This window comes from Paenibacillus sp. Y301, from assembly GCF_059445505.1.
In genome coordinates this window covers 1-115,343 of sequence record NZ_JCAIUL010000004.1, presented here as the reverse complement: position 1 = coordinate 115,343, position 115,343 = coordinate 1, and the positions used below count along the sequence as shown (strand labels likewise).

Annotated in this window: 120 protein-coding genes and 4 pseudogenes (1 of these 124 running past the window's edge); 25 read left to right on the top strand and 99 right to left on the bottom strand. The window is 40.4% G+C overall.

Features of this window, described 5'->3' with window-relative positions:
- Nucleotides 1-1,565: the 3' portion of an LTA synthase family protein gene (locus tag AC1D69_RS09000; protein ID WP_495455811.1), read on the top strand. Its footprint begins 370 nt before the window's first position; only the last 1,565 of its 1,935 coding nucleotides appear in the window; its start codon lies beyond the left edge, outside the window; the stop codon is at nt 1,563-1,565.
- Between the two features lie 131 nt (nt 1,566-1,696).
- On the opposite strand, the gene AC1D69_RS08995 is transcribed toward AC1D69_RS09000, so the two are convergent.
- From AC1D69_RS08995 to AC1D69_RS08925, 15 genes and pseudogenes are all read right to left on the bottom strand, one after another.
- Entirely contained in the window at nt 1,697-3,910 is a 2,214-nt protein-coding gene (locus AC1D69_RS08995) for a DEAD/DEAH box helicase (RefSeq protein WP_495455810.1), read from the bottom strand.
- Complete coding sequence (locus AC1D69_RS08990) at nt 3,907-5,226, bottom strand: ATP-binding protein (RefSeq protein ID WP_495455809.1); 1,320 nt, start codon at nt 5,224-5,226, stop codon at nt 3,907-3,909. The genes AC1D69_RS08995 and AC1D69_RS08990 overlap by 4 nt, the downstream gene beginning before the upstream one ends.
- 22 nt (nt 5,227-5,248) lie before the next feature.
- A complete protein-coding gene (locus tag AC1D69_RS08985) occupies nt 5,249-7,969 on the bottom strand; it encodes a TerB N-terminal domain-containing protein (protein ID WP_495455808.1) in 2,721 nt (906 codons plus the stop codon).
- 34 nt (nt 7,970-8,003) lie between these two features.
- Nucleotides 8,004-8,801: a sulfite exporter TauE/SafE family protein gene (locus tag AC1D69_RS08980; protein WP_495455807.1), complete on the bottom strand. Its 798-nt coding sequence runs from the start codon at nt 8,799-8,801 to the stop codon at nt 8,004-8,006.
- Nucleotides 8,802-9,352: 551 nt separating this feature from the next.
- Nucleotides 9,353-10,954 carry a response regulator gene (locus AC1D69_RS08975; protein WP_495455806.1) on the bottom strand — a complete coding sequence of 534 codons (1,602 nt, stop codon included), beginning with the start codon at nt 10,952-10,954 and terminating at the stop codon, nt 9,353-9,355.
- Entirely contained in the window at nt 10,926-12,842 is a 1,917-nt protein-coding gene (locus AC1D69_RS08970; protein WP_495455805.1) for a sensor histidine kinase, read from the bottom strand. The genes AC1D69_RS08975 and AC1D69_RS08970 overlap by 29 nt, the downstream gene beginning before the upstream one ends.
- 79 nt (nt 12,843-12,921) lie before the next feature.
- Nucleotides 12,922-14,592, bottom strand: a complete 1,671-nt coding sequence (locus tag AC1D69_RS08965; RefSeq protein ID WP_495455804.1) for an extracellular solute-binding protein — start codon at nt 14,590-14,592, stop codon at nt 12,922-12,924.
- A gap of 98 nt (nt 14,593-14,690) precedes the next feature.
- On the bottom strand, nt 14,691-15,581 hold the full coding sequence (locus tag AC1D69_RS08960; RefSeq protein WP_495455803.1) for a carbohydrate ABC transporter permease: 891 nt from the start codon (nt 15,579-15,581) through the stop codon (nt 14,691-14,693).
- A 19-nt stretch (nt 15,582-15,600) separates the two neighbouring features.
- On the bottom strand, nt 15,601-16,563 hold the full coding sequence (locus tag AC1D69_RS08955; RefSeq protein ID WP_495455802.1) for an ABC transporter permease: 963 nt from the start codon (nt 16,561-16,563) through the stop codon (nt 15,601-15,603).
- A 323-nt stretch (nt 16,564-16,886) separates the two neighbouring features.
- Nucleotides 16,887-20,108 carry a cellobiose phosphorylase gene (locus AC1D69_RS08950; RefSeq protein ID WP_495455801.1) on the bottom strand — a complete coding sequence of 1,074 codons (3,222 nt, stop codon included), beginning with the start codon at nt 20,106-20,108 and terminating at the stop codon, nt 16,887-16,889.
- 71 nt (nt 20,109-20,179) lie between these two features.
- Nucleotides 20,180-20,365 (bottom strand): glycoside hydrolase family 30 beta sandwich domain-containing protein, encoded by a 186-nt coding sequence (locus tag AC1D69_RS08945; protein ID WP_495456057.1) that lies wholly within the window; start codon nt 20,363-20,365, stop codon nt 20,180-20,182.
- Nucleotides 20,366-20,443: 78 nt separating this feature from the next.
- Nucleotides 20,444-21,220, bottom strand: a pseudogene (locus AC1D69_RS08940) (glycoside hydrolase family 30 protein); the annotation flags it as partial.
- Nucleotides 21,181-21,519 carry a hypothetical protein gene (locus AC1D69_RS08935; protein WP_495455800.1) on the bottom strand — a complete coding sequence of 113 codons (339 nt, stop codon included), beginning with the start codon at nt 21,517-21,519 and terminating at the stop codon, nt 21,181-21,183. The gene AC1D69_RS08935 and the pseudogene AC1D69_RS08940, both read right to left, overlap by 40 nt.
- Nucleotides 21,520-21,605: 86 nt before the next feature.
- Nucleotides 21,606-22,625, bottom strand: a complete 1,020-nt coding sequence (locus AC1D69_RS08930; RefSeq protein ID WP_495455799.1) for a LacI family DNA-binding transcriptional regulator — start codon at nt 22,623-22,625, stop codon at nt 21,606-21,608.
- A 194-nt stretch (nt 22,626-22,819) separates the two neighbouring features.
- Nucleotides 22,820-23,440 (bottom strand): hypothetical protein, encoded by a 621-nt coding sequence (locus tag AC1D69_RS08925; RefSeq protein WP_495455798.1) that lies wholly within the window; start codon nt 23,438-23,440, stop codon nt 22,820-22,822.
- Between the two features lie 148 nt (nt 23,441-23,588).
- Here AC1D69_RS08925 and AC1D69_RS08920 point away from each other — a divergent pair, with 148 nt between their 5' ends.
- The 5 genes from AC1D69_RS08920 to AC1D69_RS08900 are packed head-to-tail and all read left to right on the top strand — an operon-like array spanning nt 23,589 to nt 27,126.
- Nucleotides 23,589-24,506: a decaprenyl-phosphate phosphoribosyltransferase gene (locus tag AC1D69_RS08920; protein WP_495455797.1), complete on the top strand. Its 918-nt coding sequence runs from the start codon at nt 23,589-23,591 to the stop codon at nt 24,504-24,506.
- A gap of 30 nt (nt 24,507-24,536) precedes the next feature.
- Nucleotides 24,537-25,169: an HAD family hydrolase gene (locus AC1D69_RS08915; protein WP_495455796.1), complete on the top strand. Its 633-nt coding sequence runs from the start codon at nt 24,537-24,539 to the stop codon at nt 25,167-25,169.
- A complete protein-coding gene (locus AC1D69_RS08910; protein WP_495455795.1) occupies nt 25,157-25,486 on the top strand; it encodes an EamA family transporter in 330 nt (109 codons plus the stop codon). The genes AC1D69_RS08915 and AC1D69_RS08910 overlap by 13 nt, the downstream gene beginning before the upstream one ends.
- Nucleotides 25,476-25,793 (top strand): EamA family transporter, encoded by a 318-nt coding sequence (locus AC1D69_RS08905; protein ID WP_495455794.1) that lies wholly within the window; start codon nt 25,476-25,478, stop codon nt 25,791-25,793. The genes AC1D69_RS08910 and AC1D69_RS08905 overlap by 11 nt, the downstream gene beginning before the upstream one ends.
- Before the next feature lie 34 nt (nt 25,794-25,827).
- Nucleotides 25,828-27,126, top strand: a complete 1,299-nt coding sequence (locus AC1D69_RS08900) for a DUF6080 domain-containing protein (protein ID WP_495455793.1) — start codon at nt 25,828-25,830, stop codon at nt 27,124-27,126.
- Between the two features lie 55 nt (nt 27,127-27,181).
- On the opposite strand, the gene AC1D69_RS08895 is transcribed toward AC1D69_RS08900, so the two are convergent.
- The 8 genes and pseudogenes from AC1D69_RS08895 to AC1D69_RS08860 all read right to left on the bottom strand — a co-directional run bounded on the left by AC1D69_RS08895 (nt 27,182) and on the right by AC1D69_RS08860 (nt 35,605).
- Complete coding sequence (locus AC1D69_RS08895; RefSeq protein WP_495455792.1) at nt 27,182-28,210, bottom strand: LacI family DNA-binding transcriptional regulator; 1,029 nt, start codon at nt 28,208-28,210, stop codon at nt 27,182-27,184.
- Between the two features lie 163 nt (nt 28,211-28,373).
- The gene (locus AC1D69_RS08890) at nt 28,374-29,285 is read right to left on the bottom strand and encodes a hypothetical protein (RefSeq protein ID WP_495455791.1); all 912 of its coding nucleotides are present in this window, start codon (nt 29,283-29,285) and stop codon (nt 28,374-28,376) included.
- 36 nt (nt 29,286-29,321) lie between these two features.
- Entirely contained in the window at nt 29,322-32,069 is a 2,748-nt protein-coding gene (locus AC1D69_RS08885) for a GH36-type glycosyl hydrolase domain-containing protein (RefSeq protein ID WP_495455790.1), read from the bottom strand.
- 236 nt (nt 32,070-32,305) lie between these two features.
- Nucleotides 32,306-32,635 (bottom strand): annotated as a pseudogene (locus AC1D69_RS08880) (hypothetical protein).
- Nucleotides 32,632-33,189, bottom strand: a complete 558-nt coding sequence (locus tag AC1D69_RS08875) for a hypothetical protein (protein WP_495455789.1) — start codon at nt 33,187-33,189, stop codon at nt 32,632-32,634. The pseudogene AC1D69_RS08880 and the gene AC1D69_RS08875 overlap by 4 nt, the downstream one beginning before the upstream one ends.
- A 67-nt stretch (nt 33,190-33,256) precedes the next feature.
- Nucleotides 33,257-33,412 carry an NUDIX domain-containing protein gene (locus tag AC1D69_RS08870; protein ID WP_495455788.1) on the bottom strand — a complete coding sequence of 52 codons (156 nt, stop codon included), beginning with the start codon at nt 33,410-33,412 and terminating at the stop codon, nt 33,257-33,259.
- 17 nt (nt 33,413-33,429) lie between these two features.
- Nucleotides 33,430-34,047: an alpha/beta hydrolase gene (locus AC1D69_RS08865; protein WP_495455787.1), complete on the bottom strand. Its 618-nt coding sequence runs from the start codon at nt 34,045-34,047 to the stop codon at nt 33,430-33,432.
- A gap of 79 nt (nt 34,048-34,126) precedes the next feature.
- Complete coding sequence (locus tag AC1D69_RS08860; protein WP_495455786.1) at nt 34,127-35,605, bottom strand: sensor histidine kinase; 1,479 nt, start codon at nt 35,603-35,605, stop codon at nt 34,127-34,129.
- Nucleotides 35,606-35,971: 366 nt separating this feature from the next.
- Here AC1D69_RS08860 and AC1D69_RS08855 point away from each other — a divergent pair, with 366 nt between their 5' ends.
- Nucleotides 35,972-37,087 carry a GNAT family N-acetyltransferase gene (locus AC1D69_RS08855; protein WP_495455785.1) on the top strand — a complete coding sequence of 372 codons (1,116 nt, stop codon included), beginning with the start codon at nt 35,972-35,974 and terminating at the stop codon, nt 37,085-37,087.
- Between the two features lie 69 nt (nt 37,088-37,156).
- On the opposite strand, the gene AC1D69_RS08850 is transcribed toward AC1D69_RS08855, so the two are convergent.
- From AC1D69_RS08850 to AC1D69_RS08835, 4 genes are all read right to left on the bottom strand, one after another.
- Nucleotides 37,157-37,681, bottom strand: coding sequence for a VanZ family protein (locus AC1D69_RS08850; protein WP_495455784.1), 525 nt, complete (start codon nt 37,679-37,681; stop codon nt 37,157-37,159).
- Nucleotides 37,682-37,713: 32 nt separating this feature from the next.
- Complete coding sequence (locus AC1D69_RS08845) at nt 37,714-38,598, bottom strand: M15 family metallopeptidase (RefSeq protein ID WP_495455783.1); 885 nt, start codon at nt 38,596-38,598, stop codon at nt 37,714-37,716.
- A gap of 97 nt (nt 38,599-38,695) precedes the next feature.
- Nucleotides 38,696-39,781, bottom strand: a complete 1,086-nt coding sequence (locus AC1D69_RS08840; RefSeq protein ID WP_495455782.1) for a sensor histidine kinase — start codon at nt 39,779-39,781, stop codon at nt 38,696-38,698.
- Complete coding sequence (locus AC1D69_RS08835) at nt 39,774-40,469, bottom strand: response regulator transcription factor (RefSeq protein WP_495455781.1); 696 nt, start codon at nt 40,467-40,469, stop codon at nt 39,774-39,776. The genes AC1D69_RS08840 and AC1D69_RS08835 overlap by 8 nt, the downstream gene beginning before the upstream one ends.
- A 225-nt stretch (nt 40,470-40,694) precedes the next feature.
- On the opposite strand from AC1D69_RS08835, the gene AC1D69_RS08830 reads away from it, so the two are divergent.
- Nucleotides 40,695-41,630, top strand: a complete 936-nt coding sequence (locus AC1D69_RS08830) for an aldo/keto reductase (RefSeq protein WP_495455780.1) — start codon at nt 40,695-40,697, stop codon at nt 41,628-41,630.
- A 571-nt stretch (nt 41,631-42,201) separates the two neighbouring features.
- Here the strand turns inward: AC1D69_RS08830 and ybiA are convergent.
- From ybiA to AC1D69_RS08790, 8 genes are all read right to left on the bottom strand, one after another.
- Entirely contained in the window at nt 42,202-42,768 is a 567-nt protein-coding gene (gene ybiA, locus AC1D69_RS08825) for a riboflavin biosynthesis intermediates N-glycosidase (RefSeq protein WP_495455779.1), read from the bottom strand.
- Nucleotides 42,769-43,659 (bottom strand): NUDIX hydrolase, encoded by an 891-nt coding sequence (locus tag AC1D69_RS08820; RefSeq protein WP_495455778.1) that lies wholly within the window; start codon nt 43,657-43,659, stop codon nt 42,769-42,771. It abuts the gene before it with no gap.
- Between the two features lie 196 nt (nt 43,660-43,855).
- Nucleotides 43,856-44,674, bottom strand: coding sequence for a DUF2935 domain-containing protein (locus AC1D69_RS08815; RefSeq protein ID WP_495455777.1), 819 nt, complete (start codon nt 44,672-44,674; stop codon nt 43,856-43,858).
- A gap of 109 nt (nt 44,675-44,783) precedes the next feature.
- Nucleotides 44,784-45,185 (bottom strand): RDD family protein, encoded by a 402-nt coding sequence (locus AC1D69_RS08810; RefSeq protein ID WP_495455776.1) that lies wholly within the window; start codon nt 45,183-45,185, stop codon nt 44,784-44,786.
- Between the two features lie 81 nt (nt 45,186-45,266).
- Nucleotides 45,267-46,088, bottom strand: coding sequence for a GNAT family N-acetyltransferase (locus tag AC1D69_RS08805; RefSeq protein ID WP_495455775.1), 822 nt, complete (start codon nt 46,086-46,088; stop codon nt 45,267-45,269).
- Nucleotides 46,089-46,139: 51 nt separating this feature from the next.
- Nucleotides 46,140-46,403, bottom strand: coding sequence for a ribonuclease E inhibitor RraB (locus AC1D69_RS08800; RefSeq protein WP_495455774.1), 264 nt, complete (start codon nt 46,401-46,403; stop codon nt 46,140-46,142).
- A 158-nt stretch (nt 46,404-46,561) separates the two neighbouring features.
- A complete protein-coding gene (locus tag AC1D69_RS08795) occupies nt 46,562-47,497 on the bottom strand; it encodes a GNAT family N-acetyltransferase (RefSeq protein ID WP_495455773.1) in 936 nt (311 codons plus the stop codon).
- A 120-nt stretch (nt 47,498-47,617) separates the two neighbouring features.
- A complete protein-coding gene (locus tag AC1D69_RS08790; protein WP_495455772.1) occupies nt 47,618-48,235 on the bottom strand; it encodes a DUF4241 domain-containing protein in 618 nt (205 codons plus the stop codon).
- 282 nt (nt 48,236-48,517) lie between these two features.
- Between AC1D69_RS08790 and AC1D69_RS08785 the strand changes: the two genes are divergently transcribed.
- Nucleotides 48,518-49,345, top strand: coding sequence for a hypothetical protein (locus AC1D69_RS08785; RefSeq protein ID WP_495456056.1), 828 nt, complete (start codon nt 48,518-48,520; stop codon nt 49,343-49,345).
- 244 nt (nt 49,346-49,589) lie between these two features.
- Here the strand turns inward: AC1D69_RS08785 and AC1D69_RS08780 are convergent, their stop codons facing one another.
- Complete coding sequence (locus AC1D69_RS08780) at nt 49,590-50,054, bottom strand: GNAT family N-acetyltransferase (protein ID WP_495455771.1); 465 nt, start codon at nt 50,052-50,054, stop codon at nt 49,590-49,592.
- A gap of 138 nt (nt 50,055-50,192) precedes the next feature.
- Between AC1D69_RS08780 and AC1D69_RS08775 the strand changes: the two genes are divergently transcribed.
- Nucleotides 50,193-50,723 (top strand): hypothetical protein, encoded by a 531-nt coding sequence (locus AC1D69_RS08775; RefSeq protein ID WP_495455770.1) that lies wholly within the window; start codon nt 50,193-50,195, stop codon nt 50,721-50,723.
- Between the two features lie 436 nt (nt 50,724-51,159).
- Here the strand turns inward: AC1D69_RS08775 and AC1D69_RS08770 are convergent, their stop codons facing one another.
- From AC1D69_RS08770 to AC1D69_RS08720, 11 genes are all read right to left on the bottom strand, one after another.
- Complete coding sequence (locus tag AC1D69_RS08770) at nt 51,160-51,594, bottom strand: peptidase M56 (protein WP_495455769.1); 435 nt, start codon at nt 51,592-51,594, stop codon at nt 51,160-51,162.
- Nucleotides 51,595-51,630: 36 nt separating this feature from the next.
- On the bottom strand, nt 51,631-52,095 hold the full coding sequence (locus tag AC1D69_RS08765) for a 2'-5' RNA ligase family protein (protein WP_495455768.1): 465 nt from the start codon (nt 52,093-52,095) through the stop codon (nt 51,631-51,633).
- Between the two features lie 155 nt (nt 52,096-52,250).
- Complete coding sequence (locus tag AC1D69_RS08760; protein ID WP_495455767.1) at nt 52,251-52,874, bottom strand: amidase; 624 nt, start codon at nt 52,872-52,874, stop codon at nt 52,251-52,253.
- A complete protein-coding gene (locus AC1D69_RS08755; protein WP_495456055.1) occupies nt 52,875-53,720 on the bottom strand; it encodes an amidase family protein in 846 nt (281 codons plus the stop codon).
- Nucleotides 53,721-53,847: 127 nt separating this feature from the next.
- Nucleotides 53,848-54,168, bottom strand: coding sequence for a PadR family transcriptional regulator (locus tag AC1D69_RS08750; RefSeq protein WP_495455766.1), 321 nt, complete (start codon nt 54,166-54,168; stop codon nt 53,848-53,850).
- Between the two features lie 109 nt (nt 54,169-54,277).
- Complete coding sequence (locus AC1D69_RS08745) at nt 54,278-54,742, bottom strand: VanZ family protein (protein WP_495455765.1); 465 nt, start codon at nt 54,740-54,742, stop codon at nt 54,278-54,280.
- Nucleotides 54,743-54,978: 236 nt separating this feature from the next.
- Nucleotides 54,979-55,485, bottom strand: a complete 507-nt coding sequence (locus AC1D69_RS08740; protein WP_495455764.1) for a P-loop NTPase family protein — start codon at nt 55,483-55,485, stop codon at nt 54,979-54,981.
- A gap of 107 nt (nt 55,486-55,592) precedes the next feature.
- The gene (locus tag AC1D69_RS08735) at nt 55,593-56,345 is read right to left on the bottom strand and encodes a class I SAM-dependent methyltransferase (RefSeq protein ID WP_495455763.1); all 753 of its coding nucleotides are present in this window, start codon (nt 56,343-56,345) and stop codon (nt 55,593-55,595) included.
- Nucleotides 56,346-56,741: 396 nt separating this feature from the next.
- A complete protein-coding gene (locus AC1D69_RS08730; protein ID WP_495455762.1) occupies nt 56,742-56,900 on the bottom strand; it encodes a hypothetical protein in 159 nt (52 codons plus the stop codon).
- Nucleotides 56,901-56,932: 32 nt separating this feature from the next.
- Nucleotides 56,933-57,190, bottom strand: coding sequence for a hypothetical protein (locus tag AC1D69_RS08725; RefSeq protein ID WP_495455761.1), 258 nt, complete (start codon nt 57,188-57,190; stop codon nt 56,933-56,935).
- Between the two features lie 19 nt (nt 57,191-57,209).
- Complete coding sequence (locus AC1D69_RS08720; protein WP_495455760.1) at nt 57,210-57,725, bottom strand: DinB family protein; 516 nt, start codon at nt 57,723-57,725, stop codon at nt 57,210-57,212.
- A gap of 143 nt (nt 57,726-57,868) precedes the next feature.
- Between AC1D69_RS08720 and AC1D69_RS08715 the strand changes: the two genes are divergently transcribed.
- Entirely contained in the window at nt 57,869-58,300 is a 432-nt protein-coding gene (locus AC1D69_RS08715; protein ID WP_495455759.1) for a MerR family transcriptional regulator, read from the top strand.
- Complete coding sequence (locus tag AC1D69_RS08710; protein WP_495455758.1) at nt 58,278-58,730, top strand: hypothetical protein; 453 nt, start codon at nt 58,278-58,280, stop codon at nt 58,728-58,730. Before AC1D69_RS08715 ends, AC1D69_RS08710 begins: the two co-directional genes overlap by 23 nt.
- Before the next feature lie 34 nt (nt 58,731-58,764).
- Here AC1D69_RS08710 and AC1D69_RS08705 read toward each other — a convergent pair whose 3' ends face one another.
- The 8 genes from AC1D69_RS08705 to AC1D69_RS08670 all read right to left on the bottom strand — a co-directional run bounded on the left by AC1D69_RS08705 (nt 58,765) and on the right by AC1D69_RS08670 (nt 62,697).
- Nucleotides 58,765-58,971 carry a hypothetical protein gene (locus AC1D69_RS08705; protein ID WP_495455757.1) on the bottom strand — a complete coding sequence of 69 codons (207 nt, stop codon included), beginning with the start codon at nt 58,969-58,971 and terminating at the stop codon, nt 58,765-58,767.
- A gap of 80 nt (nt 58,972-59,051) precedes the next feature.
- Nucleotides 59,052-59,288 carry a GNAT family N-acetyltransferase gene (locus tag AC1D69_RS08700; RefSeq protein WP_495456054.1) on the bottom strand — a complete coding sequence of 79 codons (237 nt, stop codon included), beginning with the start codon at nt 59,286-59,288 and terminating at the stop codon, nt 59,052-59,054.
- 347 nt (nt 59,289-59,635) lie between these two features.
- On the bottom strand, nt 59,636-60,349 hold the full coding sequence (locus tag AC1D69_RS08695) for a phosphorylase family protein (protein WP_495455756.1): 714 nt from the start codon (nt 60,347-60,349) through the stop codon (nt 59,636-59,638).
- 64 nt (nt 60,350-60,413) lie between these two features.
- Nucleotides 60,414-60,761 carry a DUF3139 domain-containing protein gene (locus tag AC1D69_RS08690; RefSeq protein WP_495455755.1) on the bottom strand — a complete coding sequence of 116 codons (348 nt, stop codon included), beginning with the start codon at nt 60,759-60,761 and terminating at the stop codon, nt 60,414-60,416.
- 91 nt (nt 60,762-60,852) lie between these two features.
- Nucleotides 60,853-61,158, bottom strand: coding sequence for a hypothetical protein (locus tag AC1D69_RS08685; RefSeq protein ID WP_495455754.1), 306 nt, complete (start codon nt 61,156-61,158; stop codon nt 60,853-60,855).
- A gap of 69 nt (nt 61,159-61,227) precedes the next feature.
- Nucleotides 61,228-61,746 carry a DinB family protein gene (locus AC1D69_RS08680; RefSeq protein ID WP_495455753.1) on the bottom strand — a complete coding sequence of 173 codons (519 nt, stop codon included), beginning with the start codon at nt 61,744-61,746 and terminating at the stop codon, nt 61,228-61,230.
- 149 nt (nt 61,747-61,895) lie between these two features.
- Nucleotides 61,896-62,066: a hypothetical protein gene (locus tag AC1D69_RS08675; RefSeq protein WP_495455752.1), complete on the bottom strand. Its 171-nt coding sequence runs from the start codon at nt 62,064-62,066 to the stop codon at nt 61,896-61,898.
- A 247-nt stretch (nt 62,067-62,313) separates the two neighbouring features.
- Nucleotides 62,314-62,697, bottom strand: coding sequence for a RidA family protein (locus AC1D69_RS08670; protein ID WP_495455751.1), 384 nt, complete (start codon nt 62,695-62,697; stop codon nt 62,314-62,316).
- Nucleotides 62,698-62,803: 106 nt separating this feature from the next.
- On the opposite strand from AC1D69_RS08670, the gene AC1D69_RS08665 reads away from it, so the two are divergent.
- Complete coding sequence (locus AC1D69_RS08665; protein ID WP_495456053.1) at nt 62,804-63,145, top strand: winged helix-turn-helix transcriptional regulator; 342 nt, start codon at nt 62,804-62,806, stop codon at nt 63,143-63,145.
- A gap of 33 nt (nt 63,146-63,178) precedes the next feature.
- Here the strand turns inward: AC1D69_RS08665 and AC1D69_RS08660 are convergent, their stop codons facing one another.
- The 7 genes from AC1D69_RS08660 to AC1D69_RS08630 all read right to left on the bottom strand — a co-directional run bounded on the left by AC1D69_RS08660 (nt 63,179) and on the right by AC1D69_RS08630 (nt 71,173).
- Nucleotides 63,179-63,970: a DUF695 domain-containing protein gene (locus AC1D69_RS08660; RefSeq protein WP_495455750.1), complete on the bottom strand. Its 792-nt coding sequence runs from the start codon at nt 63,968-63,970 to the stop codon at nt 63,179-63,181.
- A 136-nt stretch (nt 63,971-64,106) separates the two neighbouring features.
- Entirely contained in the window at nt 64,107-64,664 is a 558-nt protein-coding gene (locus AC1D69_RS08655) for a hypothetical protein (protein ID WP_495455749.1), read from the bottom strand.
- Nucleotides 64,665-64,710: 46 nt separating this feature from the next.
- Nucleotides 64,711-65,268 carry a GNAT family N-acetyltransferase gene (locus AC1D69_RS08650; RefSeq protein WP_495455748.1) on the bottom strand — a complete coding sequence of 186 codons (558 nt, stop codon included), beginning with the start codon at nt 65,266-65,268 and terminating at the stop codon, nt 64,711-64,713.
- A gap of 84 nt (nt 65,269-65,352) precedes the next feature.
- Nucleotides 65,353-66,903, bottom strand: coding sequence for a stalk domain-containing protein (locus AC1D69_RS08645; protein ID WP_495455747.1), 1,551 nt, complete (start codon nt 66,901-66,903; stop codon nt 65,353-65,355).
- A 117-nt stretch (nt 66,904-67,020) separates the two neighbouring features.
- The gene (locus tag AC1D69_RS08640; protein ID WP_495455746.1) at nt 67,021-67,575 is read right to left on the bottom strand and encodes a GNAT family N-acetyltransferase; all 555 of its coding nucleotides are present in this window, start codon (nt 67,573-67,575) and stop codon (nt 67,021-67,023) included.
- A 41-nt stretch (nt 67,576-67,616) separates the two neighbouring features.
- A complete protein-coding gene (locus AC1D69_RS08635; protein ID WP_495455745.1) occupies nt 67,617-68,006 on the bottom strand; it encodes a hypothetical protein in 390 nt (129 codons plus the stop codon).
- Nucleotides 68,007-68,266: 260 nt separating this feature from the next.
- Nucleotides 68,267-71,173, bottom strand: coding sequence for a glycoside hydrolase family 3 C-terminal domain-containing protein (locus AC1D69_RS08630; protein ID WP_495455744.1), 2,907 nt, complete (start codon nt 71,171-71,173; stop codon nt 68,267-68,269).
- A gap of 275 nt (nt 71,174-71,448) precedes the next feature.
- Here AC1D69_RS08630 and AC1D69_RS08625 point away from each other — a divergent pair, with 275 nt between their 5' ends.
- From AC1D69_RS08625 to AC1D69_RS08615, 3 genes are read left to right on the top strand one after another with little or no spacing between them, the layout of a single operon-like run.
- On the top strand, nt 71,449-72,180 hold the full coding sequence (locus AC1D69_RS08625) for a GntR family transcriptional regulator (RefSeq protein ID WP_495455743.1): 732 nt from the start codon (nt 71,449-71,451) through the stop codon (nt 72,178-72,180).
- Nucleotides 72,173-73,711 carry a gluconokinase gene (gene gntK, locus AC1D69_RS08620; RefSeq protein WP_495455742.1) on the top strand — a complete coding sequence of 513 codons (1,539 nt, stop codon included), beginning with the start codon at nt 72,173-72,175 and terminating at the stop codon, nt 73,709-73,711. Before AC1D69_RS08625 ends, gntK begins: the two co-directional genes overlap by 8 nt.
- 19 nt (nt 73,712-73,730) lie before the next feature.
- Complete coding sequence (locus tag AC1D69_RS08615) at nt 73,731-74,012, top strand: DUF2071 domain-containing protein (RefSeq protein ID WP_495455741.1); 282 nt, start codon at nt 73,731-73,733, stop codon at nt 74,010-74,012.
- 246 nt (nt 74,013-74,258) lie between these two features.
- Here AC1D69_RS08615 and AC1D69_RS08610 read toward each other — a convergent pair whose 3' ends face one another.
- The 9 genes and pseudogenes from AC1D69_RS08610 to AC1D69_RS08570 form a co-directional block, all read right to left on the bottom strand.
- On the bottom strand, nt 74,259-74,513 hold the full coding sequence (locus AC1D69_RS08610; protein WP_495455740.1) for a hypothetical protein: 255 nt from the start codon (nt 74,511-74,513) through the stop codon (nt 74,259-74,261).
- Nucleotides 74,514-74,942: 429 nt separating this feature from the next.
- Complete coding sequence (locus AC1D69_RS08605) at nt 74,943-75,242, bottom strand: hypothetical protein (RefSeq protein ID WP_495455739.1); 300 nt, start codon at nt 75,240-75,242, stop codon at nt 74,943-74,945.
- Between the two features lie 184 nt (nt 75,243-75,426).
- A pseudogene (locus AC1D69_RS08600) lies at nt 75,427-76,355 on the bottom strand (phosphotransferase).
- A 448-nt stretch (nt 76,356-76,803) separates the two neighbouring features.
- Entirely contained in the window at nt 76,804-77,577 is a 774-nt protein-coding gene (locus AC1D69_RS08595) for a class I SAM-dependent methyltransferase (protein WP_495455738.1), read from the bottom strand.
- Nucleotides 77,578-77,760: 183 nt separating this feature from the next.
- A complete protein-coding gene (locus AC1D69_RS08590; RefSeq protein ID WP_495455737.1) occupies nt 77,761-77,991 on the bottom strand; it encodes a hypothetical protein in 231 nt (76 codons plus the stop codon).
- A gap of 254 nt (nt 77,992-78,245) precedes the next feature.
- Nucleotides 78,246-78,773, bottom strand: a complete 528-nt coding sequence (locus AC1D69_RS08585; protein WP_495455736.1) for a pentapeptide repeat-containing protein — start codon at nt 78,771-78,773, stop codon at nt 78,246-78,248.
- A gap of 371 nt (nt 78,774-79,144) precedes the next feature.
- Complete coding sequence (locus AC1D69_RS08580) at nt 79,145-80,140, bottom strand: Gfo/Idh/MocA family protein (protein ID WP_495455735.1); 996 nt, start codon at nt 80,138-80,140, stop codon at nt 79,145-79,147.
- Complete coding sequence (locus tag AC1D69_RS08575; RefSeq protein ID WP_495455734.1) at nt 80,137-81,135, bottom strand: Gfo/Idh/MocA family protein; 999 nt, start codon at nt 81,133-81,135, stop codon at nt 80,137-80,139. Before AC1D69_RS08575 ends, AC1D69_RS08580 begins: the two co-directional genes overlap by 4 nt.
- Nucleotides 81,136-81,192: 57 nt before the next feature.
- Nucleotides 81,193-82,059, bottom strand: coding sequence for a helix-turn-helix domain-containing protein (locus tag AC1D69_RS08570; protein WP_495455733.1), 867 nt, complete (start codon nt 82,057-82,059; stop codon nt 81,193-81,195).
- A 99-nt stretch (nt 82,060-82,158) separates the two neighbouring features.
- On the opposite strand from AC1D69_RS08570, the gene AC1D69_RS08565 reads away from it, so the two are divergent.
- The gene (locus AC1D69_RS08565) at nt 82,159-84,351 is read left to right on the top strand and encodes an alpha-galactosidase (RefSeq protein WP_495455732.1); all 2,193 of its coding nucleotides are present in this window, start codon (nt 82,159-82,161) and stop codon (nt 84,349-84,351) included.
- 103 nt (nt 84,352-84,454) lie between these two features.
- On the opposite strand, the gene AC1D69_RS08560 is transcribed toward AC1D69_RS08565, so the two are convergent.
- From AC1D69_RS08560 to AC1D69_RS08540, 5 genes are all read right to left on the bottom strand, one after another.
- A complete protein-coding gene (locus tag AC1D69_RS08560) occupies nt 84,455-87,151 on the bottom strand; it encodes a glycoside hydrolase family 10-like protein (RefSeq protein WP_495455731.1) in 2,697 nt (898 codons plus the stop codon).
- Between the two features lie 155 nt (nt 87,152-87,306).
- A complete protein-coding gene (locus AC1D69_RS08555) occupies nt 87,307-88,881 on the bottom strand; it encodes a DUF4127 family protein (protein ID WP_495455730.1) in 1,575 nt (524 codons plus the stop codon).
- 6 nt (nt 88,882-88,887) lie between these two features.
- On the bottom strand, nt 88,888-89,775 hold the full coding sequence (locus AC1D69_RS08550) for a carbohydrate ABC transporter permease (RefSeq protein WP_495455729.1): 888 nt from the start codon (nt 89,773-89,775) through the stop codon (nt 88,888-88,890).
- A 7-nt stretch (nt 89,776-89,782) separates the two neighbouring features.
- Nucleotides 89,783-90,538 (bottom strand): carbohydrate ABC transporter permease, encoded by a 756-nt coding sequence (locus tag AC1D69_RS08545; protein ID WP_495455728.1) that lies wholly within the window; start codon nt 90,536-90,538, stop codon nt 89,783-89,785.
- Nucleotides 90,539-90,726: 188 nt separating this feature from the next.
- Nucleotides 90,727-91,941 (bottom strand): ABC transporter substrate-binding protein, encoded by a 1,215-nt coding sequence (locus AC1D69_RS08540; protein ID WP_495455727.1) that lies wholly within the window; start codon nt 91,939-91,941, stop codon nt 90,727-90,729.
- A gap of 422 nt (nt 91,942-92,363) precedes the next feature.
- Here AC1D69_RS08540 and AC1D69_RS08535 point away from each other — a divergent pair, with 422 nt between their 5' ends.
- The 3 genes from AC1D69_RS08535 (at nt 92,364) to AC1D69_RS08525 (ending at nt 97,138) form a co-directional block, all read left to right on the top strand.
- Nucleotides 92,364-93,266 carry an AraC family transcriptional regulator gene (locus tag AC1D69_RS08535; RefSeq protein WP_495455726.1) on the top strand — a complete coding sequence of 301 codons (903 nt, stop codon included), beginning with the start codon at nt 92,364-92,366 and terminating at the stop codon, nt 93,264-93,266.
- A gap of 336 nt (nt 93,267-93,602) precedes the next feature.
- On the top strand, nt 93,603-95,348 hold the full coding sequence (locus AC1D69_RS08530) for an ABC transporter ATP-binding protein (RefSeq protein WP_495455725.1): 1,746 nt from the start codon (nt 93,603-93,605) through the stop codon (nt 95,346-95,348).
- Nucleotides 95,345-97,138, top strand: a complete 1,794-nt coding sequence (locus AC1D69_RS08525) for an ABC transporter ATP-binding protein (RefSeq protein WP_495455724.1) — start codon at nt 95,345-95,347, stop codon at nt 97,136-97,138. The genes AC1D69_RS08530 and AC1D69_RS08525 overlap by 4 nt, the downstream gene beginning before the upstream one ends.
- Before the next feature lie 107 nt (nt 97,139-97,245).
- Here AC1D69_RS08525 and AC1D69_RS08520 read toward each other — a convergent pair whose 3' ends face one another.
- Entirely contained in the window at nt 97,246-97,350 is a 105-nt protein-coding gene (locus AC1D69_RS08520; protein ID WP_495456052.1) for a hypothetical protein, read from the bottom strand.
- Between the two features lie 451 nt (nt 97,351-97,801).
- Here AC1D69_RS08520 and AC1D69_RS08515 point away from each other — a divergent pair, with 451 nt between their 5' ends.
- Complete coding sequence (locus tag AC1D69_RS08515) at nt 97,802-98,641, top strand: serine/threonine protein kinase (RefSeq protein ID WP_495455723.1); 840 nt, start codon at nt 97,802-97,804, stop codon at nt 98,639-98,641.
- Nucleotides 98,642-99,026: 385 nt separating this feature from the next.
- On the opposite strand, the pseudogene AC1D69_RS08510 reads toward AC1D69_RS08515, so the two are convergent.
- The 3 genes and pseudogenes from AC1D69_RS08510 to AC1D69_RS08500 form a co-directional block, all read right to left on the bottom strand.
- Nucleotides 99,027-99,167: pseudogene (locus AC1D69_RS08510) on the bottom strand (polyprenyl synthetase family protein); the annotation flags it as partial.
- 155 nt (nt 99,168-99,322) lie between these two features.
- Complete coding sequence (locus AC1D69_RS08505; protein ID WP_495456051.1) at nt 99,323-99,547, bottom strand: GNAT family N-acetyltransferase; 225 nt, start codon at nt 99,545-99,547, stop codon at nt 99,323-99,325.
- 11 nt (nt 99,548-99,558) lie between these two features.
- The gene (locus AC1D69_RS08500; protein ID WP_495455722.1) at nt 99,559-100,200 is read right to left on the bottom strand and encodes a hypothetical protein; all 642 of its coding nucleotides are present in this window, start codon (nt 100,198-100,200) and stop codon (nt 99,559-99,561) included.
- A gap of 15 nt (nt 100,201-100,215) precedes the next feature.
- Between AC1D69_RS08500 and AC1D69_RS08495 the strand changes: the two genes are divergently transcribed.
- Complete coding sequence (locus AC1D69_RS08495) at nt 100,216-100,395, top strand: IS110 family transposase (protein WP_495456050.1); 180 nt, start codon at nt 100,216-100,218, stop codon at nt 100,393-100,395.
- Entirely contained in the window at nt 100,388-100,633 is a 246-nt protein-coding gene (locus AC1D69_RS08490) for a hypothetical protein (protein ID WP_495456049.1), read from the top strand. Before AC1D69_RS08495 ends, AC1D69_RS08490 begins: the two co-directional genes overlap by 8 nt.
- A gap of 145 nt (nt 100,634-100,778) precedes the next feature.
- Here the strand turns inward: AC1D69_RS08490 and AC1D69_RS08485 are convergent, their stop codons facing one another.
- The 4 genes from AC1D69_RS08485 to AC1D69_RS08470 form a co-directional block, all read right to left on the bottom strand.
- Nucleotides 100,779-101,246 carry a hypothetical protein gene (locus tag AC1D69_RS08485; RefSeq protein ID WP_495455721.1) on the bottom strand — a complete coding sequence of 156 codons (468 nt, stop codon included), beginning with the start codon at nt 101,244-101,246 and terminating at the stop codon, nt 100,779-100,781.
- Between the two features lie 267 nt (nt 101,247-101,513).
- A complete protein-coding gene (locus AC1D69_RS08480; RefSeq protein WP_495455720.1) occupies nt 101,514-102,020 on the bottom strand; it encodes a P-loop nucleotide/nucleoside kinase family protein in 507 nt (168 codons plus the stop codon).
- Between the two features lie 295 nt (nt 102,021-102,315).
- On the bottom strand, nt 102,316-102,651 hold the full coding sequence (locus AC1D69_RS08475; RefSeq protein ID WP_495455719.1) for a hypothetical protein: 336 nt from the start codon (nt 102,649-102,651) through the stop codon (nt 102,316-102,318).
- Between the two features lie 106 nt (nt 102,652-102,757).
- Nucleotides 102,758-103,045 carry an immunity protein TriTu family protein gene (locus tag AC1D69_RS08470; RefSeq protein WP_495455718.1) on the bottom strand — a complete coding sequence of 96 codons (288 nt, stop codon included), beginning with the start codon at nt 103,043-103,045 and terminating at the stop codon, nt 102,758-102,760.
- Nucleotides 103,046-103,486: 441 nt separating this feature from the next.
- Between AC1D69_RS08470 and AC1D69_RS08465 the strand changes: the two genes are divergently transcribed.
- Both AC1D69_RS08465 and AC1D69_RS08460 read left to right on the top strand, forming a co-directional pair.
- Nucleotides 103,487-103,789, top strand: coding sequence for a hypothetical protein (locus AC1D69_RS08465; RefSeq protein ID WP_495455717.1), 303 nt, complete (start codon nt 103,487-103,489; stop codon nt 103,787-103,789).
- Nucleotides 103,680-104,069, top strand: coding sequence for an IS110 family transposase (locus tag AC1D69_RS08460; protein WP_495456048.1), 390 nt, complete (start codon nt 103,680-103,682; stop codon nt 104,067-104,069). Before AC1D69_RS08465 ends, AC1D69_RS08460 begins: the two co-directional genes overlap by 110 nt.
- A gap of 101 nt (nt 104,070-104,170) precedes the next feature.
- Here the strand turns inward: AC1D69_RS08460 and AC1D69_RS08455 are convergent, their stop codons facing one another.
- The 15 genes from AC1D69_RS08455 to AC1D69_RS08385 all read right to left on the bottom strand — a co-directional run bounded on the left by AC1D69_RS08455 (nt 104,171) and on the right by AC1D69_RS08385 (nt 115,045).
- Nucleotides 104,171-104,485, bottom strand: coding sequence for a hypothetical protein (locus tag AC1D69_RS08455; RefSeq protein ID WP_495455716.1), 315 nt, complete (start codon nt 104,483-104,485; stop codon nt 104,171-104,173).
- Nucleotides 104,486-104,726: 241 nt separating this feature from the next.
- A complete protein-coding gene (locus AC1D69_RS08450; RefSeq protein ID WP_495455715.1) occupies nt 104,727-105,146 on the bottom strand; it encodes a YhfM domain-containing protein in 420 nt (139 codons plus the stop codon).
- Between the two features lie 216 nt (nt 105,147-105,362).
- The gene (locus AC1D69_RS08445; RefSeq protein WP_495455714.1) at nt 105,363-105,923 is read right to left on the bottom strand and encodes a GNAT family N-acetyltransferase; all 561 of its coding nucleotides are present in this window, start codon (nt 105,921-105,923) and stop codon (nt 105,363-105,365) included.
- 260 nt (nt 105,924-106,183) lie between these two features.
- On the bottom strand, nt 106,184-106,510 hold the full coding sequence (locus tag AC1D69_RS08440) for a hypothetical protein (protein ID WP_495455713.1): 327 nt from the start codon (nt 106,508-106,510) through the stop codon (nt 106,184-106,186).
- A gap of 265 nt (nt 106,511-106,775) precedes the next feature.
- Nucleotides 106,776-107,297, bottom strand: coding sequence for a hypothetical protein (locus AC1D69_RS08435; protein WP_495455712.1), 522 nt, complete (start codon nt 107,295-107,297; stop codon nt 106,776-106,778).
- A gap of 252 nt (nt 107,298-107,549) precedes the next feature.
- Nucleotides 107,550-108,137 (bottom strand): histidine phosphatase family protein, encoded by a 588-nt coding sequence (locus tag AC1D69_RS08430; RefSeq protein ID WP_495455711.1) that lies wholly within the window; start codon nt 108,135-108,137, stop codon nt 107,550-107,552.
- A 248-nt stretch (nt 108,138-108,385) separates the two neighbouring features.
- Nucleotides 108,386-108,952 carry a GNAT family N-acetyltransferase gene (locus AC1D69_RS08425; protein ID WP_495455710.1) on the bottom strand — a complete coding sequence of 189 codons (567 nt, stop codon included), beginning with the start codon at nt 108,950-108,952 and terminating at the stop codon, nt 108,386-108,388.
- An 870-nt stretch (nt 108,953-109,822) separates the two neighbouring features.
- Complete coding sequence (locus AC1D69_RS08420; RefSeq protein ID WP_495455709.1) at nt 109,823-110,125, bottom strand: hypothetical protein; 303 nt, start codon at nt 110,123-110,125, stop codon at nt 109,823-109,825.
- Nucleotides 110,126-110,374: 249 nt separating this feature from the next.
- Nucleotides 110,375-110,851: a hypothetical protein gene (locus AC1D69_RS08415; protein ID WP_495455708.1), complete on the bottom strand. Its 477-nt coding sequence runs from the start codon at nt 110,849-110,851 to the stop codon at nt 110,375-110,377.
- A 73-nt stretch (nt 110,852-110,924) separates the two neighbouring features.
- Complete coding sequence (locus tag AC1D69_RS08410; protein WP_495455707.1) at nt 110,925-111,080, bottom strand: hypothetical protein; 156 nt, start codon at nt 111,078-111,080, stop codon at nt 110,925-110,927.
- A gap of 12 nt (nt 111,081-111,092) precedes the next feature.
- The gene (locus tag AC1D69_RS08405; RefSeq protein WP_495455706.1) at nt 111,093-111,632 is read right to left on the bottom strand and encodes an SMI1/KNR4 family protein; all 540 of its coding nucleotides are present in this window, start codon (nt 111,630-111,632) and stop codon (nt 111,093-111,095) included.
- Nucleotides 111,633-111,909: 277 nt separating this feature from the next.
- Nucleotides 111,910-112,224 (bottom strand): hypothetical protein, encoded by a 315-nt coding sequence (locus AC1D69_RS08400; protein ID WP_495455705.1) that lies wholly within the window; start codon nt 112,222-112,224, stop codon nt 111,910-111,912.
- A 727-nt stretch (nt 112,225-112,951) separates the two neighbouring features.
- Nucleotides 112,952-113,458, bottom strand: a complete 507-nt coding sequence (locus AC1D69_RS08395; protein WP_495455704.1) for a P-loop nucleotide/nucleoside kinase family protein — start codon at nt 113,456-113,458, stop codon at nt 112,952-112,954.
- Nucleotides 113,459-113,745: 287 nt separating this feature from the next.
- Nucleotides 113,746-114,303: a DEAD/DEAH box helicase family protein gene (locus AC1D69_RS08390; protein WP_495456047.1), complete on the bottom strand. Its 558-nt coding sequence runs from the start codon at nt 114,301-114,303 to the stop codon at nt 113,746-113,748.
- Between the two features lie 226 nt (nt 114,304-114,529).
- Nucleotides 114,530-115,045 (bottom strand): hypothetical protein, encoded by a 516-nt coding sequence (locus AC1D69_RS08385; protein ID WP_495455703.1) that lies wholly within the window; start codon nt 115,043-115,045, stop codon nt 114,530-114,532.
- Nucleotides 115,046-115,343 lie beyond the last annotated feature (298 nt).

Below are 115,343 nucleotides of genomic sequence, written 5' to 3'. Positions count from 1 at the left end.
ATCTGGTCATTGGACTCTTCTTATTAGTAATCCGCTTCATCCGTCGTCGCCGTCGTCAGAATACTTATAGCTATACCATGGGTACGATGATGATGAGCTCAACTCGTTATCGTCGGGGCGGAAGAGTGAAATGGAGATGGGTCGCTGCGCTAGTTCTAATCGTAACTGTTGGTTGTTCTAGTCTTGTTATTCATCGGTCTAGTCATATTGATAACGAACTTATTCAAGCAGAGAATGTCGGATTTCTGAATTACCAAGTATCTGCTGCACTTAAGAATAGACAAGAGAATGACATGATCGCCAAAGGGAATCTTCAGGAAACGAAAGCAGATGTAAAGGCACTTCAGTCCACTTATGCTTATAAGGACAACAACACAACAACACCTGCTCATTTCGGTACTGCAAAAGGAATGAACCTCATTATTGTGCAAATGGAGGCTTTTCAGAACTTCCCAATTCATGCGAATCTTGAACAGCAGGAGATAACACCTGTACTTAACAATCTTGCAAAAGAAAGCTATTATTTCCCTTACTTTTATCAACAGATTGGTCAAGGGAATACATCCGATGCTGAATTTATGTCGAATACATCCATCTACCCAACCGGAACTGTAGCCATGTCAACGGGTTTTGGAAATAGGGAGTTGCCAAGTCTTCCACGGTTATTACATAAACAACAATATAAAACAGCAACGTTCCATATTAATGATGTCACATTCTGGAGTCGGAATTTGCTATATCCGGGGCTTGGATTCGAACAATATTATGATAAACCAGCCTATAAAAATGATCATTTCAATGATTTCGGGGCTTCAGATGAAGAGATGTACCGTGTTGGTATAGAGAAGATTAAGGAGATGTCTTCTGACAGTAAGCCTTTCTATGCACAGTTCGTAACGACATCCAGTCATGCTCCCTTTGTTATTCCTAAAGATCAACGGAAGCTAGCACTTTCAAAGGATATGGAAGGAACGCAACTAGGCAACTATTTGGAAGCTGTACATTATACAGATCATGCGCTGGGTACATTGATTGAACAATTGAAGGCGAATGGCTTGTGGGATAACACGATGCTTGTCGTATACGGTGATCATTTCGGTATTAACCCCAAGGAAACAGATGGAGCAGAGATTACTGCAAAATTAGGTGTCCCTTATGATAATCAGATCAGCCGATTCAACATCCCCTTTCTTATTCATGTTCCTAAACAAGCGAAAGGCGAGGTTGTCGAGCTTGCTGGTGGACAATTAGATATTATGCCTACTATATCTAATCTTATGGGAATATCTCTGGAAGAGAAACAGTTCACAACGTTCGGCCACGATCTTCTGAATACAGATCACAATGTGTTCGGAATGCGTTATTACTTACCTACAGGTTCTTTCTTTAATAATGATGTCTTATTCGTTCCAGGTGCTGGCTTTGATGATGGAACAGCCACGTCACTCAAAACGCTACAACCCGTTCAAGATGTGAGTGCCTACCGTAAAGATTATGATTATATTATGTCGCTAATGAAGCTCTCCGATAAATATGTTCAATTGTTACCTAAACGGACACCATAATAGTTACACAAAAAAGGCATTTAGAGGCCACATTATGATATTCAAATAAGGCAGACCGTGATGACTTGGTCTGCCTTATTTCTACACTTTTTGTGAATAAAGAATTTCTCATCTGATACTCCAGCTACTTATTAACTATTTCGATATCCTTTTCCTTCTTCACAAGTCCCTAAGTCCCTAGCTAGTCCCTTCACATCAAGGCCATCTATCGCGAAGGCACGGCGCACCAGTTCAGGTGGGACGAACTCATCATACTTTCCCAAATACGGAGCTTCATCGGGTGATAAAAGAGTGATCGGATCCTCACAGTTGGAAGACTCCGCTAGGATATGCTCAAGAAGACTTTCCGCGTTGGTCTTACCCGCTACAACCATATAATACGGTTCCATCGGGACAACAGATCGAAGTCCCAACTTATCCTTCAAGTTATTCTTAATTAGCCGCTCTAAGGTTCGGAATTGCTTGCTACCTACCCATGGCATAATGAAGAAAGAGTCCCCGCCTGCAGGTATGACCGAGCTACGTAACATTCTACTTTCCCTTACCAGGCGACGAGCTCGTTCGAGACGATTCACAGCATTAGGTGCTAAATAGGAGTATATGACGTCATCCGCCAATACTTCTCGCATCTTCTGCAAGACACGGGTATGAACATCTCCTCCCGCTCCCAGCCACAGCGTATCGACCTTCCCTCGTGAAGATTTCACATAGACGGCTTGATGTTTCGTATCGACCTCTTCTACCTTCCATAGCTTCCCTGCAAGTGTGAAACAGTAGCCCGGTGGTGGAACGGTTGTAATCGAACCAATCTCTTCCGTACCGTTATATACCACATGTTCTTCATCATCTTTAAACACAGCATAGAACCGGAAATTGTTCACGATTCGCTCACCCATCAGGCCGATGATAAGAGTACCTTCTTCTGTCCGTTGAATATGATCTGTCTGCAGTAAATAGTTCAGGAATATCTTATAGTCTTCAGGCTGAATCTGTTTAAAAGAAGGCAACGTAAGCACCGCTCTTGCGAGTTCAGCCGGCTCCGCTTCACCAAGGCTCTTCAGTGCACTCATCGTTTGATGATATAACAGACCCACTGGCATTTGGCGAACATCTAATGGTTCAACCCATTTCTCCCGCACATATAATTCGATGACAGCAATGGCCCGCAGTAGCATCCACGGCATGCGTGCAGGAAGTTGCGCTTCTTCATCCTCTTCTTCAGGACACACAAATAGCATTTCTGATGCCGCATTCCCGCGACGTCCTGATCGCCCTAATCTTTGTACGAAGCTCGAACTACTGTAAGGCGCTCCAAGTTGAACGACTCGCTCCAGTTCTCCAAGATCAATCCCTAGTTCTAGCGTCAAGGTTGCGGCAGCAACGGCAGGACCGTATCCTGTACGTAATGCTGCTTCTGCTTCTTCTCGCAACATCGCGGATATACTTCCATGATGCACGTAGAATACATCAGGTTCATGACGCTTCGAAGCAATCCGTCGAAGCTCTAACGTCATTAATTCCGCATCGGAACGGCTATTCGTAAATACTAGTGCTTTCTTATGGTGCGTATGGTCGTAAATATAGTCATGATAAGCTTGTTTCGCATATTCCAACATTTTAGCTTCTTCTTCATTACGTGCATCAGGGAACGAGAAGTGTTCTACACTCAGCTTCAGTTTCCGTCCACCTTGTGGAGATACGATCTCCGTGCGCTTGTCCGTACCTGCACTAATCCAATCCGTTGCGGAATCATAGTCACTAAGCGTTGCCGACAACCCAATTCTACGCGGTTTACAGTAGGCCATCCGCTCAATTCTAGCAAGCTGACATAACACCTGGATGCCACGGTCGGATCCCATGAAGGCATGTACTTCATCAATAATGATGTACCGAAGATCATGGAATAATGCTGGAATGGCATTCGGTCTGTTCATAAGTAGTCCTTCGAGCGATTCAGGTGTAATCTGTAGCACGCCCGAGGGCTTCTTCATGAGCTTAGTCTTCTCCGCCTGGGGAACATCTCCATGCCAATGCCATACCGGTATCCCTGCTTCTTGGAGCAACTCATTTAAGCGTTCAAACTGATCATTAATCAGCGCTTTCAGTGGACTTATATATAAGATCCCAACGGATTTAGAAGGTCGTTCGTGTAATTCTGTCAATGCGGGAAAGAAGACCGCTTCTGTCTTCCCAGAAGCCGTCCCCGAGGCAATAAGTAAGTGATTCTGTGTATCAAATAGAACACGACAGGCTTCTACTTGGGCTTCACGTAATTCATCCCATCTTTTGCGATATATAAATTCCTGAATAAACGGAGCTAATCGATAGAAGGGGTTATTACTCATAGTTCGAACTCCGCAAGAAAGTCATTCACTTCGTCTGGATCCGCCGCAGCTGGTGCCACCTGTCGCTCACCTAGAAGATCCCCGAATGACTTCTCTGGATTCTGATGGAGTGTATTAAGTAAATCCATGAAGTCTCTTACAATTTCACGTGTCGTCAGTAGTTCATCTGCTCCCAATCGACCCACGGCAAGCTCCATAAATTGTACGAGTTGTGGATCACTCAGAGATGATTCGTATCCATAGTGCATCGCATGAATGTGACTAAGCTTTTGCAATAAAATTAGAATCTCTTCATGTGACAACATGTTTAAGCGAAGCATAGGACCTGTGTAATTCTTCAATCCCTCAGCCCCATACCGCCCTTCTACCAACCGTGATCGAAGTGCTTCATAGCTGAACAATCCCCTACGTGGATCTTCCACAAATTGAGGCGTTCCACCCAAGAATATCCCTAGGTGTTCTGCTTTACCTTGCATCGTATCGTTAAACATCATCAATAATTTCTCATAGTTACTTTGACGAGAGATACTATTGGTTATTTTGTACAAGTTAACCCCTTCATCAATAAACAGGAGTAGTCCTTTGTATCCGATCCGAGCTACGAATTCTGACCATAACTTCATATAGTCATACCAGTTGCTATCATCAATAATCACACTGACGTCTATCGATCTTCGTGCCTCCGTCTTTGTTGAATACTCACCACGTAGCCATCGAAGTGCAGCCTGTTTCCCATCATCGTCTGCTAGCTTATAACTGTTCCAATATGCTGCCAAAACTTTGGCGAAATCGAACCCATGCACCATGTTCTGCATCTCAGATGTGATCGCAAAAATCCGCAGTTCCACTTCCTGATTCAAAGCGAGATCATTCGGTCGGAGACCTAACTCCTTCATAGCTGCTTGTTGAATGGACGCAATCCATTTCTGCAGAATAACTTCAAGCGCTCCTCCATCGGGACGTGTTCGTGTGGAGAGATGTGTCATAAGCTCACGGTATGTCGCTAGTCCTTGACCTTTGGTTCCAACTAATCGTCGTTCAGGCGAAAGATCTGCGTCTGCCACAACAAACTCGCGATCCATAGCATAATTGCGTATCATCTGTAACAAAAAGCTTTTACCGCTACCATATCGTCCTGTAATGAGCTTGAACGTTGCTCCACCCTCAGCGACATTATCCATATCTCGTAGAATAGCTTCAATTTCATATTTACGCCCTACAGCAATATGCTCTAGTCCAATTCTGGGTACCACACCTGCCGTTAATGAATTCACAAGAGCTGTCGTCATTCTTTTGGGAATTCTCAATTCATTCATGGTTATCACCTCTTTCCTCTTCTCAAGAAACTACCTTCGTCAATTGCGCCAACATAGGCATATATTCTTCGACCAATTGATCACCATCTATAATTAAGTCGCCGAGGGTATCCATCGCGATCTCGTTAATGTCATCTAACAGTAATTCTGGCATGGTCCCCGCTTCATTAGCTATATCCTGTAGTCCCAACAGACCTAATCCTTCTTTGAGAACATATAATGCTTCTAACATCTGTGCACTCAGTGCCCCTACAAATTCCACCCACTCATCAGGTAATCCTGTGACATCCCATGTTACGAGGACCTTGGCTAGCTTATCATCAGGTTCTTCTACATCATCTATGTCATCTTGCGATGAGAGAGTCACTTGGTGTTCTTCCTCATATTCGTCGTGTACAGCCTTATCTTCAAGAGCGGTCTCTTCATCAATATTTACGGTAAGAATATCTCGAACGAAATCCGAATCTTGTTGCAATTGTGCTAGTCTGTCTTCATCGATGACAACAGCCGGACCTGTCCGTTGTTGTACAGGCGTTGTATTGAACATACGATCGATATAGCGAGATATGAGTGTCTCAATCTCAGGCTCAAGTTCGATGCCTCGAAGTCTTCCTTTGAAGTTTAATTTCTCTCGAAGTTTATTCTCCGTTAATCGAAGCAATTGTGTTGAGAATTCTCTCAGAGGGGTATGCTTACTGATTCTCGATACCGTTATTAGAATGGATCTCCCATATTGGGAATCATCATACGTCGCGCTTTGGAAAAGAGGTCTTTCCCTCTCCGTTGGTGGTCCGGGATAGAACATCTCAATTAGGCGTAACCCTTGTTGTTTCGTCAGATAGGCATCTACCAGTGCAAACACTTTGGGGGCATATTCCATAAGAGACTTATCTCCACCCTCCATGTAGAACTTGCTCTTGGACACATCCACATCTGATAATTGCATCAATAGAGGAAACGGAATATCTAATGGTTCTGTTCGGAACCGGTACATTAATTCCAACTCCAATACGTCCCCTGTTAGCTCATTAGGTGCATGACGGAATACTTCATGAAGGGACACGGCTAACTGATTCACTAGAGCAAAATCCGTAATCCAATCTAACATGTAAGGTGTAAGTTTACTATAACGCTCACGATAGGCCATCCACAGATCAACCATACGTTGATAACCTTCTAGCGGTTCCTTCCAACCGATTCCGTTAATCAATTCATATACGTATAGAAAAATATACGAAAGACTTGTATCAGGATACCGTTGCTCTCTCACTTCACCTCTCCAATAGAAATACCATCGAGATTGCGAACCTGTCATGCTATCATACGTAGGCCAGTAGTTCATAAAAGGTACAAACGTAGCGGATGGTTCTATTTTCTCCTCAAACAATTTCGCTCTTTTCGTGAAGCGATGTTCATACGACGTATTGGATTCCCAAGTGGGAATTGTCGTTATAGAAGAGACGTTCATAATGGACGACCTTGGTTCTCGTGGAAAAAGAGACTCTATTTCAGCATGACGCTTATCCTCTGAAGAGGCGTCCCCTGCGCTTCCGTTTGTAGGGATGCTCTCACCATTCGGAGCTAATGATGTTCCTTGTGATTGCATAGCATGATCATATGAATCCTGCTCAGGTAATGGTGATGGAGTGAATCCCTTAGAATCGGATTGTTCGCGCAATTCTCTACGGGGTATTGGAGTCCCTATCTCTCCACGTTCTCCCTCTAGCTCCATCTCTGTCATATGAAGAGATGGTGATTCCGCAACCATTGGAGGCCGTACCATCCTTCGATAGGGCCGTGGTAATTCTTTTTTAGGATTCTTGGGATGATAGATCACATATTGAGAGACGGTATAATCATTTATTTTCAGCAAATTCATATGAGTCGTAGAGACATAGGCTTGTGCAATATAGTCTTCTTCCGCATAGATTGCGAGCTTTAGCCGCGACTTCATTTTCTTCAATTGTTTAAATATTTGAGTTGTGCTACTCTTCGTTAAGTCGTCGGGTTCAAGCATGATGATAATATCAAACGACATCGTCTGCATCTGGTGTTGCTTAGCTACATTAGGCGTTGCAATCATGATCCCACTTTGAAGAATCTCCTGGAACATCTGTTGCTTCCCACCTGCGGTAAGCCACATAGCATCCAGTTGAATCCAACTCTCTTTTAGCTTGTCCAATAAAACCTTCTTACCTATCACAAGAATCTTCGTTTCTGGATAACTCTTTAGCATATCATTCATAAATAACCGTATTTCCTCTGCATAATTGAGAGCTCCACCCCGAGCCCCACCGTTCAAGCCCCACTTAGCTAGAAACTTCAAATGCTCGTAAACAGGATAAGTCCCTCCATAGGGCCAATCTAGTTCAGGAAATACGATCCGATTCCATGCTCCCTGCATCCTCTCGCTTCCACGAGATATAATCTCTAATGGAGTGAGTTGATAGGGTCTATCTAACACCGCGCCATGTATGGTTCGCCCCATAGGTCCAACACCGGCTTGTCTCAATGTATCAACAGATATATAACCATCAAGAACAGGTACAAGGGAACTGTCTGACTTGACACTCCGTGAGACTTCAGCAGCTTTAAGGCGTTTAGATTCTACCGTTAATACAGGAATGGCATAGGCCTGACCTACACCGTTTGTCACTTCTGTATATCCTTCAAGTACAAGTTCAGCCTCGTGATACGTTGGGCCAATCTTTGTACGTTGTTCGTTGTCCTGATTGTCATTCATAACAAGCTCTCCTTTCCCTAATCCTTTTTCTAACTTATAAAATAGACATCCATACTTTTATCGCCGTCAATGATATTAAAATGACCAACGCATACCGTAAATACTTCACGTTTATTTTACCACTGATACGTGATCCCAATGGGGCTCCTATTACACTACCTAAAACCGTAAAAAGAGTTGGCATAACGGGAATAGGTCCTCCCGTTACTTTCCCAACAACGCCACCTATGGCACAAATAAATACGATAGCTAGAGATGAGGCAATGGTCGTTCTTGTTGGGATCTTTAAAACTTTTAACATAATGGGAATGAGAATAAATCCCCCACCAGCACCAACAATTCCAGATACGATCCCGGTCAAAAAGGCAGCTATGATCGCAATCATTCTATTATAGATGATTTCACTCGAATCCTCTTGTTGTTTGCCTTTACTCGGAATAACCATAAGCACAACAGCAATAACCGCTAATACACCGTAGAGGACATTAATCGTATCTCCAACTAGTAACTTGGAAACATGTCCTCCTATAAGACTACCCAACATAATACTGATCCCCATATTTAGGACAAGTCCTTTATGAATTAAGGAAGGAGTATTACCTTTCTTACTCTTCGCTTTATAGGCTAGAACACCTGCTAATGACGCAAAGAATACTTGAAACATGCTTATCCCAGATACCTCTTGTGCCGTAAAGTCAGCAGCACCAAGGCTGGAAGGAATAAAAAGTAACAGCGGATAATTAATGATAGCCCCACCGATTCCTAATAATCCTGAGAAGAAAGATCCGACAAAACCAAGAACAACCATAATCATTGGAAGAACAACATCCATTCTAATCACCCTTATGTCAGCTAGCTCAAATGAATGGAGCCTTAATTCCATGGAGCATCGCAATATAATCTGATTACCCCCTATACATCAGGCAATCGTGAAGGTATAATAAAACCAACTAAATTCATGTGAATTAGGTGGTTAATATGCTAGATAAGTTGAAGGGCTTTTTTGAAAGTAAATGTCCTAAGTGTAATGAATTGCTATCCAACGAGAATACTAGCATATGCTTGATAAAAACTTGTCCCCAAGGACACTATAAAGAAGAAACCTACCATTCCCTTGGCGTTAAAATTATTTACGACTCTTCCGAAAATCGTTAAATCATATATTGAATTTCTTTTGAGAGTACCCGGTTGTATGTTAATCCTTGTGTTGCCTACTGTCAAGGTACACCAAGCCTAAACGTTTCTTCGCCGTCCTTTAGCGGCGAAGAAACGTTTAGCGTTGAAATATAAGCCTATTTATAAGCAGAAATTCTTATATTCTAAGAAAAAGCCGAGATGAGCTATTCATCTCGGCTTTATTTGTATGATTAGAGCATAGATCCTCTAATTAGTACCGCTAGACTCATCCCTGTATCGCTCGTCGGCTTGTATCTTTAGACGATACTCATGAGGAGAGACTCCTTCTAGTTCTTTAAATACACGAGAGAATTGCTTACTGTTCTCAAATCCAACGGACTCCCCGATCATGGCTAATTTAATTGGACTCTTCAGCAATAACTCCTTAGCTTTTCGAATCCGTACTTTTTTCAAATATAGAACAAAGTTCTCACCGGTATATGCTTTAAAAGCCTCACTAAAATAAGAGTAACTTAAAGATACATGATTGCTTACACTTGCCATATTCAATGAACGGAAATAGTGTTCTTCTATATAGGCAACGGCTTCTTTCATATCCCCATGTTCTGTATAGGCCGATCGAACTTGTGCAACATAGTCACTCACACTACGGAGTAAATGTTCCAATTTACGATAGTAATCATGGAAGCTCTGGAAGTTAAACATATTACCTACCTTCTTGTATAACTTAAGTACTTCTACAGAAGACTCTCCGTATACAAGGAATACCTCATCCAGTACTTGCTCATTCACAAGTCTACTAACTCGCTCTAAATAGGAGATATCCATTTGTTGCAGCTGTTCAATATGAAATATAGAGCCTAAGAGAAGTAGCATTTCTCTCTCACGATCTGTACCTAGCATATTAGCCAATTTACGGATCTCTTCCGAGGGCAGCGGGAAATTTCGACGTTCCTCCCGAACGGCTTCATATTCAATGAAATACGTTTGTGGATAGAGAAATGTATATTGTAAAGCTCGTAGTGCTTCCTCATATTGCTGGCTAATATTCGATAACTGATCGCAAGCCATGCTAATGCCCATGCGAAAACCATGCCAGCCCTTGTCTTCAGCCTGTCGTGCTAACTCTTGAAACCAACTTTTCGGACTCCCAATTAGAACTAGTTTGCCTTCATAGTCGGATGTCATAGCTTCTAATTTGCCTTCCAAAGAACCAGACAGACGTTCTACTAGACTCTGTAGCTCACTTAGAGACATCCTAGACCCATCATCATATTGAAAATTCACAACGGCAACTGTAAATGGCTTCTTGAAATGTTGGAATCCAATCTCACCACTGTATTTCTCCAACTCATCTTCAGATAATTGACTCTGATGAAGCGCTAATTGCTGTATGCGGTTAGAACGAATTCCCTTGTGGACCACTTCACTGATCTCTTCGCGTTGCCGATCAATTGCTTCTTGTGTCGTTAAATCCTTCTCAATACGTTTCAATAAATCGAACAATTCCTCACGACGGATAGGCTTCAACAAGTAATCTTTCACCTTATATTTAATCGCTGTCTTCGCATATTCGAAATCATCAAAACCACTGAGAATAACAACAGCCGTTCCTTCGCCTTGCGTCCCCGTTGCTAATTCTTCAATAAGACGGATCCCGTCCATAACAGGCATTCTTATATCCGTGATCACGATATCAGCACCTGTCTCCCGATAATGATCCAGTGCAGTCTGACCGTTACTCGCCATGTGAATACAATACATCTCTGGGAATTCTCGCTCAATCATCGTCTTCAATCCATAGCGAATATTCTTCTCATCATCTACGATCAGTAGTGTTCGCTTCATCAGTACTTCCTCCTGTCAATAATACTCTAGGTAAAGTAATTAGTACCTTGGTAAAAACGCCCTCTACACTTGATATCTCCAATCCATATTCCTTTCCATAGAAAAGTTGGATCCTCTGATGTACATTGTGTAATCCTATCCCTACAACAGCTCTAACATCACCTTGTCGGTCTCGATCTGAGGCATTCCAATTATTGAATTTATCCCCTTGAATTCTTTTATTAAGCTCAATCAGTTGGTCACTTCTCATGCCATCTCCGTTGTCCATAATGGTTATACAGAAATGATCATTCACCATCTCAACTAAAATATGAATTTTCTTGTCCGTCTCTTCATCACTTGAATCGGACCACCCATGCTTAACACAATTCTCTACGATGGGTTGAAGTGACATCTTCAATACCTCTAATTCCATGTATTGAGCTGAAATATCCATAACTAGCGAAATCGGCTCTTCAAAACGAATATTCATGACTTCAATATAGTTCTGAATATGTCTAATTTCATCCTTTAATTTGACATACTCTCCCGACCATTTGAAGTTATAGCGCATCATTCCACCCAGTGATGTCAGTGCATCAGATATCGTTCGATTGTTATCTATTTCCGCCAGCATTTTAATATTCTCTAACGTATTATAAAGAAAGTGTGAATCAATTTGATTATGTAACGTACGTAGCTCTGCTTCTTTGGTCAGCGCCTGCTTACGAACAGCAACTGCAACAAGTTCATTGATCTTAGACATCAATTTATTGAAGTGATGGGCCAGTTCGCCAATCTCTCCACCCCCGCGAATCGAAACCCCTTTATAGAGTTCGCCACGACGTGCCTGTTTCATCGCCTCCGTGAGTCTTACTAAATCCTTCAGAATAATAGCATTTAATATATACGCGATCACCGTGAATAACACGACAAATAAAATGTTTGTTCCAATCGTTTTATTACGGATAACGGATATATCCTTTAACACACTCTCCATAGAGACGACATTTAGTAAGTAGGCATCCATCCGCTCAATAGGGACTTGGATGAACAAGAACGATTTACCGTTCTCCTGGTATTGGGTGTCCCATACTCCCCCTTGTCGAAGAGTAGCGAAACGATCCTGAATAGCCTTATTCATCTCTTTATTATCCTGAAGTAAGGAATCCGTTTGCCTTGTAAATATGTGCATTTGACTATCTATAAGAAACAATTGCGATTGTTCATCCTGTATGCTTGAGAACGTCCTAGGTGAGAAATTAGATAACAACATATCCACTTGAATAATGCCTGAATGGACACCGGTGATGAAGTTGATTTCTGTAAACAAAGAAACTTTAGGATTTTTCTCTGCTATAGAGCCTTCCATCACATCGAGGTCATAGTCTTGGAAATACCACATCTGCTTCGTCCCGAGATTATAGGCCTCTTTATACCATGGTTCCTGCTTAATTCTATCTTCCCGAAAAATAATGGGCCAAATTTCATGTACATATTCACTATCCGAGAACATACGTAAGTGCTCAATATTAGGATTGTTAAATTGTATACGTGTCAGATTAAAAAACGCATTCGTATTAAACTCCACGAGGTCCTTTAACTGAGGTTCAGTTTCGCTCGTTAAATAATTCTCGACAGCTTTATCAGACATGGCAAGCTGAGCTGAACGCTCCATCGATTCAACCTGATTCAGAATCTGTAGTTTCTCCATTTCAAGCAGATTAGCATTTTTACTCATGGTATCTTTGATATACGTTTCATTGATAGCATCAAAGGAATTAGTAGAGACAATTAAACTGGGCACCAAAATAATAATGATATATGCCGATATAAGGCGACTCTGTAATGATCTACGATCCCACCAATACATCAGCGATTCTAGATATTTCGATGTCCACTTCATCATCGCAAGCACTCTCCATTCTCGTTGAAACAGCCCCGATACCCATAAATTTATGGTTATCGGGGCTCTATTACCTATTTAATTATTTCAAGAATTCTGCTAGTTTACTTACGTTTTCTTCATATTTAGCTTGTTGGTATGATGTTACTTGATCTAAACCGTCTTTTTTACGTTTTTCTTGATACTCATTCCAAATAGTATCAAACTCCGCATCCGATTCTGCCATTAGTAATTTAGGAAGTGTTTTACCAAACTGCTGTCCAAGCTTCGTATTAATGATACCCTCTGGAGAGTTTCCTGTTGGATTCAATAATTCGAATTCAGATGCACTCACTGTCTTCCCTCTCGTCCAATCTTGGATAGATTTGAACGGTTCTACTGCTTTCGGTGCCCATTGATCTGTCATGTTCGTATTCATCAGCATCCAGAACGTGTGTGATCCCCCATACTGCTTATCGAATGCAGCCCGGTCTGAATTCAACAATGCTAAAGCTTCAGGTTTAAACTGATCTACTCCATCAATAGTATCATAAGTGAAACCCTTTTCACCTAAGAATAAATCTTTATTTCCTTCTTCACTATTCAAATAACTCATGAACCGAATAGCACGTGCTTTGTCTTTCACATTCTTAGAAATTAAGGTTACCGTCCACCCTGAAATACCAGGACCATCAAGTGTAGGTGCATCTAGATTACTGTTAGCTGGTCCATCAATAGCGATATAGACCGAATTCGGATCGTTTGCATAAAGCGTACTTAATTGTGCTTCCATATCTTTATATTGATAGATCATTGCAAAATAACGACCTTGTGCAAGTTTCTCTTCCATTTGCGGACGTTTGTCAATGAATACGTCTTTAGCAAGTAGACCTTCTTCATTCACTTGACGGATTGTTTTAAGCCATTTCACGTATTCAGGGTCTGTAGAACGATCATATATTTTACCGTCCTTTGCTTTGGGAATGGCTAACAAATTCTGAATATATGCTTCTAGTGAATAGTTACCTGTATCTGTAAATTCGTGTAAACCAAGTGGGATCAACGGCTGCCCGTTAACCGTTCCAAATTTCTCTTTAGCCATTTGCAGCGCTTTCAAGAAACCCTCTGGTGTTCTCATATCTGGTTTACCAAGAGCTTCGTACATGTCTTTACGCACGAGGAACGTTTGGTTAGAAGTATACGCATCTCCATATTGTTCATAATCCTTGGGAGAAGATGATGCGTTGGGATATGCATATACATTACCATCAGGCTTTGTATACCATGATAACTTCGCTGCATCCGATGATGTAAAGAAGTATGGATCATACTCATCAGCCAGTTTATTTAGTGGAAGTACCATTTCACCATCGATCATTTTTTGGATGGCATCTTCGCCTTTATCTAACGTGATGAAATCGGGAAGATTACCAGAAGCGATTAATGTATTCAACTTCTCCTTCTCATTACCTGCTGGAATGATAAAGTTAATATCTACGCCTGTTTTCTTCGTAATATATTGTGACGTAGGATCTACGCCCCATTTATTCGCAAACCAAGAAAAGTTCAAGTACCAATCAAATGTAATGGGGGAAATATCTTCTTTCCAACCCGGTTGATCTGCTGTTAACTTAACAACTGGCGTTTCTTCGGCTTTGTTATTAGCAGCTTTATCCTTCTCGTTATTCGTACCAGAGGAACAAGCCGCTGTAGAAACGACCACAACTAGCGCTACAAGCGATAACAAGCTACGCTTTACATGCTTCATGTTCATTTTCTTACCCCTTTTCAATGATAGTTAGTGTATCACATTGTATATAACAACCCTTATCGCCTAGGCGGTAAGAGGGAATACCTCATTTAAGCTGTCCATTAACCCTTGACTGAACCAATCATCATACCCTTAACAAAGTACTTTTGTAAGAACGGATAAACGAAGACAATCGGAAGTGTTGTGACAACCATGGTTGCGAGTTTGATCGATTGAGATGTCACGGTCTTGGTGCTCGCAGTTCCCTGCACAGCAGTCATCATTTGATTAGAACTGGATTGCGCAACGACTCGGTATAAATACGTCTGAATCGGTTGTAAATCCGTGTTATTGATATAAATCATTCCTGTAAAATAGTCATTCCACTGAAATACACCGTGAAATAACGCGATCGTCGCAACAGCAGGCATGGATACCGGAATAACGATTCTCAGAAAGATAGACCAGTCATGCGCCCCATCAATTTTAGCAGCCTCCTCCAATGCTTCCGGAATTTCACGAAAGAACGTCATAAAGATAATAAGATCGAAGAAACTGAACATAAACGGAATAATATACACAATAAAGTTATCAAGTAAATGAAGATCTTTAATCAGTAGGAATGTTGGAATCAGTCCACCCCCAAAGAATAAGGTCACAGTCCCCATCAGAATATATATTTTTCCTCCGATGAGTTCCCTGCGTGAGAGAGCATACGCCACCATTGCCGTAAAGAATACATGCGCTACAGTACCGATTAACGTCTTAGCTACTGTAATGCCCATGGCCGTCATAATACCTGGACTATCAAATACCGCTTTAAAATTCTCTAAGCTGAACATTCTCGGCCACCAGTAGATTCCACCACGCATCGCATCATTACCATTATTAAAAGCGTTGACCAATACGTACCATATCGGGTATAAGGTCACGAAACAGATGAGAAGCATACCGATGGTGTTGATAAGATCGAATAGGGCCTCACTTTTCGTTTTGCGCTGAAGATTAAACATGTGTATGAGCCTCCTTATTCTAAAACAGCGACGTATCGTTGAGTTTTTTAGTTATTTTATTTGTGATAAGTAGGAGCATTAGTGCAATGACTGACTTAAGTAAGTTAATAGCTGTAGAATATGAATACCGCCCGGAAAGAATTCCCGTTTGATAAACATAGTAATCAATAACATTACTTGCACTGTCATTAAGAGAGTTACGTAAGACTAGGACCTGATCGAAATTGGTGTTAAGTACACCACTGACGGCCAGAATGAATAGAATACTAATCGTAGATTTAATTGACGGCAGTGTAATATACCACATTTTCTGAAAGCGTCCTGCACCATCAATTGTTGCTGCCTCATACATTTCAGGCGATACACTCGAGATCGCTGCCAGATAAATGATCGCAGACCACCCTAATTCCTTCCACAAATCTGATGAAATAATGATCGTCCAGAAATAACTTGGTTCAGCCAGATATGTAATTGGCTCTTTAATAACATGAAGTGTGAGTAATATATTATTGATAATTCCAACGTCTGCTAGCCAAGTTGCTAGAATGCCTCCTAATACAACCCATGAGAGAAAGTGAGGCAGATAAGAAATCGTCTGAACAAATTTTTTGAATCTAATGGATCGTATTTCATTAAGGAAAAGAGCAAATATAATCGGTAGTGGGAAGCCAATTAATAACTTAAAAAAACTGATTCCCAGCGTATTCTTGATGACGTCCACTAGAATATCATCCTCAAGGAATTCTCTGAAATGCTCTAACCCCACCCAAGGTGCTTCGGATATCGTGCGTATAATGTCAAACTCTTTAAATGCAATGATTACACTCGACATTGGAATGTAGTTGAATATAATCATCCATACCACACCAAGTAGAGCCATGGTCTGGAGATGTCTCTGGGAGTATAATTTCTTCAACCATTTACGTCGTGTTGAGGGCTCATTTACTGGCGTCTCTCTGTTTATAGTAGGTTTCATTTCCATGACTTCGACCTCCATGCTGATTCTTATCTCTCTATTGAAAACACTTACATTTACTACTTTAATAGTACGTCCTTTTTCTTATAGACATAAGGCTTCATATTTCGTATTTAGGGTCTCATTTTTCGGGTCTGTCTCTTTTGCTTCTTCAGGACAATTCGTTTCCTTCGCTACTTATGGGTATAAAACAGCCTAGACGACCCTCCGTTCATAATCGAACGAAAAGTCGCCTTGTTCATCAAACATATGTTCACTAAGATTAGAACCGAGGTTTTACATTGGCCTTCATCCGCCATGTCTCTTAGTGAACTATTTTATGACTAATACTATTCCATAATTACGTCTATCGCTGCGACTTCACCGTTACGTACAGCCATCGCTTCTGAACCTTGAATAATAGGTCCATCATTCTCAACGACAGTCCCGTCGCGCTTCAGAAGATTCATTCGACTGATCTTGGCGGCATTTACACCAAATGTATCTGCTCTGCGCGCATTGTTGTAGGTCACTTGTGTACTTCCAAGGAATGTGAAAGACACCTTTCCTGACTCATCAAATAACCAACTTGGTAATGCTGGTGAAAGCGTAAGAGTCAACTCTCCCTCACTCATCGTAAAGATGTGCGAACCTGCCATCATCACTCTCCACATACTCAGGAACTCCGCAGTAGATCCACTCAATCTAGCTACGAATCCTCTTCCATGTACCGCAGGATCGGGATTTCCACCCGTCGCAATAAAGGAAGAATTCTCTAACGTGCTACGTCCATACACATCAGGATCTAAGAACGGAACAAGCGATGTCTTCAATTCCCCGAAATACTGTTCGTAAAGACCCGATTTCAATAGCCCTAACAAATATTTATAAGTCATGTGAAGGAAATTCGATTCTCTTTCTAACCAACCTGGTGTAAAAGCACGCATACGTCCAATCTCATGACCTTCCGATTCTAGATTAACGGATGTTTGATACATTTGGGTCTTCTGATCATATAACTCCGTCTTCTTAATCCGATCATATAGATCTTGAGCTTGCTGCGGATCGTTCAACGTCTTCATCCAACGGGTCGGACCTTCGAGGAAGTAAGGCAAAGCGCTCACCTGAAATTGGGTTACTCTAGCTCTAGGAAGCCCACCCCTATTCAAATCTAGTTGTCCATTCTCGCCTACTATTCTTTCAAATTCCGTAGCTTCAAAACGGAAGTACGTCGGTGTGATTCCATCCCCTAATTCTATAGCTCTCGCTATTCCCTCATCTATTTTAACTAAAAATGCAGAGAATCCTTCCTCGATCTCTTTCAAAAATACTTTATGTTCCACTCCGGTAATGCCATACCGAACGCGATCACGATAAACTTCACGGGCAGAAGCTACGATATCCCAATAGGTGAATGAATCTAGGTGACCTTCTTGATAAAGGACAACCGTTCGATGTACCGTATGAAACAAATCGGCCACTTCTTCTAGTACGCTAATAGACTTCTCGTTAAATTCCTTCGCACTTTCTAACAAGAAAGTTACCAACCGCTTCAATTCAAATGTCTCGCTCATCCCTGAACCGAATAACCCAGGAAGTCCATTCATCGCATCATTCCATCCTGGCTTGTTCGCTTCCATTTCCACACCCATCCCATACGGATCTAATGTAGAGAATTTATTTAACGCTAATGTTACGATTTTACTAAAAAGATTGGTCTGATAAATCTTGCCTGTACCACCTTCTGTCTGTAGCCAGTTCGTATCATTCATTCTCCGTCCAAGACGCTCTAACTTCTCCTCATCCTCGATCAAGGCACCATACTGCCTAACTTGGTCATTTACCACGACATATTTCTTGGAGCGAGGTTGAACATAAGCAGCACTATCATAAAAAGCAAAAGTCTCATCTGCGAAGAGAAGATCTTCCTTCTTGTCTGGGAATATATCCAGATAGCTGTCCACTAAGTCCATATTGTACGTCCAATGGTCGGACCAGAACCCTTCACCGAAACCGGCTTCGATATTCTGCTGCGAAAGAGCCAATATGCCTCCTAGCAAACGTTCTTCGCTTACATGGAGCTGTACGTGATGATCCGCTAGGAAGTTGATGATCTTCCCTGGCGTGAATTTCCCGCTACACATTGCTCTTAATTCCTCATGATGGTCAGCAATAGCGCTATTGAGCCATTCTTTAAGCTTAATGTCATTCTCTGAAATGACATTAAAGCTACATCCCTGTACGCTGAGTGGATTATATCCATCCGCTTGCATCAGACTGAAGAACATTTTGATATTAAATGTACCAACCTTCGGATTAAAGAACACATCATTACGACGGTTCTGATTCATATCCCGAAAGTTACCATTGCCTTGCGAGTAATATTCCGGAGCCAATGAGAAGAAATTGTAATCCCGCTCCAAGTCTCCATGCTTACGGGAATAGAGATGTACAACAAAGCCTTCATGCTCATTATCAAAAATAAACGGGTACCCTCCACGGAGGAAATTATCCATATAAGACTGCTTCGCATAAGCATCAAATAGTTTAGATGACGTATGTGTCGCAATGTCTGATGTCAACTCTTCAATTAAGCTACTCGCTTCTTCTTGCTTACGAGAAATATAATCTGCCGTACATATGAGATCTGCCTTCTCATTGATTCTCTCAATATCGTTTACGTGACCAATAATGGTGTTAACACATAGGCTCTCACCTGGAGCGATACGTTGTGCTACCCCACTGAATCCACATGGCACTTTATTGACTGGATATTGCGGCTGTTGAACAAGTTCAGCAAGTGAAGCCGTAGCAAAGTTATCCGGATACATCAGAGAGGTATTGCCACCAAATACAATTTCGAAATCTACAATCGGGGCGATTCTCTTTCCTTCTCCAGTAAAGGATAAGTAGAAATGTCCACTCGTAACTTTGCTAACTTGCGCCTCATCCGCAGTACTAGAGCGTACATGATAGAATGGAATGCCATTCTCTAAATTATAGACTTCCATCCAACTGCGTAGCAGGTTACCGACTTCTTTGAATCCGCCATTCTCCACGCCATATGGAAGAATTTCTGGCATCCCATCTAGCAATTCTAATTGAATAGGTGTATCACCAATATTTATAATTTCGACCTGACGGACCAAAGCCGCATAATCATCATTAGGTAGATTGAAGTAGTTCACTATGGTCTTTAATCCATATGCTACATGCGTCTCTTCGATCGTGAGCCCATTGGGTGAAATCCTCATCACGCGAGAAGCTTGTGCATCAGGACGAGCTGATTGAAAAGGCTCATAGATGGTATCTTGTCCTTGGATTTTGATAAACGTCCGAAACCCATTGGCTGCAACATTCTTGTAAGTAATACTAGCCGGGGAGAACTCCATAATGGCTGAATTCTTGTCACGGATTCCGAAGCTACACACCCCTTGGCCGCGATTCACATAAAAAGTCCACATCGGAATCCCCTTTAATCCTGCCATACCTGGTAGAAAACTTGAGAAGGGTTTAGCTTGGTCAAACTGCTCAATAACAAACGTATTTTTATCATAATAGTATTTAGACATCGCGATTCCTCCTAGTAGTTCAATCTATCTAGATAGAATGAACAAAAGTTATATTATTCTTTTCGTTCAATCTATCTAGATATGATGTATGTAACAATGGAATGTGGTTGTAATTCAACGGCTAACATATGATCTCCTAGCCCCATCGTTGCCTTTTGCACCTCATCACTCTCATTCTGAACAACTACCACGATCGTACTGTCTGGATTTAAGAACGCTGTAGAAAGTAAGCTGTCTACTTTGGAGTTCTGTCCAATCCTTACGGCACCTGGCGCGATATACTTACTGAAATGTCCAATATAATAATAAGAGCTATTGTAATGAATCGTGTCCGTCTTCGTATCTGCTATGATTGGGGCATCGCAAAAGTTGCCTACATGGTTAGGTCCACCTGTCTCGTCCAGTACGATATTCCAATCCAAGTACCCCTCGATCCAGTTGTTCAAATCACCAATCATATTCCTACCGTACCTTTCACCTGTGTACCACTCACCCAATTTAACGCCACCCTCTTGGCAGCCTTCTGTAAATAGTAGATGTTTATCCGGGAACAACTCATGCACCTGTCCCACCTTCTCAAATTCTTCACTTACATACCAGTGCACACCTGTCCCCCACACGTACTTAGCTGCTTCTGGATCAGATAGAACAATGGTTGCTCTCTCTACGATGATGTCACGGTTATGATCCCAGATCAGGATTTTTACATCTTCATGACCCTCTTGGTGCATGATTGGACCTAAGTGATCCTTAATAAAATCACGTTCTTCTTCAGCACTATAAATACAGGAATCCCATACTTGCACGGCAGCTGGCTCATTCTGTACGGTAATTCCCCAGATTGGAACACCTTCCTTGCCATAAGCTTCAATGAATTTGGTGTAATAACGTGCCCACACTTCCGCGTATTCTGGTTTCAATTGGCCACCGTTATTCATTTCCCCGTTCGTTTTCATCCAAGCTGGAGGACTCCAAGGAGAAGCCAGCATGGTGAACTCGCCACCCTTCACCTTCATGGCATCCTTAATGAGTGGTAACACCCATTGATGATCATGCGATATATCAAAGGTTGCTAATTCTGTATCGTGATCTTCCACATAGGTATAGTTACCAAGGGCGAAATCATATGAATATGTACTCTCCCTATGGAATAGCCCAACCCCTCCATTGGATCGAAATAACTACGAATGACCTCTGCTCGTTTCTCATCGCTTACGCGAGATAAGGTATACGCAGCAGCTTTCCGTGAATGCGCCTCCAAATCCCACAATACTTTGATACGTAATGCTTGGATCAAGCTCCAGAGATCTGCTACTTCTCCAGCTACACGGGAGAGTAAAGAAAGATCCTCTTTTTCACTTAAACGTTCTCCTGAATCCTTAGCAGTTACGATCATTTTAATATACTTCATTTTTGGACAACTCCTTATTTTACAGTATACGACACCGGTTTCGAAACTTTATAAAAAAAAGAACTTTATAAGTCTTTTCTCTCGTCTTACTCTACGATAGTAACAGAACTACATGAGTCTCTAACCATCAATTTTACAGGTAACACCAATGCTTCTAGAATGTGCGACGGGTCGTCAATAGATTGAATCAGCATCTCTGCAGCCTCAGTTCCCATAAGCGTTGTATCTTGTGCAATGGTTGTTAAAGCAGGTGTAATATATTGAGATAACTCAATATTATCAAATCCTACAATAGACATATCTTCTGGTATTTCGAGTCCCCGCTCCTTAGCAGCCCTCATTGCCCCCAATGCTAAATGGTCCCCTGCGACAAACACGGCAGTAGGCCGATCCTTTAGGTTCAAGAGCTTCATCATCGCGGTATATCCGCTCTCAATGGAATAATAAGCACTATCGATGATATACGACTCTTGTCTTTCTAGATCCAGACTTGCCATTGCCAATTCATATCCACGAACGCGGTTAGAGCCAGCAAATGTATTCATCCCCCCAGAAATATGAGCTATCTTGCGGTGTCCTAGGGAATATAAATGTTCCACTGCTAGAAGGCTACCTTCAAGGTTATCTGAGTACACGGTATGAGCTTGTGAAGTTTCATAATCCAAAATGACACACGGGATGTCACTATCTAGAAGTTCTTTGAAATAAGGATCCTCATAATCCGATAAAATAACGACTACTCCGTCCACACCTCGAATTTTGCAATTCTCCAAATACCCACTTTGCTTGCCACCTACATCTTTAGAAATAAACATCAATGCATACCCTTTGGATACGGCCACTTGTTTAAAGCTCTCGATGACTGCACTGAAGAAAGGATGCTGCATACCAATGCCTGAGGATTCAACAAATAATACACCAATGGTCCAAGATTTCTTCGTTGTTAATGTACGTGCATGCGCATTAGGCAAGTAACCCATTTCTTTGGCTGCTTGCAAAATGGTCTGACGTGTCTGTGCTCTTACATCCGTGTAGTTATTGAATACTTTGGAGACTGTGGTGGGCGAATAACCCGTCTTCTTAGCAATATCATAAATGGTGGTCATTCTTCGAATTCACTCCTGTTGCACATAGCCTATTGCGCGTTCTTTAACTTGCATTCTAATCGTTTCGTTTATAGACGTCAATTAAAAATAAGCGGTTTCATTATACTAGTGCTAGTATTCACCACCGTATCTCACTGTTCTATTATTCACTATGGATACAAACCTCTTAACGTCCCACTTATAAACGAAAGAGCCTATCTCCTTGCACTCAACAGACGCCATAGAACGAACAAGACTCCTACCACTAAGACTACAACGACCACAACGATCCCCGTCCAATTCATAGAAGTTGATTTAGGTATGGACTCGTTAGTCTTAATGACCTGATTGGTCTCATCATCAGCACTTATCCTTGGAACCTCGCTGGTTTCAGAGGGTGATTCTGATGGATCTGAGACCCCTTTAATTGGAACTTCTTTATCTTCCAAAAAAGCCATTTCCCCTGTAGCATCCACCACATGCATCGTTGGGGAACATAGTGGATTTTCCCACCCCATAATGCCTAATTTTAGATAATAGAGATATTCCTTACCAACTTCACTAGGGCCCCACAGCGATCCCCACGTCATATTTTCTCTCACGGATATCTGTTCAACGTCAATTTTTTTGAAACTCTTAATAACCTTCAATTTGATGACATTGTTATCTTTCTCTCGAACAACATCTTCCACCTGACCGATTATTACTCCATCATATTCCGCATAACCCTGCTCACCGGTCGGTATTTCAGCACAAGACAGCGCATTCGTCGTTGTTGGGCTAATGAACAATACAAGGAAGATAGACAACAAGATGAGTACCGTAGCTTTTTTCACATACAACACCTCCTGTCACTTCAGACGGGATGAGCAGGGAAATGTTGCGGGTCTATACGAAATACAATTATTGACTCTAGATATTGTAAATGGTAAGTTAAAATTTAGGACTTATATTATCTATATGTTTCTTGAGGAGGTGATAACCATGCAATCTACCAAGGTCAACTTAGCAAATCCAACCGCTCGCTTAAAAAAACATAGAGTCATAGAGCTTCTATTTATTCAATTAAGACCCAAACAGTGGAGCAAAAACTTCTTGATTTTCGCAGCACTTCTCTTTTCCTTCGAAATGATTAATGCTAACACGGTGTTACATACGATATTAGGATTTATACTCTTTTGTCTGGTATCTGGGTGCGTCTATATTCTCAATGATTATGTAGACCGTGAGGCAGATCGTAACCACCCTGAGAAACAACATCGCCCAATGGCTTCTGGGGCTTTACATCCCCAACTGGCGTTAATATTCGGCGGAGTTCTGCTGATCACTTCACTACTGGCTTCCTATCAGCTTAATCCTCTTTTTACCGTGTTATTAATCGTGTATTTCGCACTCAATGTGTCTTATTCCTTCGCGCTTAAACATGTTGTTATTATTGATATCATGATCATTGCAGCTGGATTCGTATTACGCGCCATCGCTGGTGGACTTGTTATTCGGGTGCCACTTACACCTTGGTTTCTAATCTGTACCCTGCTATTATCTTTATTTCTTGCCATAGGCAAACGTAGACATGAATTATTCTTGTTAGAGAACGACAAAGGTTCGCACCGTAAAGTATTAGACAAGTACTCCTTTGTCCTATTGGATCAGCTTAATACGATTGTAACGACAGCTACGATCATCAGCTATTCTTTATTCACTTTCACTTCTGGACGTACTGTACATCTCATGTGGACTATTCCGCTTGTCATTTATGGCATGTTTAGATACCTATATCTCATTCACATCGAGAATAAGGGAGGATCTCCTGACCGAGTATTATTTGAGGATAAGCATATTCTTATTACCGTTATTCTATATGTCGTGAGTGTAGTGTGTATATTAGCGTATTTCGAGTAACTATCATTAGGATAAATAGAGGAAATAATTATGCAGAAGAAGAAAATCGCTATCTTTGATTTCGATAAAACTATCATTAGTAAAGACTCTATGTTTCTGTTCGTGTGGTATCGCGTCAAGAGACAGCCGATGACCATCTTCCATCTCATCCGAATCCTTTGGAATACCGTATTGTACAAGCTCAAGCTGATTCAGGTGGAACGTGTTAAATCATCGTACTTTTATGCCATTCGTCATATGAAGGAGTCCGATTTAGAACAGTTTTATAATACGATGCTATCACCCCATTTTTATCAAGAAGCGTTATCCGAGTTACAGTCAAATAAACAACAGGGGTATCACAATATCGTCGTGACTGCTTCCCCCCATGCTTACGTGAAATATATGAAGAAACTTCCGTTCGTAGACGAAGTCATTGGAACTGAACTTGTGAGGCAGGATGGTCAGTATACGAATCATATTCAAGGTAACAACTGCAAAGGTGAAGAAAAGGTTGCACGTATTCATGCGTATTTACAAACCGTCGGCTTTCATATTGATTATGAACATTCCCGTGCTTACTCTGACTCCTTATGCGATATGCCTATCTTTAACTTAGTAAAAAACAGATATTTGATTAACCTGCGTAATCCAGATATGGAGGAACTCAGATGGAGATCCTAAATCACCGCCATATCGGCAAGTTATTCATGATCTTATCTGCCTTTCTAACCGCGACGGGGCAGCTATTCTGGAAATGGGGCCATGTGAATCTTATCTATATGGGTATTGGATTCGTATGTTACGGTGTGGGAGCCTTATTCATGTTAAAGTCCTTCTCTCTAGAGAAGCTATCTGTCGCTTACCCACTTATGTCGATTAGCTATATTGTTGCTTTGGTCTATGGAAGCATCTTTCTTGGTGAGGCGATCACCTTACAAAAAGGGGCAGCCATTGCTCTATTAGGCATAGGAGTGACATTAACATCCTATGAACGATAATCTATCTTTCTTTTTACTCCTAATCATGACGTTATTTGGCTCCTTGGGGAGTGTTCTATTTAAAGCCTATGCGATGAACAAGAAGAAATGGTATCTATTGAGTGGCATGATGTTCTACGGGATGGGAGCATTGTTGAATATATACCTGTTGGGTCAGCTCCCTTATACGATTGTTGTTCCCGCCAATGCACTGACATTTATCTGGACATTAATATTTGCCAAATGGCTATTTAAAGAGCGGATCGGTATCCATAAAATCTTGGGTGTCTTCGTGATCATCATGGGATTAATTCTACTAGTCTTGTAATCAATATTTCAATAACATGGAATGGAGGATAGTCATGAACTTTCTGAACTATTTGTTCTACAACAAGAAAGACAATTATAAAGCATTGGGTTTGTTTATTGTCTTTCTCCTGTTCTTTCTTGGGATGAATTATCCATTTATTACGTATATCAAAGAAAATTCAGATATTCTTTCCACACATAGCCCTTTTTATGAAGCGCCTTTTACACTCAATCTTTTTAATTTCGATCCCTCTATGTACTATGGTTTCAGTAATTCTACGATTATTCATCCTTTCATGAGTTTTGTGTCTGGATCATTTATCTTCATTTCGAAGGCTTTTGGTCATCATCTATTTTACTTAGTCTTTCAATCCGCCGTGAATGCAACTAGCATCGTCATGATATTTTATTATTTACGGACAAAAAACACGGGTAATATGGTTCCGTTATTATTTGCAATCTTTTTCGGGATAAGTTCTTATAGTATATTTACTGCTCTGATCCCCGATTCCTATGCCTATGCTCAGTTCTTCATCATACTGTCCGTTCTGTATTTACAATACAGTCGGGTTCAAGCTAGAACCAACGTAGCTTCATTATCAACCTTGTCACTACTCAATTTCGGCATCACATCTACGAATATTGCAACTTTTATGAGCTCTTTGTTCATCAGTATCATCGACAGAAATAATAAGAATACGTTCAAGAAATTTGTACGTATCTTCCTCATCTTTCTCCTACTTGTCGGTATATTTACTTGGTTGCAGTACATCTTGTTCGATGGTAAGTCATGGATTAGCAATTGGTTACATACGGTTAACGCCGGTGGATTCAGCTATGTGTCTGCATTCTCATTCAGCCATCACTGGAAGGCCATTTATATGCTAGTCATTAGTCCGATATTAACACCGGATATTACGCTGGTTGATCCAGGCATTGTGGCGTTTGTCACAGATCTTGCTCGTCCATATCCATTCTATGTACATATTATCGGTTTTTCTATCATTGTGTTGGCTATCCTCGGATTCGTTAAAGGTGTCAAGACTCGAGAAAACTGGGTATTGGCAATGTACATTCTGTTCGCTTTCGCACTTCATATTGTTGTTGGTTATGGGCTTGCAACGTTTAACTATGACTTATATTTGTATGCAGGTCATTACCTATTTGCCTTTTTCCTACTTAGTGCTAAATACATCATGCAGATTAAAGATAAGCGTATAAAGAACATATTAGTTGGCATCATTCTCGTATTTGTTCTTACAACTCTTACGAATAACGTGATCAAACATATCGATGCTTTGAACTATGTTGAGCAATCTTATCTTCATATGGATCCCGTCAGTAAAGATTAAGTCTGGTTTCAATGATAAAAGCACCCTAAAGGGTGCTTTTTTTTGCACGTTCTCGTTATGCTGGATTAGCCCCACAACTTTGTCTCACGACAAGCTCAGGCTCCACCAGAACGGAAGATGAAGATAGTTGGTTATGGATGAGATCATATAGCATCATGGCCGCAAGCCGACCAATTTTCTCTTTATCTTGCTTCGTGGTTGTAAGTGGAGGATCCATATATCTACAAGCATCAATATCATCACAACCAATGACTGCGACATCCTCTGGAACCCGATAATTGTTTTCTTTGAGCGCTTTAATCGCACCGAAAGCCAGTTGATCAGAAGCAGCAAACACAGCTCTAGGCATCCGACCCGAATGAATCATATGCTGCATCGCTATGTAACCACTATCCTCGAAGAAATCCGCACTATCCATGACCCACTCATCGACACTCGTTAATCCATAGTTAGAAAGCGCTGTAAGGAACGATTCTTTACGCAACTGGGATACGTAGCTATCTTCAGCACCTCCGATATAGGCAACCTCTTTGTACCCTTGGAGGTAGAAATGCTCGACAACTTTTTGTGAAATTTTACTGTTATCGGACATAATATAGCCTGACGCTTGCCCAGACATGGTGATATCAACACCAATGCAAGGGATATTGCTCCGATCAAGCTCTGTAATGCTAGGTTCAACATCGTCTCCCGCGATAATCAAACATCCATCCACGTGATAATATCTGCACCGCTCTAGGTAATCCTTGCCTGAAGCATGAAATTTTTCATTAGAAAAGAGTAATAAATCATACCCAAGAAATCCGATTTTTTTCTTAAAAGAGTTAATGACATCAACAAAAAAATGATCATTCAGTTCGACATTCAGTTTCCCTGCAAACAATACACCAATTAGATTCGTACCCTTAGACGCAGGTAAGGAGATATTGGTTTCTTGCTTCATCTTATAACCTGTCTCCTGTATAATCTTCATAACCCGCTCTTTGGTCTGTGCACTAACATCTTCGTAATCATTTAGAATTTTCGAAACAGTGGAAATTGATACTCCTGCCTTTTCGGCAATCGCCTTTATGGTGACTTTCATATGCTGCACCCCTCCACTCCTCATTTCATACTGCCCTCACAGATCGCAATCATAATACTATATCATAATAGCATTTGAAGTGAATCACCTCATGATACCTACTATTAAATCATTACCCTAATAATGTCTGCTCAACGACTTATTCTTACGAAAACTTTCGTAATTAGCTATCTTTAGAAGGATTTATATAAAAGTCGAATGTCCTTTGCCATGTTTGAGATTCACCTGGATTGATGTCAATGGTAGCAAATACTTCGGGTGATACGACATGGGCTGCTCCCCATATAGCTAACTTCTCTACTGGAAACGTACACGTCTCCCTAACACCTACTTGACTGGGCTCGTGGATCAACTCCCAGTAGAACTTACCACCCATCGTCGGAACGGACGGATTGAAATAAACGTCTTGCTTAGGAATATCCTTCATCCGAACCTCATGGCTTGTCACCTGCAAAACCTGTGGTGTATAGTCTGGCTCTATGTTCTCTATCTCTATCGGAACCGAGAACGCCAACCTATAATTAGGTCCATAATGATGTCCGTCGATCCGCATGAAGTTGTGGCTATACTCTTCTGTAACAATTCGTTTATTCCCTGTGTTCAAGAGTTCATATCTGATGGTTAGGCCACCGCCATTCAATGAGATTCGCTTCTTTAAGCTAGCAGCGAACCCTTGACACACCAACGGTGCCGTGTGGAATTCTATAACCCCGCGTTCCATTGCCGTTACTACCTGTCTATCGTAGGGCATGACCGAATAAGGTAACCTGAAATCGTAGGGCGTCTTATCTTGCTTGGTCAGCAATCCTACACCCAATTTCGGGAAACATTCTCCGATTCCTGCACTATCGTAACCGATTGGCGTGAATAACCCAAATTCACTACAAATCCCTATACCCCCTGTACCTTGCCCGTGATGTAGTGATTCTGTGGTACAAAAGGTATGATTGCCGTCCTTTAACCGTACCTGCGTAATCATACCCGTTCGGTCGAACCGGGAACCGCGATAGTCATCGATGTTCGCGACTTCTATTTCAAGTACATCATTCTCTAGAATATATTTAATCAGAATCACCCTTCTCCTGGATAACGGACAATGATTAGTTACTGTTTAGGACAACAGCTTCTTAGAGACCAATACTACTTCAATAGTATGCACGCCTTCACTAGACAACGCCTCAATTCGTTCTCTTGGTAGTAGACAACCTCCGTCAACATGATGGACCGTTACCGATTCTCCGTTAACAGCTAATGTCTTAATCTCATAATCGCCATAATCAGATTGATCTGAGTTCGTGTACACAATATGTAGCATTCTATCCGCAAACATCGTTCTGACCGATACCTGATTTCCCGCATCGAACTGATCCTTCAAGAGCTTCGGTTCAAGTCTGAGGTCACCGAACTCCCCTCTAACGCCATATACTTCCGTCAATAAGGTCAAGAGTAGCCAACTTGCAGATCCTGTTAAATAAGGATACATCCCTCTGCCTTTCTCGTTGATATACTCTGGTATACCCGGATACATCCGACTAACTTCGAAATCACTGCTCAGATTGTAGACCGAATCCAACACTTCACGACCCTCAACAATAAACCCACGTTTGTATAGAGCATTGGCATACATAACCGTCATATGACTGAACATGGCTCCATTCTCTTTGTGCCCGAACGCAAACCCAAAAGCTCTTCCTAAGTTCTGTTGAACGCCACCGAAATTAGAGTTCAGCCGATACCCGATACGTGAGTCCTTCAAATAATGGTCTACTGAATGGGTGATTTTAGAGACTTGTTCATCTGTTGCGATACCGCCCATGATGCTGAATACCTGCCCCGTAAGAGTCATTCGAACGCCATTCGGATGATCTCCTTCGACCTGTTCACCATCATTATTGTAATAGCCATTAAACCATTCGTAACCTTCTATCGTGCTGATCCACTCATTCTTGTGCAAGTGATGAATCATCCACTCTGATTTTCGCACGAGATCCCTTGCAATATCCTCCACATTAGCAACAACCTTTTTACCACTAACGGTCGTTCTCACTCGCTCGTCATAGGAATTTAGAAGAGCCTGCTTTGCCGCTGGATCTTCATAGTCCAGTGGGTTCGTTAGGGAATCAAATAAGATAAGCATTTCCTCATTCATCTCGATGGTCTCCTGCTTCATCCGCTCTTTGAGGGTTAGGAGCAGTTGGCTAATCTCCATCAAATTGCTTGCATAAAAAGCAGTGAAGGCCACACTTTCGCCTCGGCTGGTCCCCATATCTAATCCATCATTCCAATCCGCGCCTTCCAGTCGGCAATTATTGTGTTCTCCTACGTTAAAGAATGGCACGATATTTTGCAGAATAATATGCTCTAGAATACTTCCTGTATAGGTCGTTCCTTCTTGTGTCTCAAGAAGACTTCCGTCTATCGGATTCCATGCCGTGTCTCTTTCCTTACAACGCTTGATGAAATTGTCTTTAAAATAAACTTGCTCTTGCAGTAGGAACTCCAAATCTCCGCTTTGATGGATATATAAAAGTGTGGTCAGGAAGGGCCAAGCCCCATGATCCATCCATACGCGCGGAATATTGTTGCGGTCAGCGATGAATTCACCCGGCTTCGAACCAATAATCGTCGCATTACTTCCATCGATTCTTACACCTGCAAAGTTATTGAACAGCAACTCCCGAACTTCGTGAGGTTCCATCACCATTAATGCCAAGCAGTCCTGCCACAAATCTCGCCAACCGCGGCCCCCACGGCCATAATCATGATAAGGGAGAAAAGAATTTCCATACATACGTCTAAGTACCGGCTGTAACGTAACCCATGTCATCCACTGGTCAAAGTCTGTATCAGCTGAATGGAAATCCAATACATCCACCTTACTTCTCCAGTACGTTTCATTCTGCTCTAACAGATACCCAAATCGCCCCGTGGACAAGTATTCCGCTACATAACGCTCTGTATTAATCCGATCTTCATCGATAATAAGAGCCATAACGTAGGATTTGGATTCCCCTGGCTGGAGAATGACGTCACCAAAACGCAGAGCACCAACGGATTCATAGCCTTCGAACATCTCCCCTGCAGCAGCTTCAGGTAGGGAGTTCCGCACGATAGATTCAGGCCATTCAAGACTGCCTCCTTCTCCGATAAAAGACTCTGTAATAGGAAAGAATCCTGTAGGAACATTGCCTTCATGATCCGCTCCTAGTACACCATACGATGTCTTATTGATTCGATGACCTCTTTCATCAAAGGAAAGTGCTGGCTGTACCTCAATACCGTGATCAGAAGTATAGATACGATGTAGCAATGAAGTGACATGTCGGTGATCCCGAAGGTCATCAGCAGAACGTGCAAACATCGGGATCACCCCTGTAGGCGTGAGTGTAAGCGAATCCTCGCCACTATTGGTTAATGTAACTCTCATCAATTCAACTTTATCATCCGTCACAGGTACGAAGACAGTTACTTCTGCTGTGATGCCTAGTGTAGCATTCTCTCTAGTAACCTTGTGCCACAGAAATCCAGCCTCAAGTGAAGTTCGATCTTCTCCATCTGTGAAGCGCTGTGCATTCTGTTGAGGTGAATTACCCGCCGCCGACCACACCCCTTTCCCCTTAATATGAACCCAGAAGTTTCGGGAAGCTTTCGAATTATGTAGGTCTTCTACTGATATAGGAGCCATCAAGAACGTGTTGTGTCCACTTGTTACCTGTCCATGTAGGGAAGGCGTAATCGTTGACATCATCCCTTCTTCGTTCACAAGGGGAAAATACAAATAGCTCGTATGATCCGGGTTTTCCAGCATGAAATGCCCCTTATCCCCCATGTACCTCCATCCGTTATTCTTCTGTTTCATCTTCTCATCCTCCTAATTTCATCATGATTCATTCTTTAGGACTCTCAAAAAAACTTTCGTATTTTACGAAAACTAAACAAATAATATTCGAAAGTGTTTCGATACGATTATTATTACTCATTAAATTACCTTTGTAAATGCCCGATTTAACAGTTGTTATTCGTTGTTGTCAGAAACGAAAGTTTACGAAACATTTATATATAGCACATTCAACAGACTCAACCCTGAGGAATCACTCATGTATTACGATGAAGCAAGCACGAAGTGACTGCATATCGCCTCACCAAATAGAAACGGATACCATCCTTATAAGGACGGTATCCGTTTCTATAGTCATACTCGTGCACAGTCCCATCAGGGTCTTTAAAATTAAACCAAAGATCATGCTCAATCTCTGTGATTAGCCTCTAAACACCTTATCTTCTGAAAGACTTACTATCCAATATAACCCCAGTACCAATCATCGGTACTACATACAAGTGCTCAGATAAGATGTCCCCATCGTTCGCTAAACCCAGAACATCACAATACCAATCACGAGCCTTCTCATTTATAGTTACAGTTATGGGTTAAATATGACGGATTCTACTTTCCTTACATCGTCCATACTCTGAGCTGGTGCAGCGAAATTAGATTTTCCACTATCTTCAAGGACTGTTCCAGCAATCGCTTCAAAGTCTCTTGTCACATGGAGTGTAACCTGATAAATTTTGCTGTGATTCGGTCCCTCTAGATGAATAACGATACGCTCCACATTATAGGGTGTATGGTTGATTCGATCTTTTAGTCGTGTTAATAAGGGTCTTATGCCTGAATCATAATGATGTTCGCCTAACCCTACACCCGTAAAAAAGGCATTATGGTTAGAAATCTCATACGTCTTGCCATTTAAACCTATCGTTCCGTCGATTAAGTCATCATAAAACAATCTTTTTTCCAACGTAATATTAAATGAGATGTTGATGTCATGTTCGCTGTTCTCCGCATAGCTTATGCCTGAATAAGACTGGGATATGATGAGCGTCTTACTATAGATGTTGGCATAGACAAAAGCAGCGCTTAGGATTATCGCTAACAATATGCATATGGTCAACGCACGATGTTTAGGTCTTCTAATCATCCTCTAGTTCACAGCCCCCTTACATCAATGGAAGTTGAGACAAACAGTTGTTATATGCTGTTTATGATCAACTTCCATTGTCGCTATAACAATACTCCCACTCTATGGTACCACCTGGTAAATCCCATTTCCCTTTATGAGGCCCTCTAGATTTCTTGATAAGTAATATTTGATTGTTCTTCATAAGAACACCGTAGACCCCTAAATGAGTATATTTATTCATCGTGATCACCCTTTATCTCATATGCTCTTAAAAAAAGTCTGATATATGGTCACGATCTCATTCATAATGACTAGAGAATCACTTATCGTCTCTACTTCTAACGAGTGTGTTGCATCTTGAATAGGATAAACTTCCATGTCATTCAGATATTCTATTGCTTGCGTACTCTTGTTATTGAATTGTGAATCATTTGTCCCGTAGATGACCATACCTCTGGAGCTTTGAATATAGGGAACAGTTCGATCTACTGGTGTTAAATACATGTGTCTTATGTCTTTATCCTCTATTGCTTCAGCCACTTGACCCGCTACAATCGTTCCTAAGCTTTTACTAACAAATATCAAGCTTTCATACTTTTCCATGATTTGATGAATGGCTTGCGTGCACTCCTCCACAAGTACATGTATATCATCAAATTCCAATTCTACTCTCGCACTTTGGTAACCATACTCCAATTGTAATACATCATGGTTGTTCTCAATAGCACTTTGGCTCGCGTAATACAGTACTGGTAACTGGCACGGATAATTCTTACCCGGAAAAATAACAACTAGTGAAGACGAACCATTCGATATATACCGATGTTTAACTTCTCTCCCCCACAAAGAAGGAAATGATAAGTAACTTCTATTCATCTAAACACCTCCAAAATTAGTAGACTGCGGAGACCATATAATAATACTCCTCATATTTCAAACCCTCTTTTCTACGATATCAGGTACTATCTTCAATATGTATGGGGAGCCTAACGGTGAACAGCGTACCCGAGCCAACTTCACTTTCCACTTTAATGTAACCCTCATGATCTGTGATGATTTTTTGACATAACGACAGTCCTAATCCAGTTCCTTCTTCTTTCGTTGTATAAAATGGATCAAATATCTTGTTCATTTCACTTGCTGGAATTCCCTTCCCATGATCGCGAACCTTGATTACCGCCATCGCTCCTTCTCTGCTGAGTTGAAAATACACATGACCCGATTGTTCCATCGCTTGGAATCCATTACGAATAAGATTAATTAATACTTGAATGATCTTATCTGAATCCATCAACACCATGATACTTCGATCCGTCACATCCATTTCAATTGTGTGCCCACATGATGCTGCCTCGGATTCACATAGTGAATACACTCTCGCCATACAAGGGGCTATCTTCTCAACCTGCATGTGACTCGCACGCGTCTTCGAGAATTGCAAGAATTCTACAGTAAGATCACCAACCCTTGAAATTTCACCCATAATCACATCATACCAGGGCTCAATATTATATCCCCTTTTTTTGGATAATTGAATAAATCCCTGAATAGCTGTTAATGGATTACGTATTTCATGTGCCATACCCGCCGCTAATTCTCCGACCATCTTCATTTTATCTGAACGCAATTGTTCTTCCTGTCTATTGAGCCAATACTCCCTTCTCATTTGAAAGATTCGCTCTTCACCTATTTGCATTAACTGTAGAAAGTCAACACCTTCCTGCGGTGAACGAGTGATGCTTACAGTTACCTGGAAGTCTGATTTCTCGAAGATATATAGATCTTCCATTTCCTCTGTGGGTGATAGAAGAAGTGAGAAGCGGTCTCCCGCATATCGACTTGCAGCCAAGTGATGCGGAAACCGTTCCAGTAAAGTACGAGAGAAGTCATATAAGATGTCCTTACCAGGAATATTGCTCGTGGCATTTATAGATTTGAAATTATTAATATCAAACAATACAAACAAGAATTCTTTATTCATATCAATATGAGATTGGACCTTTTTGACATATCCAAGATAATTATAGAACCCGGTTAACTGATCGTAGTTTGCCAGATAATCATTTTGTTTCGCCAATTCTTTTTTCTCCAATTGAATGCGTAACCCAATTTGGAATATTAGAACGACGATAATCGCAGACATCACATCAAGAACAGAAACTAGCATATTATAAGTTGTCATAGGTAAGTAGGTGAACCGTATGAGTGTATACTGAAGGATGAACAGTAGGGAGATTGGGATCGCATCTCTCAACCTTGTCTTATGCTCTGTCGTGGTAGAAATAATAATATAATACAATAACATACACCAATTTAATTGACTCGAATAATGAAATGCACCTAAGAAAATAAATTGAATATATTTCAACCAAGTGAATCTACGGTCCAAAGCTACACTTAAGATTAACAACATCGCTATAGGTATCATAACCATAATATTTGTGGGTTTGTCGAGAAGTACAGTGGATATAATAACGAATGATGAAATCAATGGAACACACAGGAGCTTGATGAAATTGAGCAGGAAAAATCACATCCTCCAAAAGTAGTTATTATATCCTTTTTTTGTTTTATATATAAATAATTGAATTATATTAACTATTCATTCATATTCCATCTTTTATATCAAATAACCTCTTATTTATGTATATTCTACTATAACTAAAATTCATAGGGATATTAGACTCCCCGATTATCTATCTGCTGTCATACCCAAAATACGAATTAAGCACTATACTAGAGTCATATCGGGTTCCACAAAAGGTATAGGATACATTTAATTGGATCAGGAGGATTTCACATGGAATTTAGACTCATTAAAGAAACAGAACTTACAGAGGCAGCGCTATTAGCAGAAGACGTATTTTGTGAAAACGGGGAGCGTTATATGGAGCACTCATTTCCTACAATTTTTCAACCAGGTATGAGTCAATCGTATGCGGCCTTTAATGATCAAGGTAAGCTCGTATCCTTCATCGGGATGGTTCCCTTCATCGTTCGATCGGGTGATGCGTTACTAAATGCCTATTCAATCGGTGCAGTATGTACTGATCCGGCGTATCGAGGACAGAGAATTGCAGGAAAGTTATTCACCCTTTGCCAACAACATGCCAAAGAAGCTGGTGCTTCGTTGATGTTTATATCTGGAGATCGTTCTTTATATACCCGTGCAGGTAGTGTGGCATTTGGTAAAGCTGGAAAGTATATTATCGACTCCCATGTCGCAGAACGACTTGAAATTCAACCCTCACCGTGGACAATATCTGAAATGGAAACAAAGGATCTGTTTGCCGTTCATGACTTGATGATGCAACAATCTGCTACCATTCAATGGAGTATTACTGACCTTGGTCAATTCATCGGTGCAAGTCCGATGGCTAATATTCATAAGATGGACCAGCATATCTTCGTAGCAAGAACAGAAGCACAGGAGATCGTTGCTGTAGCTATAGTTGCTGTACCGAGGAACCAATCTTGTGAGGGGGCTGGGATGCTGATTGAATATGCTGGCAATGATGCTGCAGTGATCGAGCTTCTCTTGCACTCCATCCGTCAATTTGAACTCCAATCGTTGTCCGTGATCATACCGTGGCAAGATGTAGAACTGGCGAATCGTCTACAAGCTGCCGATGTTCCCGTAGAGTTACAAGATAATGCGGGTACTGTTCTTGTTATCGATGGAGATGCCTTGATTACTCAAGCAGGATATAAAGGTTCTGATTCCAATCAACTATCCATCTCAGGACTCCCTGATGGTCGCTATAAGTTACATACACCACAGAAATCTTCCATTATTGGTGGAAACGCAGAGCTATGTTCACTCTTATTCGATCCCCACTCTTCTATTGAACAACCAGACGATAACAAGATCCCAACTCTCGCCCTGCCTTATTTGTATGGGTTATATTTCATCTAGAAGAACTTAATACACAAAAAACTCGGTGCCATCGTAATTAAGACGGTACCGAGTTGTTCTATTCTAATCTTATGCCTTAGGTTTACTATCTTGAGTCACCTTCGATTTATTCCCTATACACAACATGAACACCTTAAAAATAACGAAGCCTAACATTGCCCCAGATACATTTAGGATGAGATCATCCACATCAAAAGTTCCGATCGAAAAAATAACCTGTGCGCATTCCAAGCTTAAACTTAAGCCAAAAGATAGAATAAATACGCTTATAAATGATATTTGCTTATTACGCGACATGAGTAGAAGAAATATGCCAAATGGTATAAATAACGCTATATTTCCAACCAAGTTGATAAAATCAAGGCTCGTTGAACTCTGAATGTTTCTAGATATCTCCTGAAACGGGCTCAAATTACCTGATCGTAGTCGTTCTATCATATTCTTTGGATCCACTACATTCTTCTGGAGTTGATGCCCAAGAAAGCTCACATTCATTGTTCCGAATTTAAATAAAATGACCTTAATTAATAGATATATATATACGGCGAACAGTATCGGCACGATAATACCATTCATAAATTTGGTTAGTTTCATACCGCATCCTCACCTTCTTAAATATTATGTATTTACGGATGCAAAGTCATAATGACACCATCCATATTGTTACCAGACACTTCATAGTGACGATCTTTTGGCACGAGAATCATCGTATTTTTGACAATAGGGTAATAAGAGATTTCGTATTCTTTATGATTGATAGTCGTTGTATAGGTCTTCTGCGCTTTGAGGAAATCTAAATATTGTTCCAACGTAAGATTCTTCTCCTGCATAATGACACTGTGCGGCAATCCAACATAACGATAATGCCACGGCTCATATTGAATACCTGTAATGTCTGATTTGTCCTTGGGATATCTCAAAATAAATCCATACTTAGAGGCATTCTTCTTCAGCCACTTTCCTTCATCCGCTTGCTCCATCGCCTTTTCAGAAGACCCAATATCAAGAGATAATCCTAAGTTATGTTCGCTATAACCTGCTGGTAAGGCATAATCCGCGCCCTTTTCCTCATATAGCCGATTCTGATCATCCTCACTTCGATAACCACTGCTTATCAAAAAATGGCGAACACCATCTTTCTTCGCTGCCTGGATCATCGTTCTGAATTGCTGAGCAACACCCTGTGATAATTGGATCGAACTATCCAACAATCCATATCCTTGTACAAGCTCCTTGTTCTGAAATAGCTTGACCACATCGGATGTTACACCCACTGGATGTACAGGATACTCCTTATTCACTAATAGGAGATCTCCTTGATAAATCTGTTCGCTTCCTACTTCAACGGTATGATCACTCTGATCCATCTGATCTTTACCTTGTAATCCTACCTCTGCAACTTGATAATCGTCGCTATGTAAATCCTCGTTTGTAACTTCTGGCTCATCTCTCATGGCTTCAAATCCAAATAGCAAGATAATAATAAATAGCCAAAAAACCCACTTCTTCATTCACAATTCCCTCCTTAACCTTTCACTTTCTTAAGAATAGAGGAGATTGTTTAAAAAGAAGTCGGCCAAAACTAAAATTTTTCTTAAATTTATACCCTCATTTAGGTAACCGCACTTCAAAGATCGTACGGATCACACTACTTTGGACGGATATCGTTCCGTTATGTTGCTCCACGATATTCTTCGCAATAAGTAAGCCCAGACCCGTACCGCCTTCTTGGTGTGTTCTAGCTGAGTCTCCCGTATAAAACATATCGAAAATATGAGGTAAATCCTTCTCCGGAATACAATCTCCGTAATTAATCACTTGAACCACGACATGACCAGCATCAAAGTGGCAGTTAATATCAATATAATGTCCGTCTCTACCATAACGAGTGGCATTGGTTAGAAGATTCTCAAATACCCGTGCCAATAACTCGCCATCCGCTGAAATCGTGACATTCGGAGTTATATCTAGTCTAGCAACAAGATTGTTCTTCTCAAAGATAGGATATAACTCTTCGTTTAATTGATTAAGTAGCTCACTTAGATCGATAGATTGTTTATCAATCGTAATCATGCCGTAGTTCATCCTAGTAATCTCAAATAGTCCATCGATAAGCTTCTCTAATCGTTGAGATTTGGTGAAAGCAATCGTCGTATAATGTTTAGTCTGTTCTGCAGTTAATTGATCATCCTGAAGAATTAAATCTAAATAACCTAGAACGGAGGTCAGTGGTGTGCGCAAATCATGTGCTAAATTCAAGACCAGCTGGTCCTTACTACTCTCTGCGAAATCCCCTCTTATGACCGCCTCTTGGAGTTTCTCGCTCGCTAGATTAATATCTTCCGCAATATCCCTGAACTCATCATTAGATGATATATGAACATGATGGTTGAAGTCACCATTCGCAAGACAATGGATTCCCGAAGAGATCTCCTTGAAGTAAGTGGCATAGGGCTTCGTGAGAAGAAAGAAAAACAAAATGGCAAGTGGAATGAAAAGTATTAAAAAGAAATTAAGATCCCCAAAATTATTAATAATTTTACGAAGTTGAGCTAATGGGTCTTCCGCCCGAACCTTCACATAATACAGTTGAAGAGCTTTATAGATAATATACGTGATGACCCCTGAGAACAGCATACTCAAACCTAATAACACGATCATTTTAGATCGAAAGCTTCGTATCATGTTAGCCATGGAATGTGTATCCTACCCCCCAGATGGTCTTGATCCATTTGTTCTTACTCTTATCCTCACCAAGTTTCTTTCTTAGGGTTCGAATATGGACCATGACGGTGTTCCCACTTTCAAAATACTCTTCGCCCCACACCTGTTGAAATATATTCTCGGCGCTGAACACTTTCCTTGGATGTCTTGCTAGTAGATATAGAATATCAAATTCCTTCGGTGTTAAAACGATGCTCTCTCCATATAAAATAACGGTTCGTTGTTCAGAATCAATGGTTAATCCACCCGCTTCTAGTACAGAATGTTCCCCTGTTGTTGATGAATTCAACTGCATAGATCGTCGTAACTGCGCATTAACTCTAGCAACCAATTCCATAGGATTAAACGGCTTGGTCATATAATCATCGGCTCCCATAACGAGGCCTGTAATCTTATCCAAATCAGATGTTTTAGCACTCAAAAAGATAATAGGCATATGATACTTTTCTCGAATCTGACGAGTCACTTCATAACCATCTAGTTCTGGCATCATAATATCTAAAATGGCTAAATCAATCGAATACGATTGAATCGTATGAACAGCTTCTCTCCCGTCAGATACTTTAATAATATGATAGCCCTCTTTTTCTAAATGCAACGCAATGAGATCTGCAATCTCAGCCTCATCATCTGCTATTAAAATTGTAATTCGTTTCATTCAGATCGTGCTCCTCTATAGAAGTAACTATATCTATATCCTATCATAATGTTGTTGCATGTACTGTCTTCCATTGTAGCCTTTGTCGGTTATTCATGCTGTAAATTTCTTGAAATTGGCAGTTCTCTATGGGCTTACGATATAATATGAGGTAACTAATGGTAAGAGGGTTTCCAAGAATTGATTATTCGGTACACATAACTATTTTTAAGGAGTTGGAGATGAATGACTGAACTTACGCGTCTAGGAAAAACCGATTTACTAGTCAATCCCATTGGATTAGGTACGAATGCCGTGGGTGGACACAATATTTACCCGAACCTGAATGAAGAGACTGGCAAAGACGTGATCCGGACTGCTCTGAAACAAGGGGTTAATTTTCTAGATACAGCTTATATCTATGGGCCGGAACGTTCTGAACAACTCATTGGTGAGGTTCTCAAAGAAACAGGACGCAGACAAGATACTATTATTGCTACAAAAGGTGCCCATAAATTCGTAGATAATACAATGGTTGTGGACAACTCTCCTTCCTTCCTGAAGCAATCCGTGGAGGATAGCTTGAAACGTTTAAAAACAGACTACATCGATCTGTTCTATATCCACTTTCCTGATGAACGTACACCGAAGGATGAAGCGGTTGATGCCCTTCAACGTTTGAAAAAGGAAGGCACCATTCGAGCGATTGGCGTATCTAACTTCTCTATTGAACAACTACAAGAAGCGAATCGGGACAGATGCGTGGATGTACTACAGTCTGAATATAATCTCTTCAAACGTAGTGCTGAACAAGATCTATTACCTTACACCAAGGAGCATGGGATCTCGTTTGTTCCCTATTTCCCACTAGCTGCAGGATTACTCGGTGGCAAATATACCAAAGATACAACGTTTGAGGACGGTCGCGCTAGGAATCCCCTTTTTCAAGGAGATGCATTCATCCAGAATCTTCAGAAGGTTGAACTTCTACGTGAGATTGCTAATAGCAAAGACGCCGAAATTGCCCATATTGTACTCGCATGGTATCTCACCCAAGATTCGATCGATGCCTTAATCCCTGGCGCCAAAAAACCAGATCAAGTACTTAACAACTTGAAGACTTTGGATGTGCAATTGACCTCGACAGAAATTGAGCATATCAATCAGATATTTAAGGCTTAAACGGATCCAACCCCTTTATGTATAAAAAGACACAAAGAAATCGCCCCTTGGGATGTGGAAGTACTATCCACCATTTCAAGGGGCGATTTCTAGATCTTTTATCCTAATCGTTGCACAAATTCCTTCATCGTTTCCTGATCTCTAGAACGATCCAATATAGCAAAAATAATATGGTCGAATAAACTCACATATTTCTCATCGTATAATAACTCGTGCCAATAATTTACTACGGTATCTGCGCTATTCTTAAATACACCGCACCTGAAAGCGCCTAAATAATGTTCTTGTCTCCTTTAGCAGCAAAGAGAGCTAAGATTTCATTTACTATACTTAGCTACGCCTTTGTATAACTTTGAGGAATATGAACCTGTTTAACCACTCATTACTCTAATTCGGAGTTACTAAAATACTACCTTATACCGATGTTTGATGCAGTTTTTTAATATCAATCTTATTCCCATTCATAACATAATATCCTTGTTTTATGTATTCTACTGTCTGTTCTACGGCTCTTTTTCGTTCATCTCGATTCATTCTTTCTCATCTCCTTGTAGCTTTCTAACCTATGTTACTATAGTGATCCTTTGTTCTCTGCGTCTGTCAGCTGTTGCCTTACTTCCATCAATGCAAATCCTAATAGATTCTGACCCTTCCAACCCATTGGATTCTCGATCGCAGGATGGTCTTTAGCCATGCCAATTCCCCATATTTTATCGACGGGACTCGCTTCAACTAATACCTGATTCTGCGTAAGTATTAAGAAGCTCGCAAGCTTACTGTTTTGAGTGAATTTCGCAAAATTGCCACGTACCACAATGTCATAACAGCTTTGTTCCCAGATATTCTGGTCAAATCTTCTGACCTTTCTCCCCAATGCTTTTGCTTGTTTAGGATCGTTTGAAGCTAATATTTGTTGTAATATTTCGTCATCCTGAAACAACCTTGCCTTTTCAGCCATCATATATTGTTCTGCACTGTTGTATGTGATTCCATCGATATTAAATTTGATTTTCCACCACTGGCTAAAGCAACTTGCTGTTATACTTCCATCTGCAGATTTTTGATGTCCCCAGAAGAATAAATACGTTAGTTTTTTCCCCTTTTTATAATCTTGTATTAATTCATTTAATAAATACATTTAGATTCCCTCCAAATTCCGTCTAAATAATCGCGAAGGTCGATGTCCTGCATGTTGAGTAAATTGATCAGTCTCAATCACAAGATCAGCGGTCTTTCTTCTAAAGTTAGCCTTCAACAACTCTTTATCCAATATGACTTCATATACGGTTTGAATCTCAGTTAGGGTAAATAACCTAGGCATTAAATTAAATGCAATATTCGTATATTCAACCTTTCCTCGAAGTCTTTCGATTGCAAAAGCAATGATTTTGGCATGGTCAAAAGCAATATGATTCGAAGAAATCACGTTATACTCCTTCGTAACTGTATATTCCGTAGCGGTTGTCGTGCATGTAATTTCCTCTTCAAGAATTGCGTCGTCGCATGAAAGGGTTAATTGCCAAGTGGATTGTTTTATACTTCCTGCTGATAGAATATCCTTTACTTCTCGCAAAAGCTTATATTCCACATGAAACCATGCTACATCCGATGCATCATCACCCGCTTGAATCGAGAGCTTATCACTATCCACAAGAGCTAAATAAGAACAGGAGACTACCCAAGTTCTAGGATCACGACTAGGATCGCTGAACGTATACAGCTGTTCTAAATATACGTCTGTAACACCTGTCTCTTCTGCGAGTTCACGTTGTGCCGTTTGTTCCGTTGTTTCGTGAGGTCTCACAAATCCCCCTGCCAATGCCCATTGTCCAAGGAAAGGATGCTCCCCACGCTTAATCATGAGAATCTTTAGACTCTTCTCAGGTAACTTCCGATAATTATCTTTATCTTCACTTGAAACGGTAAACACCACCATGTCCGTCGCAATGGATGGACGTTCATAATCTCCCGCATTGTATTGCAACAGAAATTCCGCTTCAGTTAACCCCTCTTTATTTACCGGTTCCATGATAAGCTCCTTACTTATTATCTTTTTGATAATATCAACTAGTTAATAAGTACGATAACAGCATTTACTTCATTTATCAAGTGGCATTTGTTCTTCTCATGAAAATATAAATAAAATAGATCGTTTCATTTCGGATGTTTGTTATAAACAAACATTCGAGATGAAACGATCTCACTGACACAATGGTTATAGAGTCTTAATGATGAATAATCTCATTCGTTCTTCCTTTTCCTTTGAGGGAATTCTCAAACATATCAATAATCTCCAGGAATCTTTCTGCCTCACGGAACACATGATCCGCAAGCAAGGGATGAATAATACTTTTAATTTTACATTGATCTATGAGATCGCGGGCTGTTTTCTTGAAATCTCGCAGCGATTTTACAGACACTCTATTTTGATCCAGGAACTGATTTAATAATGGAACGGTTTGAGATTGAGGTCTCATCGATTCGACATCCCTAGCTTGAACTAACAACTGATCAAAATCGTTACTAAATTCTCGGGCTTGCTCAGCAAGCTTGCGTTCTGACGGATCTAATAAATGTCCAATAAACTGAGCATGTTCGCCCATAATTCTTAAAAAGAATACATTTTCATCAATAATTGCATCATATAATGGTTCTAACTGACCTCGATTTAGCTCTTCTAATCGATTCCGAAAGTAATTGGCTTCCCTACTCACATGATCGACCAGAAGTGGGAAATTGGTCTGACCAGGCAGTTTACAACTAAGTATTAAGCCAAGTACTTTCCTTTTAAATACCCAAATGTGACACACCGCAGAATGTACCTCTGTATTAAATTGTTTAATCGTATTAGGATCAACATCAAGGGTAAAACTGTGAATACGCCTTTCAATATCTTCAAAGACACGATAAAAATGATCTGCTTCTTTTTTAAGCACGGTATCCTCACACCGAAAACCCAAGCCCAAAAAAAATGAATGTTCCTTCATTATTCTGGACCAAAAGCTAACTTCATCTAAAGACTGAGCGACAAATGGGTCTGACATTCTTTCCCCTCCTACACATTATTGCTTATTAAACCATATGCGGAATGAGCTTGGGCTAATGTCAGAACTCCTGTATGTTTGAAGGCAACACGACAGTAGAAGCCTCTATTTAATCATGAATGACTTCCGTTCCCGCAATAAAATCATGGAGAGAGCGCTTATCTTCTCTAAAAATAACCATGCAGACACTCACAAGAAAGCCTATTCCGAGGGTCAATCCGTACACAACTCCAGCTACAACATCACGTAGAAGCATCGTCCCGAGACCTGGTCCTGAATGATCATCCACGCTTCTTATGCTTATTCCACAGATACGTTTCCCAATCGTCTGTCCGTTCCAGAATATAGGTAGTAATAATGTATACAAGAACGAGATTGTTTTTGTGAATAAATTTGAAGTATCATCACCAGCTGTTAATATCATTGCTATGATACCTAACGGGATTCCTACAATTAGTACATCCAACAATGAAGCCCCCAACCTAATCCAGAATCCTGCCTCCTGTTTCATAGCCCATCCCTCTTAGCTGTATTTATATTAACAAGATCGAGTGACACATACACACTACACGTTATATACGTATAATAGAAATCACTTAAACTTATACCAAAATATTCTATATTCAAAGTAAGGTGACAATCCTATACTCGTAGCAATGCGGATAGAACCCGTATTGTCCGGAGAACAATCCCAATAAGGATAGATTCCTTTTAGCTTACATTCATCCATAAATGCTCTAGCTACTGCTGTGCCATAATGTTTTCTTTTATATCCTTCTAATGTCTCAATATCGATAGCATGTGTCTGGTCAGCTACAAATGCCGAGAAACATGAGCTCACCACGTTATTGTTATCCACCGCAATATAGCCAAACCCCTGTTCTAAGAACTCGTCTATGGAATCCCAAAAATCCAGAATCTTCTCTTCTAATATTGACTGGTTATCTAATTTATTCGAATCCAATAGATTTCTATCCATTCTTCGAATCAATACCTGTTCTTCTCTGACCTCACTACTGTCTATATCTTTATTTTCCCTTAGGCTAAATACATATTGCATCTCGCTAGACATGTTACGGGTATGGAATATCTCCTGAATCCTCTCATCCCATGGTTTCGTCTCCCCGCTGATTTCGACCCAGTTCACATTCATTTTCCTTAGCCTGGGTTCAATATGTTGAGTTATATAGGATTCCAACCCTGTCCGAAAAGATTCACTTTGCACATCACCAACCATGTGAAACCCTTTCTGACCCTGTATCCACACTAAAGCAGCTGTAGGTTCTATTGGATGATCTACAAAGACCCATCCCGGATTATTCCCACTCACAATAGCCCTTACTTCAATATTATTACATAGATCAGTAATATGACTTATCGTAGAAAAGTCTTGCTTATTTAGCTCTGTGATCATGATTAACCCTCCTCAGCATGGAACCAGTATCCCATAGATTATTGATTTATATCATTCCAATGGAATTCCATTTCCATCATATTCAACATTATATTCATATGCATATGTTTCACTTTTCGAATCTTCGTTAGCTATTTCATTTAGATGGATATCTTTACTGGAATAGAAATGCCATTCAATTCGACCTTCTAATTCATACGAATTAAAATTATGGATTCCGTATCCCTCATCTTGAAGTTTCTCAGATAATCTCTTTAAGTTCTCTTCACTTTCAGAATAAAAATATTGTTCGATTGTTATCTGTTCTTTACTCATGTTTGCGGGCTCCTGACTACACCCTGTTAGCACGACTACTAATAAATATAATGAACATATGTATTTTAATTTCATCATCATAATTAACTCCCTTCGAATGATCTGAACAAAAATGACCATCCATGTAGGGATGGCCGTCCTTGGAATTAATCTTTTATTTAATTAAGCTCTATAGCATATCGTATTTCCTCTTTCATCCTATTAAATCCAACCAATTCATACAGGGATAAAGCGGACTCATTCGTAGTTAATACCATCAATTCTGCAGACTCTAGCCCATTCGTTTTTAAATAGGTCAGCGCTTGAGTCAGCATATATTTTGCAATACCACGATTTCTCCATGGGGCACGTACGAAGACAGGTTCTATAATTCCTTTATCCTCTTCCCGCCATGCCATTAAGCTACCTACAATCGTATCTGCCTCGCGAACAACTATCGCTGTCCACAGTGGATTCTGTTTGTGTTGAGAAAGTCGCTCTACCCCTAGTGGCGTATCAGGCCATACCTCGGCATCCAACTCCAAATACTCGATTTCTTCATGAGACGACTCCATTTTCCAATGCGTCAATTGAAACTCATCACTTAATGGCAAATCTGGAATCGGCTCCTTAAGGTCCCGTCTCATTGTAAATAAACTACTCATATGACGAAAGCCCTTCTCCTGAATGAAGAATTGACTATTGACTGTCTCCGAGGCATCGTTACCTACACACAGTAATGTAGCGTATTTCTGGGATAGTGACTCTTTTAACTCCATGGCACGTGAAAAAATATATGAATAGAGTAGCTCTAATAAGCTGAGATCGAATTCTCGTTCTGGCACGGTTTTTACATTGAGATAGATCGCATGCCTACTTTCTGCCGAGCGACCCGCTGGAACAATATTGAATACTTCAACTTGTCCTTTCGCTACCATTTCCCCATCTTCAAAAGCACAAAATACATTCACCCAGTTATCCGAATCGCCTACCCACCAAAATGTCGCATTCTCTCTTGAGTTAACGGAGTTATATAATTCACCAAGTAAAGGCATGTCAATCTGTTGGAAATTGCGGACTTCTATTCTCTTCAACAACTGATCTAAATTCCCCATAAAATTCCCCTCTCGATACCCATGACTCATCCATAATAATTGTACCTTTTACTATTACTACCAATAAAGGTAACACGTATGGATTCAATCTACTAAGTAAAGAAAGACTATAATTAATCTTTACTGATCGGTAGCAATGATATTAAAGTCTGTGATCAATGAGACGATTCTGTTCTCTTCATCAAAACCCCAATAAGAAGCATAGAAGCCATCGCCATAACCAGAACTGAACAATACCACATTGAGTTCCGTATCCTCACATACGATCACATTACCCCAGTTATCGTCGTGTTCAGCTAGTACATCGTCTATAAGATTATCGTAGAGGCTGATAAAATCATCACCGAGCTCTCGTTGTAATCTGGCATCCAGTTCATTTAACTTATCGATCGCATCCACATCAGCAAAACAACCTAGCCCGGTATCCACCGGATAGCCATATATCGTTCCCTCTTTTAGTTCGCTCAGATTCTGTCCTGCTCTTGTAGCCATCTCCCAACGAATAGGAAGTGCATCATACAATTTCAGTTCGGCTGCTGCAATTCGTTCTTCTTCCTCATGCCACCATGCGACCACTGGATATGTACCCGGCTGGAGCAGCCGTTCGAATGGATGATTATGAGAAACAAGCGGATCACAAGCAACAACTTGTCCGGAGGTAATCTTTATCTGCTCAAGTATTTCAGAACGAAGTATTCCACCTTCTGGTTTAGCTAATTCTAGGAATAGCTTTGACATTATTCATCTTCCTTTCTTTATATCATTTCACTTCGTTTAGCCTACCTGTGTTTCATTATACGACATCTATGATCGAAAGCATGATGTTATTAACATCATCAAATAATACATACATTCGCCACCAATAATTATCTAGAAAGAATTGCACATAAATAATATATGAAAACATATGTTCTATAAATGATTGACACATTCCATATTAAGGGGTATATTAAACGTAAATTATACATGGTTAGCGAGAGAAGCACCTCGCAAGAACAGGCAATTTAGCCTTTCTTGGAGGTGCTTTTTGTCGTTAATACTCTAGAGAGTGAGGTTGAAGTAACTATGAATGACATACGTAGAAGACGGATTTGGAGTAGATTAATTGTGATTCTCTGTATATTTACTGTACTACAAGTAGATGCACTTCCTGTAAATGCAGCGGATCGGTGGGATACTGCACTGGAGCACATCGATCAAGTTTACGATAACTTAACATCATTAAAAGCAATCACACAATCAGAAACTCAGCATATTCAAGACCAACGCAAGAAGAATAATGTTGCATTGAAGTCGTTGAACATAAAGATCAATGCCATAGACTTAGAATGGATCAACACACTACAAATTAGGTATGATCAGACCTTACAGAAACATTCTCCGCTATTAGAACAATACACAGCATTAAGCAAACAGGCTACTGCAGCTAGAAAGAATAAGGATAAGAAACTGGCTGATCTGCTGGATCTAAAGCGCAACAAGCTACTAGCTTCAGTGTTAGCTGCTCGTACCGATGTTAAAGCTAAAAAAGAAGCCCTCTCTGCGGCTAAAAAACAGCGTACAAGCAAGATAAAGACGATGAAGGATTTACTGACTCCTGTACAGAATTTAAAAAAACAGATCACAGCAGAGAATAAAACCATTACTGCCGCAAAACAAATATATTCAGCAACCGAAAAGCGTTATAAAGCTAGTGTAAAGCAGGGTAACGCAGTTACCGCCGATGAAGAACTCACGATTATGTATGATCAAATACAGATCATTCACACCTCTCAACAAAAAATATACGACTGGGAGAAGCAAATATCTCAGACCATCCTGACAGCAGAAACCAAATTACCGAAGTAACAAGTAACGATGAAGGATTCTCTATGGAAGAGATGACAAAGCCGATACAATAGAACGTATCGGCTAAATAGTTCACATAATGTTATTTCACCTGATGATGACCGTAAGTTCGCAACTATGCCTTTCGAGCAATTACACAATTTACATCCATCGATTTATCTTGAGATGACTCTAGACTCATTTTATGGAATCCTGTACCAGATACGAATTGAACAACTTCTTCTGGGTTATATAATTTGAATACTTAATCTAGGTTTAAATCTTTACTATATATTTTGGTAATGTCGCCATTCGGCTTAAATGCTCTCTCTATATAATTCCAACCAAATCTTTCATAGTAGTTGTCATGAGTCGTTATTAAGTACAAATTGTTATACCCCAATTTCTTCGCTTCTTCTATTACAGTATTCTGTAGTTCTCTCGCTATACCTTTACCTCTATGCTCTTCAGCGACATACAAGCATGCCAACCAAGGACACAGATCCTGTCTACAAGTTAGATCATTCATCCAGAAAGATACTGTTCCTACAGCTTCTTCTCCTTCTAGCGCTACGAATGTCATGGGCACACGATCGGTCTGAGAATTATGTAGCACGGCATATCTAACATATTCGATTGCTTTGTCACTAGCCCATTGTTTCCAAAGCCACTGACATACGGTTTCATAATATTCCATCGTATCTGCAAGATTAACAATTTGAATTCCCATAATTATCTCCTTTATATTTATCGATTCTATGATTCGAAAATTACACTATAGCTTAAAATCATTATATATGGAAATTTATGTTATATTAAATATGGATTTATGAAGTTACAGTGTATATTGAGGAGGGGAATTTAAGTAATGAAAAGGCTATTTCCATTCACGCTCTTTATATTATTGATTCTTGCAGGGTGTACTAATGTTGACGCCAATACAATTGACACACCTCTTTATGACGGAAAACCTTTAGTCATTGGCGTGATTGGTGACTCTCCAGAAGTACGCGAAGATAACGTGGAGTTTAGACAAATAACCTTCAAACAATTAGAGGAAGGCAACCATCTATCGGCTGAATTTGATGCTGTTATGATTATGAAGGAACATCTATCTGATTCTGCTGAGAGTAAATATGCTCAAGTATATAAGAGTTCAAACATTCCATATTTCTTTATAGAATCTACGAAATCATTTGTACCCTTTGTTACTGAAGAATTATCCTACGATCAGGTGTCAGAAATAAGTAATCTAGAATATGCAACGGGCTATTTCCATACAGACGATGATGGATTTAAACATTGGGGTTACGGACTATACAATGACAAAGTAAACGAATCCAACTTTAAGGATGTATACACACGAATTTTTGCTACTATCGAATCTATTGAGAAATAAAAACATGACCCAACCTGAGATAGCACAACTATCGTAGGTCGGGTCATGTATTTTTTTAGAAGTATTAACCACAAGTCCCCTTACCCACCCTCACCCTAGTCCATAAATCAGTACGTAGTAGTTACATTAATAAATACTCCATAATTACATACTATAGCGCAATCTTTCTAGTCTTTGTCTCAGTTGTGCAACCTTCCGCTGACAATCTGCTCTTAGAACCAACGCTTCTGCAAGTTTCATAACTTCCCCTCCATTATTATGGTATTTACCCTTTTAGTAGCTAATTCTAATCAAGCTGAGGTATCGCTTGTTTGACGAATTTTAATTAATCTTGCTAATATAGCTCTAAAATTACCCACACTAATTTGTATTGGTTATATGCTTGGTCTGCTTTAGGATATACGAAAATAGCCTTGGTTCGATTAACCTTATCATATTAAATCCTTGAGGTAAGGCCTTGGTCTGAGTCATAAACTTGGACAATATAACTCTTGCCAAGTTTGTCCTCAACATCGTTCAAATCGTTAACACCACCATAGAAATCTAGTAATCCATTATCAGACAAAGTCTGTAGTCTAGAAATATTACCATTGTTGTCGTATACGATATAAAAGTCTTCAAAATATTGATAATGTGAGTCTTTCGTACTCCTATCTTCAAAATCGTTATTCTTATTATACTTAGTCAAATCAATATTATGGATATTTTGCTTCAGTTTAATATTATTAATCTTCAAACTAGACAAATCCGTAGAGTCCAAGGTTTTGATTAGCAACTCCTTTTTCAATATAAAACAAGCAATCACTACAATCACAATAGATAAAATAATCAAAGAATACTTGATGGCTTTTCCAGACGATTTATTCCCCATACTCACTTCTCCTAACGTTCAGCACTGTATCGCAACTTAAAACCCTATTGTCATTTCTATGTTTGAATCTTCATTCTTATCTATGATTTCTACTACGATCTCCAACACGATATCCTCAAAAACTTCATTTATTATTTCGTGTTTCTCCAAATCTCTTATCACTTCTTTTTGATTTTCTATTCTTCCTATGGTCATATGGGGCTTATATGGAATATGGGGTTGATGATATTCTGAGATTATTCCTGTGTATAATCGCCTATGTAATTCAACTATTTGGTCTCTTCCTTCTAATACGTTCAGAAAAATGTATCCACCTTCTTCGCCACTTATGCCACTGAGTCTAAGTTTAAAGGATCTCATCCCCAGTAACGCATGCTTGATATGATCTTGTAATTGTTCACCCGTTATATCACTTTCAAAAGGAAAAACAATCGTGAGATGAGGTTGAACATGCTTATATAATGGATCATACTTTTCTCTGATATTATCGATCATACTCATATTGTGGAACTTCGGAAATATCATCATGCATCTAAGATTCATTCCATCGCCTACCTCCAAATGAATGTGACCAGGCCATAACTCCTATCATAGGGTCGGGTCACCATGCTATCGCGCAATCTTGTTATAATACTGAGCTAATTAGTTAATCAAGTCTAACCAAACTGGGGTGGAACACGATAATTCGTCGCTTGTTCAAAAGCATAGGCTATTTTTATTAAGGTAGGTTCACTAAAGGCTTTGCCGGAAAAAACAACTCCAAAAGGGCCTTTTGTAGAATCACCATCGGAGTCCACGACCCCTATTGAGGAATATCCTGCCGGAACGGTAATCAAGGGATATCCCAATCGCGCGGCAATATACATTCCATCCACATCCCCAGGTAACAGTAATGCATCTAAACCATGCTCTTCTAACACGTAATCAATTCCCTGGTTACGCGCTAATGCATCATATTGTTGTTTCTTCTCATGATAGGTTTGCTCATTTAATGTTGTCTCTACCGACCTGATCAACGTGTCTTGCCCATACTTTAGAGCAACCTCGGCATGATTCTCATCATAATCTATTAATTCTTGCAAAGAGTGAACCGGTACGGTATCCGATAATTGTGATAAGTATTGATCTAGTCCTTTTTTAAATTCATAGCAGATGACATCATTATTCCAATTGTTATGTTCAACGTGAAGACTAACATGATCTACGATCGTGGCGCCTGCGGCTTGCAATGTTGAGATCGCTGCCTCCATAATAGCAAGTCTTTCTTTGTCTAGGTGCATTTAATAATGTCTTGGAATACCTATTCTTGCGTGTTGTATAAAATCAGTATCCAAGAATGGTGTGTAATCCGCAAAGGAACGTTCCTTACTCAAAAGTGTACCATCATCATTGTCGTCAATTCCAGTTAATGCACCTAACATAATAACCGCATCCGTAACAGTTCTAGCTATAGGTCCCGGTGTGTCTTGACTCACTGAAATCGGAATAACTCCTGCTCGGCTAACGAGTCCCACCGTAGGTTTGATACCTACAAGAGAATTCTGACAAGCTGGACCTACAATAGATCCTGCTGTTTCCGTTCCTATAGCTCCCGCCGCAAAATTTGAGGCAATCGCTGCTGCAGGCCCAGAACTCGATCCGCTAATGAATATCTCACCTGGTCCATATGGATTAAGCACGAGTCCTCCTCTGGAGCTGTATCCCGCTGGCATCTTACTGGACATAAAATTAGACCATTCAGACATATTTGCTTTCCCTAGTATGACGGCACCTGCACTACGCAGCTTCGACGCTACGAATGAATCCGTTGCTGCAAATGATTCCGCTAGCGCAACTGAACCGGCACTGGTATGCATCTTATCCCCTGTATCCAGATTATCTTTTAATAAAATAGGAATACCGTGTAACTTCCCGCGACTTCCTGTTAGCTTACGTTCTTTATCTAATTCTATCGCGATTTCAATCGCATCCGGATTGATTTCTAGTATAGCGTTAATCTTCGAGTCGTACTTATGTATTCTTTCTAGGTAACTCCGTACTAAGTCCTCAGAACTTATGGAACCTGATTCCATAGCTGTTTGCATACTCATGATATCTGCTTCAATAATCCATTCTTCGAGCATCATATCCACTTAAGTCACTCCTCTAGTAAAATATGGTTGTGGCATTCCTAATTAACTTACCATATTTCTCTGTCTCAATGACATGGAAAGATTGATTATAACTATGTTGGAGCAATTGCTTATTTATTTCCTATCCCAGAACCGAGTCAACCGCTCCTTTAAAAATAAACCATTCCGCTTTTTTCTCCTTGAGTTTCTCTTTACCTTCCTCCAGTATCCTGTAATACTTACGTTTTCGTCCTTCTACTTTCACCCAGTACGCTTCCACCCAGCGCTCGCTTTCCATTGCATGGAGAATGGGATAGAGTGTTCCTTCTTTTAATGAAAATATACCTTGCGATCTCTGTTCCAGCTCCTTAATTAGCTCATAGCCATATAACGGCTTCTCTAATAAAAGAGTCAGGATCAAAGTTCCCGTGCTGCCCTTAAGCATTTCTTTGCTTACTTTCAATGCTCTGCACCTCCTGATTTTGTCATTTCATGATTTTTGAGTATCTTCAAATCTACCTTTTCTGAAAGGTGCAACGATCGGTTGTGGCCGATCCATTTCCTTTAAAATGTTATCTTAGTAACTTTTGAATGAATTTTATCTTCCAAATTCCATATCCCATCAAAGCACCGAACATATTAAGAATGAAATCATCAATGTCGAAACTTCCTTTTCTTGTAACTAATTGAATGACTTCAACAACGAATAACAATATAATCATTAAAATTGAAAATGAACCTAACTTGTTTAGCTTATTTATAAGGTAAGGCAGATAAATACCCATCGGTAAAAATAAAATTAAATTACCAAAAAGATTTTTTATTGGTATATCGATATTCATAGTTCCGTTAAGAATCGCATTGATATAAGTACTTATCGATTTAAATGGAACAAAATTTGAAGAGCTCTTTATGTATTGCCAAAGCGAAAGGTCTGTCCATATATTCCCTCTTGATCCTAAGAATAAAATAATAGCCAATACAAGTAAGTAAAATATAAAACTAATGCTTAAAACAATCTTAATTAATTTCTTCATATGATGTTCATTCCTTTTTCTTAAATAGAATAAATAACGGAATCGGCCGCTAATTATTCCTTTATTTATAATGATCAATACCTAGCATCACTATACATCGTATATCTATGTATGTAAAATTCTCGAGAACACCCTTCCCTCTTTTCCTTCTTCTAAGATGCGGATGATCTCTAGTGTGTTTACAGCATAATGGTTCTTGTTTTTATAATCCGTTCGCGATTCATAACGTTCCTGAGTTACCCTTTACTCTCCTGGACATGTTGTAGTACTTCCCTTGTAGAAGTCACTTCGAACCTCTTATCTGAATAAGGATTTGTGATTTCCAATACCTCTTCCACATTGTATCCATGGTTCCATTCTATCAACATTTTCATTAGATTCTTCACAGATTGTTTGTAATTCCCTCGTTCGATGCCTGTTCTCGATCTAACAAATCTCCTAATAATTCTGTAATCTCGTAAATAGACACTTGGATTTAAAATATAAATGAGATCTGCCTTTTCAAAACTTTCACTCGTCCATTCAAATTGAACTCCTTCAATAATCCATGATTCTAAGCTGACTATTCTATACAATTCTGCATCTCTTATTTCTTGTGGGAATCTCCTGTTTTCTACACTTCTATCCCAAACCATGTTATCAAGTTCATAATAAGGAACCTCTAGCAACTTAGATATTTCTTTGGCTAAATATGATTTCCCACTCCCACAAGAACCAATAATACGGATTTTTATATGACTCATCTCCTTTCTCTAATTCATCATTTATTCCGATTTCTCCTAATACAGCGAAAAGCTGCACTTGGCAGCCCTCCCTATTGATCCTATTACTTCATTCGTATAACTTCTGACTATTCTTTTTTCGCAATAATCATAAATCGTTTGGAACTTGTCCTAATTCCTCTTTCAGTTATATTATCATCAATAAATGTTTGGAGTATCTCAAAATCACGATTATATTTCCCGAAGTTCGGAATAATGGGCGTGTGTTTCAGTAGAAATACTAAATCTTCGTACGTTTCAAAATATTCAGTTGCATCATATTCAAAGGACTGGATATCCTTAAAACCAGCTTCATTCAATTCCTCAATGTATTTATTCTTTAATGTTCCATCCACCACACCACTAGCCTGTCCTCTTCCAAACGCCTGTTTCATGTTAAGCTTATCATCTTCACTTACTTGTTGAGTGAGGAATATGCCATTATTCACTAGGACCCTCACTACTTCTTTGGCATGAAAGGGTGAGTGCCTACAAGATACCACGTGGAAAAAATTCCGAGGAAAGTCAAGATTATCAGCATCCATTTGCAAAAATTGTACATTGGTTTGATTGGAATTTTCTAAATTATGATTCGCAGTGTGCATCATTCCCGATGAGATATCAATTCCCACTAAATGTGAAGCGGCATGAGCAATGGATAATAACGTTTCCCCTCCACCTGTACCAATATCGAGTAATCGATCAGACGGGAGACATCTTTGGGTTACTTCATCATAGAATTCCCACTCTACACCTTCAGCTGTCATCTTTACTTTACTGAAATCCCAACCATTTAATTGTCCGACTTCATCATAGAATTTCTTATAATCAAATTGCTTCATATCTAATATCCACCTTTCAAATCGTTAAAATGAGTACATAAAAGCCAGGATCGAAAGAGACAATACGTCCCTGTGTCGTGTCCTGGCTTACAGAAAAATGTGCCCCGACACCTTATCAAAAGTAATTGTTCTCTTCGGTCAAAAGGGCAAACGTCCCCCTTAACAGCTGGTACGCGTTTTACCCAGCCCGTGAACTAATTACTTCGAACAAAGTGGAGATCCATCCCATTTCACCTCAATTGAAAGTTTCATTTACTATACTTGATACTTAGGCGGAAGCACAAGGTGAAATTTACAATTTATACAGACTATAGGTTCATCTTTATTAGAGCCTAGGTTCAATTCATATTTAAATATGAATATATATAGATGTCATAAATCAGCTATTCCCACCGTCTATGCTTTTTGAAGTAAGAACTCGATCACAGGATAGGAAATCATATGTCTCTCGCTATATGTGTTGTGTATTGCTTCATTTTGAGTACTTAGTATCCCTTTGTGTAAGATTACCGTTTTAAACCCTCGTTCAATGGCACCGTTATATGTGAAAAGCACACAATGCTCTGCTGCGAATCCAGCAACAACGACTAATCCAATTTCTTTTCACTGCTAATCTCTTCTGACCCTTCAACATCTTTGATATGTATGACATGATGATGGTTTAGGCGGAGTAGGTTGGCCACGTGATTTATATATTCAGACGCACTGTCAATATCTCGTTGTTCAAGCTGACCTTCTAACAAGTTTTTTTGCATATCGATAATTAATAAGCCTATTTTCAAATTCATTTCTCCGTTCTTAAATTTATTTCTCCATATTTTTAAAGGAGCATAGCGATTGACCACATATGCTCCTCCTAGCTTTTTAAACTAAATATTTATCTTTAATGACGTTCATATGATGCATCTCATGACCAGCGATAATATATGCCCACGCTCTTACTGTTGACTCACTGTCATTGACAATACCAATTCTGGACCACGCTTCTGTAGATAGTCCACGAAGCAACGTGAGGGTTGCACGCCGTACTGCTGTATAATCTTCTAAAAGATCTGCCATGTCATAACTTTTAAATGGAGATTCGCTCATCATAACGTCTTGATCATAACCAGATAGTGGCGTCTTGTCGCCTCTAGCAATACGAAGTAACCGATAACCCATGATGCGTTCGTTATCCGTAATATGTCCCAGTACTTCTTTCAAGCTCCACTTTCCCGGTGCATAACGGTAATTTGCCTGATCTTCCGTAACGCTAGAGAGCAACTCAGTTGTGTTCTTGAGAGACTGGATTAGAATATCATCGATATCTCCTTCTGGAACTAACTTCACATACGTCTCAAAATGAACGTTATATTCATCTTTTGATGGTCGATTTGACATAAATGGATCATCTCCTTAAAAGTTTCACCCAGTATAACACGGTATCTGTTGGTTGAAAATTTCCAGTTTGTATTGCGCATTTATATAAAAGTCATTGACTAGTCCCCTAGGGTATCGTTCATGATAGTTGAGAGGTGATTAGTATGTTAATTAAAGAGGTATGCGATCGATGTCATCTGACCAAGAAAGCCATTGAATATTATGAGAAACAGGGCTTAATTAAGCCGGAGATTGGTGAGAACGGCTATCGTCATTATGATGAACAAGATATAGCAACACTAAAGGAAATAGCTGTTCTAAGAAAGTTAGGCATTTCCATCCCTGATATTCAAACCATTCTAAACAGTAACCATAAATCAGCAGCACTCTCTAAATGTAAGTATCGGATGGAGCTACAACAGCAAAAGGAAAAGTCTCGGCTTGAACGCATGGAGCAATTGATTCACCATTATGATATTGACCGTGAATTTACATATCTACAGTCTAATTTGGAGGAGTATTTTACGATTAAGGATAAATTAGTGCAAGCTTTTCCTGGTAGTTATGGCATATATGTTAGCATCCATTTTGAATGATCGAATCGATTCTGTAGAGCAGGAGAAGGCGTATGACACAATCGTTTCTTTCCTTGATCAAGTTGAGATACCCACTGAGTTGCAGGACTATGTAGAGAAATCATTCTCCATCACGCAACAAGAAAGCATGGAGAAAACAAGTGCTTCTTTGGTCCATGCCGTTTCGGATTTGGAGAACTATATGAATGATAATAAAGAAGTTTTTGAAGCTTACCTATCTTTTCGCACATCTAGCGCGTATAAAGAATCGGAAGCCTATAAAATGCAACAGCTTTTAATAGAATTTCAGAAAAGTAGCGGTTATACTGACGTTTTTCTCCCGAACTTCAAAATTCTTAGTCCTTCTTATCTTGCCTATACCAGAAAACTGGAAGAAGCGAATGCCACATTGATGGATAAATATCCGCAGTTGAAGGATTTATATTCATAGCGAACAATGACGATAACGGTTATCTCGATTATTATTAGTGTTTTTGATCTATAATTATTCCGATCTTATCCTGTAACTCTTTATCTTCTTCAATTCTTCCTTGCTTTAATGTTATATTAATTTCTCTTAATAATTGGTTATTTCTCTTTAAGTATTTTGACGCATCCGAATGATTAATAGCAAACAGAATAATTAGGTATAATACAATGCAAACTGGTAAAAAGAATATCATTTCCATCATCTCTGCTTTTCACCTCCTTATCGTATTCTAAAAGACCTTCCGACTGTTGTTAGATGATGTTCAGCTCATTTATGATTCACTCATAACATCTTCTGAAAGCTTCCGATGTCTAATTTTCTATCAAATTTATTGCCTATTTTCTTAAATAATGCGCATTGTTCATATCCATTTTGTTCAAATAAAAACTTGCTTCTACTATTCTCCATACAAATGGTTGCGATTAACGTGTGAAATCCTTGTTCCCTGGCAACTTCCTCGATAAAATGAAGTGCCCGTCTTCCAAGCCCTTGTCCTAAACAATCGGGTTTTAAATATATGGTTACCTAGGCACAAACGTCATAGGCTTGTTTACTTTTATATTGAGTGATCAATACATATCCCTTTATCTCATGCTCCTGTTGGATTACGTATGATGTATACCTACGATTCCTGTTCATTACAGATGCCTTTATCTCGTCAATGTCTAGTTCTACGGTGTGGAATGAAATTGTTGTATTGGTAACATAGTAATTGTAAATCTCTTTAATTTCATTTAGGTGTTGTTGATTGATCACTTCAAAAGATACATGGGTCAACACTCTCATTCCTTTTTTTATAAAGTATGTTTACGACGTACTATGGCTCTTGGGTGAACATGGCGATAGTCAGTAGCACGAGTATATGGTTATAGGAAGGATCCACTTCTCTGTCTATACTCTAAAAATGCTATTAATAACTCACATGCATTACTACATGCAGTATTCTTATATTCAAGTTGATCGTTTACTGTATTATTATTTGCTTTGTCCGATACAGATTTAAGCCCAAGAAAATCAATACCATTTAAATAACTTACGTGAGCAAACGCCGCAAGTTCTTGATCAACTGCTATTGCATGGAAGTCATCCTTTAATTTATGACTAACAGCATCATCTCTGATTCGTTGATCTCCTGAGATAAATCTACCGAAATGGACATTAGGATATGCATCGCCTAGATATGATTTGAACATTTGAATAAGTCTCTCAGATGAATCTACCACACTACTTCTTCCAAGGTATGTATTTCTAGGATCACTTGTGGAATTAGCATCAGTTACATCATGCTGCAAGCTTTGTTCAGCTACAATGATGTCACCACCACACACTTCTTCAGATAAACCACCGCAAATTCCAATCATGTAAATCTCACTCGGATTATATTGTGTTATTAACAATTGAGCACAACTCGCAGCCTTAACTTTACCAACACCCGATACCACTGAAATAATCGTCAAATCAGAGTTTTGATAATGATAAAATGTCCATGCCCCTATTTTCACTTGAGATGTCAGAGGAAACTTATGATGTAGATATTGTAATTCAGGCTCCCAAGCAGCCATTATACCGATTAACTTCACAGAATTCCCTCCAAGTTTTTTAATTCATAGCCTCTAGATAAATTCATTTACTCTAGCTACCTCTTCAATACGAATCAAGTGGAACATAATGCTTTAAATCCGATACAGTGATACCCCTTTTTGTCCCTTCTTTTGTTAACCTATAATCGAACTGTAATACTTCATTATGCGCAAAATATACATATTCAACGTTGGGTTCATCTTTAAAGATGACCACTGCGAAAAATGAGGGTAACTTGATACCCCATATCCCTTTAACAACCTCTATCTCTTCTTCACTATAATTTTGCGTTTCGAATAGGTAGTTCGTCACCCTATTTTTATATATCATTTTATTCGCTTGTACATAAACAAATGGTGTTATTACGAGAATCATTATAACGATTACTATTAGCACTTTTTTCTTTTTCATTATAATAATCATTCCTATTTTTTTGTTTTCCTCTGTTTTTTCTTTTCTAAAATAAACTCACTCAATCCTTAATTTCTTCTGCATTATCAATCTACGAATTATCTATAACCATCCAAATGAAAAATAGTATAACTGTTACGACTATTTGAGCTAAAGGTATCAAGGATATTAGATTATTTTTATTTCTTTTTATGATATAAGTGATCAAGCATCCAATATATGTTAATAAATAAGTGCTGCTTGAAAATATAAATAGGTTAACTATTATTTTCAAAAAAACATTCTCATTATTAGAAACGCCTGCTAATTGCATTATGTTTGCCATTAAAACAAAGGGATACAGCAGTAAAAGAATCCCTCCTGCAATAAAACCAACAGTGTTTATTGTTTTTTTCATTTCTTCACCTCATTTACGTAGTATTAGACATCTATTTACATTCATTACCCTATAATCTATTCCTACTTGTCAGCCGTTCACATCCATATTAAAATCAAGACTTTGTTCCAGTTCTTCCTTCTGGCGCAAGTGATGGCGAAAATGCATACTGACTAAGTCGTACCACTCCCGTGCAGTGAGCCACCCAAAGCCTCCATGTCTAACTTTATAATTTGGATTTATCGTATCTACCTTCTCTTCCCAATCAGACATTCTCTTAACCACCATATCCAGTCCGGACATTAGATCATCGACGGTTTTTGAATTATTCGGGGTATTTGCAGGTCCTTCTGGTAATTTAATTTTTATCGGAGGGAATGAACCAGCGTTAAATAATTGAACCCCAGCCTCCGTCTTCCCTTCCCTTTGCTCCTCACTTGCTGAAGCACAACATTCCACTTGGTCGAGATAATCGAGTGCTGTGAGTATTACATGATCATACATTTGGCCAAGAGACCACACGCCTTGCTTGGGTGCATATCTTAATTGGTTCATAGAATAACGCTTGAGATCGATCTTGTATACATCAATTAGTTCTAGATAATTCAATTCGCCTCACCTCTTCCAATATATCCTCATATTACCTGATTCGATTATATCAGCCCCTTCCCACATAATGATACGCCTAAGCACGAAAAAAAGCCCTTAAACTCAAGGGCTTAGCATCTGCACACTCGTAAAATCACTCGTATTAGGGACTAATACAAGCGCTCCTCGCCGGTGATCGGATTCTTAAATGCAGATTTGATATCTTTGTTGGTAAGCTCATCTGCAAACTCGGTATCATTCTCCCCAGTGAGGGTCGTGTTTAATTTCTGTATCTTCTTAGCTTCTTTGTCGCTTGTTTGTAGTGGTTGTTGATCCTCCATAGGTAGCGCATCTCCTTTAACAACATATTTTCTGTATAGGATGCGGTCATTCAATGGTTTTTATGCAAATGACCTTCAGTTGCTGTATACACCGTTAAACAATACGTGATAAAAGGCGACTGCCAAATTCTCTCCTTATATATTTCGTTAATGCGTTGTTATATGATGTATATCTTTTCATCAAAATACGTTTCCATCTACTTGGCGGTGCCGTTTAAAATAGAAGACGTCCGGCACCATGACAACCTTAATCCGTATGGGCTTCGGCGCTGATTTCAATCAGTTGCACAGGGGATGCCAGATAATTCACGCCAATGCAACTGCCGGCTGGTCGATGTTCTCCCACGTAATCCTTGAACAGCTTAATACATGGTTCGAAATGTTCTTGCGCGTTTGTCAGATAGACCTCCACATAAGCGAGGTTCGACTTCGTGACACCAAATTCCGCTAGCACCCGATCGAGATTCTCCAGCGTCTGCCGGGTCTGTGCCTCGATATCGCCCTCACCAACGAACGCACCCTCGGTATCGTGGGAAAATTGTCCCGAAATGTAGATCGTGCCATTTACGCTGTATCCTTGGGTAATGCCGTGATCCCAAAGATCGTGATTATAAGTTTTAACATTTGTCATTTTATTCTCTCCTTTAGTTCAACGTAAGGTTAGTATAAAATGAATATACATTAAAAAATAGTACGCACTTTAATGATATGTACTATCAGAAAGGATAGTGTAGATGATGAGTATGGCAGAATATAAAGGCAAAGTTAAAAATATTGAAGATACTCCTTTTGGTTATACATTGTCAGTTATTGGTGGTAAATGGAAGATGGTTATTCTTTATCTCCTAGCAGAAAACCAAACAGTTCGCTTTAATGATCTAAAAAGACAGATTGGAGTTATTACGTACAAAATGTTAAGTTCACAACTCAAAGAGTTGGAAGCTGATGGTAGGGTTAACCGAAAAGAGTATCCCCAAATCCCTCCAAAAGTCGAGTACAGTCTCACAGAAAAGACGAATACACTACTACCTGTTCTGGAAGGGTTATGTGAATGGGGAACCAAAAACCAACATAATTAAATAGGTAAACCAAATGTGAGCTGATCCTTCAGGCTATTTCTTAGACTTAAACATTCTTTTCAACCTACTCACAAAACCTTCCTGATCTTTCATTACTTTAGTTTCCCAGCCATCATAATCTCCATTAAATTCTTGTGCTGCACTCACTAAATAGTCCGTTACGTCACCGATGGATTGAAGATGAACATAGTCATTTCTAGAAATTTTTATCGAATACTTATTATCTTGTTTATCTTGAGTACCTTGATCTTCGATATGATAACCGTCTTTTTGAACTTTCTCATTGAACAGATTACGTGACTCTGCTGAATTGAAATATATCCAGTGATTCACTGTTCGCGATTTATCTAAAATGTCTCCAAGCTCAATAAGCTTGTCTACCAACTGTCTGTTACCCATTCGATGCCAATCCAATTGATTGGGATATAGATACTCATAATAGAAGGCCCCAGGCTTCTGTTCATCCATGAGGTTAATGCTGTACTTATAATTTTCAAGAGACTTGTCGGCAAGACACTCCAATTCGCTTCCATCCATAGAATCCGTATAGTAAAAAAAATCTCTCCTACCATCCGTGGTGATCCTTCCGACAAACATATAATTAGTATCCAAAGAATCATGGATTGAATCCTCGATAGCATACAAAACTGTTGCTTCTTTATCGCTGGTAAGTCCATCTTCATTTGGTTCATTTAATGCAACCCTGAGTTGATATAAACGGACTACCCCCTCATTTTCACCATTTTCCCATGGTTCCAGATCCAACAAGATTGAAGCTGGTTTATCATCGATGAAAGTAAAGTAAGTATTCCAATTATCTGACATTCCTACACCGCCTTAATATTTCTGTTGATCTAAACCCAGTATATCAGTCTTTATAGTGAATTAAGCGAAGTACCCCCTGCCTCCTTCCACAAAATAATATCCATATAACCATCAAAATTCCAATCAGACATCTACGTTATACATCTACGAATACAACCTCAAATTCTAAATCTTTCACTTCTAAATATATCTCTTCCTTCAATCCGCTATTATCCAATGTAAATATATCCGCTCTGACTAAGTGAAATGTAACATTCTTTGCTTCTTCCGCTGTTAATGTACCGGTCAAGAAGTGTACTCCATCAGCAAATTCTTTAAATAATATCCTTTGATTCTTTGAATATTGATAATCAGACCATTCAAAATTTCTCAATATTCTTATTTTGTTTTTTGTTGGTTTGCATTCAATATAGCTTTTATTTTGGTCAGGGCATTCAAACGCATATTGATGTGAATAATCGCGAGATGTAGCTACTCCATACTTCCATGAAAAGGTCTGCCATACCATCTTATTGAATAAATGCTCAACTATTGCGTCCCAGCTATCATAACAAAAGGCATGGATTGTTATTAATCGCGAGTATAAATCGGTAATTGCCTCTTGAAAATTCAGTAAGATCTCCGTGTCAGTTATCCTTTGTAATTGGTCTTCAATTTCGTGATTATGGATCTTTAATAATCGATTATCTTTCAATTTATCCACTCCTTCTGAGTTGCTTATACATAATGAAGCTAAGAGGTTAATACTCACTTTTCAACTTTGAGAAGATAGCAAGATCAACATATTTCCCTTTTTCGAACTCATGTTGCCTCAAGACTCCTTCTTTGTGGAAGCCTAGCTTATGTATCAATTGGATCGAAGCCTCATTCGCCGGTTCGACTTTCGCTTCAATTTTATTTAGATCCATGGTCAAGAATCCAAACTCCATAACACAGTTCACTACCTCTATCATGATCCCCTTTCCCCAAAATTCAGGGGTTAAATCATATCCAATCTCAACACGATGATGTTCCTTCTCATAGTTCAGGAATCCGCATGTTCCAATCACCTTTTGGGACTCACTATTTTCAATCATCCAACGTAAACCCGATTGTTCTTTGAAAATTTTGTGATACCATTTCATTTCATCTATCGCATCCTCGACTGATGTGAAAGGTGTGAATGGCATATATTTCACCACGGCCTCTTGTGAATAAAGCTGAAATATATCATAGCGATCGTTCTCTTCCGCTTTCCTTAATGTAAACCGTTCTGTCTTTAACCGAGGGAAATCAATAAATGCAAACTCTGAATTCATAATCATTCTCCTTTTTCTAAATACCATATCACAAAAAAATACCTCAGAGTTGCCCCCATGGAGCATCTCTAAGGCACTCTTTTACTATGGATTCAACTTCAAAGAGGCAACCATCTCATCCAATGAATTTATTTCCTCTTTCGATAGGTCGTTATTCGCAGAAACCGTTACCTGGTAGAAATGATCATTCGCTTCGAAGAAAATCGCTACGCAAATAAAGGATTCCCATTCTTTGTTTTCCATCTTGTAGTAAGCCATGTTTTTCGCAGGATGCCCCAGGAATGACCCCTCCGTTTCTTCCACAATCTCGATATCGGAGTTAGCAATGATCTCCTTTTTCGTATTCTGATAGAAAGCAGCTAGATCTGTGTTCGAGGTCAGATCTTTCTTTGGAATTTCATTTACGATCAGCGTGCTCTTATTGTAAGATTTGATTGCTAGCTTCGCATATTTTGAAGCATCTTCTATAACACTCCACTTTCCATAAGCCGTGACTTTCACGGAGCGGTCCGAAGATAGGATCTGCTGCTTGCTTTGGATAACGGCTATCTTAGAGCCAGCTTCCCAATCTACCTTCGCGTTCAGGGATTCGGCTATGAATCGTAGCGGAACAAACGTATTGCCCGACACGATCGTCGGCGCAACAGCAAGTGAGATGGTCTTCCCATTCACTTCAGCGTTAGACAAGCCCACCTGCATCTTGATTGTCGTACCTTCTTTTTCACCGATGATGGTCTGCTCATCCTTGTTCCATGTAACCTTCAAGCCAAGTTGTTCGAACAGGGGCCGGAAAGGAACCATTACGCTTCCATTCTTCATAAAAGGTGGAACATCGAAAGTAACCAGTTCGGCGTCTAGGAGAACTTGAATTTGTTTATTTGCATTGCCTGCCTTTGTCGAGCTATATTCAACAGCAACGCCTTTTTTCTCTAAATTTTCTATTACCTTAAGCGATTGTTCATTCAATGGGTTGTTGATAAGTGATACCTCTTGTAAATTCGGTATCGTTTCAAGGACACGAATATCTGCAATGAGGTTGCCCCCAAGATAAAGATGTTCGATTGTTGGATGGTTTTTCAGCGGTGTAAGATCTTGGATCTTATTGTTATCCAGAAAGAGCCACTGTAACTTCATCGTCTTAATCGGATTCAGGTCTATCACCAGATTGTTACTGGCCAGTAGATCAGTCAGCATGCTTAAATTCTGTAATGGCTTCAGGTTACTGACCTTGTTCTCTACAATGACCAGGTTCTCCAGCGAACTTAACCCAGATAGAGGCGTGAGGTCCGTAATCTGATTCCCGTCGAGAGCCAAGAATGTCAACTTCTTCAACTTCGCAATTGGTGTAATATCCTTGATACTGTGGTTAGTTAGAAAAAAATCCTCCATATTCACGGCATTTTCAATTCCTTGTAGGCGGGTGATTTTCTCTTTTGATTCCGCTGGGTACAAGGATTCTAGCTTCTTCAAATCCGATGACGTTAGTTCTTTACCAGAAGGCAAATGTAATTCTGTCCGAATGGCCTTCGCTAAGACCGGATCCGGAATAATGGAATCTGCCCAAGTAGGTAATATTGGAATGAATAGAAGGGCCATGCAAAAGACAACTAACTTTTTAACGAATGATGTACGCAATTATGAACTCCCCTTTTAGCAACTTATGATAACTCCTTCTTTATATCGGATCTTTCTTCCATTTTTCACACTCTCCTATCATTTTTTATTCGAGCAATTCTCATATCCTAACTTTCTTTATTTCAAAGAGCTGGTATGCTCATAATCACTTTTTAAAATACTCATACATATGCTATCCCAGTATTGACCTTGCTTGTACATCTTTTTTCTATATCTCCCTTCTTCTATGAATCCACATTTCAGATAACATTTATACGCTCTTTTGTTGTATTCGTATACTTCAAGCTCTATTCTATTTAAATTGAGTTCCTCGAAAGCAAACTTCTGGAGTAGTTGAATTGCTTCACTCCCATAGCCTTTGCCTAAATATTCTTTTCTTCCTATAACAATAGCCAGTAGAGCGAATCGATTCCTCCAGTCCATTCTGTATAAATCAATTTGACCGATGTATTCTAAAGAGTCTTTGGCTGCTATAATAAAACTTTTGTTTCTAGACTTACCTTCAACTACCAACCTAAAGAACGACTCTGTCTCATACTTGGTGTGCGGATATAGGAAATTATCAGATAACGTGTTGGTTATTTCCGGGTCATTAACCCATTCTCTTATATAATCTAAATCTGAGTCTCGGTATTCTCTAAGTACAATTCTGTCTCCAACGATATGTGGCATAAGTAATCATCCTTTCAAAGGTTCATATCTAAAAGTAATATCTAGAACTTCACTTCATCAGTCACTTTATAAATAATATATTTACTTGTCCACATCTGTGATTCAACAATGATTACATCCGTTTTATTATCATCAGTAAAAAAATACCCAGCCCCAATTTGTTCTTTGAATTGTAATCCTATTGTGTTAAATCGTTGAATTAGTTCATCCATACCATCCTTCGTATTCCCTTGATAGATATACCAATTATAATTATCCCTATGACTAAGAAATTCGATCGTATCGTAGCTGTTGGATATCTTTGCATACGCTTGCTGTTTGGATACTCCCTCGACTGGTAATTCTGGCAAATACATCCTCAGATTATAATAGATAAGAAGACTAAGAGCTAAACCAATGATTACTATTGCTAATAACATTATAGATATCATCTTTTTTGATATATTTTTCATAATTTCACCTCATTTCGATTATCACGATAACAAGCTTAAGTGACCGTAAGGAGTGGTATCGTAATGCTGTCTATTCATACTCACTTCTTATACTTCCACACATAATATACCAACATTTTCCTTTTTGTCTATGAATTTGTATCCAACTCTCTTTCTAGCAATGATTCAGTCAAAAAAAAGACCGAGCCCCAAAAGGGAACTCAGTCTTCTACATGATTTGTTATATTGCTTGACGATGATTACACAAATTGAACCGTCTTCAGCGACACTTTACCGTTGAGAACAATGAACACGTCCTGACGTCCACTTACTCCGCTCACCTCAGCAGTATAGTTACGCCATTCTTGAGCGCCACCTTCCGATAGTTCCACTCGTCCAGCAAGAGGACCTTCAGGGCTATTCAGACGAACCTCGACTGATGCTGCCGACTGGCAAGCAACGCGAAGATTCACCGTGTTTACTCCCTCGCCGAATTCAGCGTCTTCAAAGGAAATCCATCCGGATTGCTCCTTCACTTCAGTAGCACTACCGCCTTCACAACATTCACCGATCAACACGCCTTCGTAAGCATCATAGTTCATTGCCTTCACAGACTGCTTCAAATCACGTGGTGGAATCACTTCGCCCTGTACATCAAGCGCAGCATGTAGCGGCAAGTTTGCTGATGAAGAACCAGCCATGAAGAGGAACGTGCCGTTCTCGATTGCATAACGCTCACGAGTAACATCCCACATCGCTAGCTCGGTCATTGGTAGCTTGAAGCTCACATCTACTGATTCACCAGGCTGTAACAGTACCCGACGGAATGCAAGTAACTGCTTCAAGGGACGTTTTACACGAGAGGTCTCCGCATGTCCATACAGCTGCACCACTTCTTCTCCTGTACAGTCACTAGTATTGGTCACCCGAACTGTCATGCTGATCTCACGATCTTGATCCACAGAAACCTGCTTACGATCAAGAATCAAATTATCATAACGGAATGTGCTATAGGACAACCCATGTCCGAACGGATAGAGTACATCTCCTTTGAAATAACGATAGGTTCTATCACCCTTAATAATGTCATAATCCATAAACTCTGGTAGCTGATCAACAGATTTATACCAAGTCATGTTCAGACGTCCTGCCGGGTTCACATCACCGAAGAGCACATCAGTAACGGCATTACCCAACTCTTGACCTGCATGAGAGGTGTACAGAATAGCTGGAACGTTCTCGTCTACCCAATTCAGAGCAAATGGATAACTACCCACAACGACCACAATCGTGTTCCGGTTCACAGACATAACTTCTCTAATCAGTTGCTCCTGCGATTCAGGAAGTGTGATGTCTGGACGGTCGACCGTCTCTTTACCATTAATGAGCGGATGATTGCCGACGAATACAACAGCAAGATCTGCATCGCTAGCCACTTCTTTTGCCGCCTGGAATTTATCCGTTACTTTCTCCATTTCAAAAACATCGGCAGTAATCTTATCTTCTTCGCTGTTTGCTACAGATGCCGCACCCGCCACATTGATCTCGTTAGCCGTTTCTTCAGCGCTACCGCTACCTACAAGCAATTCTCCGTTATCCGAGTTGACCGTAACCGGTGTATCGTTCCATGTTGAGAAGGTTACTTGATCCGTTCCTTCTTCTGAAGGACGAACAAGGAATACTTCCTTCGTGAACCACTCCCAGATTTTATCAGCTGAGGCTTTTACGATCCGATCATCCGTCGTTAGGTAAAGTCCGTTATTCTCAGCGATAATTGTATGACTGTCCCAGCCCCAATCCGTTAATTCAAATACAGAAGCTTGTTCGCCAGCATTGCCGCTTGCAGCTAGAGCTGCGTGTTCACCATCTTGTACTTGAACATAACGTCCATTGCGCTTCGACTTCAGCTTCACTCGATCTGTACCACCGGAGAATGTCGTTTGTCCTCCATGTGCCTTCAGCTTTTCTTGAATACCTTGCAAAGGCGTAATTGCATAAGGCATGGAACCGCTGTACCAGTCTCGATATACGGTACCACCAAGGGGTCCAATAACAGCGACTTTTTTCAGCTTATCTGCCTGTAGCGGTAGCATGCCTCCTTCATTTTTCAGAAGAACAACAGCCTTTTCTGTAGCTTCACGTGACAGCTTCGCATGCTCTGGTTGCATAATAATAGACTCATCAATAGCAGCATACGGATTGTCTTCCTCAGGATCGAACTCACCTAAACGGAAACGAACGCGGAACGTATTACGTAAGGCCACATCTAAATCGCCCTCTGTAAGCATTCCTTCATCCAACGCTTCGCGTAGCGATTGCTTCATTAAATCTCCATTGTCAGTGATACTATCGATGCCGCCTTCTTTCACAGAACGGGCAACGGCTTCCTTATGTGTCTCCAAATAACCATGGTCGCGCACCGTACCAGACACGTCGAACGCATCGCTGACCACAAAACCATCCATGCCCCACTCTTGCTTAACAATCTCATTCACTTCTGGCATCAGATTCGCAGGCACTCCATTAACGGCATTATAGGCCGTCATCATGGACTGGGCGCCGCCTTCCTTAAACGGAATCTCAAATGCTTTCAAATAATATTCGCGCATATTACGTGGATCAATACTAACCGATTGGTCTCCGCGTCCTACTTCATTATTATTTGCAATAAAATGTTTCAGTGTAGCAATCGCTTTCAAATATTTCGGATGATCGCCTTGTATCCCTTGAACAAGTGATGATGCAAGCTTACCTGCAAGGATCGGATCTTCCCCGTATGCTTCCTCAGTCCGACCCCAACGTGGGTCGCGTTCCATATCAACAGTTGGCGCCCAGAGCGTCAATCCGTTAATCTCTGGATTTTGTTTATAGAAGCCACGTGCCTCATCACCGATAGCGCTACCAATTCGTTGCATAAGTTCGGTATCCCAAGTGCATCCTAGGCCAATCGGTTGCGGATATCCTGTCGCTTCGCCAAGCCAAGCCATACCATGAGCTGCTTCCGTACCATGTTTATACGCTTTCACACCAAGCCGTTCAACGGCCGTTTGATATTGAATCATAAGTCCCACTTTTTCCTCCAACGTGAAGCGTGAAACGAGGTCGTTTACGCGTTCCTCTAGTGGAAGAGAAGTGTTCTGGAATGGATAATTGTTTGTTTCAGACATGATGAACCTCCCTTTGTCAGTTGCCTATTGCGTTATTTTAACGAAGATTGTCTACTTATGGCTACCCTAATAATTAGAGACGTTTTCATAGGTTATTAGGGATATATGCCTTTGTATTTACCATCGCTGGCGATTCTCCATTCGAAATATTCCCCATCCCTTCTTTTCAAATATCATGACGAGGACGTACTTTTAGTGAAACCGCTTGCGAAATCAAAAATCCAAGAATATAATACTTGTATACTAGCATACAAGATGAATAAAGAGGTGAATTTATGACCGAATCAAATGGATTCCTATATCCATCCAAATGGCTTTCGAAATCCTCTGCTGGTAACCGTGTAACATACGAGCTTAGAATGCGTATTATTTCTGGCCACATCGAAAGCGGTACCATACTTTCTGAAAATAAATTAGCTATAGATTTCGCTGTAAGTCGCTCACCCATACGTGAAGCGTTAAAAATATTAGCATCCGAAAATATCATCCGATTAGAAAGAATGGGTGCCGTTGTTATTGGTTTATCAAATAAAGAAATAGAAGAAATTTACGATATGCGTTTACTTATAGAATCATTTGTATTTGAACGCCTTGTAAGAATAGATACGAATGAATTAATAAAGGAACTTAGTAAAATACTAGAAATGATGAACGTCGCAATCAAATATAGTGATGCTGATGAGTTTTCCTATCAAGATGTCTTGTTTCATGAAACGATTATTCGGTCAGCTAATCATTCATACATCCTGTTGATCTGGAATAATTTAAAGCCCGTTATGGAGAGCTTTATTCTTTTGTCGATGCGTAGGCGCTTCGAAGAAAACTATCAAGATTTCACCCGCATTATAAACAATCATGAGCTTTACATTGAGGCGATCCGAACAAAAGATAGAGAACTCATGAGTAAGTCCTTACATGACAATTTTGATGATGTTCAAGGCAAAGTAGAAGACCTATGGATATCACAACAAATGCTCTCGAAAGGAGTTGTGCAGCACAATGACTAACTATATGTTAGGTATAGATATCGGAACCACAAGTACAAAAGGCGTTTTATTTAGTGAAAAAGGCGAAGTCATTCAACAAGAAAATATAGGGTACCCGCTTTATACACCCGATATGTCGACAGCTGAACAAGACCCAGAAGAAATTTTCCAGGCTGTCCTACAAACCATTTCGAAGATAATGAAAAATCATTCACACAAAAGGATATCATTTGTTTCATTTAGCAGTGCCATGCATAGTGTCATTGCTATGGGTTACAATGATCAGCCGCTGACGCCTTGTATTACTTGGGCAGATAACCGAAGTGAAACATGGTCACACACAATAAAAGATGAGTTGAATGGCCATGAAATCTATAAACGCACGGGAACACCGATTCACCCAATGTCACCATTAACTAAAATAGCTTGGATTGTGAATGACCTTCCTGAAATCGCTACTAAGGTTAACAAATATATCGGAATTAAAGAATATATTTTCAAAAAGTTCTTTGATCAATATGTTGTCGATCATTCCATAGCTTCAGCCATGGGTATGATGAATCTCAACACACTAGATTGGGATGAAGAAGCATTACAAATTGCTGGCATAACACCTACTCAATTATCTGAGCTCGTACCAACAACCAAGATATTTACTAACTGTGATTCAGATTTGGCACAAAAAATGGGGATCGATCCACAAACATCGTTTGTCATTGGTGCAAGCGACGGCGTCCTTTCTAATCTAGGTGTAAATGCGATACGCAAAGGCGAAATTGCCATTACCATTGGAACAAGCGGTGCAATTCGCACCATAATTGACAAGCCGCAGACCGATGAAAAGGAAAGAATATTCTGTTATGCCTTAACGGAAAAGCACTGGGTCATTGGTGGGCCAGTAAACAATGGTGGGATGGTCCTTCGCTGGATCCGTGATGAACTTGCCTCATCAGAAGTAGAAACAGCAAAAAGATTAGGAATTGATCCATATGAAGTACTAACCAAGATTGCTGAACGTGTAAGACCAGGATCAGACGGATTGTTGTTCCATCCGTACCTCTCTGGTGAACGTGCACCATTATGGAATCCAGATGTACGTGGCTCATTCTTCGGTTTAACGATGTCACATAAGAAGGAACATATGATTCGCGCAGCCCTAGAAGGTATCATTTACAATTTATACACCGTGTTCTTAGCATTAATCGAATGCATGGACGGTCCTGTGACTCGAATCCAAGCTACCGGAGGCTTTGCAAGATCAGATGTTTGGCGGCAAATGATGTCCGATATATTTGATTCTGAAGTAATTATTCCAGAAAGCTACGAAAGTTCTTGTCTAGGTGCTTGTATCTTAGGCTTATACGCCACAGGAAAGATCAACTCATTTGAAGTCGTTTCTGAAATGGTTGGCAGTACCTACAAACACACACCAAACCAAGAAGCAACGAAGGAATATAGGCACTTACTTCCAATCTTCATTAACATTTCTAGAGTATTAGAAGAGGATTATACTCGGATTGCCAATTATCAAAGAAGCTTAATTAAACACTAACAAGCATACTGAAGTCTCCTTGAGTTGCACCTATCGCGCTACCTCCGAACCCTTTTTGGCTACAAAAGGCTCTTTCGATGAGTGGCTCACCGAGCGGTATTGCTTCTACTCGACTAATGCCAAAGGCAATGCTCTACGTTGCGACATTTTACACCGGCCTTGGCCTCTGCAACGCGCAGAAGCCGAAATCCGTACAAACACGATTCTATCAGCCCAAGGCATTATCGTAGAGCAGGTGCCGCCAGTGCTTCACTATTCACAAGGCGTCGACGTGCGAGTCTGGCCGCTACTTCGAGTGTAAATCTATCTTACTTTTGACGAAGACTGAATTTCCATATTCTCAGAGAAAACAAGGCTAGTAATAAAAACAGGAGTGAACGGGTCTTAACCGTTTCACTCCTGTTAAGTTTACCTGAACATCTATTACAGATGTAACAACTATAAATTTTTCTAGTTTAGTATTGAGGACTCTTTAGTTTTGTACAAAACAGAGATAGAGCTTGATGAAAGCCTTTGGTTCTGTAAGATTGTTTACTTAAGTTCCCCACTATCCAATTCCATAGCTTTGTCTCCAGTAAAAGTTATAGTGAAAATATGTGCCATCATTGAAGTCGTAATTAACAGCAAACATAGCAGAGACCACATTGTAAGTGCCTTCTGGCAGTTGAGTTATTTCAGTTGTATCATTAGCATTGAAGGCATTAGATGGATCGGTGATTGAATTTATATTCTGTATGAATAAAATAGTGAACTCTTCTTTTCTAAATTCAGTATGTACTTTGTCAGCAATACCTTGTAGCATTTTATAATGGATTGTTCATCATCTGATGCAAAATCTAAGACTTTCTGGGCTTCCTTAAGATCTGAAAGAGTTACAATAACTGCATAATCTGAGTCATTATTGTTACTTCCAAGATAAGCATCAACAGTCTTCCCTTCATAATTAATGTCTGGGAACCACTTATTTAATAGTATTCACTAGCCTCCGTGGTATATCCATTCCCCGTAGTGGCTTCTGGTATTACATTCAATGATACAGTCGTTGGTCCAATTATTATTTCAATCTCCGGCACCTTGATCTGAATCGAGTTCCCTTGGATATTTACGCTACCGCCAATAGTTTAACTTACGAATTGATGAACAACATAATTGGCTTATGAAGTGTCAGGAACTTTGTACTAAAAAAAGGCACTCTCTTCAAGAGTACCTCTACAATAATATTCATAGCAGTTCACTTCAACTTTGACTTAACGGGAAGAAGAAGATCCAATTGCACAACTTTATCCATTTCTTCATTACTTAAATGGTATTGATTAATGTAATTTAAATGTTCATCCAAGGACCCATGCATGCAATCGGCATCGCCCCAGTTTGGGGTGACCCATCTCTCGTACCCATGATTAGACCCATCAAGTTGAACCCCATTCGGATGATGAAATCCATAATGACGCAAATCAGGCTTTATACTTGCGAGGTTCGTCTGAATCATGAATTGTTGAAGCTGTAGCGAAAAACGGCTAGTGCTACTCAAGACTCTTCCTTTTGCAAGACTCTCTGGATTTCTTTCTCACTAATCGTCTGCAGTTCCATAGCTCCTCCTTTCAAGACCAGCATAGAGTGCGACACGACGTCAAAGTCAACTGGTTTCTTAACACATTTTTTACTGCTGATTTCGTGAACCTTTTATATAAATAGGTGATCCACAGACTGTTATTTCAACCTTCAATAAATTGCAAAGCACACTTGGTATGATAATCGGAGATATCCCTTGCCGTTTGTTGATCTGGATAACCTCTATGAATTAGTTTTAAACCAGCCGAGATTAATGAAAGATGATGATGATATTGATAAAATAACTTCCTGTTAAAATCGAGTTTATCATTCTTCAGATACCGGTAGAAATCCCCAAAACGGAACTCTAAAAAACTGTGTTCGTGCTCAATATCAAAGAACTCGGCTCCTTCAATATCAATTAAATAGGGTTCCAGAAGATCAGTAACCAATACATGATTAGGACCTAGTTCCCCGTGTATGAATCCATAACGACTTCTAGGTTCTATTCTTGATTCAAGTTCATACAACATCTCAAGCAGCTTGCTTTGATTTGTTCTAATATCGTTGATATGCTCACAGGCATAAGATAACTGCAGTTTTGCATTTTCAAATTGTATAAGATGACATTGCCGTGTATTATTCTCATTGTGAACTGGCTTCCCGTATACTTCTCTTTCGTTAGCATGCATGCCAGTAATCAGTTCCCCCAGCTGTTCAAATACTTTATCTGTAACCCGTGAATCGGAATGTTTAAAATAGAATTCAGCATTTTGGCCCGCTACATACTCAACGAGAGCATATCAAAAGTGTAACGATTCCTTTCCTTATTCAAATCATAAAGAGCAGGAGTTCGAATGGAATGTTCGATTAAATACTTGTTGTTTAATTCAAATAAATCACTGCCGAAGGATTGTGCATTCACGTCGTTATTGGAAATTTCCTCTTGAAAATAATTCATAGTTAGGTCCCACACATACAAAACGCAGGAAAATCCATTAGTACAATCCACCTTATAGACTACCTTTTGTGCACCACCATGCATTTTCGTAACATTTGCGACTAAATAACTTGTACCGAAGACTTTCTCTATATACTCCTGTAGACTAGCAGGATCAAGGTGACAATAAAATTTCAAGGAACAACACTCCATTTCTTCTTTTATTGCCGGCAACCCAACTGTATTATAATTCCATAAAAAAATATAGACTGTTTCTTTAGGTTCTGTTATGATGTCGAATAAGGTCTTGAAAAAAATAGTCATACAAAACAGCCTTTGGAGTCATTCCAAAGGCTGTTTTTTTATATGAATTACATCTCAATTAAGTTACATTCAAATCTCTTGGATATCAGATTGGTAGTTATACGTTACTAAATTACTTGCTTGTTTTCAAGCCACCATAAACTAGGCACTTCTCCAACTTTATTAAAGCCTAATTTTGCGGCTAAGAGATTAGAGGCATAATTACCTGAATCTGTAAACTAAGTTCTCTAAGTAGTAATCTTTTGGTTTCTATAATAGGATAATCAATCATATACATTTATTCCTTTCTCGCTAAATACAAATCGATAGTATCATAAACATATAATACATCTCCAAAACGTAAAATCGCTTCTCTAATCTCGTTCTCAAATAATACTCTTGTCGTTGATGGCATTGCTCTATGATCTGAATATGTATTTAATAAGGCAATATAGTCAGACGAAGAGAATGTTCTTGTTAAATGATATAATTTGAACACAATTTCTCTAAATCCATATGCCTGTATTGTTTTTTTTAGACATTCATATCTTTTCGTATCATGCTCCATAATTTTGGAGTTAGACGGTTTATACTTTTGATATATGCTTTGAATATTCTGATGTAATTCATCATTATCTCGTGATACAAATGGACGGTTCCAGAATAATGCTAGTGTTCCATTGGTTTTTAATAATTTGGAGACTTTAGTATACCCAGCTTCTTCTGGAATCCAATGAAATGCAGTAGCAGAATAAATTAATTCAATACTGCCTTCTGGACAATCATATTCTTCAAATGCAGTATTGCATACTGTGAAGTTTTTATATTCTTGAAATTTCAATTCAGAATATTCTGCAAGGTCTTTTCCTAATTCAATTGCCGTTAATTTACAGCCTGTTTCCAAAAAGGGCCTTGTCGCCTGACCTGTTCCAATACCAATTTCAATTGCTTTTTTGCCTTGCTCAATTTGAGAATACGCAATAATATCTTTGAATAATTCATCGCAGTACGTCGGTCTCCATTTTTCGTAATTCTCTATATCCTCATTAAATGTTAATCGTTTATCCATCATAATCTTCATCCTTCCAAAAATCGTTTCTACACAGCCGTTAGTTATAATATCAATATGTTTTTATATCGAGCAACAGGGCGTTTCGACTGAATAACTTACAGCGTTAATTATTAATAGCATTAGGGTGAGCGTTGCGTAGATATGGTGTTATAAGATGTTATCGCCGTCTTCGACCATTGTTTCTTATATTTCTGAATCTGTCAGTCCATCTTTTTTCATTTTCATTATTCTTAATTCTTGCAAAACTAATGAAGTCGAAACTCCAACAATAGCAGAAAGAAAGAGAATTGAAAAAATTATTGCATAGTAATAAGAAAATTCAGGATTTCCACTATTAAATAATCCCCCACTAAAAGATACAATGACAAAACCAAGAATATAAACACCTATACCAATTATTAATGATTTGAACAAACTGTTCCCCCCCTATAATCAGTTGTGTATATTGTTTTATTAAGTTTTGCGCCAATTTATTATAACGTTTGCACATTATTCCTGATGTCATTATTTCTTTATCTTTTCACGTTCGTTTAGTAATGACTGTCTCTTGCCATCACAATTTTAATACATCGTTACTTCGATAATCTGTACCCAAATCTTCTAGTAATTAATTTATACCTATCCATAAGTTTTCACAAAGCTGATAAAGCTCTTCCTTATCAGATAGTTCACCGCTTATAACCTTTTTTTGCTAATTCAGAGTATCCCTTTGGCTTAATTGGTATAACTATGGACTCCTCGTTGGTGTCATGTAAATAAACACCTCCTAATGAAGCATGGCATATCTCAACATTACTCAGGTTTGAATCACCCAATATAGAGTCACTCATATTTGTGTTTGTTATATGAGTATTTGATAAATTAACGTTTTGCAACCTTACATTCCCCATATTAGCATTTGAAAAACACGCATTATTTAGATTAACATCGTAATAATCAGTATCCTGCAAATTGCACCCTCTAAAATTTTGTTCAGAAAAATCTATACTTGTACTAAATTTACTCTGATCATTATCAACACAGTTAGTTTCTTTACGATTAAATCTTTCATATTTATCTTCGCCAACCAACTTATACCCATTTTTTTCATAAAAGTAATGATTCCTTGGACTTTTTTGTGTTGTGTCCAATGTCCATATTTTTATTTCTGGATTGAATTCTTCGATTAGCTGAAGAACGTCAGAACCTATTTCCACTTAGAAGTCTCATCCTCTTCTACCTTGATCATTAAATCTCTTATTTGATCAGCATCTTCTTCAGTTACTACATTTAGCCTGGTTGAATTGTTTACTTTCAGTCTCCCATGCGGCTTGTGTTGCATTTAAATCTACTAGAATCTCATGAAGAGGAATAAACCAGATGTTATCTGCATGTATGAATTACTTCCATGACTTCTTCTTAGCAAGGATGTGTGTATCGCCCTTTTTATAACTTTAGCAGTTGGGTTATAAGCAATCAATGAGAGATAGCTATATCATGACATTTCAAATTTAACAAAATAAAGAGGAACATCAGAATTTGCAGCTCCACTGATGTTCCTCTTTACGCTATATAAGAGCTTTGAGCCTTAGCCTTGCGGCTGCAGTTTGACCGGTTTTCCAATTCGGGCCGACTCATAAGCGGCAAGCCCTACACGAGCGGACAGATAACCATCCTCGCCCGAAACGAGAACCGGCTTCCCTTCAATAATACTATCTACAAAACTGTTAACCAGCCCGGTATCCATATCGTCTCCCCAATAGCTCCAGTTGGCTGTTTGATCTGCATCACTGTACAGATCATTTTTCTGTGCAAAGGCATCAATAAAGAGTGTCCCCTTGGTCCCAATGATCTCAAGTGTCACGTCGCCCCATGTCGGGAAACTGCGGGAACGGGACCAGCTCGGATCGAGCACGGCAAACACACCGTTCGCGAACTTCACATGCACCATGCCTGCGTCATCGATATCCGTGTCATGAAACAACGTCTCGACGTGGGCGTATACTTCCTCAACTACACTACCCGTAAACCAGTGCATCAGGTCCATTACATGGACCGTATGATCAAGGACCGCGCCACCACCGGACTGCTCCTTGTTAAGGAACCATCCTCCGGGCATCGTCCCGCGATTCGTACCCTTCATGGCTACAATATCTCCGAGTTGACCGTCATCGATCGCCTGTTTCGCCTGGCGGACCGATTGCAGGAAACGGCATGGGAAAGCTGTCATCAGCTGAACCCCTTGAGACCTGCACACCTGGATCATATCTAGCATTTCCTCTTCGGATAATCCTAGCGGCTTCTCGCAGAGCACATGTTTGCCTGCTTCGGCTGCCTTGCGGGTAAGCTCCGCATGCCTGACGTTTTCCGAGCAGATCACAACCGCATCGACGTCCTCCGCAAGCAGCATATTATAATCTGCATAGTATGGAATCCCTAGCTCTGTGGTGAATGGAGCAACACGTTCGGCATTCTCATCAGCGATACCGATCACTTCCACGTCACTTCTCTGGAGCATAGCATGCAGATAACTAGCGGCATGCATATGGGCAAAGCTAATAAACCCTACTTTAATCTTTCTCATGACGAAATCCCTCCCATGTAGACGGGTAGCCCTGTCCGAGCCGAACGCTCGCAAGCTAGAGCGATTTCAACAGCCCGGCAGGCGTCAGCCACACTGACAATTGGCTCGTTACCCTCACGAATGCATTCAATAAAATGTTTCACTTCATTGTAATAAGCGTCATGCAGCATTGGACTGGACGGTACCTGCACGGCATCTTGTTGCACGTTGACGCCGGACAATACCTTCAGGTCAAGTGATTGCACCTGGTTGCTGTCAAAGCGGATGATACCCTCGTTGCCGGATATTTCAAACTGTGTAGTGAACGGTCCCGGGTATCCCCAGAAGCCGGTTAGGTTGGCAATGGCTCCGCTACTAAATTTCAGGGTCACCTGGGCGTATTCCATTTCTGATAGAGTTGGCTTCGTAACAGAAGCATACACGGACTCCAAGTCTCCAAACACCCAGCAGGCAAAATCGATGTCATGAATCATCAGATCCATAATAACCCCGCCGCTCTTGGCACGGTCATGGTACCAAAGATCCACCCCTTGCGGATACGAACTGAAACGCTTGAATTGCGCCATTTTGGCCTCGCCAATTTTACCCGACCGTACCTGATCCATCGCATTCCGGTAATTCGGAAAGAAGCGAACAACGTGGCCGATAAACAGCCGGACGCCTTGCTTGCTGCAAGCAGCTTCCATTTCTATGGCATCCTCCAGTGTAAGTGCTGCAGGCTTTTCGCAAATCACATGCAGCCCACGCTGCGCGAGGTTCAGTACAAATGTTTTGTGTAGGTACGTCGGTAAGCACACGACCACCGTCTCCGGCTGCTCCTTCTCCAGCATCTCCTCCCAATCCGTATACGAAGCGGCGCCACTTGCTGCTGCAGCCTGATCGGCACGCTCTTGAATCAAGTCTACAACTCCGGATACCTGAACTTCTGGCATTTCCCCCAAGTTATGAGCATAAGTCATGCCCATGGCTCCGCAACCGATAATAGCTATATTCATAGAAATCCCTCCATTATCTTTCTTTTTATGTCTGTAATACACAGCGAATGGCCTTATTTACGACCGGTGAAACATGTGCTGGATGGCGTAGGTGTTGTTTTGGCGGAATACTCCGGGAGACATCCCCATATGCTTGCGGAACACCTTGCCAAAATAATTAGCGTTAGAGAAACCAGATTTTCGTGCAACCTCCTCCAAATTACAATCAGTAGACACCATAAGCTTAACGGCATGGGCAAGCCGAACCTCCGTCAAGTGACGTACGGGCGTAATGCCCAGCCTCCGTTCATATTCCCGACTGAAATGAAATTTGGACTGGCCTGCCACGTCTGCCATTTCCTTCAGGCCGATTGGCTCCATATAGTTCTGCTCTATGAACTGTTTGCACTGCTCAATCTTCATGGATACGGGCAGGACATGATTTCTTGATACATGTCTCGTCAATTCCATCAGCCATAGATAAGCTAGCGCCGAGTTTTCATAAGCGTCCTGAATTTTGTTATGAATGGCTTTATCGTAAATGTCCCATGCTAGCTCTACCACGGGAGAAGAATCATGCAGCTCGAATACCGGACCCGACAAGGCCATGGCCTGTCTGAGGAAAGGCAGCGCCTCCTTGGACAATTCCACATACAGTACTTCCCACTCTGGGGATGACGGCGGCAGTCGGTAGCAATGGTCGCCCGGAATATCAACAATAAACACATCCCCTTGCTTCAGTGAATACTTGACCCCCTGTATTTCGATTTCCCCACTGCCGCTAACCGTATATTGAAACAGGCAGTGCTCGTCCGTTCTTCTTTGCCCGTCCCATTTATAGTTCTCGGAGCTAATGTTCTCCCACCCGATTCCCTGCAGCATGAGCATCGGCAAAGGGGTAACAAATTGAAATACGACGGATGTTCGCAACTCTGATGTCAGCAAGATTTTACCCTCCATGATATGTTATTTACTCTTGAACCAGACGGTTAATGTGCCTATCCTTATTCATGTAATGGTTATTAAAGATTAGGAGGCGCAACTATGAACATTCAATTCGATGAACAACGTCAGACCTTTCATCTGCAAGGGCCAGGTACCAGCTATATTATACAGGTGCTACGTCACGGCTATCTCGCTCATCTATATTGGGGCAAAAAAATTAGCACCTACCGCCAAAGCAATCCGGTTCTCTTTACAGACCGCGGATTCTCCCCAAGCGTAGATCCTGCAGACCGGGCTTTCTCGCTTGACGCACTGCCTCATGAGTATCCGGCATACGGCAACGGCGATTTCAGAACACCTGCCTACCAGGTGGAACTTGGGAATGGCTCTGCCATTTCTGATTTCCGCTATAAGAGCCACCGCATCTTTCAAGGTAAGCCCGCATTAGAGGGCCTACCCTCGACCTACACGGAGCAGGATGAGGAAGCGATGACGCTTGAAATTATGCTTGAAGATCCTATCATCGGCCTATCCGCCACGCTTTTCTACACCGTATTCCGTGACTTTGATGTTATTACACGCTCCGTGCGTTTTCATAATGCAGGAAATGAGCCGGTGAAACTTCTGCGCGCACTCAGCGCAAGCATAGACTTCCGTGACAGCGAGTTTGACCTGATGACGCTTTACGGTTCCCATATTAATGAACGGAATATATCCACACGTCCGCTCGTTCCAGGGCAACAAGGAGTCGAAAGCCGCCGAGGCGCGAGTAGCGCGCAGCAGCATCCATATATGGCCCTCCTCCGTAAAGGAGCGGATGAAGATCATGGGGATGTATATGGATTCAGTCTTGTGTACAGCGGCAACTTCACAGCACAAGTTGAAGTAGATCAGTTCCAGACCAGCCGTGCATCTATCGGGATCAATCCATTCGGATTCTCCTGGCTGCTTGAGCCGGGTGAACAATTCCAGACCCCGGAAGCGGTCTTAGCCTACTCTTCCTTCGGCCTTGGTGAAATGTCTCTGACTTACAACAAGCTATACCGAACCCGTCTTTGCCGCGGCAATTACCGTGATCGAGAACGCCCGATTCTGATCAACAACTGGGAAGCCACTTACTTTGATTTTAACGCTGATAAAATCGAGCAGATCGCTAAAACAGGCAGCGAGCTAGGGATCGAACTGTTTGTTCTTGATGATGGCTGGTTCGGCAAGAGAGATGACGACAACACATCACTTGGTGATTGGACCGTTGACACCCGCAAGCTTCCTAACGGGCTGAAGGATCTTGCCGAGCGCGTGAACAGCATGGGCATGAAATTTGGTCTCTGGTTTGAGCCTGAAATGGTATCCGAGAACAGCGACTTGTTCCGCCAGCATCCGGATTGGTGTCTGCATGTACCGAATCGCCCTTTCACAACAAGTCGCAATCAACTTGTGCTGGATCTGTCACGTGAGGATGTGTGCGATTATATCATTCAATCCGTCACGGATATTCTCGCAAGCGCGCCGATCAGTTACGTGAAATGGGATATGAACCGCCATATGACCGAAATCGGCTCAGCCGTTCTTCCTCCGGAAAGACAGCGTGAAACCGCCCATCGATATATGCTGGGGCTATACCGTGTGATGGAAGAAATCACATCCAGATTCCCAGATACTCTATTCGAAAGTTGCTCCGGCGGCGGTGGCCGCTTTGACCCAGGCATGCTTTATTACATGCCGCAAACCTGGACAAGCGACAACACGGATGCCGTTTGCCGTCTGAAGATCCAGTACGGAACAAGCCTTCTCTATCCCGTCAGCTCGATGGGAGCGCACGTATCTACCGTTCCAAACCATCAGGTAGAGCGTATAACGTCCCTCGATATTCGCGGTCATGTAGCCATGTCTGGGAACCTCGGCTATGAGCTGGACCTGACCAAGCTGACTGAGGCTGAAAAAGAGATCGTACGGAAACAAGTAGCTGACTATAAACTGATCCGGCCGTTGATCCAATTCGGTGATTTCTACCGTATCCTCAATCCATTTGAGCGGAATGATGCGGCATGGATGTTCGTTGCACCAGATAAGTCCGAAGCGATCCTGGGATACTTCCGTATCCTCTCCCAGCCAAATGATGCATTCCACAATATTAGATGCAAGGGTCTTGACCCAGATTCCCTTTATAAGCACGAAGAGACCGGCGCTGTATTCGGAGGCGATGAGCTGATGAACGTTGGACTCAGCCTACCGCAGTTAAGAGGCGATTTCGCCAGCCTGTTCTGGAAGTTCTCAAAAGTCGAAAACTGAGTTAAGCCCATTTGTCCATTGGCAAAAGGTTAATGAACGCCCGCACCTTATTAGGGATGCGGGCGTTCTTACTTTTTGAAAAATAAGAAAGTATAAAGTTGCTTTAGTTTTTGTTGTTGTAAATTTTGATGATATGATCCGCGTACTTCAGATCGAACATCATCCGCTCCTTCACCTGAGCATTTACGGAGGAATCCTTACTCAACTTGTTCATAAGCTGTTCTAAATCTCCACCGAGCTTAGCTACTCTCTTGTCGATTGTCTTATTTTCGTTCAATTTGTTGATTAGCACCTTTAGGTCTTTTTTATAACTCTTGGCATCCGTCATTCCTTTATTCGGCACATAAATCTCATCCATTTTCCGATCCATTTCCATCAAGATGGTCTTCACAGACAGTCCAAGATTACTGAATGGAACGATGGCTTTATTCCGGTAAATCCCCTGCTTAAGCGGCACGTTATATTGATTACCGAAGTAAGACAGGAATTCGAAGTATGCACTGCCTGATGTTCCTATTTTCTGTGTCTCATTGGCCTGTTCGACGAGCACCGGCAGAGGTACATTGGCCTGTGGTCCGAGCCCCATTGTCACATAAGAGAGGTCACCAGCAAGCTTCAGTGTCTCTTCCGCATCATAGACAACCGCTTGGGCATCTAACTTATAGGACATTGGGAATACATTGTCCAGATAACCTTTTTGCAGCCACAGCCCTGCTTCCTGCAGCTTGTAATACGGATTACTGTAGAAATCGGAATAAACCGCTGCGCTGATCGACAGCTTCGGTGAAACCTCTTTCAATTGCGGTACAAGCTCTTCAACAAATCCCGTAATGATATCCATGCGGAACTGCTGCCATTCCGGCCACAGCTTATCACCTGGATACAAATCCACCGGATCTATGTCTGTTTTAAATGTCTTCATAAACTGCTCACGGGTATAAGCGTCATAACCATAATCGATTTCCGTCCCGTAGTTATCCGGATACCGGATGTAATCCAGATGTAGCCCGGCAACCGGATATCTAGTCACTAGATCAACATAGAGGTCAGTAATGAATTTCCGGACTTCCGGCAGTGCAGGATTCAGCCAGTAAAAAGTATGACCGTCTACTTCCCAATAGTCGGCTCCATCGCGCCGGATCATCGACCATTCCGGTTTTTGCTCCATTTTGTTTCCTTCAAGAAATGCATTTTCCACCCATACATGTATCTCGAGACCGAATTCATCAGCTACATCCATATACGATTGAAGGACGTCAAAGCCTTTGTACATCGGATTGTGAGGCGCAAGCGGATTGTCCGACGGGTAAATCGTGTATCCATCCCACCAAGTTTCCACATACACCTGGTTCAGGTTTGCGTCCGCAATAAGCTTCAGATGCTGACGAACTTCTTCCATATTCGTCTCTAATGGGCGAATCCAGATCGCACGATGGTCGACCTTGCGAGACTCCATATTCAAGTTAATGACCTCATCCATCAGGCTATCGAGCGCTGCTGATTTCAAAGTCATCTGATCATATGCCTGCTGCTCAATCAGCTTGGCAATCTCTCCGCGAATGGTCTTGGCCTCAGCAATTTTCTGTTCGATCTTTGCATAAGGAACATCCATAAACATATCCTTCGACTTCTGCAGCAGTGCTATCGAAGTCTTGATACGGTAATCAGCCCGATCCAGAGAGGATTGCGGTGTCAGCATAATCACCATTTCTTTAGTGGTGTGGTTCATACTTACGGTCGCACTTAGCTTAGCGTAGTTCTTGAGCCAGTCTGCCTTCACGCCGTGTCCAGACAGGACATATCCTCTGTCCGGAATCGGAGAGTTGTTACCTCCAACGGATATGACTCTATGATTCTCATCAACGACGACCTCATAACCCCAGGCGTTGGTACCTGTCGTTTCTTTTCCATAATCGCTGGTATATGCAATTAGCTGGTCACCCCCGCGGAATCCGTCGAACGGCTTGTTGTTAGCTGAATCCCAGCCTCCTGGATTATCTTCCTCCGTCTTCGGATCCATAGCATCATAAGCAATACGACTCGCTAGATGTGTCTCCTCATGTACGATAATCTCCACAGGGTCACCTGTTTTGATCTCTCCGCTCGCAATCTTCGCATACAGATCATTGTAATATGAAGATCCAGCTTGCACAGATAATACATGGCCTTGGCTTGGAATGCGGGAATTGTTATACGTTGTACCATCCGGCTTGGCCATGCCAGTAATGATGCCGTTCTCAATGATAAGCTCGAGTCCCCATTGATTCGTATTGGTCGAGGATCCATAACCGGTATCATACAGCACGACATCATTCTCATCACGATATGCATTAATTTTGTTAATCGCTATTTCGTCATCCTTCACAACGGCAGACCGGTTAATCTGTTCCGAGATCGTAATCCCATTCAGTGTCAGCGCATCCCCCGTCGTAATCGCTTCCATCTCTTCCTTGGCAGTACCGGAAGCCGATATCACAACATTATGCATAGGGATATAGGTCCCTTTGGAACCGTTCGTATTTTTCTCCAGTACGATTCCTCCCGAAACAATGAATTCGACGACCGTATCGAGCTCAAACGGTGCTGTAAATGGATCGCTATAATCCCCAGTATACACGGTAATCCCGTTTTCGCCACGTACGGCGTTCACAGCGTCAACTGCAAGTTTAGTGCCGTCAGGCAGTGTAATGGACGGACTTGTTTCCCCTTCCTGGGCCTGAGCTTTCTCAGTAGAGACAGACATGAGCGAAAAAATTAGGGCACAACACATAAGCGCTGAATACCATTTTCTAAAATTCATCAACACACCTCCGGATTAAGTTCTACTATTGATTTTTCCGTGCCAACAAATGCGGATATGTAACGAAATGTATAATAGTAAACGCTCTACGATCACCTCCTTAACGGCACCCAAGTCGAAGTGCCCGTTAAGATTCCATGTCCATGTTCTCTTGATTAATTACCAACCAGTGTAAAGTCCACCTCAAACGTCCGGTGCCAAGGGAGTATAACATCTGCAACCTGCGGCCTCCCACCTGTCATATCCATTAAATAAGTGTCACAGAACTCATTCAGCCCGTCCTTGATTACCTCACGAAGCTCGTCTTCTCTTGAACCGAGATCCATAGGCGTCATGCCAAGCTCTGGTAGAACATCCGATATGACTTCGTTGCGGACCAACGTTTGATAGCCCCAATCCTCAACCAGTCTGCGCATCATAAAGGACTTGCTTCGATCCTTCCAGACTGCAGCGGTTTCTTTCGAGGTCTCCTTGTTGTAATAAGAGGCGATTACGGCGTGAGCGATAACAGTCCCCAGCGTATTGCCGGAAGTGTTCCATGCGGCATAAGCATCCAGTGAATTCAGGTCATTGCCTTTACTGAGCAGCTTCATCAGCACGTGATCCGCACCATTACTAACCGCCACGTCAGCAAGAGCGATGAACACTCCCTTTTTGTAATACGCCCGAAGTGCCTGTCTGAACTCATTCAGATGACTCTCGGAATAGTAGGAGCGATTGCGTTCCTGGTAGGTTTGGGAGGATTCAGCAGCCTCTGACTGACCGACAGGCGGAGCATTTACCATGAGCACAAAATTCGATTCTATAGAAGAATCAGCTATAAATACACCCGCAGTCGTCATGTGCGATTTAATGCTTTCATTTAAGCTCCTATCCTCATATTTCGGAATAACATAGGGTCCTTGAGTCGACGAATAGCGGACATATGCTTCCGGAAAGTAATTCTTGATCTCACAAAAAACTCCGGCTAGAAGCGTACAACCTATTTCGTCTGCCCCTGGATAGATCGTAACGCGATCTGTCAGATTGCTCTTGTCCACTAGAATCAACAGCTCCCGCTGTTCTTTAGCAGAGAATCCATACTTCGCATTGTCATCCAGTGGAATGACCAATTTATCGATGATTCCCTCTTCCACATAGCGAATCGCCATCCGGTTAACGTAAGCATTGGTAGCTCTACGGCCTGTGAAATCAACCAACACCGTAGAAGGAATTTTCATTGTCAGCTCTGTAAGAATCTTCACTTCGGATTCAGAAAGGGTTTCCCGCTCCCCCTTATCCAGTATCCATCCATATTCATACAGCTTTCGGCCATGCTGGGCATAATAAGACGGTTCTTCATCATCGCTGTCATAAGACGGAACCCGCATAATCAGGTTATTGGCGTAAATTTTCAGGGAAGGATTGATAACTTTAAGATGCTTCAGCAATTCAAGTCGGCCTGCACATTCCTTATCTGTTAGATGATGCAATCTAGACGGCACGATCCCTCCGTATATGAGCAAATCGAGCGAAATAATCAGCCGGGTGGCATCTGCGACTTCCTTCTCCAGCCATTGCTTCAGTGCCTCATACTCAGCTGGTTGCTTCTTTACCCCCAGCAAGGAAAGTGGCGGAACAGTAAGTGTCAGGTCAGTCATGGAAGCAAGCTGTACCGGGTAGTTGTAGTTACAAGGCCGCTCGTCGAGCGGCAGGTATATGATTTTCTCCTTAGAGAACGTTCCATTCATAGTATGTTATCCTTTCACGGCGCCAGCGTTCACGCCATTGATGAAGTATTTCTGGAATGAGATGAATACAATCGCAATCGGAATGAGCGCGATCATGGATCCGGCCGCAACCAGGCGCGTGTTGGATACAAACGTCCCTTTCAGCTTGTAAAGCCCCACCGTTAGTGGGTATTTGGCGCTATCATCAAGTATGAGGAACGGCCATAGAAAGTTATTCCATGCTCCGATAAAACTCAAAATACCGAGCGTGGCAAGTGTCGGCTTCACCAACGGCATCACAATGTTCAGCCATATCCGCCATACACCCGCACCATCAATGACCGCCGATTCCTCAATTTCCTTGGGAATGGTAATCATGCCTTGCCTCATCAGAAAGATAGCATACGCGGAAACAGCACCGGGTAAGATAACACCGGTCAAGGTGCCCAGAAGATTTATTTTATTTAGAATCAAATAGATCGGAATCATGGTTACTTCCGCCGGGATCATCATCGTAGCCATAATCAGAAGGAAAACGAATTGTTTACCTTTAAACTCCATCCTTGCGAGTGGAAATGCAGCGAGGGATGCCAATATTAATGGTAGTGCCACGCCAAAAAAGGATAAAATAAGACTGTTCCAGAAATAAACCGGTATCGGAAGCGAACTCCATACGGTTGTATAATTTTCAAACGTCCACTGCTCTGGAATAAAGCTCGGAGGCATGGTGTAAATGGCCTCATTCTGTCCCTTTAATGATGTTGAAAGCGTCCATAGAAAGGGTAGAATCATGATTAAAGCGATAAATATCAGTAAAACGTATGAAAACGTATTGCTGATGACTTTTTGTTTATTCCATCGTTTCATTTCGGACGAATGTTTTGCTTGAGCACCTAATGCTTGATCTGCCATCATTCATCCCTCACTCTCTGTCCAAGTATCGTTTATTAATGAACGTCAGCAACATGATCGCCAGAAACAGCACAAAGGACATTGCGCTCGCGCCACCCATATGCAGCTTGGTGAACGCCTCGTCAAAGACCATATATACGACCGTAGTTGATGCATTCAGCGGTCCACCCTTAGTCATGTTCATCATGAGGGTAAATTCTTTAAACGCACCCATTGTGGATACGACAGCTACAAAGAATATAACCGGACGCAGCATCGGGAATGTGATGACCATCTGCTTGCGCCAGAATCCGGCACCATCCAAGTCAGCCGCTTCATATAAATCTTCCGGCACAGATTGAAGTCCCGATAAGTAGAACAGCATGTAATAACCAAGACCTTGCCATATGGTTACTAACGCAAGACTCGGAAGAACCATGTGTTTGTTTGTCAGCCATTTTAGCGGTTCCGCTCCAAACAGACTCAGGATGTAGTTAAGCACTCCGTCGCTCTGAAACATCCAGCTCCACAAAAAGGCCGTAACAACAACAGAGACAAGAGTCGGAAAATAATAAATAAGCCGAAATACCTTAACCCCTGCTAACCCCCGATTTACAAGCACAGCCAATAACACGGGCAGAACGACCAAAGCAGGTGTGACTAAAATCCAGTAATAAATCGTGTTGCGCATCGCTTGCCAGAATAGACTGTTACTCATCAAATCCTTGTAATTAGCAAGACCAACCCATTCGGCAGGATTGATCACATCATACTTCGTAAAACTCAAAAATAAGGCCGCAAAGGCGGGAATTATGCTAAAAACGAGCAGTAGCAAACCTGCCGGGGCTAGAAACGACCAGGCATGTGACCTTTTATACATAGATGCAAACCTCCTTCTTATAGTATAGTCGATGCCAATAAATCTCCTTCAGCCTTATGCTCGTAAGGCTGAAGGTGATTGTTCCAAACCATTTTTTATTGAAGTAATTTATTGACAGCAACTTCCGCAGCTGCTACAGCGTCGGCAGGATTTAAATCGTCAAAAAACATACGTTTTAATTCATCATTAATAGCTCTGTTGATATCAGCCAGATTCTCAACCGGAGGCATTAGATCCAATGATGTCTCAAGTTGGTTTACAGCCAAATAACGGCCCTTCTCAACTGGATCCGTTGAGTCCTTGCCTTCTGCGAAGAAGGCATCCTCTGCAGCTTTCTTAGCGGAAGGAAGAACGGAGGAAAGCTTGCTGAGCTGAAGTTGATTTTCGGCATTCGTCACAAATTTCGCAAACTTAACCGCTGCGTCCTTATTCTTGCTCTTCTCCGATACGCCGATGTTCATTGAATTTACAGGAATATGACCGGAGCTGAACGCAAATGCCTTTGTCACTTCCGATTTTCCATAAACTTCTGGAGACAGATCATTGACTTGACCGAACAGGTTAGGTCCAGATTGCCACCAAGCAAGCTTCTCCTGCGCATACCATTCTTGCGGCTTTGCCTGTTCCAGCAAAATCTCTTCTGGAATTAACCCTTCTTTATAACGCTCCTTATACTTTGCGAAGATTTCAACAGTTTCTGGCACATTAAATGCAGCCTTTGTCAAATCTTCATTCAGAATTGGAATATCGCTGAACAGCAACTCATCTCGGACCGTTAGCAGCGAATATCCATAAGCGCCTGTCTTTTCCTTAATGGCTTTCGTCATTTCCCAGGCTTCATCCACCGTTGTTGGAGGAGCATCAAATCCTGCTTTTTTCAGCATATCCTTGTTGTAGAGCACAATATCGTTAGCCAAATACCAAGGAAGCGCGTACGTTGATCCTTTGTATTCTCCTGCTGTCCATACACCCTCGTAAAAGTCATCTTTTACATCAGCAGCAAGCTCGTCCAAATTAGCCAGTGCGCCGAGTGAAGCAAGCTTCTTTAGAAATTCGGTGTTCAAGTTAACGACATCCGCTAAATTACCTGAAGCGCTACTTGTCAACGTCTTTTGCTCAACCGCATCGATCGGAATATCCTCCCATGTCACATTCACTCCTGGGTTTGCTTTCTCAAACGTATCGACCATGCCTTTGATGTAATCATCAAAAGTTGGGCTCAGCGAGATCGTCCAAAACGTGATTTCTGAAGAAGTTTCGGACTTTGCTGCATCTCCCCCTCCGCTCGAGCAGGCTGACGTCACAAGCATCGTGCACGTGAGCAGTAAAACGATCATACTTTTAGATTTTTTCAGAACAAACGCCTCCCTTTAATTTCGATCTAGACTAGAATCCCCACAAGATGAAAGCCCTTTCAAAATAAGGTGGGTTAAACGCGAGCGAATTTGTTCTGGGTACGGGTCCTTCATTTTATTTCAATAAAACCTTTGACTTTAGAGTGAATCTTACTTAATAATTAATAGCTAAGTGGCATACTTCACTTTATATCAACGTATGAAATCTCTAAAGACATCTTTCTCCAGACAGACTCCCGCATAACCCTTGTTTTCTTCCTTCTTGTTTAATGAGTATAGTATAACCTTACTGATTTTCATACACGGTGTATATGACGACATTTATCCTGTTTGTATCCATTTTAGACATCATGAGTTATTTAGGAGGCTTTGACTACATGCAAGTTTTTAAAGAGCCGATAGAATATCAGGATCCACTACTATGTATTAAGATATGGAAACTAGTCAATGAAGGCCTGGAGTATCCCATCGAGTGGATATGGCATTACCACAAGGAGGTTGAGGTTCTTACTGTTGAGCAAGGGACACTTGATGTACATATATCGGATAAAGTCTACAGGCTGAAAGCGGGAGATAGCTGTCTAATCGGCTCATCCCAGCTTCATTTTGGACGTAAGATCGGCACGGATGCATTGGTGTACATGGTTCTTCATATCGACCTGAATGCCTATTTTAATCCAGCTATTCAGATGTATTACCGTCAATTTACGGAGATTGATCAACCGTTGGACCGACTGAACTATATCATAGAAGAGAATGAACATGCCAAACGGGAAATCGCGGGCATTTTGCAAGAAATACATGAGGAGATGCAGGGCAAGAAGAGCGGTTTTGAGATTGCGACCAGCATGCTGGTCATTAAAATTCTGCTCACATTGTTTCGAAACGATGACCGCAGAACACTGAATCAAGAAATTTCTATCGATATCCCGCTGCTAAAAGAGGTCATCTCTTACATAAACTCACATATCGGGGAAAAAATTGAGCTCAAGGAAGTGTGCAAGCTGGCCAATATGAGCTATTCCTACTTCTCCAAATATTTCAAAAAAATGATAGGAATCTCCTTTACCGATTATGTAAACCGCAGAAAGATCCAAGAAGCGGAGCGTCTTCTGATTACAAAAGACATGAGGGTGACGGAAATTGCTGAGGCAATCGGAATCGAGAATATGGCGCATTTTTACGATCTATTCAAAAGATATACGGGCTGCAAACCTAAGGAGTATATTTCCAAACTGCGCGCAGACTCTTACACCCCGTTCGGACATGACCAAGAGTAAACCCAAGTTTAGAATCATAACCGGATAAACCCGGTCATAGATAGCTCTTATCTTAGACCGGGTCATGTGTTGCCTGACTCTTCTTCTACGGAAATACTTCAGACAACCAAGGAGCGAAGACTCCTTAGGCCCATGCACATTTGCATGGGCCTATTTTTTTCATACTTCACTCCGCTGCAACTTCACATATATATGATTCCACCTTCTCTTTAAAGGGGTTGTGCTACCCTTTTTATTATAATTAATCTTTACCTTCAGCTCCCCTTTATTTAGTGTATGATGGATATTATGGGTTTTATAGGTATATTTCATATTGGACTATCTGGAGGTTATTCGATGTCACTAAATAAGAAGACTTCAATGTCTTGGTTATTCCGCTATCTTCGTCCAGTCAAAGGAAGATTGATCGTCTTACTTCTATTATTACTAACTTCAACCGGCTTGCAGCTGATTAATCCGCAAATTATTCAACGCTTTATCGATACAGCCGCTAAGGATGGGGTCGTTACAGGTCTGGTTGTCCTTGCTGGATTGTACCTCGCTGTTGCGATTATGAACCAACTCGTTACCGTAACCGTTAGTTACCTAGGAAATGATGTTTCTTGGCGTGCTACGAATCAGCTGCGAGGCGATCTGCTCAAGCATTGCCTTAGGCTTGATATGCGTTTTCATAATCTGAAAACACCTGGTGAAATGATTGAGCGTGTTGATGGTGACGTAACCAGTATGTCGAATTTTTTCGCGATGTTTATCGTGCAGGTCATTGGCAGCTTTGTCTTGCTAGCAGGGATATTAGGCTTTATGTTCGCCACGAATTGGCCCATCGCCATCGTCATGACCGTGTTCACCTGTGCTGCCATTGGACTAATGGTCTTTGTCCGCGATTTGGGAGTCAATAGCTCGAAATCTGAACGTGAAGCCAGTGCTTCCTTGTACGGTTTTATCGAGGAGCGTATTGCGGGTATTGAAGATGTGCAGACGAACGGGAGCGTTCCTTATGTCATGAATCGTTTCCACCGTGCTATGCGAACTGTGTTTCTTAAGGGCAGAAGGGCATGGATGCTCCGAGTGGTTCCATGGAACACAACCGTCCTTCTCTTTACCCTTTCCGTTACCGTCGTGCTACTTATGGGCGTTCATTATTACCTGACGGGAAGAGTCTCCTTAGGTACACTATTCCTCATCTATCAGTATACTCAAATGCTGAACGACCCCATTGAACAGCTTGGTGACCAAGTCCAGGAGTTTCAAAAAGCGAAGTCCGGCATGCTCCGCTCACGTGAGCTGTTAGCTATGCAGAGTGAAATCATAGATGGAACTAAGTCTATCCTACCTGATGGTGCTCTCGGTCTGGAATTTGATCATGTCAACTTCTGCTACACCAAAGATAAAAAGGTGCTCCATGATATCCATTTCTCTTTAAAACCTGGAGAAAAGCTAGGACTCATTGGCCGAACAGGAAGTGGAAAATCAAGTCTAAGCCGTCTGTTACTCCGGCTATACAACATCGACAGCGGTATGATCCGGGTAGGTGGTATCAACATCAAGGAAATGCGTCTAGATGCGCTATACCGTCGAGTAGGGTTGGTTACACAGGATGTGCAGTTATTTGATGGATCGCTTCGAGACAATTTAACTTTGTTCGACAGTCAGGTAACGGATCAGTACATAATCGAAACTACAGATCGACTTGGTTTACGCCCATGGATTGATGCATTGCCTCAAGGATTAGATACCCACCTCTCATCGGGGGGTTCATCTCTATCCGCAGGTGAAGCTCAATTATTTGCACTCACGCGTGTATTTCTTACACAACCTAGCTTAGTTATTCTGGATGAGCCTTCTTCAAGGCTTGATGGAGCAACCGAAGCGATGCTGCAATCCGCCGTGGACCAGCTCATGGCCCATTGCACAGGAATTATTATTGCCCATCGATTAGCTACCTTAGAAACGGTGGACACCATCATGGTGCTAGGTGATGGCTGCATCCTTGAATATGGTGCCAGAGAATCTTTGGCTGCGTATCCATCTTCTCATTATGCGGGACTGCTCCGCACCGGCAGAGAGGAGGAGCTTGTATGACAGTAACTCAATTTATAGGGCGGCTGTTTCGCTATCGACTCTCTCTTTTTATTGTAAATGGGTTGCTATGGTGTATCTTTCATTCGATTCCAATTGCCGTTGGGCTTGGCATGCAATGGTTCTTCAACAGAGTCACCATTAGTCACGAGACGAACTATCTCATGTTAGCTATTCCATTAATCGTAGTGGCTCTGTTGAGAATAACACGTGTGGGCACATTCTTTATTGCCTTTTACAAGTGGATCACTTATACCTATCATCTACAAGCGATCTTACGCACGAATATGCTTACTGGCATCATGCGTTGGCCGGGTAGAAATCTGCCTGCCTCCCCTGGTGAAGCGATGAGTCGCTTTCGAGAGGATGTAGATGAGGTTGTCGAGTATGTGGAATCCTGGGTGGATTTCTGGGGCCGACTGGCTTTCGCCATTATATCCGTTGTGATCATGATGAATGTCAATTGGTTGATCACAACCGTCGCTGTTCTCCCCTTACTGATTGTTACCTTGTTAAGCAATCTGTCCGGCAACCGTGCAAGACGTTATGGACAGCTTAACCGCGAAGCAACAGGGCGCATCACTGGTTTTATCGCCGAGACCTTCGGCTCGGTGCAAGCGTTAAAGCTAGGTCAAGCAGAAGATCACGTCTTAAAACGATTCTCCGCCCTCAGTGAAGCAAGGCGAAAAGCTGCGCTTAAAGATAATCTTTTTAAACAATGGATGAGGTCGCTCAATCAGCATATTATCTCGATCTGCACAGGGGTTATTCTACTTATGTGTGCATCGGAGATGCAAGCAGGTCGATTTTCTGTAGGGGATTTCGCCCTATTCACATCTTACTTAGTCAATTTGGGTTTCAGTATCTCCCTATTCGGCTATATGGTCTTTCAGCATAAACGATTGAAGGTTTCCCTTGATCGTATGAGCATACTGTTTCGGCCTGGCGAAGAAGATCAGATCATAGCGCCAAATGAAATACACCTGGACGGTCCTCCACCAGATGTTCCAGCTGCAGCACGAGATCCGAAGGATGCATTGCAAACATTAGAAGTAAAAAATTTGTCCTATACGTATCCTAATTCGGATATTGGCATCTCAGATATTAGCTTTCGCTTGGACAGCGGTAAGTTTCTCGTTATTACTGGACGGATTGGCTCTGGGAAATCCACATTTATGCGGACGCTTCTAGGATTGTTGGAACAGACGAACGGCTCTATCCAATGGAACGGTAAGGAGATTGATCCCGCTACCTTCCTCATTCCCCCTAAAGCAGCTTATACGCCACAAGTGCCACGTTTGTTTAGTGATCCACTCCGTGAAAATATTATGCAAGGCAATCCAGATTGCTCCGAGGAATCCCTTGCACGCGCCATTCACTTGGCCGTCATGGAAAGAGATATTGAAGACTTGGAGTATGGACTCGACACGATGGTAGGACCAAGAGGTGTGATGCTATCCGGTGGTCAGATCCAACGTGCAGCTACAGCAAGGATGATGATGACGGCTTCTGACTTGTACTTGTTTGATGATTTGTCCAGTGCACTTGATGTTGAGACAGAAAAGCTGCTATGGGAGCGACTTTTTCAAGAGAAGGACGTCACTTGCATCGCAGTCTCCCATCGTAGAGCGGCGCTGTCACAAGCAGATCATATCATCGTCATGAAGGATGGCAGAATCGGAGCCGAAGGCACCTTGAGCGAATTGCTGACAACCAGCATAGAGATGCAATTGCTCTGGCAAGGGGAGCAATCCCCTATTGAGGAGGAAGCCGGGGAGCTAGTAAGCCGGTGATTTTATGGTACGACGTAAAAAAGGGTGGGCGGTAAACCTGCAAAAATGATTAAACAAATAGAACTATAAGTTTAAATATAAAAAGAGTAAATCTGGTCATAGCCCCGTCAAGTAGACAGTAATAAAAAGTAAGCGGCGATCTCTTCACGGTATTTTACCGGGGAGAGGTCGCCTAATTTTTTCTGGAATCGCTCTTTATTGTAGTATTCGATGTGTCACAATGAGTTTTCGGGCACTTTCCTCTCTATCTGGCTCTGTCTGCGTTACTTTGATTAGCTGGTTTATCGGATGTCTGTGTCATCCTGAGACTACCTTCAACAGAATTTCCACCAACGATTTTCTTTCATGCTTGTAATATATACTGTTCAGAGAATACCCAAAGAATTTTAAAAAATACAGTTGATTCTTCCGAGGATTAAAAACATTAGGATATTCTTTACAAGATATTCAGCTACTGATGAGGCAATCACACTGGGGACTGACAAAAAAAACTGCACCTCCAATAGTTAGATGGTGTCTAACTATTGGAGGTGCAGTTTATATTCTGTTGAATGTGGTTTATTGTATATAATAGTATAAACTTTTGTTTTAATACTGCTATGGTCTATTTTTCTATCTGGACCTAAGTCTAGAATTTGTCCGGAAGGAGAGATACGTACTGATATGCGATTTTTTTCATTCCTGAGCTCATTTTGGACCGCATGGCGGGATTATCCGAGTGAAATGAACACGGTGCTTGGGAATCGATATACAGTCTATGAAATGATTGGCGAAGGAAGCTATGGCATAACCTATAAATGCTTAGATCAGACCAACGGAAGCTTGGTAGCTGTCAAACAATCAAGACCCAGCAAGGGGGCTTATGCTAAGCACCTATTACAAAGGGAAGCAAGGATATTAAAAGCGCTTCGTCATTCACATATTCCTGCATTTAAGGATTTATTCACGGAAGGACGCAACACCTATCTGGTCATGTCTTTTATTAGTGGAGATACACTTGAAAATATGATTTTCGATCAAGGCAGGCAATACGGGGAACAAGATTGCGTGCGTATTACACTGCAGCTTCTCGAGCTTGTCGGATACATTCACATAAAAGGTTTTGTTCATCTCGATTTACGTATTCCCAACGTGCTTTTTAAAAATGAAGAATTATATCTTATCGATTTCGGCTTGGCGAGAGAAATGGGTGAGCCCCACCCATTCATGAATCCAGCACAGAAGAAGTTCAAAAATGGCAGTGTATCCACAGGACAATTTAAGGACTCGGAGGAAAAGGCAGACCTCCTGGACATTGGCCATTTCATGTTATTTCTCCTCTATTCTACCTATAAACCGAATGAAAAACACAAGGATGCCGTGAAACTTGGCTGGCAGGAAGAGTTGGAACTCTCTAGAGAGTTAAAAGAAATGATTGAGCGCTTGTTGGAGCTTCGAGAGTCCTATTCGACTTCTGCGCAATTCATGGCTGACCTGCGGGATCTGGCGCACCTCCAAAATTGATAGCTTGGTCTCTTTTATGTTAATATTTGAATACAATATATTGTAATAATTACAGTCAAGAAAGGTGGTTATATCACATGCTAAGAAAATTAATCAATAAGCTTCTTCACTCTGCATCTCATAGTCAACGAAGACATTATAGCAGTTCTTCAAGACATTATAGAAAACGACAAAGCAGTAGTCACCAGTACGCACGTCCTATGAGATCATCTTCAGATTACAAACGAAGGAATGGTCGCATGGGTCAGGACTATTATAAATCCAGAAGACGCAGTTCAAGTTAACAGGAACTTTAAATGTTATTGATGAATGGATAGAGTTTTCAGAATAGATCTGAATTCTATCCATTTCTTTTTGTTCATTACAGCAATTTTCGCAACAACCAAACCCTCTTACCGAGTAAGAGAATATCCTCTTCCAAATCAAGCAAATCATCCTTAATTTGAAATGCAATGCCCACATGATAGGTGAATTTCTTCAGAACAGTGATTTCCGAAGCCTTAACCTGTGCGAGAATGGCAGGCATTGTCCATGAATGTTCCCTGACAGAATCTATATCATTCTAGTATCCATAATGTTGCTTCTGAATTAATATTTTTGTTCCAGTACTGACTAGCTAGAGCATACCAATTTACGCTCTGCTATGCATCACATTCAATTAATTAAGCTTATACTTTACGTTCATTTGATTTTATATAAATTGAGTATATCTTCTCTAATGAATCCGGCAGACTCATACAATCTCAGAGCAATTTCATTACTATAATTAACACATATAGATATCTCCTCAACATGAAGATCAAAAAACAATTCATTTAGTCCACTATATAATAACGAAACTCCAATGCCTTGTTTTCTAAATTCTTCTGCAACTGAAATAAATTCTATATTTCCTTCCTTGAATATCGGGTTACCTTCTATGTAACAAAAACCTGCAATATCTTTATCGTTGACGGGAAATATAACTTGAATTCCTCATTTAACATATCGATAATTTCTTGACCGTTATAGTAAGTATCAGGAAATGTACGTTGATGAAGTTCGATAAAGCTGGCGAAATACTCAGGAGTAATTTCATAAACCGAATGATTTAGCTGAAATGGTAATTCTGGTTTGTAACGTTTCAAAATTATATGCTCGTTCGTTTTATGAGCGCCTAAACTAATCATAAATTTAGTTCCATTAATATTCTCTTGATTGTAAAACCCATGAAACTCTCTTATTTCACCATTTAATTTGTTTACCCCTGCATCCCATAATTGACCAGCTATTAGCGAGTAATCCTCATGGCCATCTACGACATATGGACCCCATATTTCGGCCGTCTTTGTCGTGAAATCAGCATTAAACCCTAGCAGACCAATTAACTTATCCTGATCGTAAGCTAGCGAAAATAACTTGTCCAAGTTGTCCTGACCCGCAAATTCATGTTCAATTGAATCTTTTATTTCATGCTCTTTATCTCCTATATAACCAATATGGTGTTGATTCTGGGAATTGTATTTCGAAATAAAAGATACAATATCATTAATGCATATATTTTTGTTGGAAATATACATTGTCAATCCTCCTGAATTACCTACCACCTTCTACGAACGACTCCAGGGGTAGGACCCTTAACAGCTGCCATGCTAATCGCTGAAATTGGGGATATAAAAAGGTTCCCATCCGTGAAACAGCTAACAGCTTTTGCCGGGCTAGACTCAGCTGTTCACAATCAGGAACCTTCAAATCTAAAAAAATCGAATAACTAAACGGGGATCTTCGTACCTCCGAACAGCTCTTTACCAGGCTACCGTGTGTGCGATTTCAAAGCAAATTTATAGTCCAAGAAATTCGACTCTCTTTCAATTTTATCAGCAAAAACGCAATGAAGGCAAACCGGCAAAAGTCGAAATATTGCTACTTCTCATAAGCTTCTACGCATTGTTTTTGGAATGTGGACGTCTGGTCAAGCTTTTAAATCTGCTTAAGTTCACAATTGAAAATTAACTTCTAAAAAAATCTCCCCTACTGGGTAGGTTTAAATATAATATTAATGTTAGAGTTGACTTTGATTAGCTGGTTTATGTGGAGTCCCGGACTTCATTGAATCACAAGAGGTTATTGTCCGGCTTTATTATTGAAGAATGATATGCTAGAAAATCCTTTTTGATTTTTTTATTGATTCAAAATATATAACAAATTCTTTATCAATACCTTCTCCATTTAGTTCTAGTATTGATCCTTGTCCAAATTTTCTATGTAGAAGAATAGTTCCCTCTGAAAGTGATTCGATATAATTGTCTAAGTGCGTTGTATCTTTATTAGAACTTAAAAACTCTTTATGATTCCTTAGTTCTTCTAAAAATTTTAAATCAAAATATCTGCTTTCGTAAAGTTCACCGTCATCCCCCTGAACTCGTGCTCCAATCCTGTTTGCTATTTCAACTAACAGTCCAATTACTCTTTCATCTGCTCTACTCAATGTAAGACGACCTGCGACAAAAGTAAAAGGAAGTAGTTTAACATATTCTTCAATAAAGTTAATTTCATCACTAGTAATCGGATTTTGAATACTTAAGGTCCAATGTTTAGCTTTCGTTATATGAATATCATAAGCCATAAAAAATTCACCTCTATTTCTTTTAAGAACATTCCGGGATTTCACCTAACGTAACATGTTCACGACGTCCCACCACCCTAAGGACCTTTAGGTCCGGCCGCGATGCGGTTGGGTGGTGCGGATGTGTCCCGGCTTCTACTTCCTCGACTTATCTTCCGGGACCAAGGCGGCTTGTCCGCCGAATCGTGAACACATTGTTATAGGATGTCAGCGACTTCTACGAAATACTTCCAAGTTTCTTCTATCATTTCTTATTAATAAATCTGACTATCTTCTACGATCTCGTTCCAACTGTTCACATAATGTCAACAAACTTTCTTCCACAGTTTGATCAGCTGTGTCGATGACAATATGATCTCGGTCCCATAAATCGTACTGTCGATTCCTGACCTGTTCCCACGTTGGTAGAACAAAGCCGGGAATATCTGCAGCACGCGTTTCGACTCGACGTCTATGTTCGCGATCGTCAGAACAGACCACTTCAATTTCAACATATGGAGTTTCAAGAGATTCCGCCACGTTACGCCAAGCCTGGCGCGTTATTTGGATGGGATTAACTGTATCTGCAATTACGTCTAAACCTAACTGGAGATTCTGCGAAGCAATTGCATAACATACGATGTAACCTTCAGGTCCTTCGATATTTTGGCCAGAATTCCTCATAGCCTGCTCAACGACATCGGCTCGGAGATACGTAGCCTTTAGTTCTCTAGCTAACGCTGATGATAACGTGGTTTTACCGGTGCCTGGTAACCCGCTAAATATATATAGCATTAAATCGACTCCTTTTAATAAAACGATAACCGCCCTTTATCTTAATCTATAAGGACTTACATTTGTTTTTCGTATTTACGCTGATTTCCTATAACGTTCCCGTATCCACGACGTCCCACCGACTTAAGGCTCCGTCATGAGCCGGCCGAGATGCGGTTAGTCGGTGCGGATGTGTCCGCTGAACCCGCTACCCTGCCGATTACTTCTCGCGGACCGAGGAGCCGTCAGGCTCCGAAGCGTGGATATGATGTTATAGGATGTCAGCGGCTCCTTCGAAAGAGCTCTCAAAATTAATCTATTCTCTCAAGTCAATTATCCAAGAAAATTGCTTTTCTATAGCTTTTGCAATACTTATTATCCTCTCTTCAATGCTATAAGTTAATTTATCTGGGATATCAATTTCTAATAGATTTACTTCGTTTATATTATCAAGTGTATCAAAAGCATAGTTTCCATTAGCGTCTGCCAATATAGCTGTTGCCCTAATGTGTTCTCCTTCAATTTCTTTTGAAAACCTCAGTGTACCAGCTTCTATAAAACCTAAGTGTGTAATCAAATAATGTCTAAGTTCAATAGTTCGGATTTTATTACTGTACTTGGCATCAGAGTAGATACTAATATAGTCATACATAATTCTTACCCCTCATGACTTCATACTGTTTGTTGTCATTATTTTATTTACTTTCATCGTCTTACATTTGTTTATGACCTGTTTGTTAAAACTTCAAAATATTCGTTCAAAATTCCACTGAAATCGTCCTCATCTGATATTTTGATATTTTCTCGATGTACTTCCAAAGAATCATCTCTTCTGTCATTATGTTAACTACTTCATATTCCATTTGACCTGATTCCCAAACAATTACTTGACCTAGACAATATTCTGATTCATGAATTACGCCTGTAGCCGGGTTTGGAACAAGACTTTCATCTTTATCATACTTTAAAAATTCTGTACTAATAAATTCTTCATTAAGCTTCACAACATTGCTTTCAGCCCATTGTTTGAATTTATGCCTTTTCATTTAATGGCCTCCTGCAATTGATAAATACAATGATTTCCGCTGATTTCCTATAACGTTCGGCATTCCTGACGTTCAAGCGGCTTAAGGACCGTAGGTCCGGGTGGCTCTGCCACTTAGTCGGTTGGATGTGTCGCCTGAATTCACTTCTACGAAACTTCCTCCTGGTGACCTAGGGAGCATAGCGACCGCTGTGGTAATGCTATGTTGGTATTCTCAGTTCATACCCGACTGGCTCGGGGATGAACTTTTTCTTTATACTGGAGAAAACACTGGGCTGAAAAACGCATGCTTTGTTGGGACATAGATCCCGTCACATAAAGTGTTTTATGCCCTCGCCTTTTGTTCATACCCCGATTCAGCTGGTTGGGCCTTTGAGCCCGTATCACCGTGCCAACCTGTGGAGATCAAAAGTGCTGGCCCCAGTGACATTAAGGAGGTTATATGAATACACCTGTTCTAAGTATCGATGTTGCTAAAGGTAAGAGTGTTGCCGCTGCCTTTCTTTCTTACCATGACTGTATGTACAATCCTTTTCCATTCTCTCATACCCATGACGACCTCAATCATCTCCTATCGATCTTGGAGGAGATGAAGCAAACCACAGGTCAGGAACCCAACGTTGTTTTAGAAGCTACTGGCAATTATTCTAAACCTCTCGTCTTCTCATGGCTATTCTGTCATTGTTCTGAATCCTTTACTTACTCATCAGCTGAAGCAAAAGGCGGTACGAAAGATAAAAACTGACCCTATCGATGCCATTCGCATTGCTCATGTTTTCTACCTGCAATCTCCTGAGCCTCAAGTCGAACTAAGCGATCCCGTCCAACAACTGCGTGTTATCTGTCGTCAATATCAGCATTGGACAGGCCTTTACGGTGAAGCACAACTTCATTTCCGTGCTGTCCTCGATCTTCTTTTCCCGGGATATGACAAGGCCTTTCACAAAGTCTGTAACCGTACTTCTCTTGAATTATTATCTCGTTATTCAACCCCCAAAGAACTCTTAGATAGATGCAGATCATGATGAGATCATTACAGTGCTTCTTTCCAACCGCAAAGGTCGAGCTTGGAATGAATCCAAAAGTTAGGCTCTTTAGAGAATTAATATACGGTGTTAAAAAATTATTATTTATTTTCTTCATAAATGATCCATTTAAATAATTCTTTGTAATTAGTAGTATTGGGAAAATTATTGTTTAAATAATTAATTTGATTCCAAAATTCCTCTTCATTAAATGTAACAAGATTATCAATCATTGAAAGTGCTAGATTATGATGAACGTTGGCTAATTGAAATATTTCTTTACCTGCTTGAACTACATTAACCATACTTTCTGGAAGCTCATCGCTCCCCCATGCTAAATGTCCAGATATTACTCTGATATCAATAAGCGCCTGATATAATAAGGTCTTATAAGCTTTTATTTTCACATCATCCATGAGATACTCCTTCAAAAAAATCGTTATATGTTTTCATGGTATTTCACCTAACGTTGCGCATTTCTGACGTCCGAACGGCTTAAGCACCGTAGGTCCGAGTGGCTCTGCCACTTAGCCGGTTGGATGTGTCGCCTGATTCCACTTCTCCGAAATACCTCTTAGCGACCGAGGAGCGAATGCGACGATGTAGGAATGTTTTGTTAGGTGATGTCCCCCTGCTTCTTGAAATACTATCAGATTCCTACTTTTTTAATACATCTCTTAATTGATTTGCATATTTCATTCGAATTTCGTATCCCTGACTTGAATTTGATTGATCTACTAATAATCCACTCATCGATCTATCTGTTCCTAGGGACAAATGATAATTCTTTGTTGTATTGTTAGAGTTGGTAATTGTCATTTTGTATTCTGCAACGTAATTTAAGATCCCTTCCATTTTTATTGCATTATTAATTGCTTCTTCAAATATCTTAATAGATTGTGCATCATCCAAATACTTACTCTCGCATAATTCATCATTAGTAGTTTTAGGGCAGTCAAGTCCTATAAAAGTAATCGAAACATTTGAATCTGTATTATTGTTACATCCTGTAATAAATACTAAGAGCAGTAAAATGGCTACTAAATGTCTTGTATTAATATTTTTCACCCTTTCCATTATTCTTTAAGGGGATTTCACCTAACGTTCGCGCATTCCTGACGTTCAAGCGGCTTAAGTGACCGAAGGGAACGGGTCGTTAGACTTAGCCGGTTGAATGTGTCGCCTGAATCCACTTCTCCGAACTCCCTCATGGCGACCAAGGAGCGTCAGCGACGCAGCAGAAATGTTTTGTTATCGGATGTCAACGTCATCTTCGAATTACGCTCAAAATTATTAATTTGTCTTTGCATATATATAAGTATCTGTTAGTTCTTTGCCATCTACGGAGGTATCCTCGAATTTTAGAGTTCCTTCTAATAAAAAACCTAATCTTTCTGGAATCGCCTTACTCTTATTGTTTAATGTGTCACATCGAATTTCTAATCTCCGAGCCTTTAATTCGTTAAAAGCATACTCGCAAATTCCTTGTACTGCTTCGGTCATGTATCCATTTCCACTATAACGCGCATCTATCCAATATCCAATTTCAAACTTAGGAATATCCCAATTGGGATTATGTAGACCTGAAGAGCCCATAAATTGATTGGTGTCTTTGTGGAAAATAAGAAGCCTCAGGTCCTCTCGCTTCAAAAATCTCAGGTGAGCTTCTCTCATATTCACTTCAGTGTTTTCTTCTGATTGCTCTTTCTGAGCAAATGGTAACCACTTCTTCAATTCATCAATAGAATTTATTATTGCTTCGTAAACTGCTTTCCCATCTCCTGGCATTGGCATTCTTATTAAGAGTCTATCAGTATTTATTTGACTCGGAAAATCTAATAATATTGGATTCAACAAATACACACTCCTTTAGTTATGCTAATATGATTTCTATCCTTCACGTTGATTTCCGATAACGTACCCGCATTTCTGACGTTCAAGCGGCTTAAGTGACCGTAGGGAACAGGTCGTCAGACTTAGCCGGTTGAATGTGTCGCCTGATTCCACTTCTCTGGTATACCTCTTGGTGACCAAGGAGCGTCAGCGACGACGCAGAAATGTAATGTTATCGGATGCCCTGACTTCATCGAGTATTGCGTAAATTATATTTATACTTATTCACGTTTTATCATTTTTTCTTCTTTTAAATCGTATGTAACGGGTTTGCCTCTTTCTTTAGGATTCCATCCATCTCTTATTGCTTGCTTTATCATTTTTTCTACATCCCTAGGTTTTACAACTTTTAAATTCATTTCATTTACTTCAGGAAATATTAACCAGTAATCATTAATATCTGATGTTATATATACTTGAATTCGCCTTCCCTTTCCGTATTCATGTTCAGCTACAAAAACTAAATATCCACTATCAGGAGATACTGCCCATCTAAATATCTCATTGTCTACAACAATTTCCCTTGAGTCTTTTTTATTAATTGTCATTGCCTTCACTAACCTCCCTTCATTTTTCCAATCTGTTTATAGCACTATTTCAGGGTTTCCGATAACGTTCGCGCATTACCGACGTCCAAACGGCTTAAGGACCATAGGTCCGGGTGGCTCTGCCACTTAGCCGGTTGGATGTGTCACCTGAATTAACTTCTTCGAAATTCCCTCCTGGTGACCAAGGGGACGTAGTGACCGCTGTGGTAATGCAATGTTATCGGATGCCATTGTCTTCATTGAATTTCACATCCAAACCTTAATATCATTTATTTTTAGGGATCAGAAAATCTGGTGTTACACTAATTCTATAATCAGGTGAACGGTAAGGAATATATCTATCAAGACTCTCTATCTTTTTGACTTTCCAATGCCCCTCAGATTCGACAAAATATAGTACTTCATTTATATCCTCACGATTTACATTGTCATAATTCACGCTCACAATTGTAGAAAGAAAAGGCATATTCTCATTCCTATTAAATGATATATCACTTATGGAAACTGATTTAACCCATTGTATACGATAATTAATGTTCTCTTTCAGTTCTTGTAATACAATATTTCTTGTAGCGATATCAATACTATTATCCTCAGTAAAGGCCAAGCTATTAAATGCATCTTGATACCGTTCTTTCATTAAATTCTGATAATACTCCGTTGTAGTGCTAGCAATTAATTCTTTGTCTTCTTCCGACAATTCAAATGTATCGTTGTTTGAGGTTGAACAAGCTACTAACATGTATATACACATCATTATCACTAGGATCTTAGTTGATTTCATCATGCTATTCGCTCCTTTCAACTCCGCTTCTTTCATTAGTTCTATATATTTGTTTAATTTGCAAGGGTTTCCGATAACGTTCGGGTATTCACGACGTCCTATCGACTAAGTGCGTGTCAGCGCACTTAGTCGATTGGATGTGTCCGGCTGATTCCGCTTCCTCGCTACTGAAGATCCATCCCCGAATATACTTCTAACTTCTGCCGGACCGAGGGGCGAATGCCCCGAAGCTTGAATATGGTGTTATCAGATGGATCAGCCTTCTTTGATATTACCCTCAAGATGTTTTGTACAGTTATGCAGTTCACATGTCCATTGATTATCTATTTTCTTTAAAATAGTTATTGATGTATTGCCAAAATCTTTTGTAGGAAAATCAGGAACTAAATTGATAAAGTTAAATTGAATTAAGGCACCATGAGAAACCACCAACACCTTTTCACCTTGGTGCTTCATCATTATTTCTTCTAAAAATTCTTCACCTCTCTTTTGGACTATCTCAATTGGCTCAAGTCCAAGATCTAATTCTATCCAACCTGTTCCCCACTTTTCTATTCGTTCCTCTTCAGTAGTACCTTCAATCAATCCTCCGGACCTTTCCCGAAGACGATCATCAAGGTGAATATCTACTCCGATAGCACTCCCTACAATAAGAGCAGTTTGCTTTGCTCTTGCTAAAGTACTTGAATAAATATGATTCCAATCTTCTGATCTTAATCTCGTTGCTAAAAGTTCTGCTTGATTAATCCCATCCTGATCCAGCGAAATATCAGAGTTACCCTGTGCTCGTCCTTCTTTATTCCAACTGGTGCTACCATGCCTTATCAGTGCTATAGTCGCCATATAGTGCTCCTTCAATGTTTAAAATAGATTTGCTGATCTTTCTGATAACGTTTTGCATTCACGACGCCTCACTGGATTAAGGCCGTTAGGCCGGGTGGCTCCGCCACTTAGCCAGTGCAGGTGTGTCTGCCTGAGTTCACATCTCCGAAATTCCTCGGGCAGACCAAGGATCGCTTGCGATCCGCAGCGCAAATGTGGTGTTATCGGATGTCAGCGACTTCTTCGAAATACTGAAAAATTATCTTGATCTATCTTAATACAATATTTCTTGTTTTTATAAAGTAATCTTTGTAGGGAATGATTTGATAATCCACGAAAACATGAAATCCTAAATTCAATAGTGCATAGATTCTTTGTTCACCAATAGGTATAGCTTTTGTTGCGATACTAGTTGCTTCAAAACAATCATAAAAATGCTCTTCTATCATCTGAAGAATCTCAGTGATAACCTCTTTGGTTTCATATTCTGAAGCAAGATCAATTCGTAATATCCCAATACTGCCGTAAACTTCAAAGGAGTCATTACGTGTAAAAAATTCTATTGTACCGACTGGTTTCGAAATTTTCTTATCTACGATACAAAAGCGTATATAATACTTCTTTTCGTATTCTTGTTGCCAAAACTGGATAAAATGTAACATTCGGTCAACTGTTTCAATTTGAAAACCACTTAAACAGTTATCACTATTAAACAATTGTTGTGCCTTTGGATCAGAGTAACATTCCAAAAGGTCTATTGCATCTTCATCACGAACTAATCGAAAAATAAAATTATCAGTTTCAAAAGTTGGACAGATTTGATATGGATCATTCACGTTATTCAGCCCCCTATGCAAACATATGTTCCTATACATTATAGCATACTCATCACAAATAGCTTGTTATCAAAATATTTTATTTTTTGTAGTTATTTTGACTAATTCCCAATAGGTAATTGATGAACAATATCTTCAAGGTTAATATTTTTCGCTGATTTCCGATAACGTTGCGCATTTCTGACGTTCAAACGGCTTAAGGACCGAAGGTCCGGGTGGCTCTGCCACTTAGCCGGTTGGATGTGTCGCCTGATTCTACTTCTCCGAAATACCTCTTGGTGACCAAGGAGCGTCAGCGACGAAGCAAAAATGCATTGTTATACGCTGCCCCTTCTTCTTCGACTCCACATCCATATATGTCTTGTGTGTTTTATGTATTTGATATGTCTTGATGTGTTTTATCCTTTGGCTCTATCAAATCCGTTTCCGCATAGGAAAGGTTCCCCTTCTCTATCCCTAGTATCTTTGTTCTCAACTGCTTCTTCGGAATCCATCCTTATTCTATTAATTCCTTTATGCTCTTTGTCTACCTTCTATTTCCCTTGATCTAATTGATCCTTTAACCATTATTCATCATTTTTTGTTACGTGTTTTCATGGTTTAACATTCTCAAAGGGGTTGCGTATAACGTTTCCGTGTTCACGACGTACCACCGACTTAAGGCGACGATGTCGCCGGGCGCGATGCGCTTAGTCGGTGCGGATGTGTCCAGCTGATTCCGCTTCCTTACTACTGCCAATTAATTCTTCGAACCTTCATCTAGCTCCTGCCGGATCGAGGGCCGAATGGCCCGAAGCGTGAAAATGTTGTTATGTGGAGTCTCCTACTTCTTTGAATTCACTGCAACTGATCTCAATCTATTTACATTTATTAGTCTCCATAAAATCCCACTTTTACAATTCGATCTTCTCTAAGTTGTTTGATTAATTTATCAATTTTTGTTTGATATTCATATTTAATATGTACTTTATATTGTTCTAAATCATCTGCAAGTCTCTTAACTTCTGTTTTATTAAACTTTGCAACCCCATAGTAGTCCCTTAACTTTCTTAATTGAATATAGCTATTCCAAATTCTATGCTCTTGAAATATTTCGGAATGGAAGGCATCATCAATGGGAAAGTGATAGATTCTTTGATTATTCATGTCTAATAAGTAACCATCAAGTGCCATATGCATTTCTCCGTTCTTTAAGGTTATAATTCAATTCAGGAGATTTCACATAACGTTGTTTTATTCACGACGCCCCACCACCTTAAGTCCCGAAGGGACGGCCGAGATGCGGTTAGGTGGTGCGGGTGTGTCCGGCTGATTAGGCTTCATTGCTACTGCCTATTGCCTCTTCGAATACTCTTCTAACTCCGGTCCGGATCGAGGGCCGAATGGCCCGAAGCGTGAATATGTTGTTATACGAAGGTCTCTCTACACTGAATTAACTTCATCTTGCTTTAATCTATTAATTGAATCAGCTATTCGTTTATATTCACTTATAGGAAAATCCGAACTCCATCTTTTTTTAAACTCTTCTATTCCTAAGGCTTTCATTGTAGTTAGTTCTCTATGTATTATTCTCAACAATCTGATTGTTTTTATCTCTTCTGTTATTAAGAGTGTCCCTTCTTCAATTAACTCCGTACTAAAATTATCATTCATTTCAAATAACTCAAACAAACTATGTGTATTCGAAATCTTTGAAATTTGGAATCGGTATTCACCTGGTTCTGTCTGCATAGTAATAATTACTTCATTTACTTCATTGTTCAAGATGGATACTTTTTGGGCTAGATCATAAATAGCATCTGTCAAAAATGAAACAGGGATTTCAATTTCATTCCCTTCTCTTGAAATAATCACTACATCTAACCATCCATGTGGTTCAAGTCTCATCGAGATTTCCATGATATTATCACCTGTTTTTTTATGACTTTAGAGACTTTCGTATAACGTTGTGCATTCCTGACGTTCAAGCAGCTTAAGTGACCAAAGGGAACGGGTCGTCAGACTTAGCTGGTTGAATGTATCGCATGAATATTCCCCCTGAAAATTCTTCTTGGTGATCAAGGGCGAATGCCCGCAGTAGGAATGCTGTGTTATACATAGTTGCCGACTTCTCTGAAATTGCCTTCAATATTTTATCCTCTTAATCTATAATAGTTTTCGCCGTATATATTGACCATTCCCAAAATTTATCTCCCTGACTGATAATAAATCGATCAAACCATAACTCAAAATTCATATTCAAAGGTCTCGCCTCATGAAAATGGTCTATGTGTCCTTTAACCATCAAGTAATTATTAAGGCCATGGCTATATGCCTTCAGATCAATTATTATATCTGATTGGTAGATGTAGGCGATCTTCAAGAACCCTTCATTTGGTTCCTCATACGTTACCTCATTAATATCCTGCCATTTATGTAAATACGATTCTCCGCCGTATTGCGGATGATCAAATAATGAGCAGCCATTGGTTGTCTTCAAAAAGTTAATATAATCATTTGGGAGTTTATATCCTAACTTCTTTTGGAATTCCACTAAATCACTTTCATTTGCTGGCTCATTAAACTGACAAGTAACTTGAGTTAAGTAACCCTCTCGAAGTTGTAGTTCTAATAATTTATTATTTTCTAACCTCTTCTTTAGTGAGTCTATTGTTTTATTTATTAATTCTCCTTGAATCAATCTTCATCAATCCTTTCGGCAATTTTGTATAACGTTTCCGCATTACCGACGTCCAAACGGCTTAAAGACCGTAGGTCTGGGTGGTCCTGCCACTTAGCCGGTTGGATGTGTCACCTGAATTAACTTCAATGAATCTTCCTCTTGGTGACCAAGAGAGCATAGCGACCACTGTGGTAATGCAATGTTAGGTGATGTACCATGGCATCTTTGATTTACTTATACATTTTTTTAAGTAGTTAGGCTCTTTAGAGAATTAATATACGGTGTTAAAAAATTATTATTTATTTTCTTCATAAATGATCCATTCAAATAATTCTTTGTAATTAGTAGTATTGGGAAAATTATTGTTTAAATAATTAATTTGATTCCAAAATTCCTCTTCATTAAACGTAACAAGATTATCAATCATTGAAAGTGCTAGATTATGATGAACGTTGGCTAATTGAAATATTTCTTTACCTGCTTGAACTACATTAACCATACTTTCTGGAAGCTCATCGCTCCCCCATGCTAAATGTCCAGATATTACTCTGATATCAATAAGCGCCTGATATAATAAGGTCTTATAAGCTTTTATTTTCACATCATCCATGAGATACTCCTTCAAAAAGATCGTTATATGTTTTCATGGTATTTCACCTAACGTTTGGCATTCCTGACGTTCAAGCAGCTTAAGTGACCAAAGGGAACGGGTCGTCAGACTTAGCTGGTTGAATGTATCGCCTGAATAATCTCCTCAGAAATCCTTCTAGGCGATCAAGGGCGAATGCCCGCAGTAGGAATGCGGTGTTACCTGATGTATCTGACTTCTCTGAATTTACTTTCAAATTCCTTATATCATTTAATTTTATTTGGTGTATTTCATGTCTTTGATGTTCTTGATGTTCTTAACGTATTTAATCTCACTTAGTTTTTTTTGATTTTCTTTATGTATTTCTATCTCTTCTTCGAAATGCCTCTATGCTGATTTCAAACCTGTTTTTTAGATCTTTCGCTTTTATTTCTTATGCCTTTACCTTTTATTCATTATTTCTTCCTGATTATCACTATCATCGATTCTTTAATGCCCTTTATATGTCCCTATCCAGATATTTCAGCTAACGTAACGTGTTCACGACGTCCCACCACCCTAAGGACCTTTAGGTCCGGCCGCGATGCGGTTGGGTGGTGCGGATGTGTCCCGGCTTCTACTTCCTCGACTTATCTTCCGGGACCGAGGCGGCTTGTCCGCCGAAGCGTGAACACATTGTTATAGGATGTCAGCGACTTCTACGAAATACTTCCAAGTTTCTTCTATCATTTCTTATTAATAAATCTGACTATCTTCTACGATCTCGTTCCAACTGTTTACATAATGTCAACAAACTTTCTTCCACAGTTTGATCAGCTGTGTCGATGACAATATGATCTCGGTCCCATAAATCGTACTGTCGATTCCTGACCTGTTCCCACGTTGGTAGAACAAAGCCGGGAATATCTGCAGCACGCGTTTCGACTCGACGTCTATGTTCACGATCGTCAGAACAGACCACTTCAATTTCAACATATGGAGTTTCAAGAGATTCCGCCACGTTACGCCAAGCCTGGCGCGTTATTTGGATGGGATTAACTGTATCTGCAATTACGTCTAGACCTAACTGGAGATTCTGCGAAGCAATTGCATAACATACGATGTAACCTTCAGGTCCTTCGATATTTTGGCCAGAATTCCTCATAGCCTGCTCAACGACATCGGCTCGGAGATACGTAGCCTTTAGTTCTCTAGCTAACGCTGATGATAACGTGGTTTTACCGGTGCCTGGTAACCCGCTAAATATATATAGCATTAAATCGACTCCTTTTAATAAAACGATAACCGCCCTTTATCTTAATCTATAAGGACTTACATTTGTTTTTCGTATTTACGCTGATTTCCTATAACGTTTGGCATTCCTGACGTTCAAGCAGCTTAAGTGACCAAAGGGAATGGGTCGTCAGACTTAGTTGCTTGGATGTGTCGCCTGAATTGACTTCTCAGAAACCCCTCTTGGCGACCAAGGAGCGTCAGCGACGAAGCAGAAATGTAATGTTATAGGATGTCAGCACCTGCTTCGAATTACTTTCATAGAGAACTTTATAAATTGAATTTTTCTTTGATCTGCTTTGCAACTTCTTCTGCACTTAAATTTGTGTTATTTATCCTCAAGTAGTTTTCTCTTATAATTTCCCCTTGGTAAGAATTCAGCCTGTGTTTCTCCATGGTGTTCATTAAGTCTTTTTCAGATTGTTCAATATTTCTTTTTGTAGGCTTTTGATCAAGTCTAAAAGGAGTTGAATTTCGTTTTAATCTTTCTTCAATATCCCCTTCTAATTCAACAAAATATATCTCTGCGTCTTTTGATTCAAAAATATCACAGGTTTGTCTTACAAAATCCCAATCTCCCTGAAGATCAAATCCCCATACATAGGTGAAAATAAGACCATATTGATTGCTATTAGAAAATGATTCAAACAACTCTCTTCGTAAGAGATTAGCTAACCTCCATGTTTCACTTCCGAAACCAAAATAAGGATGAAATAACTCAATCGACATGTGATTATGAAACAATTTCAAATCAGTAATCTTCGTTAGTTCATGGCCAACTGTCATCTTTCCAACGGCCTGGGGCCCAAATATTAAAATGAATTTGATTGTAATCACTCCTGCATTTTATAGTTTTGCGCTGATTTCATATAACGTTGCACATTCCTGACGTTCAAGCGGCTTAAGGTGCATAGCACCGGGTCGACAGACTTAGCCGGTTGAATGTGTCGCCTGATTCCACTTCTCTGAAATCCCTCTTGGCGACCAAGGAGCGTCAGCGACGATGTAGGAATGTTATGTTATAAGATGTCCCCGACTTCGAAGAAATTACCAATTAATCACTTGTATATGAATCCTTAATATAATAATTAATTCTGTTCCACTCTCTAGGCACTGAAAGCCAAATTCCAGGAACTAAACATTCTAAATAGTCTTCATCACTTTTGAATTCATGTTGTATATAATTTAAAACTCTTTTGTTTACTTGTGGAATTTCAGAGTTGATGTTACCTAATTTTAGTTCCTCTAAATCTTTCTTTGAAACTTCAAACATTTGAATATGCGCTTCAAAGAAGATTCCCTCATAAAACCTACTTCTAGGTCCTCCAAATCCATGAGGACAACCTAATCTTGATTTGGTTTGTTCGGTACAATGACACCACCATGTTACACCTTCGACGAGTATATTAATTTCTGAAAGACTTTGAATTAAGTCTTCAATATGTTCATTTAGTGTTATTAGATCAATATATCCAGTACCTACTGGTTGGACTTTATACTTCTTTAAAATATCTTCAATCTGTATTTGTTTTTCCTTACCTTGATGAGTAAGTAGTTCTAAATACTTCAAGAATTACACCTCCTAAATCACTTTAAGATGTATTGAATTGTGTTATTTCGGGGATTTCTTATAACGTTTGGCATTCCTGACGTTCAAGCAGCTTAAGTGACCGAAGGGAACGGGTCGTCAGACTTAGCTGGTTGAATGTGTCGCCTGAATAATCTCCTAGAAAATCCTTCTTAGCGATCAAGGGCGAATGCCCGCAGTAGGAATGTGGTGTTACCTGATGTATCTGACTTCTCTGAATCTACTTTCAAATTCCTTGTATCATTTAATTTTATTTGATGTCTTTCATATCTATCATGTC

Bases quoted from the DNA above. Each gene is read 5' to 3' on its own strand.
- AC1D69_RS08995 (WP_495455810.1), bottom strand. From the start codon at position 3,910: ATGAGTAATAACCCCTTCTATCGATTAGCTCCGTTTATTCAGGAATTT.
- AC1D69_RS08990 (WP_495455809.1), bottom strand. From the start codon at position 5,226: ATGAATGAATTGAGAATTCCCAAAAGAATGACGACAGCTCTTGTGAAT.
- AC1D69_RS08985 (WP_495455808.1), bottom strand. From the start codon at position 7,969: ATGAATGACAATCAGGACAACGAACAACGTACAAAGATTGGCCCAACG.
- AC1D69_RS08980 (WP_495455807.1), bottom strand. From the start codon at position 8,801: ATGGATGTTGTTCTTCCAATGATTATGGTTGTTCTTGGTTTTGTCGGA.
- AC1D69_RS08975 (WP_495455806.1), bottom strand. From the start codon at position 10,954: ATGAAGCGAACACTACTGATCGTAGATGATGAGAAGAATATTCGCTAT.
- AC1D69_RS08970 (WP_495455805.1), bottom strand. From the start codon at position 12,842: ATGATGAAGTGGACATCGAAATATCTAGAATCGCTGATGTATTGGTGG.
- AC1D69_RS08965 (WP_495455804.1), bottom strand. From the start codon at position 14,592: ATGAACATGAAGCATGTAAAGCGTAGCTTGTTATCGCTTGTAGCGCTA.
- AC1D69_RS08960 (WP_495455803.1), bottom strand. From the start codon at position 15,581: ATGTTTAATCTTCAGCGCAAAACGAAAAGTGAGGCCCTATTCGATCTT.
- AC1D69_RS08955 (WP_495455802.1), bottom strand. From the start codon at position 16,563: ATGGAAATGAAACCTACTATAAACAGAGAGACGCCAGTAAATGAGCCC.
- AC1D69_RS08950 (WP_495455801.1), bottom strand. From the start codon at position 20,108: ATGTCTAAATACTATTATGATAAAAATACGTTTGTTATTGAGCAGTTT.
- AC1D69_RS08935 (WP_495455800.1), bottom strand. From the start codon at position 21,519: ATGAAGTATATTAAAATGATCGTAACTGCTAAGGATTCAGGAGAACGT.
- AC1D69_RS08930 (WP_495455799.1), bottom strand. From the start codon at position 22,625: ATGACCACCATTTATGATATTGCTAAGAAGACGGGTTATTCGCCCACC.
- AC1D69_RS08920 (WP_495455797.1), top strand. From the start codon at position 23,589: ATGCAATCTACCAAGGTCAACTTAGCAAATCCAACCGCTCGCTTAAAA.
- AC1D69_RS08915 (WP_495455796.1), top strand. From the start codon at position 24,537: ATGCAGAAGAAGAAAATCGCTATCTTTGATTTCGATAAAACTATCATT.
- AC1D69_RS08910 (WP_495455795.1), top strand. From the start codon at position 25,157: ATGGAGATCCTAAATCACCGCCATATCGGCAAGTTATTCATGATCTTA.
- AC1D69_RS08905 (WP_495455794.1), top strand. From the start codon at position 25,476: ATGAACGATAATCTATCTTTCTTTTTACTCCTAATCATGACGTTATTT.
- AC1D69_RS08900 (WP_495455793.1), top strand. From the start codon at position 25,828: ATGAACTTTCTGAACTATTTGTTCTACAACAAGAAAGACAATTATAAA.
- AC1D69_RS08895 (WP_495455792.1), bottom strand. From the start codon at position 28,210: ATGAAAGTCACCATAAAGGCGATTGCCGAAAAGGCAGGAGTATCAATT.
- AC1D69_RS08885 (WP_495455790.1), bottom strand. From the start codon at position 32,069: ATGAAACAGAAGAATAACGGATGGAGGTACATGGGGGATAAGGGGCAT.
- AC1D69_RS08875 (WP_495455789.1), bottom strand. From the start codon at position 33,189: ATGATTAGAAGACCTAAACATCGTGCGTTGACCATATGCATATTGTTA.
- AC1D69_RS08870 (WP_495455788.1), bottom strand. From the start codon at position 33,412: ATGAATAAATATACTCATTTAGGGGTCTACGGTGTTCTTATGAAGAAC.
- AC1D69_RS08865 (WP_495455787.1), bottom strand. From the start codon at position 34,047: ATGAATAGAAGTTACTTATCATTTCCTTCTTTGTGGGGGAGAGAAGTT.
- AC1D69_RS08860 (WP_495455786.1), bottom strand. From the start codon at position 35,605: ATGGTTATGATACCTATAGCGATGTTGTTAATCTTAAGTGTAGCTTTG.
- AC1D69_RS08855 (WP_495455785.1), top strand. From the start codon at position 35,972: ATGGAATTTAGACTCATTAAAGAAACAGAACTTACAGAGGCAGCGCTA.
- AC1D69_RS08850 (WP_495455784.1), bottom strand. From the start codon at position 37,681: ATGAAACTAACCAAATTTATGAATGGTATTATCGTGCCGATACTGTTC.
- AC1D69_RS08845 (WP_495455783.1), bottom strand. From the start codon at position 38,598: ATGAAGAAGTGGGTTTTTTGGCTATTTATTATTATCTTGCTATTTGGA.
- AC1D69_RS08840 (WP_495455782.1), bottom strand. From the start codon at position 39,781: ATGGCTAACATGATACGAAGCTTTCGATCTAAAATGATCGTGTTATTA.
- AC1D69_RS08835 (WP_495455781.1), bottom strand. From the start codon at position 40,469: ATGAAACGAATTACAATTTTAATAGCAGATGATGAGGCTGAGATTGCA.
- AC1D69_RS08830 (WP_495455780.1), top strand. From the start codon at position 40,695: ATGACTGAACTTACGCGTCTAGGAAAAACCGATTTACTAGTCAATCCC.
- ybiA (WP_495455779.1), bottom strand. From the start codon at position 42,768: ATGTATTTATTAAATGAATTAATACAAGATTATAAAAAGGGGAAAAAA.
- AC1D69_RS08820 (WP_495455778.1), bottom strand. From the start codon at position 43,659: ATGGAACCGGTAAATAAAGAGGGGTTAACTGAAGCGGAATTTCTGTTG.
- AC1D69_RS08815 (WP_495455777.1), bottom strand. From the start codon at position 44,674: ATGTCAGACCCATTTGTCGCTCAGTCTTTAGATGAAGTTAGCTTTTGG.
- AC1D69_RS08810 (WP_495455776.1), bottom strand. From the start codon at position 45,185: ATGAAACAGGAGGCAGGATTCTGGATTAGGTTGGGGGCTTCATTGTTG.
- AC1D69_RS08805 (WP_495455775.1), bottom strand. From the start codon at position 46,088: ATGATCACAGAGCTAAATAAGCAAGACTTTTCTACGATAAGTCATATT.
- AC1D69_RS08800 (WP_495455774.1), bottom strand. From the start codon at position 46,403: ATGAGTAAAGAACAGATAACAATCGAACAATATTTTTATTCTGAAAGT.
- AC1D69_RS08795 (WP_495455773.1), bottom strand. From the start codon at position 47,497: ATGGGGAATTTAGATCAGTTGTTGAAGAGAATAGAAGTCCGCAATTTC.
- AC1D69_RS08790 (WP_495455772.1), bottom strand. From the start codon at position 48,235: ATGTCAAAGCTATTCCTAGAATTAGCTAAACCAGAAGGTGGAATACTT.
- AC1D69_RS08780 (WP_495455771.1), bottom strand. From the start codon at position 50,054: ATGGGAATTCAAATTGTTAATCTTGCAGATACGATGGAATATTATGAA.
- AC1D69_RS08775 (WP_495455770.1), top strand. From the start codon at position 50,193: ATGAAAAGGCTATTTCCATTCACGCTCTTTATATTATTGATTCTTGCA.
- AC1D69_RS08770 (WP_495455769.1), bottom strand. From the start codon at position 51,594: ATGGGGAATAAATCGTCTGGAAAAGCCATCAAGTATTCTTTGATTATT.
- AC1D69_RS08765 (WP_495455768.1), bottom strand. From the start codon at position 52,095: ATGAGTATGATCGATAATATCAGAGAAAAGTATGATCCATTATATAAG.
- AC1D69_RS08760 (WP_495455767.1), bottom strand. From the start codon at position 52,874: ATGCACCTAGACAAAGAAAGACTTGCTATTATGGAGGCAGCGATCTCA.
- AC1D69_RS08755 (WP_495456055.1), bottom strand. From the start codon at position 53,720: ATGATGCTCGAAGAATGGATTATTGAAGCAGATATCATGAGTATGCAA.
- AC1D69_RS08745 (WP_495455765.1), bottom strand. From the start codon at position 54,742: ATGAAGAAATTAATTAAGATTGTTTTAAGCATTAGTTTTATATTTTAC.
- AC1D69_RS08740 (WP_495455764.1), bottom strand. From the start codon at position 55,485: ATGAGTCATATAAAAATCCGTATTATTGGTTCTTGTGGGAGTGGGAAA.
- AC1D69_RS08735 (WP_495455763.1), bottom strand. From the start codon at position 56,345: ATGAAGCAATTTGATTATAAGAAATTCTATGATGAAGTCGGACAATTA.
- AC1D69_RS08720 (WP_495455760.1), bottom strand. From the start codon at position 57,725: ATGTCAAATCGACCATCAAAAGATGAATATAACGTTCATTTTGAGACG.
- AC1D69_RS08715 (WP_495455759.1), top strand. From the start codon at position 57,869: ATGTTAATTAAAGAGGTATGCGATCGATGTCATCTGACCAAGAAAGCC.
- AC1D69_RS08710 (WP_495455758.1), top strand. From the start codon at position 58,278: ATGTTAGCATCCATTTTGAATGATCGAATCGATTCTGTAGAGCAGGAG.
- AC1D69_RS08705 (WP_495455757.1), bottom strand. From the start codon at position 58,971: ATGATGGAAATGATATTCTTTTTACCAGTTTGCATTGTATTATACCTA.
- AC1D69_RS08690 (WP_495455755.1), bottom strand. From the start codon at position 60,761: ATGAAAAAGAAAAAAGTGCTAATAGTAATCGTTATAATGATTCTCGTA.
- AC1D69_RS08685 (WP_495455754.1), bottom strand. From the start codon at position 61,158: ATGAAAAAAACAATAAACACTGTTGGTTTTATTGCAGGAGGGATTCTT.
- AC1D69_RS08675 (WP_495455752.1), bottom strand. From the start codon at position 62,066: ATGGAGGATCAACAACCACTACAAACAAGCGACAAAGAAGCTAAGAAG.
- AC1D69_RS08670 (WP_495455751.1), bottom strand. From the start codon at position 62,697: ATGACAAATGTTAAAACTTATAATCACGATCTTTGGGATCACGGCATT.
- AC1D69_RS08665 (WP_495456053.1), top strand. From the start codon at position 62,804: ATGAGTATGGCAGAATATAAAGGCAAAGTTAAAAATATTGAAGATACT.
- AC1D69_RS08660 (WP_495455750.1), bottom strand. From the start codon at position 63,970: ATGTCAGATAATTGGAATACTTACTTTACTTTCATCGATGATAAACCA.
- AC1D69_RS08650 (WP_495455748.1), bottom strand. From the start codon at position 65,268: ATGAATTCAGAGTTTGCATTTATTGATTTCCCTCGGTTAAAGACAGAA.
- AC1D69_RS08640 (WP_495455746.1), bottom strand. From the start codon at position 67,575: ATGCCACATATCGTTGGAGACAGAATTGTACTTAGAGAATACCGAGAC.
- AC1D69_RS08635 (WP_495455745.1), bottom strand. From the start codon at position 68,006: ATGATATCTATAATGTTATTAGCAATAGTAATCATTGGTTTAGCTCTT.
- AC1D69_RS08630 (WP_495455744.1), bottom strand. From the start codon at position 71,173: ATGTCTGAAACAAACAATTATCCATTCCAGAACACTTCTCTTCCACTA.
- AC1D69_RS08625 (WP_495455743.1), top strand. From the start codon at position 71,449: ATGACCGAATCAAATGGATTCCTATATCCATCCAAATGGCTTTCGAAA.
- gntK (WP_495455742.1), top strand. From the start codon at position 72,173: ATGACTAACTATATGTTAGGTATAGATATCGGAACCACAAGTACAAAA.
- AC1D69_RS08610 (WP_495455740.1), bottom strand. From the start codon at position 74,513: ATGCTACAAGGTATTGCTGACAAAGTACATACTGAATTTAGAAAAGAA.
- AC1D69_RS08595 (WP_495455738.1), bottom strand. From the start codon at position 77,577: ATGATGGATAAACGATTAACATTTAATGAGGATATAGAGAATTACGAA.
- AC1D69_RS08580 (WP_495455735.1), bottom strand. From the start codon at position 80,140: ATGAGAAAGATTAAAGTAGGGTTTATTAGCTTTGCCCATATGCATGCC.
- AC1D69_RS08575 (WP_495455734.1), bottom strand. From the start codon at position 81,135: ATGAATATAGCTATTATCGGTTGCGGAGCCATGGGCATGACTTATGCT.
- AC1D69_RS08565 (WP_495455732.1), top strand. From the start codon at position 82,159: ATGAACATTCAATTCGATGAACAACGTCAGACCTTTCATCTGCAAGGG.
- AC1D69_RS08560 (WP_495455731.1), bottom strand. From the start codon at position 87,151: ATGAATTTTAGAAAATGGTATTCAGCGCTTATGTGTTGTGCCCTAATT.
- AC1D69_RS08555 (WP_495455730.1), bottom strand. From the start codon at position 88,881: ATGAATGGAACGTTCTCTAAGGAGAAAATCATATACCTGCCGCTCGAC.
- AC1D69_RS08550 (WP_495455729.1), bottom strand. From the start codon at position 89,775: ATGATGGCAGATCAAGCATTAGGTGCTCAAGCAAAACATTCGTCCGAA.
- AC1D69_RS08540 (WP_495455727.1), bottom strand. From the start codon at position 91,941: ATGCTTGTGACGTCAGCCTGCTCGAGCGGAGGGGGAGATGCAGCAAAG.
- AC1D69_RS08535 (WP_495455726.1), top strand. From the start codon at position 92,364: ATGCAAGTTTTTAAAGAGCCGATAGAATATCAGGATCCACTACTATGT.
- AC1D69_RS08530 (WP_495455725.1), top strand. From the start codon at position 93,603: ATGTCACTAAATAAGAAGACTTCAATGTCTTGGTTATTCCGCTATCTT.
- AC1D69_RS08525 (WP_495455724.1), top strand. From the start codon at position 95,345: ATGACAGTAACTCAATTTATAGGGCGGCTGTTTCGCTATCGACTCTCT.
- AC1D69_RS08515 (WP_495455723.1), top strand. From the start codon at position 97,802: ATGCGATTTTTTTCATTCCTGAGCTCATTTTGGACCGCATGGCGGGAT.
- AC1D69_RS08500 (WP_495455722.1), bottom strand. From the start codon at position 100,200: ATGTATATTTCCAACAAAAATATATGCATTAATGATATTGTATCTTTT.
- AC1D69_RS08485 (WP_495455721.1), bottom strand. From the start codon at position 101,246: ATGGCTTATGATATTCATATAACGAAAGCTAAACATTGGACCTTAAGT.
- AC1D69_RS08480 (WP_495455720.1), bottom strand. From the start codon at position 102,020: ATGCTATATATATTTAGCGGGTTACCAGGCACCGGTAAAACCACGTTA.
- AC1D69_RS08475 (WP_495455719.1), bottom strand. From the start codon at position 102,651: ATGTATGACTATATTAGTATCTACTCTGATGCCAAGTACAGTAATAAA.
- AC1D69_RS08470 (WP_495455718.1), bottom strand. From the start codon at position 103,045: ATGAAAAGGCATAAATTCAAACAATGGGCTGAAAGCAATGTTGTGAAG.
- AC1D69_RS08465 (WP_495455717.1), top strand. From the start codon at position 103,487: ATGAATACACCTGTTCTAAGTATCGATGTTGCTAAAGGTAAGAGTGTT.
- AC1D69_RS08455 (WP_495455716.1), bottom strand. From the start codon at position 104,485: ATGGATGATGTGAAAATAAAAGCTTATAAGACCTTATTATATCAGGCG.
- AC1D69_RS08450 (WP_495455715.1), bottom strand. From the start codon at position 105,146: ATGGAAAGGGTGAAAAATATTAATACAAGACATTTAGTAGCCATTTTA.
- AC1D69_RS08440 (WP_495455713.1), bottom strand. From the start codon at position 106,510: ATGACAATTAATAAAAAAGACTCAAGGGAAATTGTTGTAGACAATGAG.
- AC1D69_RS08435 (WP_495455712.1), bottom strand. From the start codon at position 107,297: ATGATGAAATCAACTAAGATCCTAGTGATAATGATGTGTATATACATG.
- AC1D69_RS08430 (WP_495455711.1), bottom strand. From the start codon at position 108,137: ATGGCGACTATAGCACTGATAAGGCATGGTAGCACCAGTTGGAATAAA.
- AC1D69_RS08420 (WP_495455709.1), bottom strand. From the start codon at position 110,125: ATGGCACTTGATGGTTACTTATTAGACATGAATAATCAAAGAATCTAT.
- AC1D69_RS08415 (WP_495455708.1), bottom strand. From the start codon at position 110,851: ATGGAAATCTCGATGAGACTTGAACCACATGGATGGTTAGATGTAGTG.
- AC1D69_RS08400 (WP_495455705.1), bottom strand. From the start codon at position 112,224: ATGGATGATGTGAAAATAAAAGCTTATAAGACCTTATTATATCAGGCG.
- AC1D69_RS08395 (WP_495455704.1), bottom strand. From the start codon at position 113,458: ATGCTATATATATTTAGCGGGTTACCAGGCACCGGTAAAACCACGTTA.